Source organism: Congregibacter sp., assembly GCF_965662665.1.
In the GTDB taxonomy this organism is placed as follows: domain Bacteria; phylum Pseudomonadota; class Gammaproteobacteria; order Pseudomonadales; family Halieaceae; genus Congregibacter.
In genome coordinates, this window is record NZ_CBFIIF010000004.1 from 57,672 (window position 1) to 146,695 (window position 89,024).

General features: G+C 55.2%; 76 protein-coding genes and 1 tRNA gene. 42 read left to right on the forward strand and 35 right to left on the reverse strand.

The window, feature by feature from the left end:
- Window positions 1–137: 137 nt before the first annotated feature.
- Window positions 138–3,035 (reverse strand): aminomethyl-transferring glycine dehydrogenase, encoded by a 2,898-nt coding sequence (gcvP, locus tag ACTG39_RS02860; protein ID WP_439106016.1) that lies wholly within the window; start codon window positions 3,033–3,035, stop codon window positions 138–140.
- 161 nt (window positions 3,036–3,196) lie between these two features.
- Here gcvP and ACTG39_RS02865 point away from each other — a divergent pair, with 161 nt between their 5' ends.
- A complete protein-coding gene (locus tag ACTG39_RS02865) occupies window positions 3,197–4,420 on the forward strand; it encodes a serine hydrolase domain-containing protein (RefSeq protein ID WP_439106017.1) in 1,224 nt (407 codons plus the stop codon).
- A gap of 37 nt (window positions 4,421–4,457) precedes the next feature.
- On the opposite strand, the gene greB is transcribed toward ACTG39_RS02865, so the two are convergent.
- Window positions 4,458–4,961: a transcription elongation factor GreB gene (gene greB / locus ACTG39_RS02870; RefSeq protein ID WP_439106018.1), complete on the reverse strand. Its 504-nt coding sequence runs from the start codon at window positions 4,959–4,961 to the stop codon at window positions 4,458–4,460.
- 224 nt (window positions 4,962–5,185) lie between these two features.
- Here greB and ACTG39_RS02875 point away from each other — a divergent pair, with 224 nt between their 5' ends.
- The gene (locus ACTG39_RS02875) at window positions 5,186–5,947 is read left to right on the forward strand and encodes a M23 family metallopeptidase (protein WP_439106019.1); all 762 of its coding nucleotides are present in this window, start codon (window positions 5,186–5,188) and stop codon (window positions 5,945–5,947) included.
- A gap of 42 nt (window positions 5,948–5,989) precedes the next feature.
- Here the strand turns inward: ACTG39_RS02875 and ACTG39_RS02880 are convergent, their stop codons facing one another.
- Window positions 5,990–6,583: a hypothetical protein gene (locus ACTG39_RS02880; protein ID WP_439106020.1), complete on the reverse strand. Its 594-nt coding sequence runs from the start codon at window positions 6,581–6,583 to the stop codon at window positions 5,990–5,992.
- Window positions 6,584–6,724: 141 nt separating this feature from the next.
- Between ACTG39_RS02880 and ACTG39_RS02885 the strand changes: the two genes are divergently transcribed.
- From ACTG39_RS02885 to ACTG39_RS02930, 10 genes are all read left to right on the forward strand, one after another.
- A complete protein-coding gene (locus ACTG39_RS02885; protein WP_008296215.1) occupies window positions 6,725–6,910 on the forward strand; it encodes a Trm112 family protein in 186 nt (61 codons plus the stop codon).
- Between the two features lie 60 nt (window positions 6,911–6,970).
- Window positions 6,971–7,318, forward strand: a complete 348-nt coding sequence (locus ACTG39_RS02890; RefSeq protein WP_439106021.1) for a histidine triad nucleotide-binding protein — start codon at window positions 6,971–6,973, stop codon at window positions 7,316–7,318.
- Between the two features lie 232 nt (window positions 7,319–7,550).
- Window positions 7,551–10,154 (forward strand): alanine--tRNA ligase, encoded by a 2,604-nt coding sequence (alaS, locus tag ACTG39_RS02895; protein ID WP_439106022.1) that lies wholly within the window; start codon window positions 7,551–7,553, stop codon window positions 10,152–10,154.
- A 1-nt stretch (window position 10,155) separates the two neighbouring features.
- Window positions 10,156–11,400, forward strand: a complete 1,245-nt coding sequence (locus ACTG39_RS02900; protein WP_439106023.1) for an aspartate kinase — start codon at window positions 10,156–10,158, stop codon at window positions 11,398–11,400.
- A gap of 47 nt (window positions 11,401–11,447) precedes the next feature.
- The gene (csrA, locus tag ACTG39_RS02905) at window positions 11,448–11,642 is read left to right on the forward strand and encodes a carbon storage regulator CsrA (RefSeq protein WP_439106024.1); all 195 of its coding nucleotides are present in this window, start codon (window positions 11,448–11,450) and stop codon (window positions 11,640–11,642) included.
- A gap of 22 nt (window positions 11,643–11,664) precedes the next feature.
- Window positions 11,665–12,366 (forward strand): nitroreductase family protein, encoded by a 702-nt coding sequence (locus tag ACTG39_RS02910; RefSeq protein ID WP_439106025.1) that lies wholly within the window; start codon window positions 11,665–11,667, stop codon window positions 12,364–12,366.
- A gap of 52 nt (window positions 12,367–12,418) precedes the next feature.
- Window positions 12,419–12,509, forward strand: a tRNA-Ser gene (locus ACTG39_RS02915).
- A 304-nt stretch (window positions 12,510–12,813) separates the two neighbouring features.
- Window positions 12,814–13,236, forward strand: a complete 423-nt coding sequence (locus tag ACTG39_RS02920) for a hypothetical protein (protein WP_439106026.1) — start codon at window positions 12,814–12,816, stop codon at window positions 13,234–13,236.
- Window positions 13,237–13,500: 264 nt separating this feature from the next.
- A complete protein-coding gene (locus tag ACTG39_RS02925; RefSeq protein WP_439106027.1) occupies window positions 13,501–15,117 on the forward strand; it encodes a WS/DGAT/MGAT family O-acyltransferase in 1,617 nt (538 codons plus the stop codon).
- Window positions 15,118–15,184: 67 nt separating this feature from the next.
- Entirely contained in the window at window positions 15,185–15,631 is a 447-nt protein-coding gene (locus ACTG39_RS02930; RefSeq protein ID WP_439106028.1) for a DUF7282 domain-containing protein, read from the forward strand.
- Window positions 15,632–15,876: 245 nt separating this feature from the next.
- On the opposite strand, the gene ACTG39_RS02935 is transcribed toward ACTG39_RS02930, so the two are convergent.
- Window positions 15,877–17,145, reverse strand: coding sequence for a serine hydrolase domain-containing protein (locus ACTG39_RS02935; RefSeq protein WP_439106029.1), 1,269 nt, complete (start codon window positions 17,143–17,145; stop codon window positions 15,877–15,879).
- A 228-nt stretch (window positions 17,146–17,373) separates the two neighbouring features.
- Here ACTG39_RS02935 and ACTG39_RS02940 point away from each other — a divergent pair, with 228 nt between their 5' ends.
- The 3 genes from ACTG39_RS02940 to ACTG39_RS02950 are packed head-to-tail and all read left to right on the forward strand — an operon-like array spanning window position 17,374 to window position 19,051.
- Window positions 17,374–18,210: a sterol desaturase family protein gene (locus ACTG39_RS02940; RefSeq protein WP_439106030.1), complete on the forward strand. Its 837-nt coding sequence runs from the start codon at window positions 17,374–17,376 to the stop codon at window positions 18,208–18,210.
- A 44-nt stretch (window positions 18,211–18,254) separates the two neighbouring features.
- The gene (locus ACTG39_RS02945) at window positions 18,255–18,590 is read left to right on the forward strand and encodes a hypothetical protein (RefSeq protein ID WP_439106031.1); all 336 of its coding nucleotides are present in this window, start codon (window positions 18,255–18,257) and stop codon (window positions 18,588–18,590) included.
- Window positions 18,587–19,051 (forward strand): hypothetical protein, encoded by a 465-nt coding sequence (locus ACTG39_RS02950; RefSeq protein WP_439106032.1) that lies wholly within the window; start codon window positions 18,587–18,589, stop codon window positions 19,049–19,051. The genes ACTG39_RS02945 and ACTG39_RS02950 overlap by 4 nt, the downstream gene beginning before the upstream one ends.
- Before the next feature lie 89 nt (window positions 19,052–19,140).
- Here ACTG39_RS02950 and ACTG39_RS02955 read toward each other — a convergent pair whose 3' ends face one another.
- Both ACTG39_RS02955 and ACTG39_RS02960 read right to left on the reverse strand, forming a co-directional pair.
- Window positions 19,141–19,731 carry a hypothetical protein gene (locus tag ACTG39_RS02955; RefSeq protein ID WP_439106033.1) on the reverse strand — a complete coding sequence of 197 codons (591 nt, stop codon included), beginning with the start codon at window positions 19,729–19,731 and terminating at the stop codon, window positions 19,141–19,143.
- Window positions 19,728–20,276: a hypothetical protein gene (locus tag ACTG39_RS02960; protein WP_439106034.1), complete on the reverse strand. Its 549-nt coding sequence runs from the start codon at window positions 20,274–20,276 to the stop codon at window positions 19,728–19,730. The genes ACTG39_RS02955 and ACTG39_RS02960 overlap by 4 nt, the downstream gene beginning before the upstream one ends.
- 153 nt (window positions 20,277–20,429) lie before the next feature.
- On the opposite strand from ACTG39_RS02960, the gene ACTG39_RS02965 reads away from it, so the two are divergent.
- On the forward strand, window positions 20,430–21,203 hold the full coding sequence (locus tag ACTG39_RS02965; protein ID WP_439106035.1) for a mechanosensitive ion channel family protein: 774 nt from the start codon (window positions 20,430–20,432) through the stop codon (window positions 21,201–21,203).
- 103 nt (window positions 21,204–21,306) lie between these two features.
- Here the strand turns inward: ACTG39_RS02965 and ACTG39_RS02970 are convergent, their stop codons facing one another.
- Both ACTG39_RS02970 and ACTG39_RS02975 read right to left on the reverse strand, forming a co-directional pair.
- The gene (locus ACTG39_RS02970; protein WP_439106036.1) at window positions 21,307–21,900 is read right to left on the reverse strand and encodes a flavin reductase family protein; all 594 of its coding nucleotides are present in this window, start codon (window positions 21,898–21,900) and stop codon (window positions 21,307–21,309) included.
- Window positions 21,901–21,916: 16 nt separating this feature from the next.
- On the reverse strand, window positions 21,917–22,642 hold the full coding sequence (locus tag ACTG39_RS02975) for a crotonase/enoyl-CoA hydratase family protein (RefSeq protein WP_439106037.1): 726 nt from the start codon (window positions 22,640–22,642) through the stop codon (window positions 21,917–21,919).
- Window positions 22,643–22,768: 126 nt separating this feature from the next.
- Between ACTG39_RS02975 and ACTG39_RS02980 the strand changes: the two genes are divergently transcribed.
- The 7 genes from ACTG39_RS02980 (at window position 22,769) to ACTG39_RS03010 (ending at window position 32,337) form a co-directional block, all read left to right on the forward strand.
- Window positions 22,769–24,184 carry a DUF3336 domain-containing protein gene (locus tag ACTG39_RS02980; RefSeq protein WP_439106038.1) on the forward strand — a complete coding sequence of 472 codons (1,416 nt, stop codon included), beginning with the start codon at window positions 22,769–22,771 and terminating at the stop codon, window positions 24,182–24,184.
- 63 nt (window positions 24,185–24,247) lie between these two features.
- A complete protein-coding gene (locus tag ACTG39_RS02985; protein ID WP_439106039.1) occupies window positions 24,248–24,541 on the forward strand; it encodes a putative quinol monooxygenase in 294 nt (97 codons plus the stop codon).
- 34 nt (window positions 24,542–24,575) lie between these two features.
- A complete protein-coding gene (locus ACTG39_RS02990) occupies window positions 24,576–25,139 on the forward strand; it encodes a c-type cytochrome (protein ID WP_439106040.1) in 564 nt (187 codons plus the stop codon).
- 21 nt (window positions 25,140–25,160) lie between these two features.
- Window positions 25,161–26,390, forward strand: a complete 1,230-nt coding sequence (gene soxC / locus ACTG39_RS02995; protein ID WP_439106041.1) for a sulfite dehydrogenase — start codon at window positions 25,161–25,163, stop codon at window positions 26,388–26,390.
- Between the two features lie 101 nt (window positions 26,391–26,491).
- Window positions 26,492–27,844, forward strand: a complete 1,353-nt coding sequence (locus tag ACTG39_RS03000) for a serine hydrolase domain-containing protein (RefSeq protein ID WP_439106042.1) — start codon at window positions 26,492–26,494, stop codon at window positions 27,842–27,844.
- Window positions 27,845–27,866: 22 nt separating this feature from the next.
- A complete protein-coding gene (locus tag ACTG39_RS03005; RefSeq protein ID WP_439106043.1) occupies window positions 27,867–28,706 on the forward strand; it encodes a PhzF family phenazine biosynthesis protein in 840 nt (279 codons plus the stop codon).
- Window positions 28,707–28,962: 256 nt separating this feature from the next.
- On the forward strand, window positions 28,963–32,337 hold the full coding sequence (locus tag ACTG39_RS03010) for a TonB-dependent receptor domain-containing protein (protein ID WP_439106044.1): 3,375 nt from the start codon (window positions 28,963–28,965) through the stop codon (window positions 32,335–32,337).
- A 150-nt stretch (window positions 32,338–32,487) separates the two neighbouring features.
- Here ACTG39_RS03010 and ACTG39_RS03015 read toward each other — a convergent pair whose 3' ends face one another.
- The 4 genes from ACTG39_RS03015 to ACTG39_RS03030 form a co-directional block, all read right to left on the reverse strand.
- Window positions 32,488–32,886: a hypothetical protein gene (locus ACTG39_RS03015; protein WP_439106045.1), complete on the reverse strand. Its 399-nt coding sequence runs from the start codon at window positions 32,884–32,886 to the stop codon at window positions 32,488–32,490.
- 139 nt (window positions 32,887–33,025) lie between these two features.
- A complete protein-coding gene (locus ACTG39_RS03020) occupies window positions 33,026–34,390 on the reverse strand; it encodes a YjiH family protein (RefSeq protein ID WP_439106046.1) in 1,365 nt (454 codons plus the stop codon).
- 23 nt (window positions 34,391–34,413) lie between these two features.
- Window positions 34,414–35,403: an acrylyl-CoA reductase (NADPH) gene (gene acuI, locus ACTG39_RS03025; protein WP_439106047.1), complete on the reverse strand. Its 990-nt coding sequence runs from the start codon at window positions 35,401–35,403 to the stop codon at window positions 34,414–34,416.
- A gap of 9 nt (window positions 35,404–35,412) precedes the next feature.
- On the reverse strand, window positions 35,413–37,569 hold the full coding sequence (locus tag ACTG39_RS03030; RefSeq protein WP_439106048.1) for a cyanophycinase: 2,157 nt from the start codon (window positions 37,567–37,569) through the stop codon (window positions 35,413–35,415).
- A 148-nt stretch (window positions 37,570–37,717) separates the two neighbouring features.
- Here ACTG39_RS03030 and cphA point away from each other — a divergent pair, with 148 nt between their 5' ends.
- The 9 genes from cphA to ACTG39_RS03075 all read left to right on the forward strand — a co-directional run bounded on the left by cphA (window position 37,718) and on the right by ACTG39_RS03075 (window position 51,280).
- The gene (gene cphA / locus ACTG39_RS03035; protein WP_439106049.1) at window positions 37,718–40,504 is read left to right on the forward strand and encodes a cyanophycin synthetase; all 2,787 of its coding nucleotides are present in this window, start codon (window positions 37,718–37,720) and stop codon (window positions 40,502–40,504) included.
- Between the two features lie 7 nt (window positions 40,505–40,511).
- Window positions 40,512–42,203, forward strand: coding sequence for a Mur ligase family protein (locus tag ACTG39_RS03040; protein WP_439106050.1), 1,692 nt, complete (start codon window positions 40,512–40,514; stop codon window positions 42,201–42,203).
- Window positions 42,200–43,345 carry an amidohydrolase family protein gene (locus tag ACTG39_RS03045; RefSeq protein ID WP_439106051.1) on the forward strand — a complete coding sequence of 382 codons (1,146 nt, stop codon included), beginning with the start codon at window positions 42,200–42,202 and terminating at the stop codon, window positions 43,343–43,345. The genes ACTG39_RS03040 and ACTG39_RS03045 overlap by 4 nt, the downstream gene beginning before the upstream one ends.
- Window positions 43,346–43,535: 190 nt before the next feature.
- A complete protein-coding gene (locus ACTG39_RS03050) occupies window positions 43,536–44,840 on the forward strand; it encodes a DEAD/DEAH box helicase (RefSeq protein WP_439106052.1) in 1,305 nt (434 codons plus the stop codon).
- A gap of 63 nt (window positions 44,841–44,903) precedes the next feature.
- Window positions 44,904–46,010, forward strand: a complete 1,107-nt coding sequence (locus ACTG39_RS03055) for an S-(hydroxymethyl)glutathione dehydrogenase/class III alcohol dehydrogenase (protein ID WP_439106053.1) — start codon at window positions 44,904–44,906, stop codon at window positions 46,008–46,010.
- Window positions 46,011–46,017: 7 nt separating this feature from the next.
- A complete protein-coding gene (gene fghA, locus ACTG39_RS03060) occupies window positions 46,018–46,863 on the forward strand; it encodes an S-formylglutathione hydrolase (protein ID WP_439106054.1) in 846 nt (281 codons plus the stop codon).
- 209 nt (window positions 46,864–47,072) lie between these two features.
- Entirely contained in the window at window positions 47,073–48,281 is a 1,209-nt protein-coding gene (locus ACTG39_RS03065; RefSeq protein WP_439106055.1) for an acetyl-CoA C-acetyltransferase, read from the forward strand.
- Window positions 48,282–48,310: 29 nt separating this feature from the next.
- The gene (locus ACTG39_RS03070; RefSeq protein ID WP_439106056.1) at window positions 48,311–50,458 is read left to right on the forward strand and encodes a 3-hydroxyacyl-CoA dehydrogenase NAD-binding domain-containing protein; all 2,148 of its coding nucleotides are present in this window, start codon (window positions 48,311–48,313) and stop codon (window positions 50,456–50,458) included.
- A gap of 51 nt (window positions 50,459–50,509) precedes the next feature.
- Window positions 50,510–51,280, forward strand: a complete 771-nt coding sequence (locus ACTG39_RS03075) for an SDR family NAD(P)-dependent oxidoreductase (RefSeq protein ID WP_439106057.1) — start codon at window positions 50,510–50,512, stop codon at window positions 51,278–51,280.
- A 74-nt stretch (window positions 51,281–51,354) separates the two neighbouring features.
- Here the strand turns inward: ACTG39_RS03075 and ACTG39_RS03080 are convergent, their stop codons facing one another.
- The 13 genes from ACTG39_RS03080 to puuE all read right to left on the reverse strand — a co-directional run bounded on the left by ACTG39_RS03080 (window position 51,355) and on the right by puuE (window position 65,160).
- Complete coding sequence (locus ACTG39_RS03080) at window positions 51,355–51,924, reverse strand: phosphoribosyltransferase (RefSeq protein ID WP_439106058.1); 570 nt, start codon at window positions 51,922–51,924, stop codon at window positions 51,355–51,357.
- Window positions 51,925–51,942: 18 nt separating this feature from the next.
- Complete coding sequence (locus ACTG39_RS03085; RefSeq protein WP_439106059.1) at window positions 51,943–53,241, reverse strand: NCS2 family permease; 1,299 nt, start codon at window positions 53,239–53,241, stop codon at window positions 51,943–51,945.
- 3 nt (window positions 53,242–53,244) lie between these two features.
- Entirely contained in the window at window positions 53,245–54,264 is a 1,020-nt protein-coding gene (locus tag ACTG39_RS03090; RefSeq protein ID WP_439106060.1) for an adenosine deaminase, read from the reverse strand.
- Window positions 54,265–54,323: 59 nt separating this feature from the next.
- A complete protein-coding gene (locus ACTG39_RS03095) occupies window positions 54,324–55,718 on the reverse strand; it encodes a hypothetical protein (RefSeq protein ID WP_439106061.1) in 1,395 nt (464 codons plus the stop codon).
- Window positions 55,715–56,392, reverse strand: coding sequence for a tetratricopeptide repeat protein (locus ACTG39_RS03100; RefSeq protein WP_439106062.1), 678 nt, complete (start codon window positions 56,390–56,392; stop codon window positions 55,715–55,717). The genes ACTG39_RS03095 and ACTG39_RS03100 overlap by 4 nt, the downstream gene beginning before the upstream one ends.
- On the reverse strand, window positions 56,386–57,366 hold the full coding sequence (locus ACTG39_RS03105) for a vWA domain-containing protein (protein ID WP_439106063.1): 981 nt from the start codon (window positions 57,364–57,366) through the stop codon (window positions 56,386–56,388). Before ACTG39_RS03105 ends, ACTG39_RS03100 begins: the two co-directional genes overlap by 7 nt.
- On the reverse strand, window positions 57,359–58,351 hold the full coding sequence (locus ACTG39_RS03110; RefSeq protein ID WP_439106064.1) for a vWA domain-containing protein: 993 nt from the start codon (window positions 58,349–58,351) through the stop codon (window positions 57,359–57,361). The genes ACTG39_RS03105 and ACTG39_RS03110 overlap by 8 nt, the downstream gene beginning before the upstream one ends.
- Window positions 58,344–58,847 carry a DUF4381 domain-containing protein gene (locus tag ACTG39_RS03115; protein ID WP_439106065.1) on the reverse strand — a complete coding sequence of 168 codons (504 nt, stop codon included), beginning with the start codon at window positions 58,845–58,847 and terminating at the stop codon, window positions 58,344–58,346. Before ACTG39_RS03115 ends, ACTG39_RS03110 begins: the two co-directional genes overlap by 8 nt.
- Window positions 58,844–59,791 (reverse strand): DUF58 domain-containing protein, encoded by a 948-nt coding sequence (locus ACTG39_RS03120; protein WP_439106066.1) that lies wholly within the window; start codon window positions 59,789–59,791, stop codon window positions 58,844–58,846. The genes ACTG39_RS03115 and ACTG39_RS03120 overlap by 4 nt, the downstream gene beginning before the upstream one ends.
- 10 nt (window positions 59,792–59,801) lie before the next feature.
- On the reverse strand, window positions 59,802–60,776 hold the full coding sequence (locus ACTG39_RS03125) for an AAA family ATPase (RefSeq protein WP_439106067.1): 975 nt from the start codon (window positions 60,774–60,776) through the stop codon (window positions 59,802–59,804).
- A gap of 109 nt (window positions 60,777–60,885) precedes the next feature.
- Window positions 60,886–63,303 carry a TonB-dependent siderophore receptor gene (locus ACTG39_RS03130; protein ID WP_439106068.1) on the reverse strand — a complete coding sequence of 806 codons (2,418 nt, stop codon included), beginning with the start codon at window positions 63,301–63,303 and terminating at the stop codon, window positions 60,886–60,888.
- Between the two features lie 288 nt (window positions 63,304–63,591).
- On the reverse strand, window positions 63,592–64,230 hold the full coding sequence (locus ACTG39_RS03135) for a cupin domain-containing protein (protein ID WP_439106069.1): 639 nt from the start codon (window positions 64,228–64,230) through the stop codon (window positions 63,592–63,594).
- A gap of 12 nt (window positions 64,231–64,242) precedes the next feature.
- Window positions 64,243–65,160: an allantoinase PuuE gene (puuE, locus tag ACTG39_RS03140; RefSeq protein ID WP_439106070.1), complete on the reverse strand. Its 918-nt coding sequence runs from the start codon at window positions 65,158–65,160 to the stop codon at window positions 64,243–64,245.
- Window positions 65,161–65,503: 343 nt separating this feature from the next.
- Between puuE and ACTG39_RS03145 the strand changes: the two genes are divergently transcribed.
- The 5 genes from ACTG39_RS03145 (at window position 65,504) to ACTG39_RS03165 (ending at window position 72,623) form a co-directional block, all read left to right on the forward strand.
- The gene (locus ACTG39_RS03145) at window positions 65,504–66,991 is read left to right on the forward strand and encodes an adenosine deaminase family protein (RefSeq protein ID WP_439106071.1); all 1,488 of its coding nucleotides are present in this window, start codon (window positions 65,504–65,506) and stop codon (window positions 66,989–66,991) included.
- 47 nt (window positions 66,992–67,038) lie between these two features.
- The gene (locus tag ACTG39_RS03150) at window positions 67,039–68,142 is read left to right on the forward strand and encodes a purine nucleoside permease (RefSeq protein ID WP_439106072.1); all 1,104 of its coding nucleotides are present in this window, start codon (window positions 67,039–67,041) and stop codon (window positions 68,140–68,142) included.
- A gap of 246 nt (window positions 68,143–68,388) precedes the next feature.
- Complete coding sequence (locus ACTG39_RS03155) at window positions 68,389–70,428, forward strand: nucleoside hydrolase (protein WP_439106073.1); 2,040 nt, start codon at window positions 68,389–68,391, stop codon at window positions 70,426–70,428.
- 16 nt (window positions 70,429–70,444) lie between these two features.
- A complete protein-coding gene (locus ACTG39_RS03160; RefSeq protein ID WP_439106074.1) occupies window positions 70,445–71,452 on the forward strand; it encodes an adenosine deaminase in 1,008 nt (335 codons plus the stop codon).
- Entirely contained in the window at window positions 71,436–72,623 is a 1,188-nt protein-coding gene (locus ACTG39_RS03165; protein WP_439106075.1) for an MFS transporter, read from the forward strand. Before ACTG39_RS03160 ends, ACTG39_RS03165 begins: the two co-directional genes overlap by 17 nt.
- 16 nt (window positions 72,624–72,639) lie before the next feature.
- On the opposite strand, the gene ACTG39_RS03170 is transcribed toward ACTG39_RS03165, so the two are convergent.
- The gene (locus ACTG39_RS03170) at window positions 72,640–73,524 is read right to left on the reverse strand and encodes a DUF547 domain-containing protein (RefSeq protein ID WP_439106076.1); all 885 of its coding nucleotides are present in this window, start codon (window positions 73,522–73,524) and stop codon (window positions 72,640–72,642) included.
- A gap of 206 nt (window positions 73,525–73,730) precedes the next feature.
- Here ACTG39_RS03170 and ACTG39_RS03175 point away from each other — a divergent pair, with 206 nt between their 5' ends.
- Together ACTG39_RS03175 and ACTG39_RS03180 are read left to right on the forward strand one after the other, a co-directional pair.
- Window positions 73,731–74,633 carry an isopenicillin N synthase family dioxygenase gene (locus ACTG39_RS03175; protein WP_439106077.1) on the forward strand — a complete coding sequence of 301 codons (903 nt, stop codon included), beginning with the start codon at window positions 73,731–73,733 and terminating at the stop codon, window positions 74,631–74,633.
- Between the two features lie 55 nt (window positions 74,634–74,688).
- Entirely contained in the window at window positions 74,689–75,831 is a 1,143-nt protein-coding gene (locus ACTG39_RS03180) for an MFS transporter (RefSeq protein ID WP_439106078.1), read from the forward strand.
- Here ACTG39_RS03180 and ACTG39_RS03185 read toward each other — a convergent pair.
- The 3 genes from ACTG39_RS03185 to ACTG39_RS03195 form a co-directional block, all read right to left on the reverse strand.
- Window positions 75,828–77,294 (reverse strand): amidase family protein, encoded by a 1,467-nt coding sequence (locus ACTG39_RS03185; RefSeq protein WP_439106079.1) that lies wholly within the window; start codon window positions 77,292–77,294, stop codon window positions 75,828–75,830. The genes ACTG39_RS03180 and ACTG39_RS03185 overlap by 4 nt on opposite strands.
- 70 nt (window positions 77,295–77,364) lie before the next feature.
- The gene (locus ACTG39_RS03190) at window positions 77,365–78,048 is read right to left on the reverse strand and encodes a hypothetical protein (protein ID WP_439106080.1); all 684 of its coding nucleotides are present in this window, start codon (window positions 78,046–78,048) and stop codon (window positions 77,365–77,367) included.
- 8 nt (window positions 78,049–78,056) lie between these two features.
- Window positions 78,057–78,884, reverse strand: a complete 828-nt coding sequence (locus ACTG39_RS03195) for an SDR family oxidoreductase (protein ID WP_439106081.1) — start codon at window positions 78,882–78,884, stop codon at window positions 78,057–78,059.
- 179 nt (window positions 78,885–79,063) lie between these two features.
- Between ACTG39_RS03195 and ACTG39_RS03200 the strand changes: the two genes are divergently transcribed.
- On the forward strand, window positions 79,064–79,492 hold the full coding sequence (locus tag ACTG39_RS03200; RefSeq protein WP_439106082.1) for a CBS domain-containing protein: 429 nt from the start codon (window positions 79,064–79,066) through the stop codon (window positions 79,490–79,492).
- Between the two features lie 464 nt (window positions 79,493–79,956).
- Here ACTG39_RS03200 and ACTG39_RS03205 read toward each other — a convergent pair whose 3' ends face one another.
- Together ACTG39_RS03205 and ACTG39_RS03210 are read right to left on the reverse strand one after the other, a co-directional pair.
- Complete coding sequence (locus tag ACTG39_RS03205; protein ID WP_439106083.1) at window positions 79,957–80,748, reverse strand: anti-sigma factor family protein; 792 nt, start codon at window positions 80,746–80,748, stop codon at window positions 79,957–79,959.
- A gap of 154 nt (window positions 80,749–80,902) precedes the next feature.
- Window positions 80,903–81,415 (reverse strand): RNA polymerase sigma factor, encoded by a 513-nt coding sequence (locus tag ACTG39_RS03210; protein WP_439106084.1) that lies wholly within the window; start codon window positions 81,413–81,415, stop codon window positions 80,903–80,905.
- A gap of 333 nt (window positions 81,416–81,748) precedes the next feature.
- On the opposite strand from ACTG39_RS03210, the gene ACTG39_RS03215 reads away from it, so the two are divergent.
- Window positions 81,749–83,599 carry a S8 family serine peptidase gene (locus ACTG39_RS03215; protein WP_439106085.1) on the forward strand — a complete coding sequence of 617 codons (1,851 nt, stop codon included), beginning with the start codon at window positions 81,749–81,751 and terminating at the stop codon, window positions 83,597–83,599.
- Between the two features lie 63 nt (window positions 83,600–83,662).
- Here ACTG39_RS03215 and ACTG39_RS03220 read toward each other — a convergent pair whose 3' ends face one another.
- Window positions 83,663–84,601: a surface lipoprotein assembly modifier gene (locus ACTG39_RS03220; RefSeq protein WP_439106086.1), complete on the reverse strand. Its 939-nt coding sequence runs from the start codon at window positions 84,599–84,601 to the stop codon at window positions 83,663–83,665.
- Window positions 84,602–84,743: 142 nt separating this feature from the next.
- Between ACTG39_RS03220 and ACTG39_RS03225 the strand changes: the two genes are divergently transcribed.
- A complete protein-coding gene (locus tag ACTG39_RS03225) occupies window positions 84,744–85,016 on the forward strand; it encodes a DUF3144 domain-containing protein (protein WP_439106087.1) in 273 nt (90 codons plus the stop codon).
- A gap of 7 nt (window positions 85,017–85,023) precedes the next feature.
- Here ACTG39_RS03225 and ACTG39_RS03230 read toward each other — a convergent pair whose 3' ends face one another.
- The 3 genes from ACTG39_RS03230 to ACTG39_RS03240 all read right to left on the reverse strand — a co-directional run bounded on the left by ACTG39_RS03230 (window position 85,024) and on the right by ACTG39_RS03240 (window position 89,004).
- Complete coding sequence (locus ACTG39_RS03230; protein WP_439106088.1) at window positions 85,024–87,384, reverse strand: putative bifunctional diguanylate cyclase/phosphodiesterase; 2,361 nt, start codon at window positions 87,382–87,384, stop codon at window positions 85,024–85,026.
- A complete protein-coding gene (locus ACTG39_RS03235; RefSeq protein ID WP_439106089.1) occupies window positions 87,381–87,521 on the reverse strand; it encodes a hypothetical protein in 141 nt (46 codons plus the stop codon). The genes ACTG39_RS03230 and ACTG39_RS03235 overlap by 4 nt, the downstream gene beginning before the upstream one ends.
- A gap of 178 nt (window positions 87,522–87,699) precedes the next feature.
- Window positions 87,700–89,004 (reverse strand): UDP-glucose dehydrogenase family protein, encoded by a 1,305-nt coding sequence (locus tag ACTG39_RS03240; protein ID WP_439106090.1) that lies wholly within the window; start codon window positions 89,002–89,004, stop codon window positions 87,700–87,702.
- Window positions 89,005–89,024 lie beyond the last annotated feature (20 nt).

The following is an 89,024-nucleotide window of genomic DNA, read 5'->3' on the forward strand; positions in this document are numbered from 1 at the left end:
TACCGCCTCCCCAGGAGTCACATTAGCAAGTCTAGATACCTTTTTGGCTGAGCGCCATTGTTATCGGTCGCGCAACCTCACCGCTCCTAGTTTGCTACTGTACGCCGCGCAACCCATCCGTGTGGCTTGCAACGTTCTTATCCTAAGCTGGGCTCGTTCTCGGTGCTTTCACGAAAGCTGTCGATAGAAGGGCAGGCACAAAACAGATTTCGGTCGCCGTAGACGTTGTCGATACGGCTTACCGGTGGCCAGTACTTGTCTTGCTGGAGAGAATCCATAGCAAACGCGGCTTGCTTGCGACTGTAGGCATGGCTCCATTCCTCTCCGGTGAGATCACGCAGCGTGTGTGGTGCGTTAACCAGTGGGTTGTCTTCCAGCGACCAGCGTCCACTCTCTACTTCACGTATTTCTTCACGAATGGTGATAAGCGCATCGCAGAAGCGATCGATCTCTGCGAGAGATTCGGATTCCGTGGGTTCGATCATCAGAGTGCCGGCGACAGGGAAAGACATCGTGGGCGCATGGAAGCCAAAGTCCATGAGTCGCTTGGCGATGTCTTCCTCGCCAATTCCGCTGGCCTCTTTGATCGGGCGAATATCGATAATGCACTCGTGAGCCACGGTGCCGCTTCTACCGGTGTAAAGCACGCCGTAGTGATCGCGCAGTCGATGGGCAATGTAGTTCGCAGACACGATGGCAACTTTGCTGGCCTCTGTCAGTCCACGGGCACCCATGAGTGCAATATATGCCCAGGAAATCGGCAAGATTGATGCGCTGCCATAGGGAGTTGCTGATACAACGTCATTATCTGGTGACAGTCCCGGTACGGGTACAACGGGGTTTGACGGCAGGAATGGTTGCAGGTGCGCGCCGACGCCGATGGGTCCCATGCCGGGTCCACCGCCGCCGTGGGGTATGCAAAAGGTTTTGTGCAGGTTGAGGTGAGAGACGTCTGCGCCGAACTTGCCGGGAGCTGCCAGGCCGACCAAAGCGTTGAGATTGGCGCCATCGACATACACCTGGCCACCGTGCTCATGCACGATCTCACAGATTTCAACGATATCCTCCTCAAAAACTCCGTGAGTTGAGGGGTAAGTCACCATAATCGCCGCCAACTGCTCGCTGTGTTGCTCGGCCTTTGCACGAAGATCCGCGATGTCCACATTGCCCTGGGCGTCGCACTCAACAATCACAACGCGCATTCCCGCCAGCACCGCGCTTGCAGGGTTGGTCCCGTGGGCAGACGATGGGATAAGGCAAATGTTGCGGTCCCTGTCCCCTCGGCTTTCGTGGTAGCGCTTTATCACTAACAAGCCGGCGTACTCTCCCTGGGACCCGGCATTGGGCTGCAGCGATACAGCGTCGTAGCCTGTGCATTCTGTGAGCATGCGCTCAAGATCCGTCAGGAGTTCTGCATAACCCGCTGCCTGGTCGATGGGTGCAAAAGGATGAATTGCACCGAAGCCTTCCCAGGTGACCGGCAGCATTTCGGTGGTGGCATTGAGCTTCATGGTGCAACTGCCCAGCGCAATCATGGAGCGATTAAGAGCGATGTCTTTGCTTTCGAGACGCCGCATATAGCGCAGCATTTCGGTCTCAGAATGATATTCGTTAAAGAGCGGATGCTGCAGGTAGTCGACGTCGCGATACAATTCTTGGGGAATGCCGCTTTCGAAGTCGAGATTGTCGACGCTTACAGATTCGCCGGTGATTACCTCTATGAGTAGTGCAAGGTCCGCGCGCGTGGTTGTTTCATCCAGCGAAACCCCCAGTGTTTCGGTGCTGTCGCAGCGCAGGTTAACGCCCTTGGCCTCTGCGCGAGCCAATATGCTTTCTCGTTGATCGTCGCTTGCGATCGTCAGGGTGTCTACGAAGTGTGAGTTAAGAACCTTTACGCCCGATGAGCGCAGTGCCAAAGCCAGTGCGCCGGTTAGCAGCTGCACGCGCTCGGCGATTTGACGCAATCCCGCTGGGCCGTGATACATCGCATAAAAAGCCGCCATAACCGCGAGTAAGGCTTGCGCTGTACAAATGTTGCTTGTGGCCTTCTCCCGGCGAATGTGTTGTTCCCGGGTTTGCATTGCCATCCGCAGGGCGGGGCGGCCATCGCGATCGACGGAGACGCCAATAATGCGTCCGGGGGTTGAGCGTTTGTAAGCATCTCGCGTGGCAAAGAAAGCAGCGTGAGGTCCGCCGTAGCCCATGGGGACACCAAAGCGCTGGCTATTGCCGACAACCACATCGGCACCGAGCTCTCCCGGGGACTTAAGCAGCAAAAGCGCTAGCAGGTCGCTGGCAACCACGACCAAAGTGTTTTGTGCGTGGGCTGTTTCTATGAGTGCGCTGGGGTCGGAAACGTTGCCGCTGCTGCCCGGATACTGAATGAATACGCCGAAGGCATCCCCTTGTTGCAGCAATTGCGCGGCATTGCCATGCACAATCTCGATGTCCATTGGTTCGGCTCGAGTTTTGAGGACTGCCAGGGTTTGCGGGTGGCAGTCGCTATCGACAATGAAGCGCATGCTCTTGTTCTTTTTGTTGACCCGTTGGGTCAGCGTCATTGCCTCTGCTGCGGCACTCGCCTCGTCCAGCATGGATGCGTTGGCGAGCTCCATACCGGTCAGATCCATAATGACCTGTTGGTAGCTGAGCAAGGCTTCGAGGCGTCCTTGGGATATCTCTGCCTGGTAGGGGGTATACGCGGTATACCACCCCGGGTTCTCCAGCACGTTTCTTTGGATGACCACAGGTGTGTGGGTACCGTAGTAGCCCATGCCAATAAAGTTTTTGCAGATGCGGTTTTGCTCTGCCATGGCCTTTAAGCGGGCGATCACATCGACTTCCCGTTGAGGGCCGTCTAAGGCCATGGGATTGCTCAGGCGGATGTTTGAGGGGACGGTGGCGTCGATGAGAGACTCAACGCTATCGTATCCCGCCGCTAGGGCCATTTCGCTCTGTTGTGCGGCGCTGGGGCCTATGTGTCGGGCGAGAAACTCGTCGTGACCTTCGAGTGTCGTGAGGCGATCCATGCTCATGGTAGCGTTCCAAAATGCGAGGGCTAAAGCCCGTCGGAAAGCGCGCCATTTTAGCAGTTTGGCCGTGGGAGCAGCAATTGGCGTGGCGGTTTTGTATACCTTAATCACCGCCTCTATTACACTGGCGCGTTTTCGAAAATCACGACTTGGAGCCAAGAACGATGGATTTTACGCACGTTGATCCCTCCGCCGCAGCGATGTCCGAGGGTCGGCTCAAACGTATCGGCGAGCATCTGGAGCGTAGCTATGTGGAGCCAGGCAAAATCGCCGGCTGCCTCACCGTGGTTTTGCGTGGCGATCAGTTAGCGTATGTGCATGTTGCTGGTCAGCGTGATCGCGAGCGAGAGCTCCCAATGACTGACGATACGGTCTTTCGAATCTATTCCATGACCAAGCCCATCGTATCCATCGCGCTCATGTCGCTGTGGGAGCGCGGCTTGTTTTCTCTTAATGATCCGGTTCACCGATTTATTCCGCAGTGGAAAGACCTCCAGGTGCGAGAGGGCGGAAGCTATCCTGATTTCCAAATCCGAGCTCCCGAGCGTCCAATGCGGATTCGCGACTTGTTGACGCACCAGTCAGGCCTTACTTACGACTTTATGCAGTCTACGGAGATCGATAGGGCGTACCGACAACTTAACGTAGCCAGACCCGTCAAGGGTTACACGCTCCAGGATATGATTGAGCAGCTGGCTACGCTGCCTCTGGAATTCTCGCCCGGCGATCGCTGGAACTACTCGGTGGCTACCGACGTGGTGGGTTATCTCGTCGAACGGATCAGCGGCCAGAGTCTTGCGGACTATTTGCAATCGACTTTTTTTGATCCTTTAGGGATGTGCGATACCTCCTTTAGTCCAAGGGATGACCAATTGCAGCGCTTTGCGTCCTGTTACACAAGAGATGGGCAGAAACGTTTGGTTCTTCAGGATGATGCTCAGTCATCGCAATATATGGGTCGCAGTTTTTATTCCGGTGGTGGCGGATTGGTATCTACCGCTGCCGACTATTTACGCTTCTGTCAGATGCTCCTCGGTAGGGGAGCGTTGAACGGGCAGCGGATCATTAGCCGCAAGACGCTTGAATTTATGACGGCAAATCACCTGCCTGGAGAAGCAGATCTGGCGAGCGTCGCCATGGCCGGCTTTACCGAAACCGCCCATGAAGGCGTCGGCTTTGGCTTGGGCTTCGCGTCCAAGATCGATCCCGTCGTTAACGGCTACCCGGCAACGCAAGGGAGTTTTTACTGGGGAGGTATGGCGAGCACGCTGTTTTGGGTTGATCCTGTTGAGGATCTTGCGGTGGTGTTCATGACGCAGCTGATACCCTCGAGCACCTTTAATTTTAGGGGGCAATTGGAAGCGCTCGTGTATGCGGCTCTCGATTAGTGATGCTCAAGTAGTAGTACTCGCCTGGGATAGCTACTCAACTGTGGCGATAAGCGACTGCCAGTACCTCCAACTCCCGTAGACCCCCCGGGCTCTCCAGATTTACACAGTCGCCGATGCTTTTCCCCAAAAGCGCACGGGCTATGGGCGCATCGATAGAGACTTCGCCTCGAGAAGATTCAAACTCATCGGGCCCGAGGATGGTAAAACTTTGCTGGGTACCATGCTGATCTTCGACTTCTACAGTCGCTCCAAAAAATATCCGTTCCTTGTCGGTCGGGGGTTCTCGCACAACCTGAAGGACTTCGAGTCGCTTGCTGATAAACCGTACCCGGCCATCAATCTCTCGAAGGCGTTTCTTCCCATAGATATAGTCACCGTTCTCTGAGCGATCTCCGTTCTTGGCCGCATCCTGCACAGCCAGTGCTACCACGGGACGCTCCTTGCGCCATAAATCGTCAAGTTCCGCACGCAGCCGAGCTTCACCTGCAGCGGTGATCAGTGGTGTCCCTCGTGGGCGTGGTGCTCTGTAGCGTCCCATAGCAGTATTCTAGCCTGCCAGCTGTTCTTTGGAATGCATTTACCGTCGGCTTGTGGGGATCAACGTACACAAATTCCCAGGGCTTATTGCTGCATACACCAGAGGCACATTACACTCGCTGTATGAGATCACATTACTTTTTCCAAGCATGTTTTGCAGGCGCTTTTGCTGCGTCTTTTATGTCGTCTGCCGGGGCTCAATGCGTCGATGTGCAAGGAGACCCCGTGGAGGGCGGCTTGATCTGGGCAAAAGTTGCACCGGGCACCTCGGTACAGCTGGACGATCAGCAGTTAACGGTGACGCCCAATGGCTACGTGGTAGCAGCCTTCCATAGAGATGCGCCGGCGAACAGTCTCCTGCGGGTTGGTGCCGACTGCGAGTACCCGGTATCTGTGGCCCAGCGTGAATATCGGATTTCGCGCGTGGAGGGGGTTCCCCAGAGGACCGTAACGCCACCCAAAGAGCAGCTGGAGCGTATTCGTCGTGAGCGCCAATTAGTAGCCGCCGCAAAGGCACAAGTCATCGAACGTCCCGATTGGCTTATGCAGATTGATGGTGGCTTTGTTTGGCCGGTGCAGGGGCGGATTTCGGGTGTATACGGCAGTCAGCGTTTTTACAACGGTAAGCCAGGAAGCCCGCACTATGGCGTGGACGTCGCCGTTCCCACGGGAACGCCAATTTATGCGCCAGCCGCAGGCCGGGTCACCCTGGCCGAGCCGGATTTGTTTTACTCAGGGGGTACCGTCATCCTTGATCATGGCTACGGTCTGTCATCATCCTTCCTGCACATGAGTGAGGTTTCGGCAAAAGTAGGCGATGAGCTGGCAATAGGCGATCTAATCGGTGCAGTGGGTGCAACGGGAAGGGCGACAGGGCCCCACTTGGACTGGCGTATGAGTTGGAGAGATCGGCGGGTAGATCCGCAAAGACTCGTACCACCCATGCCTAAAGCTGCGCCTGCGCCTGAAAAATCTACTCAGGAGTAAGGTCGCTCCCGCACCGATAGATCGGCGGGGAGCGAGGCCAATTTACATCGCTGCTGCTTTTTCGATCCCAACAGCCAGCGCTTGAGTAAAGGTAATAACTACGGACTGGCCAATGCTGAGCTGCTCAATTCGCTCGGCGCTAACATCACCAATCACGTGAGCCTTGCCGCGAGAGTCCATGATGGTCACGGTTCCCAGAAGGCGGTTCATGCCTTCGATGGTGCATACAGCTCGTACCGCTGACACCATAGCGCCGCCGGGTGCTTGGTCGTCGCCTGCCACGCCGGCATCAGCACCTTCAACCCAGGGGTTCGCCATCTCTTCTTCTGTCGGCTCACGAAGCTCAGCAGCCAATGCTGCTAGATAGGTAACAACCAAAAAGTCACCGGGTACGACTTCGGAGAGACGCTCTACCTGGGGGTCAACTTTGGTCGTTAGCTGCTCGCCGGTAGGAAGCTGAAGAACCATTTCTCGGGTTTCAGCATCTACAGCAATAACTTCAGCATCGACTTCGATAGCCATAGCACGCTCGGCGTGATCTGCCATGGGCTCTTCGTGATGCGCTGCGCCAGCGAAAGGCGCTGCCGCAAGGCTCGCCGCCAGGAAAAAGCTGGAAAGAACATTATTCAATGACATGACTTTGACTCTTGTGGGGTTAATTAGGGCGCGAAATTCTCCTCCATGGTGACCAGAAACACAAGACAAACGGTGTCAGAGGCACCTGCAGCGCGCGAAAAAACCGTATAATCGCAAATTTCCTTAGAAGGATGACCCACCGTGCTCGATAAGAAGCTTTTGAGCATCCTCGTATGCCCCGTGAGCAAGGCACCCCTTGAATATCACGAGGCCAGCGAGGAGCTGTTTTGCAAGGCCAGCGGATTAGCATACCCGGTAAGGGATGGCATACCGGTGATGCTGGAAGAGGAAGCTCGTCAGCTCACGGCCGATGAGAAACTGGGTTAGTAGTTGGTAGAGCAGGCTAGATACCGCAAATAAGGTAGAGCAAAGAGGCAGGCGCTAGGCATGGCAGACAGTATTTTCACAATGATCATTAACGGCGATATCCCGGCAGAGAAGATCTACGAGGATGATCACTGTATAGCGATCAATGACATCAATCCTCAGGCGCCGGTGCACGTGTTAGTGATACCCAAGAGGGTGATCGAAAAACTGTCTGACGCTCAGGGTGACGATCAATCCTTACTCGGCCATTTAATGCTCGCTGCAGGCAACGTAGCCAGACAGCTGGGCGTTGCCGAGGCCTTTCGATTGATCATCAACAATGGAGAAGGTGCTGGAATGACCGTCCATCACCTGCACTTGCACATTATTGCCGGTGGCACTCTCTCAGAGGGTAAAATGGTGGGCTGAGTTCGCGCCCTGCCAGACTTAAAGATAGCTGTACTTTTAACAAGAGCTGCAACTAGAGCCGCAACCATAGCCGCAACCATAGCCGCAACTTTAGCCGCAACTTTAGCCGCAACAGAAGCTGCAAAAACAGCTGCGACAACAATTGTCACAACAATTGCAACAACAACGCGTACTGATAAAAACGCTTAGCCGCGATTTCGACCGCCGAAATCGCCCGCAGAGAGAGTAAGACATGAAAACCGGAGAAATCCGCGAGGCGTTTCTCGCCTATTTTGAGTCCAATGGACACCAGCGAGTTCCTAGTAGCTCATTGGTGCCGGCCGATGACCCAACGCTGCTGTTTACCAACGCCGGTATGAATCAGTTCAAGGATGTATTTCTTGGAGCAGAGTCTCGCCCCTACAACCGGGCGGTCAGTGCCCAGCGCTGCGTGCGCGCGGGGGGGAAGCACAATGACTTGGAGAACGTTGGTTACACCGCCCGCCACCATACTTTTTTCGAGATGCTTGGCAATTTCAGTTTTGGTGACTACTTCAAGAGCGAGGCGATCCGTTTTGCCTGGCAATTTCTCACTGTTGAGCTCGGACTACCCAAAGAACGCCTTTGGGTCACCGTGCATATCAGTGATGACGAAGCGGAAAAAATCTGGATTGACGAGATCGGCTTTCCAGCAGAGCGTATTTCCCGACTCGATGAAGACAACTTTTGGCAGATGGGTGATACGGGGCCCTGCGGTCCCTGCTCGGAAGTGTTTTACGACCATGGCGAAGACGTCCCGGGCGGGCCTCCCGGCAGCCCCGATGATGATTTGGATCGCTACATTGAGATCTGGAATCTGGTATTCATGCAGTTCAATCGCAGTGCTGATGGCGAGATGACTCCCTTACCCAAGCCCTCGGTAGATACGGGCATGGGCTTGGAGCGCATCGCGGCGATCCTTCAGGGTGTGCACAGCAACTACGAGATCGATCTGTTTCAGGCGCTGATCAAATCTGCTGCTGAGGCGGTGGGTACCGATGATTACACGGCATCCTCCTTACGCGTCATTGCAGATCATATTCGTTCCAGCGCGTTCCTTGTTATTGACGGCGTATTACCGGGCAACGAAGGCCGCTCCTACGTGTTGCGCCGGATCATGCGTCGCGCGATTCGTCATGGCAACAAGCTGGGTGCTGACTCCCTGTTTTTCTACAAACTGGTCGCGACCCTAGTGGCTCAAATGGGAGACTTTTACCCCGAACTGTCAGAGCAGCAGTCGCGCATTGAAGACGTCATACGCGGCGAAGAAGAGCAGTTTGCCCGGACTTTAGAGCAGGGCATGGGTATTCTTAATGAAGCCCTCGCGGCGATGGATGGGGATGTTATTCCCGGCGACGTGGTGTTTAAGCTTTATGACACCTATGGGTTCCCTGTTGATCTGACTAACGATATTGCCCGGGAACGAAACTTCAGTCTGGATATGTCCGGCTACGAAGCCGCTATGCAGGCCCAAAGAGAGCGTTCAAAAGAGGGCGGCGGCTTTACCGTAGATTACAACAGCACACTGACGCTGGACGGAGAGACTACATTTACCGGCTACGATCAAATCATCGGTAGTGGACGCGTCATTGCTTTGCTGCGCGACGGCGAGCAAGTGCCCGAACTCAGTGCTGGGGATCACGGCGTTGTGATTTTGGATCAAACACCGTTTTACGGAGAATCCGGTGGCCAGGCGGGGGACAGCGGTTACCTCCGTGGTGAAGATCTTCGTATGGAGGTCGGCGACACCACAAAGGCACAGGGTCATCATTTACACCACGTCAAAGTCCTTGAGGGCTCTGTGGCTGTCGGCGATGCGATCACGGGTGAGATTGATAATGAGCTTCGACAGAACACGCGTCTCAATCACTCCGCAACGCACCTTTTGCATGCCGCTCTGCGCAATGAGCTTGGTGATCACGTTGCTCAAAAGGGTTCTTTGGTAGACGGCCAGCGCCTTCGTTTTGACTTTTCCAATCCCGAGGCGATGACCGCCGAGCAAGTGCGTGCTGTAGAAGACAGCGTGAATGCTCAAATCCGCGCCAACGCAGAAGTAACTACCCAGGTGATGAGCATGGATGAGGCGCGCGAGGCCGGAGCCATGGCACTCTTTGGTGAAAAGTATGGCGACGAAGTTCGCGTACTCAGCATGGGCGAAGATGGTTTCTCGGTAGAGCTTTGCGGAGGAACTCACGTGGAGCGCACCGGCGATATCGGTATGCTGCGTATCCTCTCTGAAGGAGGGCTTGCGTCCGGTGTTCGGAGAATAGAAGCAGTTACCGGTGCCCACGCCCTGCGGGAGATGCGCACAGTTGATGATGCTCTTGCCAATGTCTGTGAGGTGGTTCGCGGCACAACGGAAAACGTCAGTGACAAAGTCGCGGCTTTGCGCAGCCAAAACCGCGACCTCGAGAAGGAACTCGCGCGCTTAAAGCAAAAGCTGGCGTCCTCGGCGGGGAGTGACATCACGGCGTCTGCCATCGAGGTCGATGGCGTGAAGGTGCTCGCCACTGCAGTTGACGGTGCAGATTCCGGTTCGCTACGGGGGATCATGGATCAATGCAAGAACAAAATTGGTAGTGGTGTGATATTGCTCGCAGCGGTGAATGACGAAAAAGTGGCGCTGGTTGCCGGTGTCACCAAAGACCTTACGGATCGCGTTCGGGCGGGTGACTTAATGCGCGAGTTCGCCGGGCGTCTGGGTGGAAAAGGCGGCGGTCGTCCTGATATGGCCCAAGGCGGCGGTACAGAGCCGGCTTTGTTGCCGGCAGCTCTGGAAGCGGTTCCGTCCTGGGTAGCAGAAAACCTGAAGGCTTGAGATGTCACTGATTGTTCAAAAGTTTGGCGGCACATCGGTAGGCAGCGTAGAGCGTATCGAGCAGGTCGCGGATAAGGTCGCGCACTTTCGTGATGAGGGGCATGACATTGTTGTCGTGGTGTCTGCAATGAGCGGCGAAACTAATCGCTTGATTGATCTCGCTCAGCAGATACAGGACCATCCCGTGCCTCGGGAAATGGATGTGCTGGTATCCACTGGCGAGCAGGTGACCACCGCGTTGCTCGCTATGGCACTGCAAAAACGGGGCAAGGCAGCCAAGAGCTATAACGGCTCTCAGGTGCGCATTCTCACGGACGATGCGCATACCAAGGCACGTATTCGAGAGATTGACGATGTTCGGCTCCACGCCGATTTAAAGAGCGGAAACGTGGTGGTTGTGGCAGGTTTTCAGGGTGTCGATGAGGAAGGCAACATCACGACCTTAGGGCGCGGTGGTTCAGACACGACTGCCGTGGCGCTTGCAGCGGCTCTCAAGGCTGACGAGTGTCAGATTTACACCGATGTGGACGGTGTCTACACGACCGATCCGCGGGTTGTGGACGGCGCCAAGCGTTTGGACAAAATCACCTTCGAAGAAATGCTGGAAATGGCCAGTATGGGATCTAAGGTGCTACAGATTCGGGCGGTGGAGTTTGCGGGCAAGTACAACGTGCCGTTGCGCGTTCTCCACAGCTTTCAGGACGGGCCGGGCACCCTCATCAGCCTAGAGGAAGAGGAAGACCTTATGGAAACCCCGACGATTGCCGGCATTGCATTTAACCGTGACGAAGCCAAGCTCACCATTCTTGGCGTGCCCGATATGCCAGGCGTCGCTTTTAAGATACTGGGCCCTATCGGCAAGGCGAACATCGAGGTCGATGTCATAGTCCAGAACGTGGCTGAGGACAACAGTACCGACTTTACCTTTACGGTCTCGCGCAGCGAGCTGACCCGGGGTGAAGAGATCCTAAAGCAGACGGCGGCGGAGTTGGGCGCGCGTGAGGTGCTCTCTGACAATCGTATAGCCAAGATCTCGGTGGTGGGCGTGGGTATGCGTTCCCACGCCGGTGTCGCCAGCCAGATGTTTGAGGCGTTGGCCGATGTGGGTATTAATATTCAGATGATTACCACGTCAGAAATTAAGATTTCAGTGATTATCGAAGAGAAGTTTCTGGAACTTGCGGTACGGGCTCTGCACTCATCCTTTGGGCTTGATGCGGAACCCACAGACGAGTCTGCTGCCTAAGCTGTGGGAGCGTCGCGTAAGGCTGGCGCCAACATAGGACGAAAGACATGCTAATCCTGACACGAAAAGAGGGTGAATCCCTTAGGCTGGGGGACGATATTACGGTCACCGTGGTCAGCGTAAAAGGCGGCAACGTGCGCATTGGGGTGAACGCTCCCAGAGATCTCGCGGTTCACCGAGAAGAAATTTACGACAAAATCGCTGATAGCGGCTCAGAGCCGTCTGGCGGCGACGAAAGCTAATGTATACCTCCTGAGCCAGTCTGTGAGCGACGACTACCAAGCGGTGCCACTGCCTGACGTTCAGAAGCTGACGGTTGAGCAGTCCCGTGAGCGTGTTCTTGGCTACTTAAAGCATGTACAAGCTCGTCACTCGGTCCGCAGCTTCAAAGATATACCCGTACCGGTCGATATTATTCAAGCCTGCGTTCTTGCCGCGGGTACAGCCCCAAGTGGTGCAAACCACCAGCCCTGGCACTTTGCCTGCGTCAGTGATCCCGACGTTAAGCGGCAGATTCGCGAGGCTGCTGAGATTGAAGAAGCTGAGTTTTATGGCGGACGAGGCGGGGATGAGTGGCTTAAAAACCTTGGCAAACTGGGTACCGATCAGTTCAAGCCTTTTTTAGAAACGGCGCCCTGGCTCATCGCTGTTTTCGTGGAGCGCCAGGGCAAGGATGCCGAAGGCAATAAGCGCAAAAACTACTACATGTCTGAGTCTGTGGGGATTGCCACAGGGTTTTTATTGAATGCGCTCCATAGCGCAGGTCTGGCTACCCTGACGCACACGCCTAACCCCATGAAATTCCTTAGCAAGATTTTGAATCGACCGTCCACCGAACGGCCCTACATGCTGATTGTGGTGGGCCATCCGGCTCCTGATGCGACAGTGCCCGCCGCGGCATTGATAAAGAAACCGTTGGAGGAGATCGCGTCCTTTTTTGCGGAATCAAATGAATTGCCCGAGTAGGCTATAACGGGTTTGACCCAAAAGAGGACGGTGGTATCATCCCGCGCCTTACGGAGAAGTGGCCGAGTGGCTGAAGGCGCGCCCCTGCTAAGGGCGTATACGTTAATAGCGTATCGAGGGTTCGAATCCCTCCTTCTCCGCCAGACACAAAAAAGGGCCCCAACGGGGCCTTTTTTTGTGTCTGGTAGAGCAGGCGGTGTGGACGAAACCTCTGGTTCGATAAAACGCGACCAAAGGAGCGTTTTAGACGGTGTCGCTTGCGACGCCGCCCCGTAGGGGTGAAAACAGCCCCTAGGCTGTTTGAATCAATCCCTCCCTCATCCCAGGATTCAGTAACGCGTCTTTCTCCGCCTTACAACAAGATTTACCCGGCCCTTGACCAAATCCGATGTACACCTCATCTGCTGAACGGCAGATACTATCCTCAATCCGCAATCAGGGCGTATCATGAGTTCATTGGCATTTGATTCACTGCGGTTCGCCCGTCGTCTTAAGGAGGCCGGGGTTCCCGAGATACAAGCGGAAGCACAGGCTGAGCTCATGGCGGAAACGTTCGGATTTTACGTCGACAACCTTGTCACCAAGGACTACCTCGATGCCCGCTTTTCGGAACTGGAAGCTAGATTCGACGCCAGCTTTTCGGAACATGATGCGCGACTAGAGGCCCGCTTTTCAGATCAGGATGTAAGACTCGAGAATCGCTTTTCAGACCAAGATCTGAGACTCGAGGCGCGCTTCGCCAAACAGGACCTCTACATTGAGCAGCGCCTGTCTGGCCTCGATGTAAAGTTGAACGTCATGGCTGCCATCCTGACAGTGATTGCTGCCAGCGTTGTCCCTTTGGCGATAAGCACTTTCTTTGGGGGCTAGTTTTTAGAGTTCAAGCTTTAGATTCAGGCGCCTTTGGGTTTCCTCACTAGCTTGTTTCAATATCTCAACCTTTCGATTGCTGGGGAGTTGCGGCTCGTGTTTCGTTGGAAGAGTGGTCAGGCGGTGAGCGTGCAATTTGCCGACCTTCTCGGGAGATCACTGCGTCTGCAATCCAATACTCCCAACGCTTGTATATACTCCTAGCTTGAATCGGGCCACGGCTGTTTCCCGCCGGTCCTTTGTTGGCGAGGATGGGAGAAAAACATGAAAAAACTTTCGATGGTCGACAAGGGCTTCCTTCTCGGCGAGAGTCGGGAAATGCCCATGCATGTGTCGGGGGTCAGCCTGTTCACGCTTCCCGATGGTGCTGAGGTGCAGGAGTTTCTTGCGGGTATAGCCGATAACCTGAAAGACGCCGACGCTTTGCTGCCACCCTTCGGTGATCGAATCAAGACCGGACGTATGGGTGCGGCAGGAAACGTGTACTGGGAACCGGACCCCTCCCTGGATATGGATTACCACATCCGCCACTCGGCGCTCCCCAGTCCCGGCCGTTACCGCGAGCTATTCAATTTGGTAGGTCGCCTGCACGGCACACTGCTGGAACGTAGCCGACCTCTTTGGGAGATGCACCTGATAGAAGGTTTGGAAAATCGCCAGTTTGCGATTTTTACCAAGACCCACCATGCGGCCGTCGACGGCGCCAGATCTATCCACGTGACCCGCAGTATGCTGTCCTCTGATCCGGATGCGGTGCGCAGCGAATCGCCACTCTCACTGGCGTCGTGGGAGAGCTACAGAAAAGCCCGCAGGGAGGGGCGGCAGGCCGAGTATACGGACGCCGAGGTGCGCACGGTGGCAGATATACTCAAGTCCTCCTACGGCAGCGGCGCTAATGCTTTTAACGCACTGAAAAACATTGCGGGCGCCTGGGCCGGTCGCAAGAGTGACCTGGCCATTCCCCACCATAAGGTGCCGCGCAGCTCCCTCAACGGCAAGATCGACGCAGCGCGTCGTTTTGTCGCTCAGACCTGGTCTTTCGCGCGTATCCGGGCCGTGGGAAAGGCCTTTGACGCCACCTTCAATGACACGGTGTTGGCCATGTGTGCCGGCGGACTGCGACAGTACATGCTGAACCACAGCGAGTTGCCTAAAGATTCTCTGAAAACCCTGGTCCCGGTGTCCCTGCGTCAGGCGGGCGACGTGGACTCGGGCAATGCCGTGGCCGGCATCACCGCGGACCTGGCAACAAACATCGCCGACCCCATAAAGCGTTTCTCCGCCATTAAGGCCTCCGTTGAAGCGGGCAAGGCTAACTACGCAGGCATGTCACCCAAGGAAGTCGAACTCCTGACCATGGCCATGTCAGCGCCGTCGATGCTGCTGTTGCCGCTGGGTATGATCACGCACCTGCCGCCCTACAACCTCACCATCTCCAACGTACCGGGGATGCGCGAGACCATGTACTGGAATGGCGCGCGTATGGACGGGTCGTACCCGCTTTCCATCATCACCGACGGTATGGCCCTGAATATCACGCTTGTGAGTTACGCCGATCAGGTGGATTTCGGGATCATCGCCTGCCGCCGCAGCGTGCCGCAGGTGCAGCGCCTGATCGACTACATGGAAGATGCGCTGCAGGAGTTGGAAGACGCGGTAGGCCTTAAGGTCAGGCCTACACGCAGACGCGCGGCTGTCAAAGCCAAAACAAAGACTCGAACCAATGCCAAACCGAAAGCCAAGCTAAAAGCAAAAAGCAGCGCTGCTACGAAGGCAAAGACCAAGCCGAAGCCAAAGCCGAAGCCAAAACCAAAGCCCAAGCCGACGGCAAAAAGCAGCACCACTGCCAAAGCCAAACCAAAGACTAAAGCGAAGCGTTGAGAGCTGGCGTGTCTGCTACGCCCTAAGCCCGTGCTACGCTCGGTTTAACAACTATGGGAATGCCATCATGAAGAGTTTAATCGCTGTGTTCGCTGTTCTGGTCCTTAACAGCGTCAGTCATGCTCAAGAGCCCGCAGCGCCCGCATTGAGTATGGGCAACGGCGAAAAAAACTGGATTCAAACGGACGGCGCTACACGCGACGGTAAAGTCTTAAGCTACCCAGAAGTGCAGATCGACGGAAATGGTTGGCTGGTGATGCACCCCTTCGAATCGGGCGCGCCAAACGGTGACAAGTATGTCGCAGCCACTTATCTTGAATCGGGCACCAACAAGGATGTTGAGATCGAAGTGCACAAGGGCGTAGAAAGCGGAGAGATGTTCATCGTCATGCTCCATCGCGATCTGAACGAAAATGGCGTGTTGGATTTTGTGTTTATCGATGACACCAACGTGATGGATCGCGCCGTGTTCGAGGGGACTCGAATGATTGGACACGCGGTGCCGGCTCCGTGACTTCGGCGAGCTGCTCCCTGATTCACGCCTAGAAGCTAGTGAAGCGCAAATTGCAGCGTGGGTTGATACGCAGCACCGCATCGCCGGTGTTTTAACAGAGGTCCTGTTTGCTCTGGACGGAGCGCGCAAGGCGCGTACCCAGATAGAGGCGCTGCAATCCGAGTACGACGAGGAGTCACTGCAATCGCTGGGTGTCGGAGAATTCCGTCGCCCATGTCAAAAGTCCGACGTGAGGAATTAGGCGCTCAATGACGTAAGGACCCCAGGTGCTCCGCGATAGCGTGCATCACCTGGGACGTTTCGCTGTCCACGCGATCGTTTTCAGCACCTGGGTCTGAAGACTGCTTAACGATCACAACGTCGTAGTCTGAGTTCACATAGATAAACTGACCGTGAATGCCCAGAGCAACGACGGCGTCCACACCCGCATAGCTCCACCATTGATCGTGATAATCCTCTGCGACCTTTCCGTACCAGTCATCCTGGTAGTAGGCATTGAACTGAGCTTGGTTTCTGGGAGTTTTAATCCGCTGGGCAATAGCCGGTGATATCACACGAGCGCCGTTTGCTACCCCATCATCGAGAACCATTTGCCCAAATCGTGCGGCATCACGGAGTGTTGTTGAGATGCCGCCGCCGGCCATCTCAACGCCTTGGCTGTCCAGCCAATAGTCGGCCGGGTATTCGGTGCCGATCTTGGACCAGATCCGCTCGTGTAGTGCCGTTGCCAAATCAGTCCCGGTGATGCGCCTGATAATCCAGCCGAGTACCTCCGGGTCAGGGGTGACATAATGAAAAGCCTCGCCGTGCTCAAACCTGGGTGTCTGGTTCGTTAGCGATTGAAGATTGGCGTAAACGCCCTTGCCACCCGGGTAAAATGCCGCAAGAAACCGGGCGATATCCGACTGCGGGTCATCATAGGTTTCGTCGTAGGCGATGGAGTTGGTCATATCCATCACCTGCTGCACCGTCGCATCGCCGTAGGCCGTATCTGCGAGCTCCGGGACATAAGTGGCCACCGTTTCACCCGCCACAACCTTTCCTTCCTCAAATAGCTGCAGCATGAGCGTGCCGGTGAGGGACTTGGTCACCGAGAACATGATGTGCGGCGTTGATGCACTCTGCCCGTTGAAATACTGTTCGTGGGCAATGGATCCTTTGTCCAGAACGATAAAGCCATCGGTATAAGCCGATGCTAGCCAATGGGACACTGTTGTACTGCGATCTCCCAATTCAACTTTTACCGCACCGATGTCGACGGGCCGCGATGGAAGTATCCATGGGGAGGTCGATGGCGCAACTGCGCGGGTCGGAAAAAACTCGCGCATGCGTTGAAAACTCCAGCGGTTGTATGGAGGCAGGATGAAATTCTCTGCCGTAACGCGCTTTTCTACCGGCGGCGGCGCACCGAACATAAGATCATGATCTGCGGCGGTTTTTACTTCGTCTGCATGGGCGGCTGACACAGCAAACGCTCCTAAACCCACCGCAATAACCGTAACAAAACGTCTCATCAATGCGTTCCTCTTTTCTAAGCGTACCTCGTGTATCGGTACGTTTGCTCTGTAAAGTCGCAGGAGCATAGCAAGTTTTTAGTTCGATCATCCCGACCGCGAAAACATTTGCTACAGTGAAACCCCTGGATGCAGTGGCGTCGTTTTTGCCTGGTAAAAGTTGCCTACTCAATTTGCAATGTTGGGCTCAATCTAATCCTCTTTTTTTGCGGAGATGGTACGTAGACCATGTTTTTGGATCTCGATAGCGGCAAGCTCTACGTTTTTTTGGGCGGTTTGATTCTGTTTGGATTGATAGAGCTCTGGATTCCGTCGCGCCGAAGGCCGCCTCAAAGACTACAGCGATATTGTTTTCATGCTGCCGTTGCTGCACTCAATACTGTCGTGATTCGGATCCTGGTATTCGTACCTTTTCTGCTTTGGGCTGTGCATGTCGATGAGCAGGGCTGGGGAGTTGCCCGCTGGTTGGGTCTGCACGGTTGGTTCGAAATTCTCGCCTCGATTGTGGCACTTGATGCCTTTGACTACGCTTGGCATCGCGCTAATCATCGTATTCGCTTTTTATGGCGTTTTCATAAGGCGCATCATGCAGATACGGGTATGGATGTGAGCACGGCACTGCGTTTTCATCCGGGAGAGCTTCTGCTGTCAGGGCTGGTGAAGGCTGGCTGGATCGCGGTTTGGGGGCCCACGGCGGTAGCCTGGTTTCTTTTCGAGTTACTGGTTAGCCTTTGCGCGCAGTTTCATCATGCCAACATCGCTTTGCCGTCCAAACTCGATTCAGTACTGGGGCGAGTGCTGGTTACGCCGCGTTATCACGGATTACATCACCTTACTGAGCGACGCTTTGGAGATCGTAACTTCGCAACGATTTTCCCCTGGTGGGACGCCCTGTTTGGCACTGCAGTAAAGTCTGTTCCCGGCGATGATGCAAAGTTCGGTCTCCCCGAAGATCGGGGACTGGCTCTGGCACCCCTGGAATGGATTCTCGAGCCTTTCCGGTCTCGAAACCTTGATCTTGCAAGTTCAACGTCAAGGCAGCAAAGTGGTGAGAGTGGCGTATGATCAAAGCCTTACAAAACATCCAATAACACAGAGGAACTCACGCTATGCATATGCAAGGTCTCATTCTGGTGGCTTGTACGCTGCTGCTCACCTCTTTCGCCTCAGTCGCGCAGGAGAAGCAGCAGGAACACGCGGGTAAATCCGCGGAGCACGCAGGCAAGGCAGTCCCAAAGGCTTCTGAAAAGGCGTCTGAACATGCAGGCGAAGCCGCAGAGCACGCGGGTAAAGCAGCCGGTAAAGCAGCAGGGAAAGCTTCCGAACATGCTGGAGAAGGGGCTGAGCACGCCGGGGAGGCTGCTGAGGCGGCGTCTGAGCATGCGGGTAAAGCCGCTGAGCATGGCGGCGCCCCAGCCAAGAAAAAGAAACCCAAGAAGGAGTGAGTAGCTCGTCCGCTTTAGTTGTTCGCGTAGCTGCGGAGATCTTCGCACTCCTTGTTCTGAGTCTCGCCACTGCTATCGCCAACGCGCAAGACGATGTGGTTTTTTATGCGGATGACATCAAGGACGCGACTCGCCGTTACATCAGCCAGAAACAGGATGACAGCGGTTTGTTCAGTATCCATGATGAGGTCACGGGTGAAACCCTAAGGCTTCGCTTTGTAAAGATTCATGACCCCGTCAGAGTGATTGATGGCAATCGCTACTTTGCCTGCACGGACTTTGCGGTGCCCGATGAGCCAGACAAGCTTTACGATCTGGATTTTTGGTTGCGCCCCAGCGACGGCAAGCTTGTCGTCTATGAGGAGCGCATTCATAAGGAACCACGACGGGCGGCGCTATGGGGTTGGTACAAGCATCCGCGCTACACCTTCGTTAACGACGAAGTCGTACCTCTGTATTGATTAACTCCTGTATCAACGAGTTCTTGAGCCTGGGGGGGGTGAATGCCGCTAATTGTGGAGCAGGCGTCAGGCTCGATGTTCCCGCCACTTTAAAGCTTAAGAGAATCGAACTCCGCCAGACGCACAAGTAGCTCATTCAGTGGCCGTTCGGCTTGCTCTCGCGTATCCGCTACCGACAGCTGATCAATCGCTGCGACGATTGCAATCCAGCAGCGCATATGCCGCGTGCTGAGTTGTGCCGCAATATTAATAAGGTCTCGGGCCAGCGGTAGAGTGGATACCGCGGCCTGCTTGAGATTGATGAGAGTCTCAATGCCCAGTTCCGCATCCGCTAGCAGCGTTAGTAATTTACTCACAACGAACGGCTCTGACTCCAATGCAGCTGTTGTCGCAGGCTCCGCGTCGGGAGCGAGGAAGGCTAAGTCGAGGTGGGAAAGGAAATCCCGCAATGCACTGCGTAGGCTCATCCAAAGCTCGCGGCGACGGTAGTAATCGCGAAGCTGTTGGATAAAAGTGAACAGTCCTACGAGGAAAAACCCCTCAAGACAAAACCCAATCAACTCCGGAAGGAGGTTTTCCTGAAAAGCGTTTTCGTTTGCCTGCGACAGAAACAGGATATACAGACCGATGCCACCTATGCCAAATACGGCGAGTGGTAGCGCTAGCAGCCAGCGATTCACTGTTCATCCTCCGAGTCTTCCACCAATGCTTTGACGACCCGCGAAACTTTCGCTGCCTCCTGCTGAGTTAAGTCCGAAGGTATTCCGTGTAGGTAAACCACTCGACCCATGTCCAGAGGGATCGGTATGACGTCCGGGCGCTGCGTCGGCGTGGTCATGCGAACGGCTTCCAGTGCTCGCTCTTCGGACGTTCGCGGTGAGGTTTCGCTGCGCGGTCGCGCGGTGTCCTGACGAATACTTGAAGAGACAAAGTCGCTGGGCGAATCAACGAAACGAAAAAAGTCGACCAGCGCACCACGCAGGCGTTCCGCATACAGGTCAACAACCTCGGCACGTAAGCCGCTCCCCTGAATATCGAGAAAGCGAGCTTTCAGAGCATCGATATCCAGAACTCGGAGATCCTGTGACTCTTGCTCGGATAACTTTTCAAACAAGATTTCTGCAGCGGCGCGGCGACTTCGTGCAGCCGCGGGGGGCATGCGTCCTGCCAGAGCGGTCTCCCTGAGGAAGCTAAAAAGCCTGTCGCTCGAATACTCTGTGCTCATAAGTGTTCCACACCGCGATGCCGGTATTGTCTATGATGAGCCGTAGTTTACTCTCTTCCGGGTCAAGCTTGATGTACTCAAGACGGTGGCGGCGGAAGTGGCCGGGGGGGGGCAAGAAACGACGGTTCTGTCCTCACGCATGAGATTTTGATTATGAATGAAAGCCTTGCCTCCCTTGAGGTCTACGCCAGGCTAATTGCCACCGGGCTGGGGTTTTTGCTCGGAGCGATGCTTATCGTGTTTTTGCTCTACAAGCTTGTGACTTCCATCATAAAGCCCGAGGGCTTGGCAGCGCGCATGGTTAGCGTAGCGTTTGGCGCCATTTACGTATTGATTATCGTACTGGCTGTCTTGCTAGCCGCTGAGAAGCTGAACTATGACGTATCGGGATTTGCGGGTATCGCGATTCTTCTGGTCATCGTAGGCGCTGTGATCGCGTTTTTCGCCATACTGTTTTTGCCTCGATTACCGTTCGTGATTGGCGACACGGTTTCAATCCGCGGCACTATGGGCGTGGTCGATGGGATTACGACTTACCAGACCATACTCCGTTGTTTTGATGGTCGGTTGGTTTATATCCCCAATATGATGATGGTGGGGTCGGATATCCAAAATTACAGTACGGTGCCGACGCGTCGTGTTGAGGTTAACGTCGACTTACATGTTACGGATGACATCGAGGTAGGCCGACAGCTGATGCTCTCGGCGATTGCTGCGGACGAGCGTGTCTTGTCTGAACCGGCGCCGGCAGTGTTCGTCACGGGTATGGAGTCAGGGATTATCTCGCTGCTGGGGCTTTGCTGGGTTAACAACGCGGATTGGTTTCCAACCCGGGATGCTCTGATCGTTGACATCGCTAAGCGCCTCAATCAAACCGAGGGCGTGCGGCCGGTGGAGCGGGAATTGACGGTTCATCAACGAGCTTAGGGGGCATGTGAATGCCACCCCTGGTGTCTCCTAACAGCCAGGTCGTCCAAAGGATTTTCGTAAGTCAGGGGCCAGCACGCCCAATTGCAGTCCCTGCCAAACCCTAGGGCCTTTCTCGGGTTTCCATGCCACCCAAAACGCCGTAGTCCATATAGCCCATGCGCGTGAGCGGCTCCATGGCGAGGGTGTCCACAAGTCCTTCTTTGATAAAGCGGTCATCGATATGGACCGCTAGTACCTTTCCCAGAACCAGGCTCCACACTATGCCGTTGTCGTCATTGGGAAGCTCGACAGTCTTTACATATTCGCATTCAAGGTGTGCCCGAGCTTCCAGTACCCGAGGCGCTTTGATGATGTGGCTCTTTGCCTCCGTGAGCCCGGCAAGCTCAAACTCATTCACGTTTGCGGCTACGTGTTTGGATGTGGTGTTGATCTTGTCGATGAGGTCGACTGAGGCAAAGTTGCAGACAAACTCGCCCGTAAGCTCGATGTTGCGCTGAGAGTCCTTTTGCGTAGCACTGGAAAAACCCACGATGGCCGGGTTGGTCGAAAGCAGATTAAAAAAACTGTAGGGCGCGAGATTTGGTATTCCGTTCGCATCTAAAGAGCTAATCCAGCCGATGGGCCGCGGCGCAATCAGCGCCTTTAAAGGATCATGGGGTAATCCGTGATCATTACTTGCGGTTTCAAAGTACATCTCAGTTTCGAGCTCCCTAGGCCATGCTGGCGAGGTCGGCACTCATGGCTTCGAGAGTTTTCGCACGCACCCTCAATTTGTTTGCGGCATATTGCGAGGCGGGCAGCTGCGCCAGGCGTTGTGCGATTTCCGCGCATCGCGCATCCAGCTGGTCTGCGTCCACGACTTCATCGAGAAAGCCCGCCGCCACCGCCTGCTCTGGATTGTAAACCTCGGCCTGCAAAGCAACCCGGGTCAGATGCTCTTTGACGATACGGGATTCGGTGATCGCGATGAGAATTGGCGGTAAGTCCATGCCAATCGCCGTCTCGGGAAGAGTGAGCTTGAAATCGCCTTGAGTGCCCACGCGTGAATCACAGGCCATCACAATAAAAGCGCCCATGGCAACGCAGTGTCCGGTGCAGGCTGCGACTACCGGCAGGGGATACCCAGCCAGGCGGACAAGCAGTTCGAAGCCGCGTTTGACCATGGCCTGTCCCTGCTCCATACCTTTTTTGAATTCGCCAAGATCAAAACCGCCAGAGAACATACCGTCCCGGCCGCGAAGAATTACTGCGCCAGCGCTTTCGCTCTCCGCTCTGTCCAAAGCAGCATTGAGATCATCTAAAAGCTGGTGGCCCACCACGTTGGCCTTGCCATCGTCGAGTTTGAGGATGGCAATGTTGTCCTGCAGGAGATATTCCATGAAATAGTCTTCGTTGATATAGAGAGCTGGCATACTGCCAGCCGCTCGGTTGATCATCAACTCTTCCATTGAGGCTGCAAATCCCTGTGTGAGACGTATTCCGGCGATCAATTTTTTAATCAGAATCGCAGTCTGGAGACGTCAGACCGTTTATTATAGTCACTCGAATCAAGGGTGAGATGCATGCTCATAAAAACGCAAAGTCGCCTAAAGCGAGCCCTCAGTCAGGCGTCCAGCTATGAAGAGTGGATGGCAGCGGCTGAGGATCATGATCGTAGTAAAGGCCTTGATCGCTGGCGGCAAAAAGACTCGACACGCCAGTACGACAACGTATCTATTCGTATTCGTCTTGATGCTCTGCAGAGTCTTAAGGCTAGGCATGATATGCGGGGCTTGTTGTACACCCTCAACGAAGGCATTCACGGAAACATGGGCGGCATGGGTCGCGCCGGACTTTACGGCCATGCGCTTTCGGGAACCAAGACGCTCATCGAAAACTACATCGAAGAAATTGTCGACACGCTCGAAATGCTCGATAACGACAGCAGTGGTGATATAAGCGATGAGGAGAAACTCGATTTCTTTCAGCGCGCGAGTCATTGCTTTGGGCGATCGGCGTTTATGATGAGTGGTTCGGGCTCATTGCTGTTCTTTCACGTGGGGGTCATTCGCGCTCTTGCCGAGGCACAATTGCTGCCGTCCGTGCTCTCCGGATCCAGCGGTGGTGCGATAGTTGGCAGTATTGTGTCAACCCACTCCGAAAAAGAACTGCTTGAATTACTGCAACCCGAGCATTTTATGCAGTATTTGCCAAAAGCCGGTGATGAGCAGTACGCATCGCGACTCGCAGAACTGGAAGCGGCGGTCCAGCAATTTATTCCCGATATCACCTTCCAGCAGGCGTTTGCCAAAACTGGACGAGCAATGAATGTTTCCGTGGCGCCGGCTGAGACGCATCAAACCTCCCGCTTGTTGAACTCCATTACTTCTCCTAGTGTTCTCATGCGCAGCGCGGTAATGGCATCGGCATCTGTCCCGGGAATTTTTCCGCCGGTAACGCTGGAAGCTCTCGATAGTCATGGCGAACGAAAGTATTACCTTGCTTCCCGCAAGTGGGTGGATGGATCTGTGAGTGATGACCTGCCTGCCAAGCGCCTGGCGCGTCTTTATGGCGTCAATCACTTCGTAGTCAGTCAAACAAATCCCCACGTATTGCCTTTTGTCACTGATGGACACAGGAAGCAAAGCGCCAGAGGCATCATTACTGAAGCGGGGCGTCGGTCAGCGCGGGAGTGGTTTAATGCAGTCACACTACTTGCAGAGCGGCTTGATCGAAAAGGCGGGGTGATTTCGCAGCGCGCAAGCGTGATGCGGTCGATTATTAATCAGGACTATGTGGGGGATATCAATATTCTGCCGGACTACAAATTCCAAAATCCCCTGAAGCTGCTGACCTTCCCCGGAGAAAAAAAGTTGCGACAACTCATCGACTCCGGCGAGCGATGTACCTGGCCCAAGTTGGAAATGATTCGCTTGCAAACGCGTATCAGCCGTAAGCTGGATACTATTTTGGCGCAGACTACGGCGGTGAAGCACTAAAGATTTTGGAGTCTTGCATTGCGAACCAGTAAACAAACTACTCGATAACATAGGAAGAACGTCATGGCAGTGGGTGTAATTGCGACATTAAAGATTCAAGAAGGGAAAAATGCGGATTTTGAGCAGGCATTTCTGGGCCTTGCTGCGAAAGTGAAAGCGAACGAAGCGGGGTGCAACTTCTACGAGTTGCACGTGAGTAAGACGGATCCTCAGGAGTACAAAGTACTGGAGCAGTACGCCAGTGCGGAGGATTTAGCAGCACATGGTCAAACGGATTACTTTAAGGAAGCCAATATGGAGATGGCCACACTCGTTGCTGCCGCCCCTCATGTTGAGGTTCTGGACGCCGTTGAGTAGAGCCTGGCTGCGCTAATCGGCGCTTGCCACACCTATGACGCACCCGGCGTACAAAGCTTTACTCCTTGCGGTGCTAAGCGCCGCAAGCGCTACAGTTTTCTCCGACCAGCCTCTCTATGAGATCGGTAGACCGGCTAGCCCGGCTGCCATTCAAGCCTGGGATATAGATGTGAGGCCCGACGGGCTCGGTTTACCGGAAGGTCGTGGAAGTGCCCGGGAGGGCGCGTCTCTCTATCAGGCGCAGTGTGAGAGTTGTCACGGGGTGGGTGGAAGAGGAGGCCCCTTTGGGTCTCTGGTAGGTCGCCTTGCTGGCGATGCGTTTCCTTTCGGAAGTGATCCCACATTGGAAAAGACCATAGGTAACTACTGGCCCTACGCCACCACGGTGTTTGACTACCTGCGCCGCGCGATGCCGTTTGATGCACCGGGGTCACTGGAGGCGGATGAGGTTTACAGTCTGGTTGCTTACCTTCTGGCAGAGAATCGTATTATTAGCCCCGACCTGGAACTGACTCAAAGCAACCTGGCTAAAGTACGCATGCCTTCCCGAGACAAGTTTGTCCCGGATGATCGTCGGGGTGGCTATGAAGTGCGCTGAGATGTTGGCGAGAGCTTGGTAGTGGCAAAGCCGACGCTGAATCAACTTTCGAAGAAGTCCTCGCGGCGTCAGTTCCTGGTGGGTGCGGGCGCTGTGAGTACTGCTCTTGCCAGCAGCACCTTTGCGAATGCCCGCTTGCTGGGGACTGATCCTACCGCCATTCAAGGGGGCGCACCGGGACCGCAAGGAACGCGCTCGTCCTTTGAGCAATTGGCGAGAATCCCCGCGCTTAACATTGTATCTCTGACGCCTCTTCAAAAACTGCACGGTACGATCACGCCCTCGGATTTGCACTTTGAGCGTCATCATGCGGGGATCCCCGAGATTGACCCCCAGGAGCACAAGCTCATGCTGCACGGCATGGTTGAGCGGCCACTGGTCTTTTCGCTGGCGGAATTGAAGCGTTTCCCTGCGATGACGCGGACCTGTTTTATTGAGTGTTCCGGGAACCTTAATTTACGTGCTACGGAGAAATCCACACCCCAGATGCTTTGCGGTCTAACCAGCCAGAGTGAATGGACCGGTGTTTCTTTGCGCACGCTATTGCGTGAGGCTGGTGTTAAAGAGGGGGCGAGTTGGTGTCTGGCCGAAGGCTCAGACGCCGCGGTCATGGCGAGAAGTATTCCGCTAGACAAGCTTCTGGATGATGCCATGGTGGCTTATGCGCAAAACGGCGAGGCCCTGCGACCGGCACAAGGCTATCCCATGCGTTTGCTACTACCCGGCTGGGAGGGCAACACGAACGTTAAATGGCTGCGTCGTCTTGAGTTATCCGACGCGCCCTTCATGACGCGAGAAGAGACCTCAAAGTACACCGACCCCCTAAAAGGCGGAATTGCCCGGCAGTTTAGCGTAGTGATGGATGCGCGTTCGGTGATTACCACGCCTAGCTATCCGGGGCAGTTACAGCCGGGGTGGTCCGAGATAAGAGGCATTGCGTGGAGCGGTCGCGGTAAGATTGCTGCGGTCGATGTAAGCACCGATGCAGGTGTTACCTGGACTCGGGCGTCGCTACAGGGCCCTGTGCAGCCTAAGGCGCACACCCGCTTTGGCCTGCCCTGGAAGTGGGACGGAAAACCCACAGAGATTGCCAGCCGCGCCATTGATGAGACGGGTTATGTGCAGCCCACGCGACGGCAGATTATCGATGCTCGGGGGCCGGGTAATCAGGTGTATCACCTAAATCCCATCATGCATTGGATAATTGAGGCTGACGGCAGGGTGCTCTACAAAGCTGAGCCTTGGGCGTAGTCGCGCCCGAGTAGCGGGCCTGAGCAATTGTTGGGTGTCATCGCGGTTAAGCGACCAGCAAAGCGTTTGAATCCAAACCATAAGAAAATAAGAGATTAGCTATGACTTCACTGTCCCAGTTTTTTCAGCTTCACAGGTACAAGTCCCTGGTGCTCGCGGCGACAGCTATCGCTTTTACAGCGCTGCTGCTCCTTCCAGCACCGAGCATGGCGCAGACGGAATTGCCCTCAGCCGAGAGTACAGATCCGCGATTGCTGGGTTGGATGACGGGCGTGCCGCCAGAGAGTGCCAAGTTAGTGCGTCACGGTGATCTGAGTTTCTATCGCTTTCCACAGACACGGTGGACCTTTTCACACTTTCGGGAGCTCATGCCGACCAAGCGAATCTGGCGGGGCGCTGGCCCTGTCGTGCCACTTTCCTCCAAGTTCGATAGCGCGATAGATGATGTCGAGTTTGTGCCCATGAACCGCGAGTCTCCAATGGACTGGGCGGAGATGCTGGCAGCGACTTATGCCGACGGGGCGCTTGTGCTCCATCGTGGCGAGGTGGTCTACGAAAAGTATTTTGCAGCGGGCTCGCGGCATACACCGCATATGTCGTTCTCTATGACCAAATCCTACTACGGCACTGTAGCCGCGATGCTCGTTGAAGAGGGTGCGTTGGATGCGGGCAAACCCGTTAGCGACTACATTCCCGAGCTCGCCGACAGCGGCTTTGGCAGTGCCACGGTTCGCCAGATCATGGACATGACCACGGCCATTGATTACTCCGAGGACTACACCGACCCCAATGCACACGTCTTTGACTTTGCGCGGGCGGGCGGAATTTTCCCCAAGGGTGATTACGATGGCCCTGAGGGTTTCTACGCCTATGTCGCAACGCTGCAAAAAGAAGGCGAGCATGGGCAGGCTTTTAGTTATCGTTCAGTGAACACCGAAGTCCTGGGATGGTTGATTGCCCGCGTAACAGGATCCAATGCTGTGGACGTTGTTCAGGAGCGAATTTGGGGTCGACTGGGTGCCGAAGAAGACGCCTACATCCTTATCGATACTCTGGGCACAGGTTGGGCAGCAGGAGGTTTAAACGCGACACTGCGTGATCATGGCCGCTTCGGCGAGATGATGCGTCGCAACGGACAGTGGAATGGCCAGCAGATTGTTCCGCCCGCTGTGATTGAGGATATCCGAAACGGAGGCGACCCGGATAAGTTTGCCAAAGCGTCCTATGCCACGCTGCCGGGCTTTAGTTACCGTAATCAGTGGTGGATCCATCATAACCCGAATGGGGCTTTTAGTGCGCGAGGCGTTCACGGCCAGACTATTTACATCGATCCCACGGCGGAGATGGTCATTGTGAGGCTTGCCTCCCACCCTTTAGCGGCAAATGCGAATTACGATGATGTGTCATTGCCCGCTTATCAGGCGGTCGCCGATTACCTGATGAAGCGACAGTGACGTTGCGGACAGGAGGTTTGCTATGAGTAGTGGTTTCGAATTTAGCCAGGTAGATGTCTTTTCCGATGAGCGTTATCGAGGCAATCCGGTAGCTGTTGTCCACGGGGCAGACTCGCTGACGAGCGAGGACATGGCTTGCTTTGCGCGCTGGACCAACCTATCCGAAACCACGTTTTTGCTTTCTCCAAGCACGACTGATGCGGATTACCGTTTGAGGATTTTCACACCCGGTGGTGAGCTGCCCTTTGCAGGACATCCCACACTGGGGAGCTGTCATGCCTGGCTGGAGGCGGGTGGGGCGTCCAGAGATGAGGTGATGGTGGTACAAGAGTGCGAAGCTGGACTTGTGCGCATTCGCAGGACTACTGAGGGACTGTCCTTTGCTGCGCCGCCCGTATTGCGCTCGGGTGCTTTGGAGCCCGGTTTGTTGCAAGAACTTATGGCAGCCCTAAATTTGCCGGAAGAAGCCCTGCTCGCACATCAATGGGTGGACAACGGCCCCGGCTGGTGTGCACTGCTGCTCGATTCAGCACAACGGGTGCTGGATGTTGTGCCTGACGTGTCGGCATTGGGTGAAACCTGTCTGGGATTGGTGGGCGCCTATCCCACAAATAGCCCGGCGGATTTCGAGGTTCGCGCCTTTGTACCCTCTTTAGGCGTGCCAGAAGACCCCGTCACGGGGAGTCTCAATGCGAGTATCGCGCAGTGGCTTATTGGGGAAGGGCGCGCGCCAGATAGCTACATCGCATCACAGGGGACGGTGATCGGTCGATCTGGGCGAATTCAGATCTGCCGTGAAGGCGAAACGGTATGGGTAGGGGGAGCCACGAAGACCTGTATTCGCGGGGTTGCAACTTTTTAGCTGGAAACTTAAAAATCTATCGTTCGACGTGTCTAGTGGAGTTTTTCCTGCATATTGGCATCTGAAGCCACGCTCTATTGGGATATTTGATGCTCAAATAGACAGGAAAATCGATAATTTTACCCACCATACGACTTTGAATCGTATCGGGGATAGTGTTTACTAGCGCTAAGTCCCCGCAAGACACTTCAGATACTAACCAAACTCAGCGATATGAGTGGTTAGCGCTTTATATCCCTAGGGAGGGGTTTGTTTAATGAGGAAGTATTGTCAAAAGAGTCGTTCCGTACTCAGTCTCAGTGTTGCCGCAGCGGTAGCGTCGCTAACCGCAGCCACGTCTAGCAGCGTTTTCGCGCAACAAAGTGAGGATATTCAACTCGAAGAGGTCGTCGTCACCGGATCGCGTATTGCTGGTGACCCCAATGCCACCGGGTCCCAGCCTGTTCAAAGCCTGAACGCAGAGGATATTGCTATCTCGGGCGAGTTTTCGATCTCCGATCTTGTTAATGATATCCCAGCTCTGTTTTCGTCATCGACATCGGAAAACTCTATCGACGGTAACAATGCTGATGACGACGGCGCTAACATTCTCAACCTTCGCGGTTTGGGTGCAGCGAGAACGCTGGTGCTTGTAGACGGGCGACGTCACGTGGCCGGTTCTGCAGGAACTCAGGCGGTTGACGTAGGCTCCATCCCTATGCAGCTTATTGAACGTGTCGAAGTACTGACCGGGGGTGCATCTGCTGTTTACGGCGCAGATGCGGTGACCGGGGTAGTGAACTTTGTACTCAAAGATGATTACGAAGGCTTTGACGTAGATCTAATGTCGGGTATTTCCGGTGAAGGTGACGCTAACCAGACAAGCGTCTCAGCTATCTGGGGTAATAATTTCAGCAATGGTCGTGGCAACATTGCCGTGGCTGTGGACTACCGTACTGACGAAGGACTGGAGGCAGGTGAGCGAGGCGCCGATGGTGTTCTTATTGGCTCCGGTCGCGATTGGGTTAACCCAGACCTGCGTTTTCAACAAGGTGATATCTCCGGTGACACACCGAACTTTGCGCAGTACTTCAATTATGCCAATACCGGTCTGACGGATTTTGGTCTGCCTATTCCGTCGCAGGAACAGTTTATCGCTGACTATCAGTCTGAGTTCGGCATGGCGCCGGCGATCACCGCTGCTGAAGAGGCGCTCTTCTCGCAAGCAGCGAATGCGCCACAGCGTGCTGTTGAAGTGGGCCGAACATTCCCGTTTACGTCGGGTTATGGCTACATCATTCCTGGCAATCCTTATTCCTTTGGTGGATTTGACCCAGCAGTCGATATCGACCTTGACGGCAATGGTCGTGGCGACTGCCTGGACTCCTTCACAGGCTACAACTCGTCCTTTGGTGCAGCGTCGTTTGGTGTTGTAGGCGGTTGCTGGAATGTAGGCGCAGACGGGAGTTACGCCCCGGTGCAGGATGGGCGTGTGGCAGGTAACTTTCAGGGTTTTGGTGGTGACTCTTTTAACACCATTCAACAGCCACGAGGCTACATCATTACGCCAGAAGACAAAGCGACCATTAACCTTATTGGCCACTTTGATGTTAATGAGCGCATGACAGCTTTCGGCGAGGTCAAGTATTCCTGGCAGGAAAACGAAAACGTAGAAGCCCCGACGTCCTATTGGGATCTATTGTTTGGCGATAAGGATAATCCATTCTTGCCAGCGTTTATCCAGCCTCTCGCGCAGGAACTTGGTGGTGTCGCTATCACCGTCGACCCCATTGGTCTTGGCCCCAGCACGCGTACGACCGAACGTGAAACCTATCGTATAGTCGGTGGGCTCGAGGGGTCCTTTGCTAACGGCTGGACTTACGAGGTTTCTGCAAACTACGGGCGCTTCGAGCAACGCATCGAAAGGTCTAACGAAGTGATTTTCGATCGATACCTTGCAGCGATTGATGCGGTTACTGACGAGGGCTCGGGAGAGGCTACTTGTCGCTCATCCGTTGATCCGACTGCGCCGCTTACGACCACACCCTTTGATATCCCCGTTGTGGATCCAGGATATTTCTCTTTTACGCCGGGTGATGGTCAGTGTGTTCCGCTGAATATCTGGGCGGGTCAAACGGGTATTACACCCGAGGCGGTGGATTTTGTAACACGCTCGACAACGACTCAGACCACGATTGAGCAGACAGTTTTCTCTGGCTTTATCGCTGGTGATACAGAGGATTGGTTCTCTCTGCCTGCTGGTCCTATCGCATTTGCAACAGGTCTTGAATATCGTAAAGAAGAATCTGCCCTTGAGTGGGATTCCTATGCAAGAGGGGTTTTGCCTGCGGGTTCACCATTCGGAGAAGGCACTAATATCAGCGATGTGAGTGACAATGCGCAGTTGCTCTTCCAGCCTAGCCTGGCGAACATCAACGAGACTGGTGACTACGATGCCACGGACATATTCCTCGAAGTTAGCGTGCCCTTGTTAGAAGGTGCTCCTTTTGCTGAATCTCTCGTTATTGATGCCGCAGTGCGTGGTTCTGACTACAGCACCATTGGCGAGGCATTTACCTGGAAGACGGGTCTAAGCTGGGCGCCGGTAGAAGATATTCGATTCCGAGCAACCTTCGCCGAGGCGGTGCGGGCGCCTAATATCAATGAACTGTTCGCGCCAACGACAGGCACGACGTTTCGACCTAACGATCCTTGTGATGCCGCTCAGCTAACAGCTATTGCTGGAGAAGATCCGGCGCTGGCAGCTCAGATTCAGGCGAACTGCGTTGCGGACTTCAGTGCTATTGGCTTGAATCCTGTCGATGGATCAGGAAACTACACCTTCGCTGACCCACTTTCAGCGGCCTTCCCCGGTACCGAAGGGGGTAACGACCAGTTGCAGGAAGAGACAGCTGAGACCCTGACTGTTGGCTTGGTGTTCCAGCCCACTTTCCTTGAAGGTCTGACGGTGAGCGTGGACTATTGGCAGATCGAGATTGAGGATGCTATCGAAGCTGTATCTGCTCAGGATATTGTCGATGCCTGCTATCGCGGCTCCACTTTGAATGAGGCTTTCTGCGGATCTTTTACGCGAAACGGTGATTCTGGCTCGGCACAGTTCGGTGGATTTAATTTCCTTGAGCAGTCCTTGGTGAACTTCGCTGCGCTGGAGTCCGACGGTATCGACTTCTCAGCAGGCTATGACTTCTCCATTGGTGAGCATGGCTTTGGAGTGACGGTCGCGGGAACCTACGTGAATGAGCTCAATCGCTTTTCGGACCCGCTGGATTCCTCAGTGGTTGACGTAGAGCTGGGAGAGATCAACCGACCAGAGCTCGCAGGTAACATCTTCCTCAACTGGTACTGGAAAGATCTGCAGGTACAGTGGCAGACGCAGTATCAGGACGAGCAGCTGTATGCTTACCTCGAGATTGAAACTGCCGAGACACTGTATGGTCCTTCAGTTGTCCAGGATGAGTTCTGGCAGCACGACATCGCTGTAACTTATGCCTTCAAAGAAACTATGAGTGTTTACGGTGGTGTTCGTAACGTGACTGATGAAGAGCCCTTCATTACGAACTTCGGCTACCCCGCCAGCCCCCGTGGTCAGTTCTTCTATCTGGGTCTGAATATGAGCTTCGGTGGGTTCTAAACCACTCTAAGCCGCACTAAAGAACAGGCCGCCTGATGAAAATCAGGCGGCCTTTTTTTTGGTTTGGATTGTGGTGTGTGTCTATTGTGAAGTGAAAAGAAAAAGAGACGAGCCTACCGCAACGACCCTAGGAGCCTCTGGAAGCCCTCACTAGGCCAAGCGGCGATAAACGCGGGTGACGAGCTCTTCCGCAATGAGCATCCCGGCGACCACCGCTATGAACGCCAATACACCGTGCATGGCGCCTGAGAAGTGAATAGCGTCCCCCAGCACACGATCAACGGCACCGAGCATGACAAACTTTGATCCAAACAGGATAAGCCATGCGCTGAAGAACTTCAGGAATGTCCAAAGAGATCCGCTGTGTGTGTCGAACCAACTCCCCACGCGATGTTCCAGCGCTAAAGTGGCTTGCAGGAGTAGTTGCAGTAGGATGGCTGCTATCAGCGAAGTGCTAAAGCTATCTATCGAAACGCGGTGCCAGTACTCGGCAAAGAGGTTGATGACCACGAGGTCAGCGAGGAGCGCAATGAGGTAGCGTGTCAGCAATCGCTGACGAGTCGTTGGGACTTCAGCCGTGGCCGCAACGATGTGGTGGTGAGTTTTAATGATTTGGCCCCTCGGTAGTTAGCGTTAATCGGGATGCTTCGACCGATGTTCTAAAGATGATCATCGCTTGGCTACTTTGTTAGTTCATAAAGAGATTTGCCGCTAGCACCGCGATAGGAAACCCGATGAGCGTGCGCATAACAAAGATGCCCAGCAGAGTAAGCACGTTGATCTTTAAGGCGCTGCGCAGCAGCAGTGACCCTACCTCAGAAAGATAAATGAGTTGGGTGAGAGACACCGCCGCGATCACAAATCGGGTGAGTTCGCTTTCGACTCCCTGACCGATGGCCGCAGGTAAGAACATGTCCAAAAAACCGACCATGAATGTGGGTGCAGCGGCATCGGCATCGGGTAAACCGAACCACTGTAAAACGGGAATCAGTGGTGCCGAGAGTATTTGCATGACCGGCGTGAACTCGGCCACAGCCAGTCCTAAAGTACCTATGAGTATCACTAGCGGCACAAGGCCCATCCAGATATCCATTACGTGCTTAGCCGACGTTGCCAGGTATTGTTTCAGGTCGGGGCCCGTGGCAGCCCGAGTCTTTGCAGCTACGAGTGCTTTGCTTAACAGGCCGAGCTTGTCGCTGTCCTCGCTTTGAACATCTAACGGGGGCTTATCCTGCGGAAGCGGTTGAATGCCCCGCAGTGGTGGCAGGCGAGGCAATAAGACTGCACAACACAGTCCGATACTTACGATCGTGGCATAGACAGAAAAGAAGTGTTCGCGAAGCCCAATGAATTCAATAACAAAGAGGCAAAAAGGCAGGCTGGTTATAGAAAAGTTGGTCGCAATGACGATGGCTTCGCGGCGTGAGTAGAAGCCCTGTTCGTATTGGCTGATAGTAATGAGTACGCCTACGGCTGCGGCTGCGAGCCAGCTGGCCAGAGCATCCACGGCAGCGCGACCGGGGAGGGTAAAAAGCCGTCGAAACAGCGGCTGTAGCAGCGTACCGATAAACTCCATCAAGCCGTAATCCGTGAGCATCGGGAGTAAAAATGACGCACACAGAAAGATAGTGACAATGGTTCCGCCCAAGGAAAACAGCGCAACGGCGCCCGTGTACTCGTTCCAAATGAACTCGGGCCCGAGTTCAAACACAATGAGCCAGGCGCAAATCGTGCCGAGCAGTCTTAGGCTCAGCCAAAACACCGGGACATCAAATACCTGTGTTACGCCATGTTCGCGATAGCGTTCCTGCAGCCGTGGATTAAGGGCTCCGGCAATAGTTAGTAGCGCCGATACGGTGACAATCGATAAGAGGAATGCGGGCATCGCGCCCCCAATGCCCGCTTTGAGGGAGTCCGCAGCGACGCCCAGCAATATGGTCCAGGCACCGTCGTAATAAATGGGGCAAAGGAAAACAGCGGCCCCCAACAGGGAGGGTACAAGGAAGCGACGCAGACTAGCTTCGTCGGAGCCATGCTGGGGTGCTTCATTCATGACGCGATGATCCTCGGGATCCACTAACGCGATAGATCCACCACGGCGCGTCCGCGAACCTTGCCTGCAAGAATATCGGGGGCACGGCCCAGAACCTCACTAAAGGGTAAGTCAAAGGACAGGGCGTCCAGCTTTTGCATATCCAGTTCTTCCGCGAGCCGACGCCACGCTGTAAGCCTGCGCGCCATAGGTGCTTGCACGGAATCAACGCCCTGAAGGCGCACGTTGCGCAGGATAAACGGCATCACGGTGGCAGGTAGGTCTGCGCCCTGCGCGAGGCCACAAGCGGTCACGACCCCATCGTAACGGGTCTGGGCGATAGCATTAGCGAGCGTATGGCTGCCCACACAATCGATTACCCCAGCCCACTGTTCTTTTTGTAGGGGCTTACCCTTTTCTGAAAGCGCTGCGCGGTCGACAACGCCCGCAGCGCCGAGCGACGTCAGAAACTCGGTTTCGCTAACACGACCGGTAGACGCAATGACTTCATAACCCAATCCCGCGAGGAGGCTAATCGCTACGCTGCCAACGCCACCGGCCGCGCCGGTTACCAATATCTGGCCGTCCCCGGAAGCGGGGCCGTTGCTCTGGAGTGCCATGACACTGAGCATCGCGGTGTAGCCCGCTGTGCCAATAGCCATGGCCTGAGCATTGGAGATAGACGATGGAAGCTTGACCAGTAGATCACCGCTTACCCGTGCTCGTTCAGCGTAGCCTCCGTGAAGATACTCCGACGCACCATAGCCATTCATCACTACCCGGTCGCCTGCGGCAAAGTCGGCGTGCTGTGACTCTAAAACGGTGCCGGAATAGTCAATGCCAAGAACCAGGGGGTGTCGCTGCGCTATGGGTGCGGCACCGGTAATGGCTAAACCATCTTTGAAGTTCAGCGTTGAGTACTCGACGGCCACGGTGACGTCACCCGCGTCCAGGTCATCAAGAGTGAGTGTCTCGTAACTGCTGGAGAGTGTGTCGTCTTTGCGTGCGACCAGTGCGTTAAAACTTGCTGACATAGTAAATCCTTAGTGAATGGCTGGGGGGTTCCCCAGGGTTTCTAGCCAGCGGGGAGTGTTGAATGAGCGATCAGTCTCGCCCAGCGCAGCGTGATAATCCCGGGCCAAATCATCAAGGGTTTCCTTAAGGAGTGCGGTGGCTGATGCCGAGCGCTCTGCTGTTGCGCCTGCAAGATCCTCGAGACGAACTCGCTGTCCAGGCTCCAAAATATACAAGCGTATACCAGCAGGGTCCGGGACTTTTGGTGCGAGACGCACGCGCTCCAGATCAAGCTCCACAACCACGACACCGTTGCTGCCGATGACTTCTATCTCTCGCTCATTGCCGTGGATAATCATCCCGGCACCTTCACACAAGCCGAAGCCAAAGCGCTCTTGCTGCGCCGCGCACGCAATAAGCAGGCGACCAAGGCGGTGGCGTCGCACAAAATTTTGATCAATGAGTCCCAGGCGAGTCAGGCCAATTCCCCGCTCGACAACGACGCCGGAAAAACTCGCGTCTTCTGAGCTTCCGTAGCGCCAGGCAGAAACACTGTCGCCTTCGGCAATCATGCGATTGCCCAGGGCCGTGGCGGAGGCAGCCACTGCGACCAATGGCGTGCCGCGCTCGTAAGCCGTAACGATGCTGTGCAACACGGGCGTGGCCTCTGCGCAATGAAGCAAAGCTTCCGTTACGCGGCGTTGATCGCCGCCCGTAAAGAAAAGACTGCCCATGCGCTCTATAGTCTTGAGAAGCGCACGGTCGCGGCTCGCCCGCTCGATATTGTGCAGGGAGATAGGCAGAAGTTCGGCTTGAACATTCTCACTGGCCAGCCAATCGAGATAGCGCTCTGCCATTGCGGTCGGCTCGCCAGAGGCTGTGGAGAGTACGCCAACAGGCTCTCGAAGCTCGCTCAATAGCTTTTGCCGTGCCGCATAGGACCAATCGATGGGTGTACTTCCCAGCATGACCAAACGAGCTTCTGGAGCAGGGTCCGGACGGAGAACCTGTGTGCTTTCACTGAGCGGACAAGCATCCAGAGCGGCGCAATGGATATCCAGATTGAAGTTTATGGCGCTATAACGAATCTCGCCGTTACGCACGGCTCTCAGCGCTCGAGAGCGGCGGGGGCGTCGTTGCACGTGCAGCGTGACCTGGTTCCCGTACTGCGCGTCAAAGGCGCTGGAGCTGTCTTTGCTGTAGAACGCCGGGTCGCACTCCACAAGGCGCAGTATCAGATCATGAAGTCCATAGCTGGCGAAGGCGTTTCTACGCACGGGTGCCGGCGAGCGATAAGAGGCTCGTCCAACCCGGGTACGTCGCTTGTCGGCTGCGGGAATAGGCTTGCCCCGCTGCAAGTCGATGGCGTCTCCATCATCCAGGTATGAAACGCGGGCGTTACGCACGCTAAACTCCGAGTCCTCGAAGCTGGCTTTGCGCAGGTCTATAAACAGTATCCCGGTCTCGCCAACCACTTCACCGCGAGAGCCCTGCACGATGAGCGCACTGTTTTCATCGATGCCGAAAGCGAGTGCTTCACCCGACAGTTGTGCGGCTTTGATAAGCCTGCCCACTCGTCCACGCTGGAGGAAGTGTTGATCGACCATCCCCCAGGTAAAAAAGCCCAGACCCTCGCCGAGGCGAAACGCATCGAAGTCCTCCGCGCCATTGTCACGGAGATCCACGCCGCGACTGATAGCGTTGAGCGAGGTCCCCCCCAGGATCATGGGGCCTGACATGATTGCCGCGCCGGCCGAGCTTCCGGCGATCAGGCCGCCACTAAAATAAAGATCGCGAATCGCCTTTAATGCCGGTGTTTCATTACCCTGCTGAACTAAGGTTCCCACAATGCGTGACTGATCCCCGCCCGTGAAAAATACGCTGCCAAACGCCTCCAGCCTTTCGATTAAGCGTAGATCGAAGGCAGATTCCTCGCGGTTTTCGTAGAAAATGGGTACGAGCTCAGCATAGAAACCCTGGGCACGGAATTCTTCGACGGTTTCTGCGCCCACCTCCTCGGGATAGCCAGAAGCCATGGAACATACGGCAATTCGACCGTCGCACCGCTCGAGGAGCGCTTTAAACAGCGCCGTGTTGTCTGCCTCAAATCGCCCGCCAATGAGAGCCAGTGAGCCTAAGGCCTGGCGATCACTCTGGTTAGTTTTTTGTATAGATTCAGGCGTCAATGTGCGTCCCGGAGCTGGGCAGTCGAAAGTTTGAAAGTACGGGCGACATTATCACTAAAGTGTCGTGAATAAGCGACCATCCACCGCTTTCAAGCCGTGTCTTTCGCGGGTAGAGTAGAGGAGTCCCAGATCGGTTCGGAGTTATCCCATGCAGTTCCTCGATACCAGCGTGTACCGTGGCCCCAATGTCTATGCGCTTTTTCCGGTAATCCGGCATACGGTAGATCTTGGCGTGCTTGAAGAATGGCCCACAGGGCGTCTGGGTAAGGGTTTTGTAGACGATCTGGTGGCTGCGCTTCCCGGTCTGGCAGACCATGGCTGTTCCTATCGCGAACCCGGCGGTTTGATCCGGCGCATGTTGGAGGATGAGGGGACTTGGCTGGGACACGTTCTTGAACACATGGTTCTCGAGTTGCAGGGCATCGCCGGCTACGACGTGTCGTTTGGTAAGACGCGATCAACCGACGAAACTGGCGTCTACGACATGGTCTTTGAGTTTGAAGAAGAGTTTGCCGGTATTCAGGCCGGCGAGCTTGGCCTGGACCTGTTGCACTCGCTTTTACCCAAGGAATTGCGACCTTCAGGGGCCCCGGACGATTTTGATTTTGCGGCAGAGCGGGATCAGTTTATTCGGGCCTGTCAGTCGCGCTCTCTCGGCCCAAGTACCCACTCGCTGGTTAAAGAAGCAGAGGCGCGGGATGTTCCGTGGATACGCCTGAACGAACACAGTCTGATCCAGCTGGGACATGGTCGTTATCAGCAGCGATTGCAGGCGACGATCACCAGTGCCACACCGCACATTGCGGTGGAGCTGGCTTCGGAGAAGGATGAGACCAATCGTATTCTAGGCGACCTGGGCTTACCTGTGCCGCGACAGGCACTGGTCTATCGTTTGCGTCGCGCCATAGCGGCCGCGGAGCGCATTGGCTATCCCGTGGTACTCAAGCCCCTGAATGCCAACCATGGGCGGGGAGTGACCACCGATATTCAAAACGAGGAACAAGTCGAAAAAGCCTACGACAAAGCCAAGGAGCACAGCGACGGCGTTATCGTTGAAACTTTCCTTCAGGGACTGGATCACCGACTCCTGGTTGTTGGTGGTCAATTGGTGGCGGCCGCCAAGCGCGTCCCCGCACACGTGGTGGGCGATGGCAGCTCAACGGTAGAAGAACTGGTTGCCAAGGTAAACGAGGACCCTCTGCGCGGCGTGGGACACGAAAAAGTGCTTACACGAATCTCTCTGGATGCCGCTGCTGAACGTATGCTGAACCAATCGGGCATGAGTAGCGATAGCGTCCCGGGCGAGGGCGATATCGTATACCTGCAACCCACCGCGAATTTGAGTACGGGTGGCACCTCCGTGGATGTTACGGATGTGATTCACCCGGATAACAAGAGTATGGCCGAGCGGGCCATTCTTGCTCTTGGTTTGGATGTGGGTGGTGTGGACTTCATTACCACGGACATCACTCGCTCTTACGGAGAAGTTGGTGGTGGCATCTGCGAGTGCAACGCGGCGCCAGGATTTCGGATGCACGTTGCGCCCTCAGAGGGCGAGCCTCGAAACGTGGCAGGCCCTGTTATCGATATGTTGTTCCCCGAGGGCAGTCCATCGTCCATTCCCATCGCAGCGATTACCGGTACCAACGGAAAGACCACCACCTCAAGAATGCTGGCGCACATTCTGAAAATGTCCGGCTTAACTGTGGGGCAAACAAGCACCGATGGTGTCTACATCGACGGTCGTCTGACGGTAGCGGGGGACATGACAGGTCCAACGGCTGCTCAGATCGTTCTGCGCGACCCCTCAGTAAATGCAGCGGTGATGGAGACAGCTCGTGGCGGCATTTTGCGTAGCGGCCTCGGTTACCAACGTTCCAACGTGTCAGCCTGTTTGAACATTGCTGCCGATCACCTGGGTCTCAAAGGTGTCGATACCCTGGAAGACCTCGCTGAAGTGAAGCGCGTTGTGGTGGAAGTCGCTCGTGACGCCGCGGTACTCAATGCCGACGATGTTCACTGTCTGCAAATGGCCGATCATTGCACGGCAGAAAAGCTCTGCTATGTCACTATGAATCGCTCCCACCCATTGGTGCGCGAGCACATCAAGGCCGGTGGTACCGCCCTGGTTCTCGAGCAGGGAATCAATGGTGGAATGATCACGCTCTACGATGAGCAGGGCCACAATATCCCGCTGCTGTGGACTCATTTGATTCCGGCGACGCTGGAGGGTCGAGCCTTACACAATGTGCAAAATGCCATGTTCGCCGCGGCGCTGGCATATCACATGAATGTTGATCTGGAGAATATTCGACAGGGGCTGCGCACCTTCGATAGCACCTTCTTTCAGTCTCCTGGTCGTTTAAACGTTTATGACAAGCATCCCTTTAAGGTGATTTTGGATTACGCCCACAACCCTGCGGCTGTGAAGATGGTCTGTGATGTGGTGGATCGCTACGAAATTGGTGGACGCAAAATTGTCGTGCTCACCATGCCTGGGGATCGTCGTGATGAGGATATCGTCGAAGTAGCGGGTATTGCCGCGGGTCACTTTGATCATTATATCTGCCGCCGTGATGACAATTTGCGCGGACGAGAGCCCGGAGAAGTGCCGGGCTTACTCAAACGCGGCCTTCTGGACGGCGGCGTTTCCGAAGACAAAATTCAGATTATTGAAAGTGAAGAAGAGGCTAACCAGGCAGCCCTGGATATGGCTAGAGGAGGAGATCTTCTACTGATTCTTGCGGATCATGTGACTCGTTCCTGGAAGCAAATTATTTACTTCCAGCCTGGGGAGGATGTGGTCAGCGAGCAAGGTGATCGTCCTGCTATAGAGGTGCCTGAGGAGTTCGAGGGTAGTTTCTCCTTTTCTGATGATGTGGAGTTGATTCGTGACGAGCGGGGCGTGCGGATCGCCCGGGAGAGCGACGACTAGTACTGCCATGCGTTTGCTTGATTCGAGGCGCCTCACCGGCGCGAATTTTTTGCTCAGTGGCCCCGGCGCTGTCCTGGATATCTCTGTGGATGACAGTGACCGCGAGCTGCTCATTGCGGCTTGGCGGCGTCACGCGAAACGCCTCCTGGGACAACTCGATTGGGATGACGAGGAGCTTGCGGTACGACCCTTCGATGGCGGGGTGAGCCTTGCCCTTTCTGCGCCTCTAGACGGTTTATATACCGCAACCGAACTCAACGAAACCGCCTATGAGGCGGCCAGGGATTTGATCGAGGGTGGGCAGCGTCACCTTCTGGTTCGCGCAGCGAGAGCACTGCGAGCAGAGTATCGGGACGAAGAACGTCCTAGACTTCAGCGGCTCATCACCACAGCTCGGGAACATGCAACGCCGGTTGTGGTGGATGAGGATGTTCTGACTCTGGGTACCGGTCGCTACAGCCAGAGCTGGGATTTGTTTGAATTACCCCATCCTGATGACGTGAAGTGGCGCCGTTTAAAAGCAGTGCCCACGGCACTCATCACCGGGACCAATGGAAAAACTACCACCGTGCGTCTGCTGGCATCGATTGCCAAAATCGCCGGACAGATCGCGGGGGTCAGTTCTACTGATTGGCTGGCGATGGGCGATGAACTGCTTGATAGAGATGATTACGCGGGCCCCGGTGGCGCCCGCATTGTGCTGCGAGATCAGCGCTGTGAGCTGGCGTTATTGGAGACCGCGCGGGGCGGCCTCCTGCGCCGCGGACTGGCAGTGGCGCGTGCCGACGTTGCGCTGATTACCAATATCGCGGCGGATCATTTGGGTGACTTTGGTGTAGAGACCGTCGAAGATTTGGCCGACGTAAAGTGGTCTGTGACTGCGGCACTCGATAGCGAGTCCAGTCTGGTGCTTAATGCAGAAGATCCACTTTTGATGGATCGAGCTGCCACTTCGCCTGCACCCCTTTGCCTGTTTTCCCTGTCTCCGTCAGCGCCCGCATTCAAGGCGCATATCGCCAAAGGTGGCAAGGGCTTTACGCTTCGCCGGGGACGTCTTGAGTACATTGATGGTGAGGAAGCGACAGGGTTCCTCTCTGTTAAGAAAATGCCTTTAAGTTATGGCGGTGTTGCGCGACACAATATTGCTAATGCGCTGGCCGCGGCTGCGGTAGCTCATGCATTGGGCATCGGTCTCAAGACTATTGCGAGAGGGCTGTGCGCTCTGGGTAATGACGATAATCCCGGTCGAGCTAATCTTTACACCGTGGCGGGTGCTACCTTCTTGATAGACTTTGCGCACAACCCCGCAGGCCTCGAAGCGCTGATGCCAATGATCGAGGGTCTTGCGGCTAAGCGTCGGGCCTTGGTCACCGGGCAGGCAGGGGACCGTGGCGATGAGGACATTCGTGCCTTTGCTGACGCATCCTCGACAGTACATTTTGATCGCATCTGGCTTAAACGCATGGATGGCCATGCCCGCGGTCGAGAAGAAGGTGAGGTCGCAAAGCTTATGCGTGACGCCTTCATTGCTCAGGGTCATAGCGCCAGGACCATCAGCTTTACTAAAACAGAGCTGGATGCGGCGCGCGCTGCTTTGCGATGGGCAAAACCCGGAGATCTAGTCGTATTGCTGTCCCATGAAAAACGCGAGAAAACCCGGGAGCTCATAGAGTCCCGGGTCGCTAAAGGAGCCAAATGATGTACCTCATAAGCGGGGCTGAATGTTTTGACCCCACAGCGCTTGGACAGCGTGATGTCCTTGTCGCGGGCAGTGAAGTTGTCGCTATTGCAGAGCCCGGTTCTTTGAATGTGGATGCCGAAAAAATTGACGCCAGTGGAAAGTTACTCGTGCCGGGTCTTGTTGATGCTTTGACGCACCCCTGTGGTGGTGGCGGTGAGGGTGGCTTTGGTAACCGCACCGCGGAGATGGACGTTGAGACTTTTGTGCGCGCGGGGGTTACTGCGCCCGTCGGTGCTCTCGGTACGGATTCTATCGGTCGTTCTCTGGATGTTCTTTACGGCAACGTTATGGGCATGCGTAGTCAGGGTTTGAATGCCTATATGCTAAGCGGGGCTTATCGTGTGCCGGCGCCGAGCCTTACGGGAGATATTGCCCGGGATATTTATCTCGTTGCACCCGTGGTTGGCGTTGGTGAGGTGGCGATTGCGGATCATCGTGGAACACAGCCCTCGGCGCAGGAGTTGCGACGCCTGGCGGCCGAAACGCAGCTTGGAGGGATTCTCGCGGGAGAGGGAGGCACCGTGCTTGTGCACGTGGGTGCTGGTGACGCGAGACTTTCGCTCCTGCGCGAGACCTTGGAGGGTAGCGATCTGTCCGCATCGGTGTTGTACCCAACACACGTGAATCGCTCAACCGCCTTGCTCGACGAGGCTGCCGAGTGGGCATTGCGGGGTGGCTACGTCGATATCACCGTGTCTACTACTCCAGAGCTCATAGCTGCAGGGGATATCACGGCCGATCAGGCCTTGCGTCGTTTGCTTGAGGCGGGTGCCCCTGCGGAGCAAATCACCCTGTCCTCGGATGCCGGAGGTTCCCTCCCGGTTTATGTGGACGGAGAGCTCGTGGGTCTGACAGCGGCTTCACCGGATTCACTCTCTGACCTGCTTCTTGGCTTGCTTACAGGGCACCCTGAGCTGTTCCCCGTCGCTCTTGCTGCCATGACACGCAATCCCGCATCTGCATTGAGGCTCAATGACGCTGGTGCGATAAGCGTGGGTAGTCGGGCAGACTTGCTGCTCCTGGATCCACAGGAAGGCCGGGTAGACGCATTGCTGTCCGGTGGACGTTGGATGCTGCGCGACGGCGAGTTCTTAGCTTAGTCTCCAACACCCAAAGTCTAAGCACTTCAGGGAAGAGTCACTTTTACGCAGAGCCGGATTTCTTAGGCGTTTTCAGCTATGCTTGAGTCATCGCACCGGCTGACCGTGCGTCAACATCGTCAGCAAAAAGCCGTAGGGCAGTTTTTGGTCTTACGCAGTGATTCACAAATGTGCTGACGGATAGCTGGAAATGAACTTTGAAGCCTTGGGCCTTTCACCGGATTTGGTGAAAGCCGTTATCGATCGCGGTTATACCCAACCGACTCCCATACAGTTAAAAGCTGTGCCTCTCGTGCTGGACGGACGAGATGTACTCGCTGCTGCGCAAACCGGCACCGGCAAGACCGCGGCCTTCGTACTCCCTATCCTGCAGCGCCTTGCATTTGTAGGTGCGGCACGTCGCGGTCAGGTGCGCACATTAGTCCTTACGCCAACACGAGAGCTCGCGTCCCAGGTGCACGAATCTGTGATGGACTATGGGAGCCACCTCGATTTGTATAGCACGGTCGTATTTGGCGGTGTAAAAGCAGAACCGCAGATCGCTGCCCTTAAGCAGGGCGTCGATACCCTGGTCGCTACGCCAGGTCGTCTTCTCGACCTGGCTCAGCAAGGCTTGGTGGACTTCTCCGCACTAGAGGTGTTGGTGTTGGACGAGGCGGATCGCATGCTGGATATGGGGTTTATCCATGATATCGAGCGCATCATTAGCCTCCTGCCTGAGAACAGGCAAACGCTCATGTTCTCGGCGACGTTTTCAACCGAGATCCGTTCACTGGCCTCCCAATATCTTGTGGATCCGGCTTGCGTCGAGGTCACCCCAGCAAACAGCACCACGGCACTGGTTGAGCAGATAGCCTATCCGGTGGATGGTGATCGCAAAACGGAGTTGCTGATACACCTGCTCGGTGAAGAACAGTGGTCCCAGGCGCTGGTTTTTTGTCGCACCAAACATGGCGCCAATCGCCTCACCCAAGAATTGCTCAACGCCGGGTTTACCACGGCACCCATTCACGGGAATAAAAGCCAAAATGCCCGGCAGCGGGCTCTGGATGCTTTTAAGGGCGGGGATCTTCAGCTATTGATTGCCACCGACATAGCAGCGCGTGGTTTAGACATTGACCAGCTCCCCGAGGTCGTGAATTTTGATTTACCCTCGGTGCCTGAAGATTACGTTCATCGCATCGGGCGCACGGGCAGAGCGGGCGCCACCGGGCGCTCTCATTCCCTGGTCTCGGCCAACGACGCGCCGCTGTTACAGGGCATCGAACATCTCATCCAGCAAGACATTCCTCGCGTTCATGTTCCGGGATTTGAACCCACAGACAGGCCGCCGTCACCCGATGATACGGAGTTAAAGTCTGGTGCAGGCGATCTGCCATCGAAGATTCGAAGACCACGCCCCGCTTCTCGTCAGCGCAAACGTTCCGGTAATGGTTCATCGCAAGCGCGAGGAAACGACGTAGATTCTCCCAAAAAGACCAGTTCCGCAGCCTGAGTTTTCACGCCTGTCTATCTGTGTTTTACTGATCAAATACCCTTAATTTGCAGGAGTGAGTAGATGAAAACACGCGCAGCAGTTGCCCTGGGTGCAGGCAAACCTCTGGAGATTATGGAGGTTGATTTGGAGGGACCTCGCGCCGGAGAAGTTCTCGTTGAGATCAAGGCCACGGGTGTGTGTCATACCGACGCGTTTACGCTTTCTGGCGACGATCCTGAGGGCGCTTTTCCCGCAATTCTCGGTCACGAGGGCGCAGGTGTTGTCGTTGAGACGGGGCCAGGTGTTACCGGCCTGGCGCCCGGAGACCACGTCATTCCCCTCTACACGCCGGAGTGCCGGGAATGTGACTTTTGCTTGAACCCAAAGACCAATCTTTGTCAGGCGATTCGCGAGACCCAGGGGCAGGGTGTCATGCCGGATGGAAGCAGCCGTTTTTCTCTAGACGGCAAACCCTTACTGCACTACATGGGGTGCTCAACGTTTTCGAATTACACCGTACTGCCAGAAATTTCCCTGGCCAAAGTGCGTAAAGACGCGCCCTTCGAGAAAATCTGTTACATCGGCTGCGGTGTCACCACGGGAATCGGTGCTGTCGCTTTCACAATGAATGTGGAGGCTGGCGCTACCGTCGCGGTGTTTGGTCTGGGTGGCATTGGTCTCAACGTCGTGCAGGGCGCGCGTATGGTGGGTGCTTCCCGAATTATCGGCGTTGACCTCAACCCCGAGCGAGAGGCCCTGGGTCGTCAGTTCGGTATGACCGAGTTTGTGAATCCCAAGGATGTTGATGACATCGTCGGCCATCTCGTGGAGATTACCGGCGGTGGCGTGGACTATAGCTTCGAATGCATTGGTAACGTCAATGTCATGCGTCAGGCGCTGGAGTGTTGCCACAAGGGCTGGGGGCAGAGTTGCATCGTGGGCGTTGCCGGTGCAGGGAAAGAAATATCTACACGGCCTTTCCAGTTGGTGACCGGTCGAAGCTGGCGAGGCACTGCCTTTGGCGGCGCGCGTGGTCGAACGGATGTGCCACGTATTGTCGATTGGTACATGGACGGTCGCATCAATATCGACGACTTAATCACCCACACCATGCCACTGGATGACATCAACAAGGCCTTCGATCTCATGCATTCGGGCGAGAGCATTCGCTCCGTCGTACTTTACTGAGGCGGCTATGGAGTTAGTATCATCAGCGCGCAGTTTTGCAGGTCAGCAGTTACGGTTTAAGCATCGCTCGACGGTGCTTCATTGTGAGATGCATTTTTCACTGTATCTCCCACCGCAGGCCGAAAGCGGAAGTGTGCCTCTCCTGACCTGGCTCTCGGGACTCACCTGCACAGACGAAAACTTTGTTCAGAAGGCCTGCGCTCAACGCGCCGCCGCAGAGCACGGTGTCGCAATTCTCGCCCCCGATACCAGCCCTCGGGGAGAGGGTGTAGCCGACGATGCTGACGGCAGCTGGGACATGGGCTTGGGTGCAGGTTTCTACGTCAATGCTACGCAGGAGCCCTGGGCTGAGCATTATCGGATGTACGATTATGTTCTCGATGAACTGCCGTCGCTCATCGCTCAGGAACACCCTGTAGACCTCACGCGACAGAGCATTTTTGGTCACTCTATGGGTGGGCATGGCGCGCTGACCGTTGCGCTTAAGAATCCCCAGCGCTACAAAAGCGTATCGGCCTTTGCGCCGATTTGTGCACCGCTGCAATGCCCCTGGGGCGAGAAAGCGTTTTCAGCCTATCTGGGCGACGATCGTGCTTTGTGGGCCGCTCACGATAGCTGTGAATTGATTCGCGCAGCGACGCAGCATGTCCCACTCTTGGTAGATCAGGGTTCGGGGGATAACTTTCTGACAGAGCAGTTAAAGACTCCGTTGTTAGAAGCTGCCTGCACGCAAAGCGCCTATGCGGCGACAATTCGCATGCAGGAAGGCTACGACCATAGCTACTTTTTTATCGCCAGTTTTATGGATGAGCACATCGCCTTTCATGCGCAGCATTGCGCTATTTCGAGCTAAACTCACAGCGGTTCAAGGCTCTACTAGCGGCCACAAACGGAGTCTTGGTGTCCTCATAGACTTCCCGCAAGCCACAGGATTCCCGTTCAGGCAGGTGGTTTTTGAGGGCTGTCATTTACGGTCTATTTTGCTAAATCCCCGGGTCATTGAGTGGCAGCAGCAGCCCTTGCACTATCCGGGTCCCCGGTTTTCTGTCCAGGAGTTTTACCATGCCTCATTCTGCTTTTATTTACGATGCCGTTCGCACCCCTCGTAGTAAGGGCAAGCCCGGAGGTAGCCTCCACGAGGTAAAGCCTCTCGATCTGGGTGCAGGCCTTTTGCGGGCACTGCAGGAGCGTCATGACCTGGATACCAGCTACGTTGATGACGTGGTGATGGGCTGCGTCACCCCCATCGGTGAACAGGGCTCGGATATCGCCAAAATGTTGGTGCAAAATGCCGACTGGGATGAGTCCGTCGCCGGTGTACAGTTAGACCGATTTTGCGCCTCCGGTCTTGAGGCAGTGAACATCGCTGCGCAAAAAGTCGCGTCCGGTTGGGAAGATCTGGTTGTCGCTGGAGGTATCGAGTCGATGTCTCGCGTGCCTATGGGATCCAATGGCGGCCCCATGAGTTCCGATCCCGCTTTCGCCGCGAAGACCGGCTTCGTACCTCAGGGTATCGGGGCAGACACCATTGCTACGCTGGCAGGCTGGAGTCGCGAAGACGTCGATCGCTATGCCGTAGAGTCCCAGCGTCGTGCCGCTCACGCACGGGATAACGGCTATTTCGACAAGTCAGTCGTACCCGTGCGCGATGAGTCTGGTCTGCCTATTCTTGAAAGAGATGACTTTATCAAGCCGGGTACCACTCTTGAGACGTTGGGCGGTTTAAACGCATCTTTTGAGATGATTGGTCAGTTCGGCTTTGACGATGTGATTCTGCGGAAATATCCGGTACTTGATCACATTGATCATGTGCATACCCCTGGCAACTCCTCGGGAATTGTTGACGGCTCCAGTGCCGTTCTCATCGGCAGTGAAAAAGCAGGTAGTGACTTAGGGCTCACTCCTCGAGCGCGTATTGTGGCGACAGCCGTGCTCTCTACAGACCCCGTCATTATGCTCACGGGTCCTGGTCCAGCGGCGAAAAAGTGCCTTGAGAAAGCCGGTATGAAGAACGAAGACATTGATCTTTGGGAGATTAACGAGGCCTTTGCATCGGTGGCTCTGCGCTACATGCAGGACCTGGGTATTGATCACGAAATCACCAATGTTAATGGCGGCGCTATTGCTATGGGTCATCCTCTGGGTGCGACCGGGGCGATGTTGGTGAGCACTATGCTCGACGAGTTAGAGCGAAGGGATTTACGGCGCGGTATGTTGAGCCTCTGCGTAGGCGGTGGCATGGGTATTTCTACGATCATCGAACGCGTGTAAGCGCCCATCTGCGCTGAGGAGTAAATACTATGACTATGCATTACGAAAAAGACGCCCACGGCATTGTTACCGTAACCATGGATATGACGGGCCCGGTAAACGCTATGAACGCGGAGTTTCGCGAAGACTTTGGCGCTGTGGTCGACAAGCTGGAGGCTGAAGAGGGCCTGAACGGTGTGGTCATTGCCTCGGCAAAAAAAGTGTTTTTTGCCGGCGGTGATCTCAATGATCTGGTAGCGGTGACCCCCGATCGTCTGGGGGAGTTTATGGAAGGCCTGGTTAGTACCAAGGGCACCATGCGTCGCTTTGAAAAGCTGCCCGTACCTACCGTCGCGGCGATCAATGGCGCAGCCCTTGGCGGAGGCTTCGAGCTGTGCCTGGTGTGTAACCATCGCATCGCATGGAACCACAAGTCCGTTCAATTGGGTCTTCCCGAAGTGACTCTGGGTCTGCTTCCTGGTGGTGGTGGTGTTGTGCGCCTCACCAAGCTATTGGGCTTTGAAAAGGCCGCACCTTTCCTTCTTGAGGGTAAACGCGTGCCCCCCGTGAAGGCACTGGATGCGGGGATGATCCATGAGCTGGTTGCAGAGAAGGAAAACCTCGTCAGCAAAGCGAAAGCCTGGATAAACGAAAACAAAGATAATCCTGACGCTGCGATACAGCCTTTTGATCATAAGGGTTACAAAATCCCTGGCGGTGGTATCACCTCACCTAAAATAGTCCAGGCGGTAACGGGTGCTACTGCGATGCTGACGCAGAAGACCCGCGGCTTGCTTCCTGCACCTGCGAAGATTTTGGACGTCGCCGCTCAGGCCCTACGGCTCGATCTTGATACGGCGTTGATGGTGGAGTCCCGTGGCTTAGCTGCGCTGACTGTAACTCCCGAAGCCAAGAACATGATTAGCACTTTCTTCTTTGGTCTGAATAAGGTCAATGGAGGCGCTAGCCGTCCCAAGGATGTTCCACCGCAGAAGACCGAAAAGCTGGGGGTACTCGGCGCAGGGATGATGGGGCAGGGGATTGCCTATGTCTCTGCGATGGCGGGGATCGAAGTGATACTCAAGGACATCAGCGTCGAAGCCGCTGAAAAAGGTAAGGCCTATTCAGAGAAGCTGCTAGATAAGCGAGTGGAGCGCGGCCGACTGACCACCGAGGGCCGTGATGAAATTCTGGCGCGAATTACACCCACAGCGTCGGACGATGATCTCGCAGGCTGTGATCTCATTATCGAGGCCGTGTTCGAGAACATAGAGCTGAAACATAAAATCACAGCGCAATTGGAAGGCCAGCTCAGCGAGGGGGGTATTTGGGGTTCCAACACCTCTACGCTGCCCATTACACAGCTCGCGGAAGGCGCATCAAAACCCGAGAATTTCGTGGGCATCCACTTCTTTTCGCCGGTGGACAAAATGCCCCTTGTGGAAATCATTGTGGGTGAGAAGACCTCCGATGTGGCCCTCGCCAAAGCCTTTGACTACACCCAGCAGATCAAAAAGACCCCCATTGTGGTCAATGACTCCCTGGGCTTCTTTACATCGCGAACCTTTGGCACCTATCTGGACGAGGGCGTGCGCTTGTTGAGCGAAGGTATTCACCCGGTTCTCATCGACAATATGGGCAAAGGCATAGGTATGCCTGTAGGTCCTCTGGCGGTGTTTGACGAGGTGAGCATGGAACTGTCTCGTAAAGCTCAGGAAACGTGGAAAGAAATGGGTGTCGTTGATAAGTGGGGTGATGGCACAGTCATGCGGCAGGTTATCGATACCATGGTGATCGAGAACGGTCGTGGGGGACGTCATCACGGCGGTGGATTTTATGAGTACAGTAAAGACGGCAGCAAAGCTATCTGGCCGCCGCTCTTTGACCTGTATTACAAGTCCGATGTCTGTCTGCCAGAGTCGGATATCAAAGACCGCCTCTTGTTCCGACAGGTTATTGAGGCGCTAAAGTGCCGAGAGTCCGGCGTTCTGCGTTCTGATGAGGACGGAAACATAGGCTCTATCATGGGTATCGGCGCCCCGGTTTGGACGGGTGGTTTGATCCAGTTCGTAGAAACCTATGGCTATGAACGTTTTGTTGCACGCTGTCGCGAGCTCGAAGAGGCTTACGGTGATCGATTTACGCCTCCGCAAATAGCCATAGACCGCGCGGCAAATACCGAACAGCAGGCAGCCTAAACGCCTCAGTTTGTAGAGTTAAGCAGTAGTCAACACAGGAGCAGTACTGACATGGATATCAACGGAAAGGTAGCGATTGTTACAGGTGGCGCTTCGGGTCTCGGTGAGGCTACCGTGCGTCGCTATCACGGCCTCGGCGCCAAGATTGCGATCTTCGATATGAACGAAGCCAGGGGTAATGCTCTGGTAGAAGAGTTGGGCGATGGCGTTCTCTATCGCCAGGTCAACGTAGCGGACGAGGAGCAGGTCGCCGCGGCAGTGGCCGCTACGGTCGATGCTTTTGGCGCTGTGCATATTTGTAATAACTACGCTGGCATCGGTGATGCGGCTAAGACTGTGAGTCGCGGCGAGCCCGTCGAGTTGGCACGTTTCAAGAAAGTCATCGATGTGAACCTCATCGGCACTTTCAATGTGCTGCGTCTCGCCGCAGCGCAAATGGCCAAGCAAGATCCTATCAATGAGGATGGTGGTCGCGGTGTGATTATCAATACCGCCTCTGTCGCCGCCTACGAAGGGCAGGTGGGCCAGGCTGCCTATAGCGCGTCAAAAGGCGGGATTGTCGGTATGACCCTGCCCATCGCTCGCGATCTCGCGTCCCTGGGGATTCGCGTGAACACTATCGCACCAGGATTGATTCACACGCCTCTGTTCGAGTCATTGCCCAAAGAAGCCTACGACAGTCTTGCGGCACAGCCTGTGTATCCCAAGCGCCTCGGCAAGCCCGATGAGATCGCCCATCTATCTCAGTACATTGTGGAGAACGACTACACCAACGGAGAGACTATCCGCATGGATGGCGCCATCCGTATGCAGCCTCGCTAGGACAGGCTAAGACAGGTTAAGACAGCTTGAAAGAGCTTATGGGAGTGCGAGAAAGCTTAAGACGAGCATAAGCCCTAGCCTGCGCTTTTTAGCCGCGTCTCAAGGGTCTTCGCAAGAGGGCCCTTGTTGTCGATGATTTCTTGCTGGGTCAGTCCCACGAGTTCGTGAGGAAACACCAGCCAGGCGTCGGTCTCGTGCACGTAATAGTCCGGCGTTATATCGGTGACGTTTTTGGATGGCTTGTACCAAGGTGTCGCAACCCGCATGTTCTGCGGCATGTTACGTCGACATTTGGCACTCAACTTTTCGAAGATAGCCTTCACACTCCGACCCGAATCAAATACGTCGTCCACCAGCAGTACGTCGTCACTGGCATTCACGTTGTCGATAATGTAATCCAGTCCGTGTACGCGAACGGTTTTTTCCTGCTGGTTGATGCCCGTATAGGAGGAGGTGCGAATGGCGATATGGTCTGACTCTACGCCCACATACTCAAGATACTCCTGAATAGCGATGCCTACGGGCGCACCGCCGCGCCAAACCCCGATGATAAAGTCCGGCCTGAAACCACTGGCAAAGATTTTTTCGCCCAGACGAAAGGAGTCAAGGAGTAAATCGTTTGCGGAGATATAGACTTTATCCATAGGTGTTTCTAACCGTTTTCATGAAAGAAAGCCGAACTTTAGCATAAAGATCCCGGCGACCACGTAAACCGCCAGAGGGCAGCGACTCGCGTGACCCGAGGCGATCTTTATCAGTGCGTAAGTAATGAATCCGAGGCCAATGCCGTCTGCGATGGAGTAGCTAAGAGGCACTGCGATTGCCGTTACGATTGCCGGCGCGCTTTCTGCAATGTCACCCCACTCAAGATCTTCCAATGCTCTCGCCATAATTGTCGCGACAAACAGTAGCGCAGCTCCCGTGGCAAAGCCTGGAACGCTTTGCGCCAGAGGGGCTATGAACAGGCAAAGCAAAAAGAGCGCCGCGGTAGTGAGCGCCGTGAGCCCTGTGCGGCCTCCCGCTTCTACGCCGGCCGCGCTTTCGATAAAGCTCGTGGTTGAGGAGGTGCCCAGTACCGCGCCTACAGCGGTAGCGCTGGAGTCCGACAGCAGGGCGTGCCGCAATCTGGGCAGATGTCCATTTTTATCCAGCATCCCAGCACGATTGGCCACGCCGACCAAAGTTCCGGCGGTGTCGAACACGTCCACCAGCAGCAGGGTAAGAATGACCGTGACCATCGATAAATCGAGTGCGCCGGCAATATCGAGTTCGAGAAAGGAGGTCATGGGGGGAGGCATGGAGACCACGCCCTTAAACTCTGCCGCGCCCGTTAACCAGCCAAGGATGGTTACGGCCAACATGCCGATCACCACTGCACCCACGGTGCGTCTGGCTGAGAGCGCAGCGATGAGCACAAATCCAAGGAGCATGAAAATAGCGGGTGTTTCGGTGAGGTCGCCAAGTCCCACGATGGTGGCATCATTGCTAACAATGATGCCGCTGCCGGAGAGAGCAATAATACCCAGGAAGAAGCCGATACCGGCGGAAATACCGAGTTTGAGGGAGCGGGGAATCGCGTTGATCAGCCACTCTCGTACTGGCAGCACAGACAAGACGATAAAAATCAGACCGGATACGAATACGGCGCCCAGAGCGCTTTGCCAACTGTGACCGAGTCCCAGCACCACGCCATAGGTAAAGAAAGCATTCTGGCCCATGCCGGGTGCCTGAGCGACGGGGTAGTTTGCGTAAAGACCCATGATCGCGGTTCCCAGCGCGGCCGCAACGCAGGTCGCGACAAACACAGCGCCGAAGTCCATCCCCGCGGCCGATAAAATCCCGGGGTTAACCACGGTGATATACGCCATGGCGAGGAAGGTAGTCACTCCAGCGAGCACTTCCTGGCGGATGCTGCTGTTGTGCTCTGTGAGCCCGAAGAACCGATCAATGGCAGCTAGCATGGCCTAGTGCACCTGCTCAAGACGCGCGAGATAGTCAGCCTTGCGTGCCTCGTTCATCCAGCTCACTTCAAAAGCATTGCGGGTCAGGGTCATAAGCTCGTCCTTGGAAAAATCGGCGTCGTCTACCAGGGCCATAAGATTTTCGTTCATGTAGGCCCTGAAATAAGCGGGATCGTCAGAGTTGATCGTGGCTTTCATGCCTCGGGCCAGCATATCGCGAATTTCATCGCCTGTGAGGTTCTGCACTACAAAGCGGTTCGATACCGGACAGACGGTCAATCCCAGGCCTCGACGCGCGATCTCCTTGCACAGAGCGTCGTCCTCGAGTGCATTCACTCCATGATCAATGCGGTCAACGCCAATGAGGTCCAGACATTCGCCGATGTGCTCGAGAATGTCTTTCTGATTCACGTCGCAGTGCATGGTGAGCTTCAAACCCAGCTCTCGCGCTCTGGCAAACACAGCCGCAAATTTTGCCGGAGGATTATCTTTCTCATCAGAATCCAGACCTACGCCAATGAGTTTGTCCAGGTGCGGTATAGCCATCTCCAGATGCTCTGCCGCGGATTCTGCACTCATATCCCGCAGAAAGCAGAGAATCAGGTTGCTTTCTACACCGAGGGTCGTCGCAGCTTCCTGTTGTGCTCTGTGTATGCCATTGATCACAGTGTCGAAGGCGACGCCGCGGCTGGTGTGCCCCTGGGGATCAAAGAATGGCTCTACATAGACCACGTTCTGCGCGGCGGCACGTTCAAAGTAATGCATCGCGAGTTCGTAAAAATCCTCTTCGGTGCGCAGTACATTCATTGCAGCGTAGTAAATGGTGAGAAACGAGGGTAGATCGTGGAAGTCATAGGCGGCGACCACTTCCTCAGGAGTCTGGTACTCCAGTTCGATACCATTGCGCTTTGCCAGGCTAAAGATGTGTTCGGGCTCCAGTGTGCCTTCCAGGTGCACATGTAGCTCTGCCTTGGGTAGTTTCTGAACGAAATCGAGCATGGATTCCTTGGCGGACTCTTGCATATTCACTCCGTGGTGCGGTTCGCTTAGCAGTTCAATGTAAAGGGTTTACGCGCTTGAGCTCATGATACCGAAGACACAGGGTTCAGGCGCAGCGGCTGCGACGTTTTCTTAACATCAGCCGATTGGCTGACGGCTTTCCAGAGGGCGACCGCAGCCTTTTGATCAGGTAGAAGGGCGCCCCCGCCGTAAGCATGTTCCAGGAGCTGCTCTAAACTGAGCCTTAGTGATTGCCTGCCCTCGGTCACTTCAGTGTTTGACAGTGGGCCGTTGGGAGTACCAATAGCGCTGCGCAGCTGTCGTTGGCTCCCTGTTTGAGTGAGCTGGTCGAAAAGGAGTTGGAGGCATAGCGCGCTGTTTTTGTCTTGTAACGCCCGGAGAAAGCGACGGTACTGCCGCATCCGCTCCAGTCGCAGCTTTGCCCTGCCGTGTATGTGTCGTGACAGACCTGTGTTGCGCGTAAGCCATAGGAGTAGCACCAGGGTAAGGACCACAGCCGTTATCAGGAGCACCGGCCCGTTGATCGCTATTTCTAAGTTACCGTCGGCTGTCGACTGCGATTGTGCGAACGCCACTACCTCTAAATCAATGGCGGGTAGTGAAATCGTTTCTACGCTGTTCTTTTGAGTGTCAAACCATTGATACTCGAGGCCGGGCAGCTGATAGTTGCCCGGGGATTCAAAGGTGACGATCAGGGTTTCTTTGCGAGTCCCCAGAAGCGTGCCACGATTACTTTGATCCGCCACCTCCGCAGGCGCCTGATAAAGTGAAAGACCGTCAATATCCGCAATCTCAGAGGCCTCAATCATCATTCCCGGAGCTTCCTGCACAGTAAAGTGCCGCGTTCGGGTAATGGCATCGCCGGGAATGTAGTTGTCGCGTAGCCCTTCCCAGCTCTCGTCGATGGTGAGAGAGGACGTGGCAATCCACGGCAGGGATTCGTCCACCCCTGGCGTAGCTACGATCTGGACCGGGGTGGTGGTGAGGGTGAATTCTCCCTCGACAGCGCCGTGCTCGGCAGTATTTACGGACGCAAATACCTGCAGACTCGGCAACTCCAGTAGTCCCGCTTCTTGGGGGAATACGCGAAAGCGCCACCGCTGCACGCTCCAGGTGTCACCGTCAATTCTCCGGGAACTGTTGTCCGCGAAATTAGACACTGGCCTAACAACGGCCCCCGGGATGCGGAAGTCGCTAACCTGTGTGCCACGGCTGAACCAGCGAGCAGTAGCAATTTCAACAACAAGGATAAAGGGTGCCCGTTGATACAGCGCGTCATCGGAGTCGACACGCACTGATGCGCGCAGTTCATTGTTGTCACGAAGAGCTTCCAGTGTCGTTGCACCATGGCTGGCAGAAGACAGCATGGCCGCAGTGACAATCATCGTTAGGAGCTGTTTGGCCGCACGAAGAAGGGTTCTAGCAGGGAGCAGGCAGTGGATCGCTACAAGGATCATTCGCCACCGGCCTCTTGACGACGCAGTTGAAGATCAAACTTGGTGCTCAGGAATTCCGAGGGGTTTCGCTGCACCTGACGCAACCACATAGCGGTGAGCCCCGGGTCCTCCAGTAGCTGATCGGCCGATAATTGCTCCCGTTCTACATTAGTCAGTCTTTCATCGCCTTCGCTCGATCGCGGGCCATCATCATTGTCGGAAGACATATCACCGGATTCCGAAACCTGGCTTTCGGAGAGTTTACGATTGGCGTCGATGAGTTCCTGAATAATCGGAATGTTTACTGTGGGAGCGGGGTGCTCTGGAAAACGCGCAGCAAGCTCCTCGTAGGCATCACGCGCATCGAGATACTCCCGAGCCTGAGCAAGGGAGTTCGCCCGCGCCAGCAGTGATTCCGCATCCTGGTATTGGGAGAAGTACTGTGCAGCAGCGTAGAAGTCTTCGGCGGCGTACAGGCTCATGCCGCGCCAGCGTGGATTCTCAAAGCTGCGTTCCGCGCGTTGATAATCGCCGTACTCGAACCACAGTCGCCCTTGTTGGTCTGGCGTGAGCCATAGGTTGAGAAATCCCTGGGGGTTTGTCGCTGCCCAAACGATCCCCAGTCCGAGCAACAGTAGCCAGGTTCCCGGCTGGCGTATCCGCACACGAAAAGTCGAAAGTATTATGGCTACCATCGGAGCACCCAGCCCGCGCGAAACCACAACAGGAAGCAAAGCATGATGAGCGGCAGGAGGTAGATGCCCCCATCAAGCCAGGGTCGAGCACTGTCTTCGCTCAGCAGGTAGTGTCGGTTGATGCGCCTTAGCAGGGACTTTAGGTCACTGTCATCAACGCTGACCTGTTCGTAATGGCCGTCTCCCGCATCGCTAATCGCGCGTAACTGCGCTTCCTGGAGAGGTTGTGCTCGCGCCGCTAAACCTCGGGCTGCATCAGCGTCGAGCTGCGCCTGCGTCTTACCCATTCCCCAGACCAATAGTTGCGTGTCAGTTTCCTCGGCCCAGTCAGCAAAGACTGCTGCGGACTGCTCGTTGGCACCATCGCTAACGATGAGCAGGCTGCCCCCATTGCCGCGTGCTGCCAGCAACTTGTCGCTAATAGCCAGCACGTTTTCCGGCGCCTTACCCCGTCGTGGAAGCATTCCCACAGCCAGAGCGTCCACGTAGTGCAAGAGCATGTCAGAGTCGTTACTCAAGGGCAGCACGGTATGAGCGGAGCCGGAATAGGCGACCAGTGCTGTGTAGGCATCACCGCGCGCTTCAGCAAGCTTGAGGATTTTGTCTCGGGCGCGCTGTAACCGACTGGGTTGTAAGTCCGATTCATTCATAGATGCAGAAAGATCGACGGCGATGATCAACGCCGCGGCATCTTGCGCAAAGGGAGAATCACCTCTTTCCCAGCTTGGACCAGCAACAGTTAGGGCAATGAGAGGGCCGAGAATAATGGATACCCACAGCGGCGAGAACAATCGTCGCTGACTCCCCGGGACTATCATCGAAGGGAGTAGGTGCGGAGCAATAACCGGCTCCCACTGCTTACCGAGATCGCTGCGACGCCATTGAATAACACTGAGCACCGCAAAGGGCACCAGGAGTAATAACCAGTAAGGCCTCAGAAAGTGAAACTGCAATAGTGTTGACCAATCAAACACGGACAGACTTCTGGCTGCGCCAGCCCTGCAAAGCGAAAAGCGGTAAGGCAATCAGACACAAGATAGCGAACATGCCAACGGGAACATAATACAAACTGCTTCTCGGCCGATAGGAGAGAGAGTCGTACTGAGCCGGTTCCAGTCTGTTGATTTCGTCGTAGGCTGCCTGGAGTGCCTGAGTGTCCAGCGCCTGAAAGCTGGTGCCTCCAGTGAGGCTTGCGATAGCTTCGAGGGTTTCTAAATCCAGTGCCTCTTCACCGATGGTCGATGGATCCCCTACGGCCACGGTATAGATCGTAACCTGGTTTGCAGCGGCAATGGTGGCCGCGTCTTTGGGTGGTACGCGAGACCCCGTGTCATTCCCGTCAGTAAGTACAACGAGCACTCGATTGCTGGTCTCAGAGCCTCGGAACAAGGAGATGGCTAAGCCTATGGCATCTCCCAGAGCGGTGCTTTGTCCCGCCATGGCGACTTCACTCTCGTCCAGCAGCGTCAGCCAGGTTGGGATATCGTCCGTAAACGGTGCTTGCAGGTAGGCCGCATTGCCGAACACGATGAGGCCAAGACGATCACCGTCGCGCTGCGCGGCAAAATCCGTGAGCACTTCTTTGGCGGCGCTGAGACGATTGAGTTGCTCTCCCTGGGCATTGCTGAAATCGCGGGCATCCATAGAGCCGGACAGGTCCAGGGCGAGCATGAGGTCTCGAGCGGACTTTTCTACGCTAATTGGCTCGCCCACCCACTCTGGTCGAGCGGCGGCGAGCACAAGGAGGCACCATCCCAGGATACTAAAGGCTGCCTGCAGACGGCGGCGTCTAAGCACGCTAGCGCCGGAGCGAGGTGTCTCTCCGCTGAGGAGTACCAAGCGTTGGAAGTAGGGTACTTGCAGGGAGTCCTGGCTTTCTCGATGGGGGGGGCTTAGCCAGCGCACGAGCAGCGGCAATGCCAGTAGGGAAAACGACCAGGGTAGAGTGAATTCAATCATCTCTAAGCTCGTGCGCCGCAATCCAGTTCCTAAGCTGCGTAAACAATGCGTCAGGATTGAGATTGCTCTGAGTGAGCGGTTGGTAAGCGAGAGCTTCCAACTGAGAAACCGGCAGAGCAGGTAGCTTGGGGGCCAGGTCATGGAGAGCCTGTTGCCAGCGATCGCCTTTCACACTGGCAAGCTCGGATCGATGCCCCGTAGCTGCAAGCGCTGTGGCGCGCAGGAGTGGTGCCAGCTTGCGCAGACTCTCCTGGTCACCCGATTGATATTGAGCCTCCAGACTATTGAGGCTCTCTTGTGCCTCTCGGCGATAACGGTTTCTGCGATAGTGTTGCCAGCGGGTCCAGACCCAATACAGGCCACCGCAAATGAACAGCCCGAGGAGCACCCACCAGCCGGACGTTGCTGGCCAGAGGGAGACTTGTTCGGGCAGGGACGTTTCTATGATGCCGCGAATTGCATAATTGCCCCAGCCGGGACCAAAGATCTCAGTCATCGGCCCGCTCCCAGCGCTTTGAGCAGCTGGTCCATGGGGTCCCCTGCGCAGTCGATGGTGATCAGTGGCAGGCCAAAGCGCTTAAGCACCTTGTGCATATGTGCTATGTGCTCGTTGTAACTCTCGCGAAAGCGCTCGTCCAACCGGGCGCGATTTCCGGACACGGCAATCTGCATTTCTCCATCGGAGACAATTAATTGATCCAGGCGAGGGAGTTCAACTTCTGCGGGATCAAAGATATTGATGACGATGACATCGTTGTGCACGCTCATCTGCTTGAGCAATTCATCGCTGTCATCATTCCAGCCAAAGCCATCGCCGATATAGATCACCAGGGCGTCGTGAGACAGTCCTCGAGCCAGACTCTTCATCGCAACATTGAGTTGCGTCTCTTTGGAGGCTTGTCCTGCAGCGAGCGCGGCATTGGTCTTGGCTAAGCGCGAAAGCAAGTTGACGACGCTCTCCCGGCTGCGCCGCGCTGGGATACTATAGCAATCATAATCATCAAAAATAATGCCGCCTAAACGATCGCCAGAGGCCAGTACGCGCCAGGCAGCCAGGGCCGCGACTTCGGCGGCCACTGCAGACTTCATGGCTCGTTGACTGCCAAAGAACATGCTTACGCGTTGATCAACAAGAAGGTGAACGCTGCGCTCACGCTCCTCGGTGTAAACGCGAACATGCGGCTTACCCGTACGATTGGTAACCTTCCAATCCATGCTGCGAATATCATCGCCCGGCCGGTAGTGCCGGAGCTCTTCAAAGTTGAGGCCCCGACCCCGAAGACGTGAACCATGGCGGCCGGTGAGAATACTCTGCACGGGCTGCTTCGGTAGAAAGGAAAACCCACGAGCTTTAAATTCCAGGGCGCGCAGGTGCGCAAGACTCACGGCGATGCGGTCATCGTCGACGGATTCTTGTTGCTTGCGCGAAAGCCAGGGCATCGGTCTTACCTCAGGCGGCGGCTACCTGACGAAGCAGCTCATCGATAACCACGTGGCTGTCCACGGACTCGGCGAGGGCGTCATAGCTGAGGATCATGCGATGGCATAGCACGGAATGCGCCACGGCGCGAACATCCTCCGGGTCAACGTAGTCTCTCTCCTCCAGCCAGGCATTTGCCCGGGCACACTTGTCCAGAGCGATGCTGGCGCGGGGGCTTGAGCCCACGCGGATCCATTCCTGAAGGCGCGATTCGGGATAGCGGGCCGGGTCGCGGGTAGCCATTACCAGGGCGACAATGTATTTGTCGATGTTGGGTGACACACTAATTGCAGACATCGCCTCCCGAGCCTCAAAAACCAGATTTTGAGAGAGTCGGGGCTCTTCGGTGTCGTCCTTGCTGCTCTCTTCACCACGAACCAGGCGGATGATGTCCTCTTCCGCATTGTCATCCGGATAGTCCACTGTGATCTTCATGATGAAACGATCCATTTGGGCTTCAGGTAAGGGGTAGGTGCCTTCCTGTTCTATGGGGTTTTGGGTGGCCAGCACCATAAAGAGAGGGGGCAGGGTGTAGCTTTTGCCAGCAACGGTTACCGTACGCTCTGCCATCGCCTCCAGCAGCGCGGCCTGCACTTTAGCGGGGGCGCGATTAATCTCATCTGCGAGTACGACATTGTTAAAAACGGGTCCCTGTTGAAAACGTAGTTCCTGTTTCCCCTCAAACTCTTGATAGATTTCCGTGCCGGTGACATCTGAGGGAAGGAGGTCTGGAGTGAACTGAATGCGTCCCAGACTGGCGTCCAATACACGAGCGAGAGTTCTTACAGAGCGCGTTTTTGCGGTTCCGGGAAGCCCTTCAAGAAGTACGTTGCCGTTGGTCAGTAACGCTATGATCAGGGTGCGCACCACGGATTCTTGACCGATTACGGCGCGATTGATGGCGGCGTCAAGTTGCGCAAAAGCGTGGTGCAGATCACTGCTCATGGGTGCTGTCCGGTGTTGATGGGAGTGCCAGTCTCACAGACCAGCGAGACAAAAAAAAGCCCTCCGAAGAGGGCTTATTTCTCAGTGCTCTAAGCGCTGAACATTGGGCTTAGAACTTGTACGCTACCCGCGCCTGAAAGTTCCGGGGCAGTTCAGGAAGCACAATCTGAGAGCCGAACAGGTTCGGGAAGTTAGCCCGGAAGTACCGCTCGTCAGTCAGGTTCTTACCGTTTACCTGGAATGTCCAGTGATCGGTCTCGAAGGAGATACCGGCATTGACCAGCGTGTATGCCGGCAACTGTACTGCCTGAGAGAAGCCTGAATCAACGGCGTCTACGTCGATAATGCTGCCGCTAAAGGCAAGGCCATTGTCGAATGCGTAGGTCGCAGTCAATGTGTAGACGTTCTCGGGGATACCCGCTTTACGCGAAGCCTGCGGAGATTGTGGCAAACCAACAACTGCACCACCAAAAGCCAGCGATGGATCAGTCAGGTTGATCATGTCGTCCGCACCCAGGAAGCTGAAGCGACGGTTGCCGTTGTCCTGCGCGTCAAGGTTTTCAACGGTTACGTTGGTCCAGCCCGCGGTGAGAATGAAGTTCTCGTTCACAACCCAGCGAAGTTCTGCCTCGGTGCCTTCCGTAAGGTCAGCAGAGTTAGTAACAATCGCCTGTGCAGAGAAGTCCGTACGCTCCTGCTCGTAGAAAGACAGGGCAAAGTACAGTGAGTCATCCAGGAAGCTACCCTTGATACCGATTTCCTGCAGCGTGGACGTGTCCGTCCAGTTGCCGTTGGCCACGTTACCAGTTTGCAGCTCAGCACCCTGACCCGCGATCACTGTGCCCTGCTCGGACAGCGTGATGTAGGGCACCAGACCGAAGTCTGTGGTCCAGCTGGCACTCACCGACCATGAAGTCAGGGACTCGCTATCGTCTGCCTCAAGCACGCCAACAAAGCCCGAGTCGTAGAGCAACTTGCTTGGATCAGAAGACGCATCGCCTTCGATCCAGTCCTGACGCAGTCCGAGAGTTACGGCAAAGCCGTTGTCCCAGGTGAAATCACCTAACAGCGCCAAGCCCAGGTCGAGATAATCGCCCTGATAAAACTCGGTGTAGTCGTCGTCGATGCGTGTCGCAAGGAGTCGAGCATCCAGAGATGCGTCGCGCTCTGATGAGGGGATGCTCAAGTCACGACGATCGAAGTACTCGTTGATGTAATCATCGCCATGCTCAAAGTCCGTATAACGAATGGACGGCGAGAACTGCAGCGAGGAAGTGAGGCTACCGGTTTGCAGCTGATAGGCAAAAATGAGTTTGTCTTCGATAACGAAAGAGTCGTGGTACTGAGAAAAGCCATAGGCGTTTTCGTTGAGGTTCTCGTATGACTCGTAGAACAACTGGTTCTTGATTTCCAAGCCGCTGTCCGCGGTGTACACGAAATCGAGATAGGCAGTGAATACTTCGTTTTCGAGGGTATCGTCCGGTGCCACGACAACATTGCTTTCATCGAGGGTCGTGGTGCCGACATTTTCAAGAGCAATGATGGGGTCCAGCTGGTCGCCCGTCACAAACGATGGGTCAAAGAAGAATGGGTTGATAGCAAAGTTGTTACAGGAATCGGCAGTTCCTGCGGGGTCTCCGCAGTACTCCTGGTGAGAGATTAATCCATCACCGTCAGCGTCTAAAGGCTGCGCAGTACCTGTAATGTAGGTGCCATTATCAATAAGGTCTTGAGTAAGACGGTTCCAGCCAGCAACCTGATTACCTTCATAGTCGTGATACATACCACCAAACTGCATAACCAGCTTGTCAGAAAGGTCGACGTCAAAGGACGCCTGCAGAATAGTCTGCTCTGTCGCGGTATTGTCGTAGAAGCTATCGGAGTCTTCAAACTCACCGTAGAGGTAGTAACCCATGTTCTCGGAAATAGGGCCGCCCACTTCTGCCGTAACGACCTGACGGCTCCAGCTACCCGTCTCTACAGAGACTGCACCCTCGGTATCGGTGAGGTAGTCACCAGAGCCGGCACGCGCCGATTTAGGGTTGAAGTTAAGGTAACCACCGATCTTGGCCGGACCGTAGATGGGTGATGCTGGTCCGCGAACGATATCGATACGATCAGATGCACCGATGGGCGTGGGGTAGTTGCCCGGGTTGTCCAAACGGCGTACGCCGCGGAAGTAGGTCTCGCCCGGTGTGCCGCGAACGTCAAGGGAACCCGCTACACCGAAGAATGACTGGGTAAACGTACCCGGTGCAAAGGCCACGAGTTCGTCGATATCGGTAATGTTGAATCGATCCATCTGCTCAAAACTGATGGTCGATGCGGAGCGTGGTGTTTCCAGCAGGGATTTGCCAAAACCGAAAACTTCCACATCCTCACCGGGTAAGCTTCGCAGCGATCCGGTAACGACGACTTCTTCCATCTCCAGCACTGCATCTTCCTGTGCCTGTGCCAAAGGCACGGACGCGAGAATTGCGGCGATGGAGGCTGCCAGGGGCAGACGACGGGTGGTGAATTGCTTCATGACCTCTCCTCAAAATGCATGATGCTGTCTCGCGGCATGGGCGACGAGACACGACTTTTTTTACTACTTCAGCACTGCTCCTAGGAGTAGTGCACGATTGATGCCAACCCTACGGCCATTGAGTACAAAAAAAATCATTATATTTATCAGGAGCTTATGTCGAATACCGGCGGCCACAAAAGAGCCTTGGAGCCTGTAAAACGCGCATAAACCCAGTCGAAAGGGTGGTTGTGCACTGAGATGGTGCGCCCGAGCTTGCAAGGCGTCAATTGTTGAATCCGCGGATTATTACCGATCCGGCGCTGACTCTCTGCTCAGGGCCTCAATATAGTCCTGATGCTGAGGGTAGTTTTCAAGCATTTGCGAGGTGATACCGAGCGTCATATCCCGATAATCAAAGCCTGGACTCACGGCTTCGCTGATCAGGCCATAACCCTCTGTGCCAGCCGTCAGACGGGAAGCTTTCCAGATACCGCCGGGTACCGTTAACTGCAGTTGATGTCCCTCACGCGGATCCGAGCCCATGATCACGGTCTCCAGTTCGCCATCGGGATGAATCAAGATGTACTCGATGGGGTCACCGAGATGAAAATAATGAACGATATCCGAGCGATTGCGGTGGAAGTGGCCAACAGGCCCTTCGGCGGTCAGCAGATAGTAGATGGACGTCATGCTAAAGCGCTCGCCAGATTCGCTGGAGATTCGAGACTGCCCTGTAGCCTCGTAGGTTCGGCGATAAAAACCGCCCTCGACGTGTCCCTCGAGGCCAAGGTTGTCAATGAGCTCTTTGGCACTGATGGCATCTTCCCTAGCCATGGGTGTCGCACTGGAAAGCCCGGTAAGCGTTGCGATGAGAATCGCCAACTGGGTTTTGCCACCGCAGATCGCGCGGCTTAAACGGCAGAGCGTCGCAAACGCAGGGTTCATTACTCGCTGTCCTCACACTGACTCGGGATGATAGTGCTCATGCCAGTGACGTGCGATATCTACACGTCGACATAGCCAGGCATCATCATGCTCTTGAACATAATCCAGAAACCGCTGCAGCGCGAGGAATCGTCCGGGACGTCCTGCGAGCCGGCAGTGCAAACCAATGTTCATGAGTTTTGGCTGTTCACTGCCCTCGGCATAGAGCACCTCAAAGCTATCACGGAGGTAGTTGAAAAACTGCTCACCGTCGGCAAAGCCCTGAGCGCTGGCAAAGCGCATATCGTTTGTGTCCAGCGTATAGGGGATCACCAGATGGGCGCCTTTTGGGGCGTCGACCCAATAGGGCAGGTCGTCAGCGTAGGAATCTGAGTCGTATAAAACCCCGTCGTGTTCCAACAACAGCGACCGGGTATTCGGACTGTCACGACCGGTATACCAGCCCAGAGGGCGCTCACCGGTAAGCTCTGTGTGCCATTCAATCGCGCGGTGCATATGTTCACGCTCCACGTCCAGGGGGGTTTCCTGATAGCTGATCCAGCGCAGTCCATGGCAGGCTATTTCCCATTCGGCGTCCTGCATAGCGGCCACGGCTTCCGGGTTTCGGGCCAGTGCCATAGTCACGCCAAAGACCGTCACCGGCACCCCACGGCTGGCGAACAGGCGGTGAAGCCTCCAGAATCCCGCGCGGCTGCCGTACTCGTAGAGAGACTCCATGCTCATGTGGCGATCAGCAAAAGCGCTGGGGCTGGACATTTCTGAGAGGAAGACTTCAGATGCGGGGTCGCCGTGGAGTACGGAGTTTTCTCCCCCTTCTTCGTAGTTGACGACGAATTGGACTGCGATGCGCTTGCCACCGGGCAAGGTGAACTTTGGCGGGTGTTGGCCGTAACCGCGCATGTCCCGGGGGTAGGGCGAGATGGATTCCACAAGCGACTTCCAATTCGGATTGATCCTTAAGAATGCATGGGCGGCGCGAGCGCGGCAAGAGCAGAGAGCGCAATAACGGTCGAGGTGACGGTTTTTCTGGCTGTGCACCGGTTTGGCGCATGAAGCGCGTCATATTAGTGCGTCATGGAGGGCGCATAGGCCAAAGTGCTATGTGAATTTCGTAGAGTCGCTGTTTAAGAACCGTTGAGTGCGAATCCGATGTTGTTCACCTCAGCAGAACCAAGTGGCATTGAACTTGCGTTGCCACCAGACTCAAACTGTCGGATTATGCCCAGCCTTACCGGGCAAAGAGATTTTGGTCACTATGTGGATCACCCTTTTGATGAGCTTGCGAATAGCACGCGGCACTGCCGTGGAGCGCCCGCGCAGCATCGGTCTTTTCCTTCTGCTTTTTTCATCGCTGCTTATCGGTAGCGGATCTGCTCGCGCGGACCTGCCTGCGCCTTCTGACGACGTGGCTGCATGGTTTGAAACCTTCAAGCGCGAAGCGAGCGACGAGGAGCTTTATCGTTTTCTCTACGCCATGCCCAAGGGCGGCGATCTACACAATCACCTGTCGGGATCCATACGCTCCGAATGGTTTTACGATCTGGCTCTTGCTCAGAGCGACCGAGGCTATCGCTATTACACTCGGGTAAAAATCAACAACTGTCGATCCTTCGGCGAAAACGCCTTCGTTGAAAATCCTTATCTGATGCTCTTCGTCAATGTGCAAGAAAGCAACTATCAAAGGCTCAGTGCCTGCGAGAAAGAGGAATATCTGCCTCTAAATGAATTGAACCTCGAGGAGAAAGAAGCCTGGTTGGATAGTTTGAGGTTGGATAAGGCCCACGAGGGTCGGGACGAGTTTTTTCAGACCCATTGGCAACGTATGGGTGATCTGTATCTCAATCCCTATCTTGCGGCAGATGCGCTGGTACTGAATATGCAGAAGTTCGGCGCCGAGGGTCTGATGTACCTGGAGAGCATGATCGGCGTTCTCGGATTTATCGATTCGAACGGCGAGGAGATATCTCCCGATGATGTTGCCAACATATACCGTACACGCTTGCGCGACGCCGATGCGCTGGCAACGGGGGTCGAGGTGCGTCTGCAAGTGGCTATTCTGCGTTTCCTGCCCGCAGCGGACGAGGCCTTACGCTATCTCTATGACTTCGTGAGCCGCCACAATGATTTGTTTGTTGCCGTCAATATGGTGGGACGGGAAGACAACGATAAGGGCTATCCTCTGCGGTTTTTGGAAACCTTGCGGGATCTTCGTCGCACTAATCACAAGGTGCGTTTATCGATTCATGCGGGGGAGGTCGAAGAGCCCAACAGTCACGTGCGCGATACTATGCTCTTGGGTGCAGATCGTATAGGTCACGGCATCAACCTCATTAGTGACCCCGACACCATGCGTCTGATGCGCAATGGTGCCTATCTCGTAGAAATAAACCTCGTCTCCAATCTGCTCCTACAATATGTCGGTGACTATAGTGAGCATCCCTTTCCGGAGTACCTGCGCACGGATATTCCCGTCGCGCTGTCCACCGACGATCGGGGAATGTGGGATAGCAACCTCAGCGATGAGTTCTTTGTGGCGGTGAAGGAATTTAACCTTAGCTGGGACGAATTGCTTTTACTTAGTCGTAACTCTATTGCCTACGGGTTTTTGCCCGAGGCCACAAAGGCGCAGTTGCTAGAGCGCTATGAAACCCGCATAGGGGACTTTGCGCGGCAGATTGCAGCACGGCCCAAAGCTGCATTGTCTTCGAGTGCCCAGAGCTATGGTTTTATCTGCGACCGCTATCAGCTCTGCGAGTGGTAGAGTCACATCCCATTAGATTTGTTTACGCGATAACTGAGAGGACCACCATGCGAAAGAAGCTCGCTCTGCTCTGTCTGCCACTGCTGAGTTTGTTGCTCAGCGCCTGTGGGGGCGAGGCCCCGACGGCAACCGTCGCTACTGCCGATGCGACGCCGGCCCCCATACCGGTCAAAGTAGTGGTGGTGACTATGTTCGAAATCGGTGAAGACAGCGGTGACCAGGCCGCCGAGTTTCAGCTCTGGAATGAGCGTCGAAACCTAGATCAGGTGTTTGAGTTCGGTGCTCATCACGACCTGCATTTTGACAGCGAAAACGGTGTTTTGGTGATGGTCACGGGCATCGGGACCGCTAAATCCACAGCGTCAGTGATGATGCTTGGGATGGATCCCCGTTTTGATTTGAGTAAAGCCTACTGGCTGGTGGCGGGGATTGCGGGTATCGATCCCGAAGATGCGTCGATAGGCAGCGCGGCGTGGGCGGATTATCTGGTAGACGGAGATCTTGCTCATGAAATCGATCCCCGGGAAATGCCTGCAGACTGGAAGTATGGCTATATTGCGCGTTACACGAGCGAGCCCTTTGATGAAGACAAGCCCGAGCCAACCGGAGAAATGTTCCAGACGAATTCGGAACTCACTGAGTGGGCCTATCAGTTAACTAAAGATATCGAGTTACCGGACTTTGAGTCTCTGGACGAAACACGGCAGCTGTATACCGAACACCCCAATGCCCAACGAGCCCCCTTTGTTCTAAAGGGCGATCACTTGGCGGCCATGACTTTTTGGCACGGCAGCATAATGAACGATTGGGCCAATGACTGGGTGGATTACTGGAGTGACGGCAAAGGCAACTTTGTCACCTCTGCCATGGAAGATACGGGCACCATGCAGTCCCTCACCTGGCTTACGAATGCCGGCCGGGCGGACCGCGATCGGATGATGGTTCTTCGCACGGGAAGCAACTACACAATGCCGCCGCCGGGTGTTGATGCTGCGACCAATCTGCTCTCGGAGAATGAAGGTTATGCAGGTCTTGATGCGTCTTTAGAATCTGCCTATATCGTCGGCTCAAAAGTGATTGATACCTTGGTTGCTGGATGGGATGTTTATCGGGATCGAACGCCTACAGCTGAGGATATCGCGACACCCTAGGGTCTTGTCCGAGGGATCTTGCACTAAGGTTTTCGCAGCGAGTCCTCTTGCTGCTTTTCTGACGCTGCCGAGGACTCGACTGCGTTTGCTATTGCGACTAATTTTCGATTACCGACTTTCTCCATCGAGGTTCAATTAATGTTTGACGCCCTTTCTTGCTTGCCGCGTCGCCGCGCTTTTACGACTTCGCTTTTTTTGCTGCTGAGTTTGTTTGTTCTGCCCGCTGTGTCGGCGGAGCCTCTGCCCGTGAAAGTTGTTGTTCTGAGTATGTTCGAAAACGGCGAACCCACAGGAGATAAACCTGGAGAGCTGCAGCTCTGGTTAGAGCGCAACCCCGCTCTAAGAGAGATGCCCTTTACCTTGGGTGAGTACTCCCTCTACTACGGTGAAAACGGTTTACTGGTGGCATGTCTCGGGGGCGGTATTCCCAACGCTACCGCCTCGACCATGGCTCTAGGCCTCGATGAGCGTTTTGACCTCAGTAAAGCTTACTGGCTCATCGCGGGGATTGCCGGTGGCGATCCAGAAGATCTTTCTCTGGGCTCAGCAGCCTGGGCGAACGCGGTGGTGGATGGCGACCTGGTCTACGAAATCGATGCCCGGGAGATACCCGACGATTGGCCCTATGGCTTCATTCCTCTGGGTGCATCGGAGCCCGCGGATGGCCCTCAGGACGTGTCTACTGGTTGGACGCTGGACACGATCAGTTTCTCTCTGGATAGCGACTTGAGTGAATGGGCCTATCAGCTCACTCGTAACACGCCGCTCTTGGATACGCCGGCCATGCAGGCTTTTCGAGGGGAATTCACTAACTACCCGCTGGCGCAACGGCCGCCTTTTGTAACGCGGGGCGACACGCTTTCAGCGAGCACCTACTGGCATGGTGAAAAGCTCAATGAGTGGGCCAACGACTGGCTGCGCGTGTATGCCGGAGAATCCGCAGAGTTCATGACTTCGAATATGGAAGACTCCGGAACACTTACGGCACTGCATCGTTTGGGGCGCATTGATCGTGTGGATCCCAAGCGCGTGTTGATTTTGCGTACAGCAAGTAACTACACCATGCCGCCACAGGGACGCAGCGCGGCCTGGAGTACTACAGCCGATTATCCGGATGGTGGCCTTGGAGCCCTGGAGAGCGCTCAGCGCGTCGGGCAGCCCGTTGTCGATGCACTGATTGATGGTTGGGATAATTATCGGGACAGTATTCCAAAAGCGCCCCCGCGCATTCCGGTGGTCTTTGATACCGATATGGCAATCGATGATTGGGCAGCTCTACTGTTTCTTGCCCGCCATCCGCAAATTGATCTTTTAGCAGTGACGGTGTCAGCCAGTGGCGAGGCGCACTGTGAGCCGGGTACCCGCAATGCCCTGGCGCTGCTTGATTTGGTCAATCCTCACAACACGGTGCCTGTTTCCTGCGGAGATTCCTATCCCTTAGATGGCTACTTTGTGTTTCCAGTGCCCTGGCAAAAAGATATGGATACATTGTCAGGCGTAGCGATTACACCCAGTGTGCGCAAGCCCGATGCACGCCATGGCGTAGAGCTCCTGCACGATGTTCTGGTCTCAGCCGAAACACCGGTGACTATTCTTGCCACAGGCCCTCTGACAAATATTGCTCAGTGGCTTGAGCGTTACCCCGAAGACCGCAATAGGGCTGATCGCCTGGTGGTGATGGGGGGCAGTCTAGACGCACCGGGCAATATCATTGTGCCGGGCTTTACCGACGACAACCCCAACACCCGAGCAGAGTGGAACATCTACGTGGATGCGTTGGCGGCGGATAAGGTGTTGCGTTCTGATCTGGCGATCGAACTCGTGGGATTGGATGTGACAAATCATGTCAAAGTTACCACGGAGTTTGCCGCGGAGTTTAAGGAGCGCGTTGATAACCCCGCTGCCGCATTCTGGGATGCGGTCCTGGATGCAAACGACTGGTTTATTGATTCCGGCGAGTACTACTTCTGGGATGTGTTAGCGGCACTGGCAGTGATTGATCGCGATCGTTTTTGTCAGGGCGACATGCTGGGACTTGCGGCGAGTTACCAAGAGACTGAGACACCCTGGTGGCCGACTTCTGACAAAAGCATGCCCGATGAGAATTGGGAAGGCGACCCTCGGCGACACTTCGCTGCTGAAGATGCCGGGGTGATTGAGCAAAGAGAAGGGGCTAAAAACACCTTGTTTTGTCGCGACACTGATCCAGAGGCCGCGTTCGAACTGTTTATGGATACCCTGACTAGTCCCGAGCAAATGGACCGTGGAGCTTCGAAAAGTGATTGAGCAAGGATTTGGCCCAGTGACCCAATGGTTAGCCGGTATGCCTAAGGCAGAGCTGCACCTGCATCTTGATGGCAGTCTGCGCGCGCCTCGGCTGCTACAACTCGCGGCGAAACATGGGGTATCACTTCCCTACAAAACCGTGGAAGAAGTCGAAGCTGCGTATAACTTTAGCGATCTTCAAAGTTTTCTGGATCTCTATTATCTGGGTGCATCCGTGCTTCGTGACGCCGAAGATTTCTATCTTCTTATGAAGGACTATCTGGAAGTCTGCAGACTTCAGAACATTGTGCACTGTGAAATTATGGTGGAGCCGCAGACCTACATACCTCAGGGCGTTGAACTGTCTGTGGTTCTTGAGGGTTTTGATAAAGCCATAGATGAGGCTAAAACCGGTTGGGGACAGTCGGTAAAGCTGATCCTCAGTTTTTTGCGGCACTTACCGGAGGCGGATTGCCTCGCCATGCTGCAGACCGCGGATCCCTATCGGGATCATTTCTGTGCCATTGGCTTGGCCAGTGCCGAGAAAGATTTTCCGCCTGCAAATTTTCAGACGCTGTATCGCGAGGCGAAAGATCGAGGCTACGAATTAACCGCGCACGCTGGAGAAGAAGGCCCGCCGGCTTACATTCGTGACGCATTGCAGCTGTTGTCGGTGAGTCGTATCGATCATGGCGTTCGTGCGGTCGAGGATGATGAATTGCTTCACCAACTCGCCGCTGATCGCGTGCCGCTCACGGTTTGCCCGCTATCGAACGTGCGCCTATGTGTTTACGACTATATGTCGGAGCATCGCATTTTGGATCTCCTTGAGCAGGGTCTGTGTGTCACTGTTAACTCGGACGATCCAGCTTACTTTGGCGGTGATCTACTGGAGAACTTCGCCGCTCTGGAGTCGGACTTGGCTATGAGCAAGGAGCAGGCCTTGCTCCTTGTGCGCAATGGTTTTGAAGCTGCATTTTTGCCCAGTGAGGCGAAGATCGCGCTCGACGAACAACTGCAGGATTACCTTGCGCGCCACCCCTGAGTCCCGCAGTTTCAGAGCTATTGGTGTTGCCGCTTTACTGGTCTGTTGCACAGTACTGGGTTTAGCGGGTACTGATTTAGTTCTTCCCGCAGTGCCCGGACTGCCCGAGTCGCTGGGGGGAACCATTGCGCAGGCGCAATTCGTGCTGGCTACCTTCGCGGCGGGAACTGGAATCGGCTTGCTGCTGTTCGGGGAGCTGGGTTCTTTTATCGATCATCGGCGTATGCTCGCAAGCTCACTGTTGGCCTATGGACTGTTATCTGCTGCGGCGGGATCTGCGAGCAGTCTCGAGTTATTGATTGCCTTGCGATTTCTTCAGGGTGTCGCGGCATCCTGCGCAGCCGTGGTTACACCGGGCATGGTGAGGGCTTTGTTTGACGAGCAGGGTGCGCTGCGTGCCCTGGGAGCACTGGGAAGTATCGAGTCCCTCGCGCCCGCTATCGCGCCAATTATTGGTGTGTGGCTGTTGAGCGCCTATGGATGGCCCGCATCCTTTTGGGTGACCGCTGTACTTGCCGTGCTGCTCAGCTGTTTGGTGGCCTTGTCCAAACGCTATATCCCGAAAGTCTCGGGGAATCCCTCCCGGCTGGGTTACTGGGTCCTTATGCGCAATCCCGTGTTTCAGCGTTATGCGCTCAGTCAGGGCTTTAGTTTGGGCTCCCTGCTGGCCTTTGTGTTTGCCATGCCCACGGTTTACGTGGTGGCGTTTGATGGTGAGATTCAGCAGTTCATCGTCATGCAGCTGCTCGGCATTTCGACTTACATCTTCGCCGCTAATCTCTCCAGTCGTCTTGTGCGACGCTTTGGTGCTGAGCGGACTATCTACGCAGGCAGTATCCTCGCATTTTTAGGGAGCGTGGCGATGCTGACTTACGGGCTGTTGGGGGGTCGGGAGCCGTTTGTGATATGGGCGCTGTTTCTGCCCTTTAACATGGGCTTTGGCTTTCGCGGCCCTCCGGGTTTTTATCGTTCTTTGCAAGCGTCCGATGGCGACGACGCTCGGGCGTCGGCGTTGGTGATTTTGTATGTCATGTTGATTACCGCGGCGGCCACAGCTTTGATTTCACCCCTTGTTGCGAGCGGGCTCTGGCCGGCCGCACTGGCAGCCTGTTTCCTGGGGGCACTGTCACTGGTGATATTGCCTTTGATGCCTGCGTTACCCGAGAGTTAGCAATTCTACTGCGGGGTTAGGGGGCCTTATTGAGGCGCCAGTCATAGTCGAGAAAATCAATCGTTATTTCACCAGCGTTGAGTTTGGAAACTTGCTCGGCGCTGAGGTTCAAAGAGTTGCCATAGTGTCCAAGAAAACTCTCCAGGTCGTTGTATCCCCGCCAGCCTTTTTCAAAGTCCCCTCGATACCATTTAAAGATAGAGGAAACCTCCAGTCCGCCGTCCTCAAATCTATTGCGGCTGGGGTCTGCCAGAAAACTCTGCGTTTGCTCCTCAAGCTGTGCATCGATGGTGTCTCCGCTATAAGCCTCGGCACGTAACGCCGGGCAGCCGATACTTGCGCAGTTCACCGCAAAGTGAATACGCGGGTCGTCGAAGCGACCCTCCTGGCGAATCATGCCGTGTTCGATGTCGTCCAGACTCACCGTGTCTCCCAGGAGGGGGATGAAGGATTTCTTCCAGGGGGAGCGCAGGATGCTGCCGAGATCGCGAATAGACTCGACCTCAGGCCAGTTGTTAAGGATGAGTTTTACCGTCCAGGCGTTGTAAGCGTTGATGAGGAACGCGAGCTGCGTGCTTTGCTTTTGGGCAAGAAGGGTTTCTTCGCTGACGGCAGCCAGCTCGTCGAGATACTGATCCAACTCCTGTTGACGGCTCTGGAAGCAGTCGTAGTCCACGGCGGTACTGTGCCCGTCTTTAACTGCGCGGACGCAGGCCTCGAGTAAGGAGGTCCATTTTTCTGGCGCTGCTAGCTCCTGAGTAAGCTGCGGCGACTGCGCTACGGCTTGAAAGCTGCAGAACGCGAGGAATAGTGTTCCGAGGAGTAGCGCTTTCTTTCGCGACTCCCAGCAAAGTCTAAAGTCCTGGCCGGCTTTCTTCGGGTGTTTTTGATCTTTTGTCATGATGATTTGTGTTTGTTTGATTCAATGACTCAGTCTGATCCTGTTTTACGGACTTGGTTCGATATTCGCGTAAAATAAATGCGGTAGTTTTGAACATTTGTGGTGGTTATGTCGCAGCGACCACCTAAAACCAAGGCTCGTCATTACGACGGCGTATTCCTAACCCGTACTCAGCTAAAGTCGGAGAGACTTTCAAAGGATTGTCAGTGCACGTACCGCTTATTGATTGTGACCCTCAGACACGCTCGGATGCCGAGCTCGCCCGGGGCATCGATTGCGCGCTTCGCGAGGTCGGATTTATGGCGGTGCGTAACCTTGGAGTAACACCCGAACGGATTCGAGACCTGTTTGAAACCGCGCGGTTGTTTTTTGAAACATCGGAAGCTACAAAGCAGCGCTGTGCCTATGCTGCGGCAAGCGAGAATTTCGGCTATCAGGGATTGGGCCAGGAGAGCCTCGATCCCAGTCGTCCTGGGGATCTCAAAGAGACGTTCACTATGCGCAATCTCCTGGCTGGGGGGGTGGACGCTGATCGTTGGCCAAACACAGAGTTCCGAGATTCTGTGTCCGTTTTTTTTAAAGATGCTCTGAGCGCCGCACAGCGTCTGCAGCGTCTGCTCGCGTTAGCCCTGAACATGCCATCAGATTACTTTGTGGATTTACACAACGGAGAGAACATCACGCTACGTTTACTGCATTATCCTGCGGTCGACTCATCCATGGTCAATGCAGAGCAGATGGGGGCAGGCGCGCACACGGACTACGGCATGCTGACGCTACTGTTTCAAGATGCCGTCGGAGGGTTGCAGGTGCAGTCCGAGGATGGGGCCTGGCACGATGTGCCACCCCGGCCCGATGCGATCGTGATTAACTCCGGCGATCTTCTGGAGCGCTGGAGCAATGGCCGCTACCGCTCAACCTGTCATCGGGTATTGCCCCGGGGGCCATCTGCGGAGCGCTATTCCATGGCGCTCTTTGTAGACCCTGATAGTGACACTCTGGTCGAGGCTTTGCCTTCCTGTATTTCAGAGCGCAGCCCCGCCCGTTACCCTCCGATCACCGCGGGAGAGCATCTGCAGGCAAAGATAGAAGCTACCCATCATGCCTGACGGCTCGCCAAGCTCGGTAAAATCACCTGGCTTGTTTTCCCACCCAGGTCTCTTGATGGCCGGTGCTGCCGCCTTTGGGATGTCTACCTTGTTTAGCGCTTTAAAACCTGTGCTGGTGACGCGCCTGCTTGAGGAAACCAGCTGGGGGGCCGCCATGGCGGGGGTTGTAGTGGCAGCGCCGTTTTTGGGTATCGCCCTATCGTCGTTGTTGTTTTTTGTGCGTCCGCCAAGGTCCTCTCTGAGGCGACTTGCGCTGGTTTTTGGCGGCACCCTGGTGCTTCTGGAACTGTTAAGCGCCTATCTCTTTGAACATCAAATGCTGTTGTTGAGCTTACAATTTGTCGCAGGGTTTTGCGTGGGAGCCCTGATGTCTGCTACTTCGCGTTTGGTGGCGGTGAGCGACGCGCCCGACGAAAGTTTCGGGTTTATCGACATGTCTGCCGTTGCGCTGATGTCGGCGATGGTGGCGGGTGCCGGTTTGGCTGTCGCCGCAGCGGGTGTAATGGGGGGCTATGGGTTTGCCGCGATCGTTGCCTTGATCTATGCATTGGCTATAGCCAGTTATCGGGAAAGCCCTGCCTTGATGGCGCACCATGATCATAAGCCAGAGCCCCTGGATGTCAGCGTGAAGCCCGTAGCCGTTGTCAGTATGGGTATATTGTTTGTGACCTGCAGCGGATTGGGATTTGCCTTTATGTTTAGTTTTGCTGCGCGCTTGGGTATGGGTTATGAACAAGCGGGCTCGCAAATTGGGGTGTTGTTACTGTTATCGGCGTTGGCCTGCCAACTTGGTGGCTGGTGTAGCGGTCGTTTTGGCCCCCGGTATCCGCTACTTGCTGCGTTTATCGCCTGTGCCGCGGGTTGGTGGATTGTGGTTCATGCGCAAAGTCCCGAGGCGTTTATCCTGGGTCTGGTGCCCGCGGTGTTCGCCCTGCAGTTCAATTTTCCTATTTTGCTCGCGCTAGCCGGATCGCTGGATGACCATGGGCGTTGGGCGGGCATTGCGGCGCCACTCATTACCAGTGGTTTTGCCTGGGCCGCGATTGTGGCGGGGCAAGTGGTGCAACTCCAGGGGCTGGACGCACTAGCTACCGCGACGGCCACAGGCATGGTGTTTTGCGCTGCGCTTTTATGGCCCGCCACCGCTCTCTCAGATGACAAGCGTCTGCAAGTGGCCGTAGCAAATCAAAGTGATTAGCGCTCTTGGTGAGCACTCTCCAGATGTGCCGCAATAGCGGCGAGTTTGTGGTCCTGCCAGCGCTCACCTACCAACGATATGCCCAAGGGTAGGTGCTCTACCTTGCCCAGGGGGAGCGTGATATGTGGGTTACCCGCTACCGCAGCTTGACCTGCCATGCCCGGACCGAAGAAGGCATCGCCATTGACCCAGTCAATCATCCAGGCCGTTGAGGATGTAATACCTATGATGGCGTCCAGCTTATGCTCGGCAAAGAGCTTATCCAGCCCGTCTTCTCGCATGGCTTTTTGTGTCGCTGCCCGCTTGCGACGATAGTCTTTCTCGGTGTCCGGCAGGTTCTGTGACTTGAGAAATATGGATTGGTCGAAGCGTTTGAGTTCTGTCTCTGCGTGTTCTTCGTTAAATGCTATGAGTGATTCGAGAGTCATGCTGCTCAGGGCATTGGGGAGGCCCGCGAGATAGGCATTGAGATCACGACGAAACTCATAAAGGAGGACGTCGTAGGAGTCATCGCCGTAACCTTCGTAAGGCTCTATGTCCAAACCTGGAATCAGCACTGCACCCTCGTCTTGCAATGTTTCGAGTGTTTTGTCCAGTTCGGCATCGCGACGGGGATCGAAGTTTTGGGTTCGTGCGAAGATTCCAATCCTCAGCCCGGACAGGTTGGGAACTGCATTCAGCGACATCAGGCCTTGGCGTATGGCGGCGCTGTTCTGCGCTTCTTCTGCGCTAATGACTGCCAGAGTTCGCGCCGCCAGACTAACGCTGTTGGCGATGGGCCCGGCAGTATCCTGAGTGCTGGCGATAGGGACAATGCCTTCACCGGATACCAAGCCGTGCGTAGGTTTGAAGCCCACTACGCCATTGATGGAGGCTGGGCATACGATAGAGCCAGAGGTTTCGGTGCCAATGGCCACATCCACGTAGCCAAGGGCTACGGCGACGGCAGAGCCGGAGCTTGATCCACAAGGTGTGCGAGCGGGGTCATGGGCATTACGTGTTTGTCCGCCCACGCCGCTCCAGCCGGAACTTGAAAACTCCGAACGAAAGTTCGCCCATTCGCTTAAATTGGCTTTACCGAGGATGACGGCGCCGGCGCGACGGAGCTGAGCCACGAGCGGGGCGTCTCGCTCAGTATTGTTATCGGCTAAGGCAAGGGAGCCGGCGGTGGTGGGTTGCCCCTTTGTCTCGATGTTGTCTTTTAGCAGTATGGGCTCGCCGTGCATGGGGCCGGGTGCTTTACGCTGAAGATCCAGCATTCGTGCCACTTGCTTTGCCTCAGGGTCTATGGCGATGACTGCCTTGTACTGCTCATCGCGGTTTTCGATATCCGCAATGGCTGCTGCTATGCGAGATTGCACGGGCCCGTCGTCGGGCGCCCCCGAAACGCTGGTGGTCGTCATAAGCAGTGTGAGTCCGCTGGCGATAAGTCCGTAGGTGAAGGTGTTTTGAAATTGAGTCATGGTTTAAATCTGGTCCTTGAAATGCTCTGCGATCCCGCAACGTCACTGTAAACCGTTGGGAGCGGGTTGTTCAAATGGGCAAGGGGATAAACACTGAGGTGGCCGTGTGGACAACCTTGGTGACTCGCCGATCTCCCGCATCTCCGGCAATGCGCGCCATCATGTCCTGGAGGGCGATGAGTTTTCCAAAGATGCGCTCGAAGCTCAGGTTGTCAGTGACGCCGCGATATTCGCTGGATATTAAAAAAGGCTCTGTGGAACTCTTGCGATTGTTTTTGAGACGCCAGAGTAAAATTTCTATGTTCCGGGCACTGGTGCTCAGAGCCTGAGAATCCAAAGAATCGAAAAGAAAGGATTCAGTGTTATACCCATAAGCTTTGCGCAACATGCCCCCAAGGCCCACGGTCAGTGCAAACACGCGATCGCCGCTAAAAGTTTCCTGAAACACCAGCTCCAACGCTGCAATTTCCTGAGCGCTGGATAGCTCTTCAAACGAAAGCGGCCCGGGAGTGCCCCGAAGCTGGCGCAATCGGTCGTCGACGCTATGGACAGACCCTCGCTGTAACTGATCGGGGTTTCGGGCGTAGAACTTACGCATGAGTTCACGGACGAGGAGTCGCGTCTCTAATATGAATTCGTCGGTAACAAGGTTAGTGTCGGACTTTGCGAGATTTTTTACCTCATAACCACCGCAGCCCCCGAGCATTGATCCCAGAAGCAGGGTGGCGAAACACCGACGACTCAGATGAGTCATAGGGACCTTCAGGAGGCTTGGCGGAGTTGCGCAGCCATTTGCTCGAGTGCCTGAAAAGCGCCCGTTGGGTTATCGCTTTTTAATTGAGGCAGCCCCATCTCAGGCCCAGTCCCCACGGCAATTTCAGGCAGGCCGGTTTCAAAACCTGTGATGATCACGTCAGCACACTCATCTACGGGCATTCCCTCGGCAATGTCCTGGTCCGTAATGCCGGCGACTTGCCCGTCGCCGCGCAAAGCATTTTTGGAAACGTTCGTTTGAATAAAGCCCGGAACGATGGTGGTCACTTGCAGGCCATCGGCAGCGACTTCTGTACGCAAGGCATCAAAAAAACCCATGACGGCGTGTTTGGCCGCGCAGTAGCCTGTTCGTAGTGGCACGCCAACTTTACCGGCAATACTTGAAGTAACGGCAATGTGGCCTTCGCCTCGAGCAACCATAGCGGGAAGAACGGCCAGGGTAAGAGCGATCTGTCCCAATACGTTGATGTCCATGATCTGACGATAGACCTCAAAGGCGGTATCAATACAAAAAGATCGTTGCGAAACGCCGGCATTATTGATCAACAGGTCGAGTTTTCCGTACTGGGCGAACACCTGTTGTGCGGCGGGTTCCATGGTCTCATGCTTGGAGACGTCCAGGGGTAACACCAAGACGTCGGCTGCGCCTGCGTCTTTACACAGGGTCTCAACGCGCTCTAATTCGGTCTGATTGCGTGCCGAGAGTATCAACTGGCTGCCCCGAGCCGCCATTTGAAGGGCGAGAGCCTCACCAATGCCAGATGATGCACCCGTGATCCATACGACCTTCCCATTGAAATCAATACCTGGATACATATGCTGTTGCTCTCCAAAAATAGCTGAGCATAAGCATAGCGCGAATCACAAGTACCGAGCAGCTCCCGTGACAACGGTGCGTGGACGAGCGGCAGTGCAACAGGTAACGTGCGAATGTCTCTGGAATTTTTAGCCGGAAACGCTGGACTAACTTCTTCTCACCACAAGAGTTTTTAACTATGTCGACACCGAACACCATCAAAGACTGCATGCGCCGAAACCCGTTGACCATTAACTGTAACTCAAACCTTGTTCAGGCCGTTGAGACATTGGTGGAGTACAAGCTAACGGGGGTGACAGTGGTGGATGATGAGGGTAATCCCGTGGGAGTCCTGTCGGAATTAGATTGCATCAATTCGGTGTTGAACGCTATTTACAACGATGGTGATCCTGAGCACGCATTGGTTCAGGACGCTATGACCAGCAGCATAGTGAGCTGCACCCCTGAAGACTCCATCGTCGAAGTGGCAGCAGATATGCTTGCCACCCGACAGCGTCGTCGACCCGTTATAGAAAATGGTCGTCTGGTCGGGCAGGTGAGTTCCAGTAATGTGCTGTGGGCCCTCATGGAAAACTCCCGTCGACGTGTGCATCCGAAAAGCGCTTAAAAAAATGTAAATTATCGGGAATAAACTTGGCCTTGTTATCGTCATCTTGTCAGTGGTGGAGTGAAACGCCCCATTCGAGGTGGTGCCGACAGGTATATTGGGAGCGGTAGCGATTCAGCATAGGATCGCATCGCGGCCTGCGGCACCAGCCTCAAACCACCCGCGACTCAAATTTCCCTCCTTTTTTCCGACCGCCCATTCCGCGGAATACATCGACGTGTGCGGCTTTAACGTTCATTTGGGTAGCTGTGCTTGGGGGATTTGCTGCCTTTGGAATTGCGTTTGTGAGCCCCAGAGTTGTTCAGCATGTACTGTTCCGCGTTTCAGCGTGCACTCAGGGGGGGGGGGTGTGAAAAGCCTGCTGAGGCGCAGCTTATGCCTGCGCTATGTCCCAGCGCTTTAAAAGAGAGTCCCTTACCGATTCACTGGTCTAGACTAGGGGAGGGCGTTGTTTTCTGAGGGGTTTACTGCTGCCAGTCGCTGCTGATCATTGCGGCTTCTGCTTCTCGACCTAAGGCGATGCCGCCTGCATGTTGGCTGATGAAGCTTGCAACAGGTGCCGAGTCCGCTGCTCCTGCAGGGCGGTACGCGTCAGCAGGTTCCAGATAGGATTCGAGACCCGCCGCCTGAGTTACCCAGCGACCTTCTTCGCGGCAAGCTACAGCGCGCCAGTCAGATTCTCCGCCACGGAGGAGATACTCGCGACACCAGCGACCGTCTTCGTGAGGGAAGCTCAGTACCGGTTGGATTTCTCTGCCATCCTGCAGCGCGGCCCAGCCGTCTCCTGACGGGACGTTATCAAGTGCGGCTGTGACAAAACTGTCATTGCCCGGAAGCCGGTTTTGCTCTCCCTGGCCCGTAATGTTGCTCACCAGGCTCAGCGCTACAGCACCGACGAAAGATGCCGCTACCGCGTACATCCACACAGGTCTTGCTGCAACAGTTGCAGTATCCGTGCGCCCGGGGAAGTTTAAGACCGTCGCACTGCCAGTGTTGCTTTCGAAGGCATTACTGGACTTGTCTTCTTTTAATAACGCTTCTACGGCTTCGGGTATCTGATCCCGTTCGGCGAGGGCGTCGCGCATGCGTTGATTCAGCTCCTGCATGCGCACCAGACCGGCCTGCAACTCGACTTCGCTATGCAGTCGGGCCTCAAGTGCTCTGGAGAGCGCTGGCGCAAGTTCGCCATCAAGGTACTGTGACAACAGTTCAATGTCCTGTTCACTCAAACCCTTGTCCATGCCGTTGCCCTTCATGCTATGTACTCACCCATGTCTTTTGTTTGCACTGCTGCTCTAGTCAAGAGCCTTCAGCTGCTCTAATCAAGAGCCTTCAGCTGCTCTAATCAAGAGCCTTCAGCTGCTCTAATCAAGAGCCTTCAGCTGCTCTAATCGAGAGCCTTCAGCTGCTCTAATCGAGAGCCGGCAGCAGTTGCTTTCTAGCCCGAGCAATTCGACTCATGATCGTGCCTATGGGCACACTCAAAATCTCCGCTGCTTCGGCGTAACTCTTACCCTCGACTGCAACAAGTGTCAGGGCCATTCTCTGTTCTTCAGGCAACTTTGCCATTGCCTCATTGACCGCTGCCAGGCTCCGCTCTCCGGCAGATTGCTTCTCAGCAGAGGGCGACAATTCTCTCGCTTCGCCGGTCTGCGCCACCGCGTTTGCGTGTCGCGTTCTAACTTCCCGGGACCGTAACTCATCGATCCAAAGGTTCTTGCATACCCGATACGCCCAGCGTGCGGTGTGCGCATCATCAGGAATGCCTCGCTCCAGCAACCGCTCTACGGTGCACTGCAACAAGTCATCCGCGTCGGCATCGCTGCCTGTCAAAGACAGGCAGAACCTTTTGAGGCCCTTAAGCTCCGCCATAAGCTCCTGGCGTTGCCGTTTGCCGAGTTGTCGATCACTGAGCGACGTCATTCATTCCCTGCTAGAATCTAAGACGCTTGCGAGCGAGCTTTATTCCCACTTTTTTCCATGGGACTAAAATGCGCGTTGGGTCGTTAGTATAAGGAAGCGGGAGACTGGCATACAGCGCTGTAGCTGTATTTTAGAAATTCCCACCTAAATGATTGGTAACATCATGAATTTATTGACATTTATTTTTTCGCGACTACGCCTCAAATTGATGGCGTGCTTCTCGATGTCTCCGTGTGACCCCCGCGTGGCGGTTTTGACAGCGAATCAGGCCGTGGTGATCGCGCCATTTTGTCGGGAATTGTCGGGCCGCTAGTCCTGATGATGTCGTGCAGCGTGTCGGCCCAACTTCCAGTAGGTGGATTTTTGGGTGCTGATCCGGCTGAGGAAGAAGTCGAAGAGCGGATAGAGCAGCAGCTCGAAAAACGGGTTGAGGACAATGTCGAAGAGAGCATCGAGACTTCAGTCGAGGTTGCCACTGAGCTGAACATCCAGGAAAACATCGAAGACAACATCGAAGAGACCATCGAGCAGACAGTGGATGCGACGGTTGAAGGCACTATCGACGATGCAGTCGCCCAGACCGTAGAAGAGCGCTTGGAAGAGTCCGTTGAGTCTTCCGTGGAGACCGGCGTCGCTGAAGCTGTGGAAACTTCTGTTGAAGACGGCGTCGAAAGCAGCGTTGAGGAAGCCGTCGCGGAGACCGTAGAGCACAGTGTCGAAGGCAGTGTAGAGGAGGCTGTTGCCGAGACCGTAGAGGATAGCGTTGAAGGCAGCGTAGAAGAGGCCGTTGCCGCGACAGTGGAGGATAGTGTCGAAGGCAGTGTGGAAGAAGCTGTTGCGGAGACTGTCGAGGACAGCGTTGAAGGCAGCGTAGAAGCATCTGTCGCAGCCGCCGTTGAAGACAGCGTGGAGGAGTCTGTAGAGAGCGAAGTCATCGCCAGCGTGGAGAGTAGCGTCGAGGCGTCGGTTGAGGACAGTGTAGAGAGCTCGGTGGAAGATTCTTTGGAGTCTTCTGTCGAGTCTTCGGTTGAAGATGACGTCGAGCAAAGAGTTGTCCTTGCCATTGAAGGTCGTTTGGAAACCGAAATCGATGAAATTCTCGATAACCTGGAGAGCGATTTGGAGGTCGATGAAAATCGCATACTCAAGGAACAGTGGCTGGTCATGGCAGAGCCCGTCGTCTTTGACGAGTTGACGTCGCGGGGCTACCTCTTTGACACCGTGACAGAGTTGCCGGGCCTGGGACTTAGGTTGGCAGAGGTTGCTGCGCCGTCCACTTTCGATATCACGCAAGTTCGTGATGGCGTTTTGGATGTCGTGGGTAAAGATCGAGCCGAGGTCGACCTAAATCACATTTACACCGCCGGTGTTCCCGAGATGGTTGCAGGTAGTGGGGTCATGCCGCGCGCTGCAATGGCGTTTCCCTCGGACCTTGATGACCTTGATTTGCGTGTAGGTATGATCGACAGCCGCGTAGACACAGAGCACCCTGCCTTAGCGCAATCCAGCATTCATACGCGTTCTTTCGCAAAACCTAGCGCTGAGGCTCCAGAGTTCCATGGCACGGCCATTGCCTCGATTATTGCTGCGAACTCTCCTGAGTACCGGGGACTCGCTCCCAATGCTGAAGTGTACGCAGCGTCGGTGTTTGAGTTGGACGGTAAGCGCGGAGAGATTGCCAGTACTGTGAGCCTTATCCGCGCTTTGGATTGGTTGATCTCGTCTGGCGTTGACGTGGTGAATATCAGTTTGGCCGGACCGCCTAATCGCTTGCTGGAGAGAGCGCTGGATCGCGCGTCTTCGCAGGATATGGTTGTGATGGCTGCAGCAGGTAATGGCGGTCCAGTAGCACGACCCATGTATCCAGCCGCCTACGATAGCGTTGTCGCCGTTACCGCGGTGGACTCAGCTCGTCAGGTTTTCCGTTTGGCCAATCGCGGGGATTATCTTGCTCTGGCAGCGCCAGGAGTTGACTTGCGCCACGCTCAACCCGGAGGTGGGTATGCCGCGTCCTCAGGTACCTCTTTTGCTGTGCCTTTTGCGGTCACCGCTGCGGCGCGTTTGAGTCGCCTCAGCCCGGAATCTGACATTATCACCATGCTCCTTGAGAGCGCGATGGATTTAGGTCCTCCCGGGCGCGATTCGATCTATGGTTTCGGTTTGTTGACCCTCGGCAGTCTTTAGCTGTCGAGGTTTCTAGGTTACTCCCAAGGCACAGCGTCCCCTGGGTAGCACTCGGTTGTTTTTTTACCAGCTGTATTGCAGGCGAGTACCAAAAATGGTCTGCGTAAAGTCAGCTCTTGGTAGGTTCGATACGTAGTCTCCGTAGCTGAGATACCACTGCCAGTTCAAGCGCTGGGTCAGAGGTAGCTCCAAGTCGAATTTTACGCGCAGGCGATCATCGTTTCGAGGTTCTTCAATCGTCGGTTCGTCGGAATTGTAGTCGCGCACCTCATACCGTAGAGCCGCTTCGACTTTTATTTTTCGCTCCCAGGCGTCAAAGCGGCGAATGTAGCGCAGTTTTAAGGAGTGCGCGTTAAAATCCAGTTCATCGGCGACGGCATCTTCTTCCCGATAGCGATAGCCAAGGTTGAGGTAACTGCGCAGGCCGCGATGGAAGTAGTAAAAATCGAGTTCCCCCGTATGGGTCTCTGCGTCGCGTTGAGAGCGATTGTCTATTTCGCGCTCTGAGTAAACATAAGCCCCTCGTGCAAACCAGCGTTGCGATAAAAAACCGGAAAGTGAAGGCGAGATTCGGGTGTACTTGAGGAAGTCATTGCCATCAAGTTGTGAGTCGATGTAATAGGCTGAGAGTGACGCGTTACTGCTGCCCAGATCAGTGTTGATGTCCGCCCCCAGAATATGTGTGAGTCGGTCTACTGCCGAAAATTCCTGGTAGGTGCTGCTGCTAACGTCGTAGTTCAGCGAAGCCTCGGTGCGATCATTAAAGCTATGTTTGACGCCGAGCTCCAGATCAAGGATCGCAGCATAATCGCTCTGCCCGCTTGAGAGATCGACTTCATCGACAGACACGTTGGTATCGTATTCTCCCCCGACGCCGACTTCGGCACTCCAGCGAGTCTTGCTCGCACTCTCTCCCGACTCTTGCGCGACAATCGCCGACGCTGCGCAGGCGCACAGCATCGCGATAGATATGCGAGCTAGTCGAGACGTGAATAGAGGCACTGATCGGCTCAGGGTGAAGGTTGGGTGCGCAGACTAATCAAAGCACGCCTTTGTCTCAAGACTGCCACTTGATGGCTGTCTGTGTTTGCGATCCGGTGATAAACTTCGCGACCTTTATCAACATGATCTTTAAGGAGTTCTCTTGAGCGACGATCAGACTCAGCAGCATGACGACTGTATGCAGCGTTTTATCGACCTGGCCAATGAAATGAAGGACGAGGGTGTCCCGGTCAATGTGGTTTCCTGGGCTCTCATGACCTCGTCGGGGATCTATTCGACCTATACTGTGACGGGCAACAGCGGTGGTTTGAATCCTTCGGGAATCGACAAAGTCGTGGATGCCTACAAGCAGAACCTGACTAATATTCAGGCGCTGAAGAAGGCTGAAGACGAGAGAAAGAGAGCGGGCAGCTAAGGCCCTATCAGGCCTGTTCCAGCTGAATGCCGTCGTCATTCTGGTTCTCGCTTCCGTTGAGGCGATCTAATTGACGACGGAAATGACCGGGTTCCAGTAGCGTACGAAGCTGCGCCAGTGGAACCGGTTGGCTAAAGAGAAAGCCCTGGATGATTTCCGCGTCCTGTTCGAGAAAGAACCTTAGCTCTTCGACGCGCTCCACGCCCTCGACAACGAGTTCCAGTCCGAGGCTCTTACCCATTGCGATGATCGCTCGCACGAGCTCAATGTCCTGCTTGCCCTTGGCCAGTCCTAATACAAAACTGCGGTCAATTTTTAGCTCATCCAGCGGGAAGCGGGTCAGATAGCTGAGCGATGAGTAACCAGTACCAAAGTCGTCTATGGACAAGCGCACGCCCAAATCCTTTAAGTCCTGAACCATAGCAACAACACTTTCCTGATTGCTCACCATAATGCCTTCGGTGAGCTCGATTTCCAGGGACTCTGCGGGCAAGCCCGAGTCTTGCAGTGCAGAGCCAACGGTATCGACGAACTCATCATGAAACTGCAAAGCAGACACGTTTACCGATACTTTTGGTATCGGATTCACGCTTGCCCGCAATTCGACAAGGTCAGCGCAGGCTTGTCTTAGCACCCATTCGCCCACTTCCTCAATCAGGCCTATCTCCTCAGCGATGGGAATCCACTTAAAGGGTGGCACCAGTCCATGTGTCGGATGGTTCCAGCGAACAAGAGATTCTGCGCCAGTAACTTCGCCAGTGCGCGCGTTTACTTGGGGCTGGTAATGGAGAAGCAGTTGGTCGAGCTCCACGGCACGGCGCAGATCATTCTCAAGCTCGAGCCTTTCGCGGTTTGCGCTCTCCATGGAGTCGTCGTAGACGAGCACTCTGTTGCGTCCGCGCTTTTTGGCGTTGACCATTGCGGTGTCCGCTGCACGCAATAGCGTTTCAACATCCTCGGCGTGATCCGGTGCCAACGCTATCCCGATACTGGACGTAACGATGACTTCCTGGTGGTCGATGATGTAAGGCTCCGCTAAAGAACTCGCTAGGCGATCTGCTACACGCTTTGCCATATCAATGCTTTCGATGTGGTTGAGCACCACCGTGAACTCATCTCCGCCGAGGCGCGAAAGGTCCATCACCGAATTTTCTTCATCCGATCGGCGGTGAAGAACATCACTGTCTCGCACTCCCGCGGCTAAGCGTTCCGAAACTTCCCTCAGGAGGGCATCGCCCCCGGCCGCCCCTAGAGAATCGTTAATACGTTTGAAGTTGTCGATATCAACATGCAAGAGGCCGACATTCTGGTTGCCCCTTCGGGCAAGGCGGAGCAAGAGAGCCAGTTGCTCAGTGAACAGTTTTCTATTGGGAAGTGAGGTTAAATTGTCGAAGTACGCGGCGTGGCGCAACTTACTGCGAGACTCGCTTACCTTCTGCTCCGCAGTATCGAGCTCCTTTTTTCGCCGGCTGAGTTGCTCTGTGCGCTCGTCGACTTTCATGCTGAGTATTTTTCGGTCCGCATCCATCTGCTGTGTATAGCTATGTAGGCCCGTAATAATGCCGTTGAGGACTTCAGCAATATCGCGAATTTCACCACTGCCACGAATCCGCAGCGGCTCACTCTGTCTGCCTGCGGCGATATCATCTGCAACGCTTGCCAGCATGCCGAGGGGCGCGGTTATTCGCCGGGTAATAATGCGCGTGAGCAACCAGAAGAGGAACAGTACCGCCAGACCAATGCCTGCCGATAGAGCGACCGTAGGTAAAGTCAGGCTCCAAAGTACGGTGCTGCTGATTTCAACACCGAGGTAGCCTGCAACATAAACACTACTGACTAATTCTGGATAGGCGAGAGCCGCGGCGAAATCTTCGCGTCCCAAATTTTGCCTTGAAGGATCTACCACAGAGACAATGGGTAGTGTCAGCGAGGTGGTTTTTTCGCCAAAAATGAAACGGCTTAGCAGTTCAAGACCCGGTGGTACCGTTCCGCCGGGTCGTACAACGATGCCCCGGTCTACGGGAGAGAGGTTTTCGCGCAGAGCACTGAAACGTGGCATAGGGTCGTTTTCTACCCACGAATGGCTCTGCACGCCTATGACACTTCCCTGGCTGTCGTAAAAAGTCGTTCGCGTGACGGCCTCGGACAGACCCAGGTACTCGTCGAGGGTGCGCTGGACATCCATGGGTTCGCGAAAATAGGCGGTTAGCTGAAGATGCGTTTGGCTGCCTACGAGGCTGGAAGCAGAAAGAATGAGTGCGTCACGCTGATAGCTAAAGTCGCGCTGTCCGACAAATAGCGTCAGGATGAGTCCAGCTAAGATAGCCAGCAGTGCGATGAGCGCGTTGATCTTGCTTGCGATGCTCATAGCTGAGGCTTGGCTCTGCGAAGATTTAGGTAGTACATAACGAACCCCAGGCCCCGGGACAGTTTGTCGGGGTTGCCGACGATCGGCAAACGTCGGAGCGTTGTAAGATCCAGATCGGCATCGATTTGCTGCTTCATCGTCTAGCGGTCCCTGCGCTTGTGACAATGCTAGATGGCCAAACTATCACGCATTATTGTCGGTGGCCAGAGCGATAAATCCAGAGAAACTGGCAGGGAGAATTTGCAAAAAGCTGCGTGAGCGTTCTTGCTGTGTCGTTACGGAATTCTGCAAACGGCGTCCAGTTTAGGAAGAGGGTCAGCGGCCCACGCTGGTGTAGCGCAGCCCTGCGCGCTCCATCAAATCGCGTTCATAGACGTTGCGGAGATCGATAAATATGTCCCCGCGCATGGAATCACGAATGTCGCTGAGATTGAGTCCTCTGTACTGATTCCATTCGGTCATGAGTACCACGGCGTCCGCATCTTTAACCGCTGTTGCAATGTCTTGGGCATACTCGACGCTCTCCGGGAGCAGTGGGCGGGCTTCGTCCATGCCCTCGGGGTCGTGGGCGCAAATGCTGGCTCCGCGATCGATCAGTGCCGGAAGAATTGCCAGTGCCGGAGCGTCACGCATGTCATCGGTTTCAGGCTTGAAGGTGAGTCCAAGCACGGCGATACGTTTGTCCGCCTCAGAGCCTCCCAGCGCTTCGCGGATCTTTGAGACCATGCGCGCTTTTTGCGATGCGTTGACTTCTACAACCGCTTCCACAATGCGACTGCCTACACCGTACTCCTGGGCCATGCGATTCAATGCCAGTGTGTCCTTGGGGAAGCAAGAACCCCCGTAGCCCGGGCCAGCATGGAGAAACTTATTCCCAATCCGTTTGTCCATACCCATGCCTTTGGCAACGGCATTTACATCGGCGCCGGTCTTTTCACAGAGCTGGCTCATTTCATTGATGAAGCTGATCTTGGTGGCGAGAAACGCGTTTGCGGCATACTTAATCAGTTCGGCGCTCTCGAGTCCCGTCACGAGTAGAGGGGCTTCGATGAGGTTAAGAGGACGATAGAGCTCTCGAAGCCGCGCCTCAGCACGCTCTGACTCCACGCCTAAAACAACGCGGTCCGGGCGCATAAAATCGCTGATCGCAGAGCCTTCACGGAGAAACTCCGGGTTCGAAGCGACGTCGAAGTCGGCATCGGGATTTGCTTTTCTAATCACCCTTGCTACTTCGCGGGCTGTGCCCACCGGTACCGTCGACTTATCAACAATTACGGTGTAACTCTGCAGGTTCACCGCGATCTCTTCGGCTGCGGCATACACATACTTGAGGTCAGCATGACCATCGCCGCGACGGGTTGGGGTACCTACGGCGATAAATATCAGGTCGGCTTTCGCAACGCTGCCTGCCACATCTGTGGTGAAGCTTAGTCGTCCAGCCTCAGCGTTTTTTCGCACCAAGTCGTCAAGACCGGGCTCGTAAATGGGGATTTTGCCTTGTCGAAGTGAAGCAATGCGATCTTCCTGCTTATCGACGCAGCTTACGCTGGCACCAAACTCGGCGAAGCAGGCGCCGGATACCAGGCCCACATAGCCCGCCCCAATCATTACAACGTTCATTTAGGTAGACCTTTTCATCA

Bases quoted from the DNA above. Each gene is read 5' to 3' on its own strand.
- gcvP (WP_439106016.1), bottom strand. From the start codon at position 3,035: ATGAGCATGGATCGCCTCACGACACTCGAAGGTCACGACGAGTTTCTC.
- ACTG39_RS02865 (WP_439106017.1), top strand. From the start codon at position 3,197: ATGGATTTTACGCACGTTGATCCCTCCGCCGCAGCGATGTCCGAGGGT.
- greB (WP_439106018.1), bottom strand. From the start codon at position 4,961: ATGGGACGCTACAGAGCACCACGCCCACGAGGGACACCACTGATCACC.
- ACTG39_RS02880 (WP_439106020.1), bottom strand. From the start codon at position 6,583: ATGTCATTGAATAATGTTCTTTCCAGCTTTTTCCTGGCGGCGAGCCTT.
- ACTG39_RS02890 (WP_439106021.1), top strand. From the start codon at position 6,971: ATGGCAGACAGTATTTTCACAATGATCATTAACGGCGATATCCCGGCA.
- alaS (WP_439106022.1), top strand. From the start codon at position 7,551: ATGAAAACCGGAGAAATCCGCGAGGCGTTTCTCGCCTATTTTGAGTCC.
- ACTG39_RS02900 (WP_439106023.1), top strand. From the start codon at position 10,156: ATGTCACTGATTGTTCAAAAGTTTGGCGGCACATCGGTAGGCAGCGTA.
- csrA (WP_439106024.1), top strand. From the start codon at position 11,448: ATGCTAATCCTGACACGAAAAGAGGGTGAATCCCTTAGGCTGGGGGAC.
- ACTG39_RS02920 (WP_439106026.1), top strand. From the start codon at position 12,814: ATGAGTTCATTGGCATTTGATTCACTGCGGTTCGCCCGTCGTCTTAAG.
- ACTG39_RS02925 (WP_439106027.1), top strand. From the start codon at position 13,501: ATGAAAAAACTTTCGATGGTCGACAAGGGCTTCCTTCTCGGCGAGAGT.
- ACTG39_RS02930 (WP_439106028.1), top strand. From the start codon at position 15,185: ATGAAGAGTTTAATCGCTGTGTTCGCTGTTCTGGTCCTTAACAGCGTC.
- ACTG39_RS02935 (WP_439106029.1), bottom strand. From the start codon at position 17,145: ATGAGACGTTTTGTTACGGTTATTGCGGTGGGTTTAGGAGCGTTTGCT.
- ACTG39_RS02940 (WP_439106030.1), top strand. From the start codon at position 17,374: ATGTTTTTGGATCTCGATAGCGGCAAGCTCTACGTTTTTTTGGGCGGT.
- ACTG39_RS02945 (WP_439106031.1), top strand. From the start codon at position 18,255: ATGCATATGCAAGGTCTCATTCTGGTGGCTTGTACGCTGCTGCTCACC.
- ACTG39_RS02960 (WP_439106034.1), bottom strand. From the start codon at position 20,276: ATGAGCACAGAGTATTCGAGCGACAGGCTTTTTAGCTTCCTCAGGGAG.
- ACTG39_RS02965 (WP_439106035.1), top strand. From the start codon at position 20,430: ATGAATGAAAGCCTTGCCTCCCTTGAGGTCTACGCCAGGCTAATTGCC.
- ACTG39_RS02970 (WP_439106036.1), bottom strand. From the start codon at position 21,900: ATGTACTTTGAAACCGCAAGTAATGATCACGGATTACCCCATGATCCT.
- ACTG39_RS02975 (WP_439106037.1), bottom strand. From the start codon at position 22,642: ATGATCAACCGAGCGGCTGGCAGTATGCCAGCTCTCTATATCAACGAA.
- ACTG39_RS02980 (WP_439106038.1), top strand. From the start codon at position 22,769: ATGCTCATAAAAACGCAAAGTCGCCTAAAGCGAGCCCTCAGTCAGGCG.
- ACTG39_RS02985 (WP_439106039.1), top strand. From the start codon at position 24,248: ATGGCAGTGGGTGTAATTGCGACATTAAAGATTCAAGAAGGGAAAAAT.
- ACTG39_RS02990 (WP_439106040.1), top strand. From the start codon at position 24,576: ATGACGCACCCGGCGTACAAAGCTTTACTCCTTGCGGTGCTAAGCGCC.
- ACTG39_RS03000 (WP_439106042.1), top strand. From the start codon at position 26,492: ATGACTTCACTGTCCCAGTTTTTTCAGCTTCACAGGTACAAGTCCCTG.
- ACTG39_RS03005 (WP_439106043.1), top strand. From the start codon at position 27,867: ATGAGTAGTGGTTTCGAATTTAGCCAGGTAGATGTCTTTTCCGATGAG.
- ACTG39_RS03010 (WP_439106044.1), top strand. From the start codon at position 28,963: ATGAGGAAGTATTGTCAAAAGAGTCGTTCCGTACTCAGTCTCAGTGTT.
- ACTG39_RS03020 (WP_439106046.1), bottom strand. From the start codon at position 34,390: ATGAATGAAGCACCCCAGCATGGCTCCGACGAAGCTAGTCTGCGTCGC.
- acuI (WP_439106047.1), bottom strand. From the start codon at position 35,403: ATGTCAGCAAGTTTTAACGCACTGGTCGCACGCAAAGACGACACACTC.
- cphA (WP_439106049.1), top strand. From the start codon at position 37,718: ATGCAGTTCCTCGATACCAGCGTGTACCGTGGCCCCAATGTCTATGCG.
- ACTG39_RS03040 (WP_439106050.1), top strand. From the start codon at position 40,512: ATGCGTTTGCTTGATTCGAGGCGCCTCACCGGCGCGAATTTTTTGCTC.
- ACTG39_RS03045 (WP_439106051.1), top strand. From the start codon at position 42,200: ATGATGTACCTCATAAGCGGGGCTGAATGTTTTGACCCCACAGCGCTT.
- ACTG39_RS03050 (WP_439106052.1), top strand. From the start codon at position 43,536: ATGAACTTTGAAGCCTTGGGCCTTTCACCGGATTTGGTGAAAGCCGTT.
- ACTG39_RS03055 (WP_439106053.1), top strand. From the start codon at position 44,904: ATGAAAACACGCGCAGCAGTTGCCCTGGGTGCAGGCAAACCTCTGGAG.
- fghA (WP_439106054.1), top strand. From the start codon at position 46,018: ATGGAGTTAGTATCATCAGCGCGCAGTTTTGCAGGTCAGCAGTTACGG.
- ACTG39_RS03065 (WP_439106055.1), top strand. From the start codon at position 47,073: ATGCCTCATTCTGCTTTTATTTACGATGCCGTTCGCACCCCTCGTAGT.
- ACTG39_RS03070 (WP_439106056.1), top strand. From the start codon at position 48,311: ATGACTATGCATTACGAAAAAGACGCCCACGGCATTGTTACCGTAACC.
- ACTG39_RS03075 (WP_439106057.1), top strand. From the start codon at position 50,510: ATGGATATCAACGGAAAGGTAGCGATTGTTACAGGTGGCGCTTCGGGT.
- ACTG39_RS03080 (WP_439106058.1), bottom strand. From the start codon at position 51,924: ATGGATAAAGTCTATATCTCCGCAAACGATTTACTCCTTGACTCCTTT.
- ACTG39_RS03085 (WP_439106059.1), bottom strand. From the start codon at position 53,241: ATGCTAGCTGCCATTGATCGGTTCTTCGGGCTCACAGAGCACAACAGC.
- ACTG39_RS03090 (WP_439106060.1), bottom strand. From the start codon at position 54,264: ATGCAAGAGTCCGCCAAGGAATCCATGCTCGATTTCGTTCAGAAACTA.
- ACTG39_RS03095 (WP_439106061.1), bottom strand. From the start codon at position 55,718: ATGATCCTTGTAGCGATCCACTGCCTGCTCCCTGCTAGAACCCTTCTT.
- ACTG39_RS03100 (WP_439106062.1), bottom strand. From the start codon at position 56,392: ATGGTAGCCATAATACTTTCGACTTTTCGTGTGCGGATACGCCAGCCG.
- ACTG39_RS03110 (WP_439106064.1), bottom strand. From the start codon at position 58,351: ATGATTGAATTCACTCTACCCTGGTCGTTTTCCCTACTGGCATTGCCG.
- ACTG39_RS03115 (WP_439106065.1), bottom strand. From the start codon at position 58,847: ATGACTGAGATCTTTGGTCCCGGCTGGGGCAATTATGCAATTCGCGGC.
- ACTG39_RS03120 (WP_439106066.1), bottom strand. From the start codon at position 59,791: ATGCCCTGGCTTTCGCGCAAGCAACAAGAATCCGTCGACGATGACCGC.
- ACTG39_RS03125 (WP_439106067.1), bottom strand. From the start codon at position 60,776: ATGAGCAGTGATCTGCACCACGCTTTTGCGCAACTTGACGCCGCCATC.
- ACTG39_RS03130 (WP_439106068.1), bottom strand. From the start codon at position 63,303: ATGAAGCAATTCACCACCCGTCGTCTGCCCCTGGCAGCCTCCATCGCC.
- ACTG39_RS03135 (WP_439106069.1), bottom strand. From the start codon at position 64,230: ATGAACCCTGCGTTTGCGACGCTCTGCCGTTTAAGCCGCGCGATCTGC.
- ACTG39_RS03145 (WP_439106071.1), top strand. From the start codon at position 65,504: ATGAGCTTGCGAATAGCACGCGGCACTGCCGTGGAGCGCCCGCGCAGC.
- ACTG39_RS03150 (WP_439106072.1), top strand. From the start codon at position 67,039: ATGCGAAAGAAGCTCGCTCTGCTCTGTCTGCCACTGCTGAGTTTGTTG.
- ACTG39_RS03170 (WP_439106076.1), bottom strand. From the start codon at position 73,524: ATGACAAAAGATCAAAAACACCCGAAGAAAGCCGGCCAGGACTTTAGA.
- ACTG39_RS03180 (WP_439106078.1), top strand. From the start codon at position 74,689: ATGGCCGGTGCTGCCGCCTTTGGGATGTCTACCTTGTTTAGCGCTTTA.
- ACTG39_RS03185 (WP_439106079.1), bottom strand. From the start codon at position 77,294: ATGACTCAATTTCAAAACACCTTCACCTACGGACTTATCGCCAGCGGA.
- ACTG39_RS03190 (WP_439106080.1), bottom strand. From the start codon at position 78,048: ATGACTCATCTGAGTCGTCGGTGTTTCGCCACCCTGCTTCTGGGATCA.
- ACTG39_RS03195 (WP_439106081.1), bottom strand. From the start codon at position 78,884: ATGTATCCAGGTATTGATTTCAATGGGAAGGTCGTATGGATCACGGGT.
- ACTG39_RS03200 (WP_439106082.1), top strand. From the start codon at position 79,064: ATGTCGACACCGAACACCATCAAAGACTGCATGCGCCGAAACCCGTTG.
- ACTG39_RS03205 (WP_439106083.1), bottom strand. From the start codon at position 80,748: ATGAAGGGCAACGGCATGGACAAGGGTTTGAGTGAACAGGACATTGAA.
- ACTG39_RS03210 (WP_439106084.1), bottom strand. From the start codon at position 81,415: ATGACGTCGCTCAGTGATCGACAACTCGGCAAACGGCAACGCCAGGAG.
- ACTG39_RS03230 (WP_439106088.1), bottom strand. From the start codon at position 87,384: ATGAGCATCGCAAGCAAGATCAACGCGCTCATCGCACTGCTGGCTATC.
- ACTG39_RS03235 (WP_439106089.1), bottom strand. From the start codon at position 87,521: ATGAAGCAGCAAATCGATGCCGATCTGGATCTTACAACGCTCCGACGT.
- ACTG39_RS03240 (WP_439106090.1), bottom strand. From the start codon at position 89,004: ATGAACGTTGTAATGATTGGGGCGGGCTATGTGGGCCTGGTATCCGGC.